A 110,422-nucleotide genomic window follows, 5' to 3' on the forward strand; every position below is an offset into this window, starting at 1 on the left:
ATCACAAGGTGTCCACCTATTTTGGTGGACACCTCATGCATCAGAGCACTCAACAGCAAAAGGTGCGGGGAAATTCGCGCTTACGTTAATGCGGCTTTCTAGGCTCGGGATCGTGGCGAAATCGGGTCAAAACTTCCCATTCGCACATCGTGGCCGCCGACCACCTCATTTAGAATTCGTTCGAGCAGAGAAGGTCACAACGGGACAAAGGTGGTGACCTAACTTGAAATCGCTGACCTGAATTTGGTAGGCGGCTGGCCATAGGTCTCACGGAAGAGCCGCGAGAAATGCGATGCGTTCTCAAAACCGACCTCGACGGCGATCTCGATCATTGGAGCACGGGTCTGCATCAGGAGGTGCTTCGCCCGCTCCAGACGCACCCTTGTGTAAACAACAGCCGGAGAACTCTTTGTCTTCTCCATGAAGAGGCGCTCGAGTTGCCTTCGGGACAGTCCAACCAAGGCAGCCACCTTGGGAATGGAGATCGTATTCTCGATATGGTTCTCCATGATGATGAGCGCCGCCTTGAGCCGAGGATCCTGGCATTCAATGAAGGTCGGGCTGTGCGGCTGGATGTCGGACGGCGCGCGCGCCCTCTCGATCTGCAACACTTCGAGGGCGTTTCTCTCTGCCTCTCTACCGATATGACGTCTAACGATTGACGCCGCCATGTCCGCTGCGCTGCTGCCCCCGGCACATGATCCCCTGGCGCGATCAAGATTGAAAAGACGGTCCGACCTGACCTCGTGATCCGGGAAGCGTTCGCGGAAAGCGTGATAGTGGAGCCAGCTTACACAGGTTCGGTGGAACTTCATTAAGCCGGCCTCGGCCAGGATGAACGTCCCCGTACAGACCCCGATCAGTGGAACTTTGGCGGCGGCGGCTCTTTTGAGGTAGCTGACCGTCTCGCTATCGACTGGAAATTCACTGTTCAGCAGCCCGCCCACGACCACGATATAGTTGAACTCGGTCGGGTCCACGAAATCCGATGTCGGTGCGACCAGGACACCGCAACTGGAGGTGATCAGATTACGGGTGCTCTCTAGAAGCTGCCAATCCGCGAAAATCCTACCGGATTTGTCGGCCTCATCGCTGGCCAATCTGAGCGTGTCGACGAACAGCGCGAACGCAGAAAGAGTAAAGGAACGAGCCAGTACAAAGCCAATCTTCAATCGGCCGACCCCAAGCGCTTCTGGTGCTGATTTCATGACCGGCTGCCTATGTATCGTTGGCTAACAGCGCCATCGCGCCATTCGAAGCGAAGGCATCTTTCTTGCAGGCAAGGTCTGCCCGACACTGAACCGGGAGGCTCCGCAGTCTCTTCCGATCAACCATAGGATGCCATCGGAGAGCCAAAACATGATTCCTCCGGAACAACTCCCAGGCCTGGCCCGTTCGGAAGCCTGATATGTCCATCTTCGACGGACACACCGTTCTTCTCGTCATAATGGCCTTCGATGTATGGTGCCGCGATCCAGACGCCCTCGTTCAGGCGCGGACTGACGGTCGCACCGATTTGAACACAGGCGGCGGCGAGGATGTCACCGCCCCACGCATCGTCGCAGGTGTGCGGCATTGATCGTGCCTCGCAAATATCACGTACCGTCGCCATTGCATGCAGACCCCCAATGCGGGTCACCTTCATCCCGAAGCCGTCACATACCCCCTCTCCAATCGCACGGATCACAGTGGAAAGGTCCTCTGTGTTTTCGTCGAGATACACAGCGTGGTGTAGTTGATTGCGGATGGCCTTGATCTCTTCGAACGTATTGCAAGGCTGTTCCAGGACGAACGGAACATCGAGGCATTCGCGACTGAGCCGCAGCGTGTCGCGCGTCGTCAGGGACCGGTTGGCGTCGGCCGCAAGTCGGACGCTTCCCCCGACGCGCTCCCAGATCTTGCGCACCACGGCAATGTCGATCTCGACCGGTCGGCCACCGATCTTGATCTGGAGGCGCGGGTATCCTTCCGCAACACGCTCCGCCGCAATACGCGCAAGCTCATCGGGCTCGCCTATGCCCAACGCGTAATACGAAGGAACCCGTTCGGTCACGGCGCCGCCAAGAAGGTCGGCGACGCGCATGCCGAACTGCTTACCCAAAATGTCGTATGCCGCCATATCCACGGCGGCCTTCGCGTATCGGTGTCCGTTAAGGAGGCTGTCCATCCTGCGTCTTAGGACTACTGGCTGGAGAGGGTCTGCTCCAATCAGTCCTTGGGCCATCTCATCCAGTGCAGCGCGTGCACCTTTTGCATGATGCGGCTGATAGGTTGGGCCTACGGGGCAGGTTTCGCCCCAACCGATAAGGCCATTGTCGGTCACAATCCTGACGATCGTCGTATCAAGCGCGTATACCTTGCTGCCGCCCATTGTGTAGGGGCCGTTCTTGACTGGCAGATCATGCGCAAAGACGTGGACTTCCTTGATTTTCATGTTCGTTCCAACCCACAGGGCATGTTTTTCGCGAGGCCAAGCGTGCGAACGTCGAGTTAGGCGATCAGCCGAGCAAGGTCAGTGATTGCGGTATCACTATTCCTCACGAGCTCTCCACTCTTTCCAGCGGAAATAGAGGTTCGCGCCGATCTCGGCGAAAGGCGACGGCACGAGCTTCGGTGGTTCTGGTTCGGCCATGAAATGCGCGGCGATTTCCGAGGACCGGTTGAACAACAAGTCGGCGGCGGCGATCCCGGTTAGCGTACTGCGCACCGTTCCCAGGCCGTTGTCGCAGCAGGCCGAGAAGAGACCCGGCTCCAGTTCGCGCATCACAGAGACGCCGTTCCAAGTCAGGCACAGGTGCCCGGCCCAACTGTATTCCATCGGAACATCGGCGATGGCAGGAAAGCGGTCGGCGAATTTTCGCCGATGGACTTTTGCCGCTCGGGCGACCGCTGACTTTGTTGGCACCATCCCAGGCAGATAGCTGGCGCAGGTCCGGGTGACGATACGGTTTCCGCCCTGTGCGGCGTCGATGCGCCTCATCGTCGTACCCATCGGATCGGAAGGAGTAACGCCCCACCGAGGCTGCCCTCCCAACCTGGAAAGGACCTCAGCGTCGAGTTCGGCAGTCATTGAGGCGTAGAGAAAAACGTGCATGAGGCGCTTGCGGGCGAAGCCGAAGCTCTCAAGATGCCCATTATTGGCAAGAATGACCTTCGCCGCGGTGACATGGCCATTGGGCGTTGTAAGTATCCAATCTTGGTTCACTCTCGCGAGCTTCGAGACTGGCGATCTCTCGAACACGAACACGCCGTCGCGTCGAAGGCCTGTACCAAGCGACCGGATATAGCCCGCCGGCTGGATCATCACTGTTCCGGGCGTGTACAGGCCAGACGTGTAGTGGCGACTTCCCGTTACCTCTTGCATCGCCTTGGCGTCCAGCGTCTCGCTGACTTCGCCCAAGTTGGTGAGGTGTTGGGCGTAGCTTGCGTTGAGGTTGCGTGCGGTCTCGCTAGCTGCTCCGTTGATCTTGCCCGCTGGGTCGAAATAGGCGGGGTCGATTCCGTATTCTTCGACGCGCTCCTTGGCGAAAGAAATGGCCGCGCGATTCAGCGCGATCATTTTTTTGTCCTCCTCGACACCCTTTCCGGCATAATCATCGGACTGCAAGTCGTGAGGCAGGTCGATCATGAAGCCTGAGTTGCGGCCGGAAGCGCCTTCCGCGAGGCCGCTGGCCTCAAGAACTGCGATACGAAGGCTCGGGTCTTGCTGGCGCAGGCGTTTGGCGGCTGAAAGACCAGCAAAGCCGCCGCCCACTATGGCGACATCGACACGGAGAGCGCCTTCAAGGGGCGCGGAACAGGGTTGGGCCGGGAGGATGGCGTTCCAGGCTGCCGGCCCCTGTTGGACCGGCAGCCTTTCAGCCTTGTGGATAGTCACGCGACAGCCTCGTCTGCGTCATCGGTGAGATCAAGCCAGATGGTCTTGATTCTGGTGTACTGGTCGTGGGCGTGGATGCCGTTGTCGCGGCCGCCGAAGCCGGAAGACTTGAAGCCTCCGAAAGGCGTTGTGATGTCTCCCTCGCCGAAGCTGTTGACTGTCACGGTACCCGCCCGGATCGCTCTTGCTCCCCTTATGGCTCGTTTCGCGTTCGCTGTGTAGATCGACGCACACAGTCCGTACTCTGTGTCGTTCGCGAGCGTAATGGCTTCATCGAAGCTCTCGACAGTCAGCACCGTCAGGATCGGTCCGAAGATTTCTTCCCGCACGACCTTCGCGTCGCGGTCGCTGACGTCTAGGATCGTGGGTTCCACGAACCCACCCTTGGCCTTTCCGCCGAGAAGCACCTTCTGTCCCTTCTCGAGATAGGAGCAGACTTTTTCGAAGTGCGCCTTGGAAACCAGCGCACCCACCCGGTTCTCGGGATTGAGCGGATCGCCCATCGGCCACTCCCGGGCATGCGCGATCACCCGCTTGAGGAGTTCGTCCTTGATGCCGCGTTGAACGATGAGCCGCGACGAGGCAGAGCAGTTTTGCCCCATATTCCAGAACGCGCCGTTGACGATGTGGGCGGCAACGCGGTCGATATTCTCCGCGTCGTCCAGCACGACGGCCGGGTTCTTCCCGCCCATCTCCAGCGTCACTTCCTTGAGGTTCGAATCCGCTGAGTAGCGCGGAAAGCGCCTTCCAGTCTCCGTCGACCCCGTGAACGACACCATATCCACGTCCATGTGTCGCCCAAGCGGCTCCCCGACTTCGGAGCCACCGCCCGGCAGCACGTTGAAGACGCCGGAGGGGATGCCCGCCTCCATAGCCAGCTCGGCGACACGCAGCGCGGTCAAGGTCGTTTCCTTGGCCGGCTTGACGATGATCGAGTTGCCCGCGGCGAGTGCCGGTCCGATCTTCCAGGCCAGCATCAGCAGCGGGAAATTCCAGGGCAGGACCAAGCCCACGACACCGACCGGTTCGCGCACGATCATTGCAATGTGGTTGTCGGAGGCAGGCGCCACCTGATCGTAGACCTTGTCGATCAGTTCCGCATGCCAGGCGAGGCAGTGGATGGTTTCAGGAACGTCGACGTTCTCGCAGTCATAGATTGTCTTGCCGCTGTCGAGGCTTTCCAGAACCGCCAGTTCGTGAGCGTTGCGCTTCATGAGCCTGGTGAGACGAATAAGCACGTCCTTACGCGCCGACGGATGAAGGCGCGACCACCGACCGTCCTCGAATGCGTCACGCGCCTTTTGTACGGCAAAGTCGACGTCGCCTGGACCACAGGAGGCAACCTTTGCCAGCACCTTGCCCGTGGCCGGATTGGTCGTTTCGAACGTTTTGCCCGAGATTGCCGGTCTGAAGCTCCCGTCGATGAAGGCCTGTGTCGGAAACTCCAACTTGGCGGCAATCGCCACATATTCCTCGTGTGTCAGAAGATTGCCCATGCTCATGCCTCCGCTTCAATGTCCGCAATCGTGCGCTTCAGAACCCGCACAACCTGTTCCAGTTGGCGCATATCGTCCTTGTTCAATCCCTTAAGCGGTGGCCGTGGGGGGCCGGCATGGAACCCGCCCATTTCGCAGCCGTGCTTGATGCATTGAATGAATTTCCCCCCCTGCTCCAGCACGCGCATCAAAGGCATCAGGGCAGACATGATACGACGCCCCTTGGTGAAATTGCCCTCGACCGCGCATGCGCGGTAAAGCGCGAGATGTTCCTTCGGCAGGAAGTTTGAGCCTCCGCAAACCCAGCTGCGCGCTCCCCATGCAAAGAACTCCAGGGCCTGGTCGTCCATTCCGCAGGACATCTGGATGTGCGGGTAATCGCGGGCGAGCAGATGCACCCGGTTGATGTCGCCGGAACTCTCCTTGATGGCGCAGAAATTGCGGCTACGGGCGACGCGGTTGAGGAAATCCTCGCCCATGTTGATCCCCATGCGGCCCGGGTAGTTGTAGAGCATGATCGGGAGGTCCGCCGCCCGGTCGATCGCCAAGGCATTCAGGGCGTTTTCGCGCTCCGTGGGCACAGAATAGGGCGGCGATCCGACGAGAATGGCCGAAGCGCCGATCTTGGCCGCCGTCTCGGCCATCAGGATCGAGTCCGGCAGACGGATAGCGACTGTGCCTATGGTGAGAGACACGCGATCGCCAATGACTTCTTTGGCGAACTTCGTCATTTCGACGCGTTCGTCCATCGACTGCGCATAGTATTCGCCCGTCGACCCGCCGATGATGATGCCGTGCACACCTGACGCTATCAGGTGCTCGACAATTTTGACGAACGCCTCGCGATCGATTGAACCGTCGGCACGATGTGGCGTGATGACGGGAGTGTATATCCCTTCGAATTTCATCAAATTCTCCTTAACCTATACTGTCAGGCACCCGTCCCAGCGGAACGAAAAAACTTGCCGGCGAAACGAAGCTTTCGATCTGAGCGCGGGACAACTCCCAATGCGCTATCGATAGCTCGGCGCAGCCTTCTGCATCTCCCGCGTCGATAAGCTCAATGAACTGATCGTGCTGCTGAGCGGCGGTCGCCCGTTGGGCGGCCAGGTCGGCGTTTCGCGGGCTGTAGAAGGTCATCCCGATGCGCGTATGATCGATTAGCAATCGCCTCAGGCTGGGCATCAGAAACTCGTTGTCCGCCATCTCACCCATGATCGAGTGGAAGCGCTCATTGGTCAGCGCGCGTTGCTCGGTGTCACCATCCCGGATGGCGGCGCGAAACAGAAGCTGCGTGTCCTTCAGCCGCATGATCTGTGGCTGGGTCGCATTTTGGGCAGCCAGCCGGCCGATTGCCGCATAGACCATCGGCGCCGCGATGAAAAAGTTCCGTAGCGTCTTGTGAGTCATCGGGACGACCTGGGCGCCGCGATTCTCGTGGAGAACAACGTAGCCTTCTCCGGCAAGTTGCCGGAGCATTTCGCGCACCGGAGGACGAGACATGCCATACGACTCGGCGATCTCGGTCTCGTCGAGATAGCTCCCTGGCTCCAGATTCTCCGTCAGAATCCGGCGGCGCAAGTCCTCCAAGCAATTGCTTTTGTTTCGTTTAGCCTCACCGGACATGGATGATCCTCACAAGGGGTTTCGTCCTGCGATCTAGCATCACAATCTTTGTAGCGCGTCATAATACATATTGTCTATTCAGAAAATTTGTGTTGTAAGAAAAAAACGACATAAGGGAACAGCGAATGGGTACCCAGGGTGAAGAGCCCGTCATTCGATGCGATGGCGTCTGGAAGGTATTCGGTTCCAAGGCCAAGGAGGCGATCCGCGCCGTGAAGGCTGGAGAGCTGAACAAAGCTCAAATCCGCGACAAGCTCGACTGCGTCGTTGGGGTCAGTGACGCCACCTTCAGCGTCGGCCGCGGTGAAATATTCTGCATCATGGGGCTGTCGGGGTCAGGGAAGTCGACTCTGATCCGACACATCAACCGACTGATTGAGCCTACCGACGGTGCGATTTATATCGAGGGCCGAAACGTCAGTGCCATGAGCGCGAAGGAACTGCGTCAGATCCGCGCCGAAACCATCGGCATGGTTTTCCAGAACATGGCCTTGATGCCCCACCGCAACGTCCGGGACAACGTAGCGTTCGCTTTGGAGGTGAGAGGCATCGCTGAAGACAAGCGCCGTCAGGTTGCCCGGCAGGCTATCGAGGCGGTGGAGCTCACCGGATGGGACCTCAAATACCCTGACGAGCTCTCTGGCGGCATGCAGCAGCGCGTGGGCTTGGCGCGCGCCATAGCGGCCAACCCGTCGATCCTGCTGATGGACGAACCGTTTTCCGCGCTCGATCCGCTTATCCGCCACCAGTTGCAGGGCACCTTCATGGAGCTCTCCGCCGACCTCCATAAGACCACCGTGTTTATCACGCATGATCTGGCCGAGGCGATCCGCATCGGCGACCGCATCGCCATCATGAAGGACGGCGTTCTGGTGCAGATAGGAACGCCGGAGGAAATCGTCACAAACCCGGTGGACGAATACGTCGCGCAATTCGTCGGCGGCATCTCCAAACTCGATCTTGTCACCGCCGCCAAGGTGATGCTGCCACTTGAGCAGTACCGACACACGAACGGCTCGGCCGATACCACGAACTGGCCAGTCGCCCGGCCCGACGACAAGCTCAATACGTTGGTAAATCTGTCTATCGGAACTGCCCATCCCATCCTGGTGAGAGACGGCGACGTCGTTGCCGGCGTCGTGACCAAGGACGCTTTGTTGCGGGGCATTCAAGGCCGGGACCACTCCGGCCCGGCTAAACGGGAGATCAATTGATGGCCGACGAAAAGACCTTCAACTGGCTAAATCCGTTCGAGAGCGTCGATCTGAAAATCGCTGATCACTCCGACGGCATAAAGCAGTGGGCGATCGACAACCGCGAAGCAATACAGCCCTTCAAAATCTTCCTCGATGGCGTGATTCAAAGCATCGAACGAGCTTTTCTGGCGGTCCCGCCGCTCGTCATGCTCGCTATCATCGTGTTGATCGCCTGGCAGGCCGCGGGCCGCCGGACCGCCATCTACGTCGCGGTCGCCCTGACTGTCCTGGGGTTTCTCTCGCCCGAAGCATGGTCACTGGCGATGACGACGCTGGCCATTGTGATGGGTGCGGTGATCCTCTGCGTGATCATCGGGCTTCCTCTGGGAATCCTTGCCGGCAAGAGCAATCGTTTCGAAGCTGTCCTTCGGCCTCTCCTGGACACGATGCAGACCATTCCAGCGTTCGTCTACCTGGTTCCCGTCGTCATGCTTATCGGAATTGGCAATGTCTCGGGCGTCCTGGTCACGGTCATATTCGCGCTCGCTCCGTTGATAAGGCTCACTTCGCTCGGCATCCGCACGGTCAATCCAAGCGTCGTCGAAGCCGCCCGCGCGTTCGGTGCCTCACCGTCACAGATCATGTTCAAGGTCGAGCTGCCGATGGCCACGCCGACCATTTTCGCGGGCCTCAATCAGACCATCATGCTGTCGCTGTCGATGGTGGTCATCGCGTCGATGATCTCGGTCCGCGGCCTTGGCAACGAAGTGCTGCGCGCCATGGGACGACTCGATGCCGGAAAAGCCATCGTCGGCGGGCTTGGGATCGTGATCCTGGCGATAGTCCTCGACCGCATAACCCAGGGTCTGAATCAGTCGAGGCGCGAGAGAGGCCATCGCCACTGGTGGCAGAGCGGGCCTGTCGGGCTGATCGCCAACCTGTTCCACAAGCATGCCTGACGAGAACCAATTTCACATGCAACAAGGGAGAAAGCGCATGAAACTCGTATCTGTGACTACAGCGATCGTCCTATCGCTTACCGCAAGTCCGCTCTTTGCCAAGGACAAGCCAGGCGAAGGCGTTACCGTACGACCTGTGATACAGCCCGCGATCGAGGAAATGTTCCAAGCTCGGATCGTCTTCCGTGCGCTCCAGGACCTCGGCTACACCGTTGCCGAACCGCAGGAGGTCATCGCCCAGACCGCGCATCTGGCGGTTGGCACGGGTGACGCCGATTTCTTCACCGATAGTTGGGATCAGCTGCATGAAGCGTTCTTCAAAGAAGCGGGTGGACCGGAGAAGATAAGCAAAGTGGGCACCTTGGTCGAAGGCGCCCTCCAAGGCTATCTGGTCGACAAGAAGAGCTACGACGCCGGGGTCAAGAACCTGGGCGACCTCAAAGACCCCAAGATCGCTGCGATGTTCGACGAGGATGGCGATGGCAAGGCCGATCTCGCCGGCTGCGTGCCCGGCTGGGGATGCGAACGCGTGATCGAGCATCAATTGACCGAGTACAAGCTGCGTGACACGGTCACGCACAACCAGGGCGAATACAACGCGATCATCGCTGATACGATCGCACGTGCCAAGAATGGCAAGCCCGTCCTCTACTACACCTGGACACCCTACTGGGTCTCGGGCGCGCTGGTTCCAGGCAAGGACGTGGAATGGCTTAGCGTGCCTTACACCTCCCTGCCGGATGGTGCCAAAGCGAACACCGAGTTCGATGGCAAGAATCTCGGCTTCGCGGTGGACAGCCTGCGGATTGTTGCTCGCAACGATTTCCTCAAGGCCAACCCGGCGGCGGCTAAGCTGTTTGAACTCGCCAAGATCGACATCAAAGACATCTCGGCTGAGAACAAATTGATCGCCGACGGCGAAAAGAATTCCGCCGACATCGACAAGCATGTCGACACCTGGATCGCGGCCCACCGCGATGCCTACGACGGCTGGCTCAAAGCGGCCCGCGAAACGGTGAAATGATTATCCACTGCGGGGCGCTCCAGGCAGCGCCCCGCAACCCATTTTCTGCCCCTTCGCCTGCGGCCATGGGCACGATCTCGCCGCAGCAACGCAACAGCCGCTCGACGCCGCCACGTCATGGAAGGGCACATCGAGCGCGGGGTTGCGATCCGGCGCACGTTCACCGGCCTGGAATGTCTTCCAGGCGGTTGGAGCGATTATCGGGCTTGCAGGACCAATAGGTCACTCCGGCATGCGGGACATCGCATTGTTCAAAGGCCCTTATCGAGAGCATTTCGGCAACACGCCCGGCGGCCAAGACTAACCCAATTGAAACTGAGCAGGAATGAACCGATGAGTTGTTTCAGGGGAAAGACCGCCCTGGTGACAGGTGCCGCCGGCGGCATCGGAGCGGCGATCGTCAAACAGCTGCGAGCTGAAGGCGCCAGGGTCGCCGTCGCAGATCGCGACGTGGCGGGCGTGGACGCTGAGGCACATCTGCCGGGCGACCTGCTTGATGCAAGCTATGCGGACAGTTTGGCCGCGGCCGCATTTGCGGCGCTGGGCGGCATGGACATTTTGGTCAACAACGCGGGCGTGATCACGCGGGGCTCGGTAGCCAACACAACGGACGCCGACTGGGCCCTGTCGCTCGGCGTGAATGTAGAGGCCCCGTTTCGTGTGTGCCGGGGCGCCATTCCTATCATGGCGGATCGGGGTGGCGGCGCGATCGTCAACGTGTCGTCATGCTGGGGCGTTCGGCCGGGTCCGAACCACGCCGTATACTGCATGACGAAGGCTGCCATTGCCTCTTTGACCCAGTGCATGGGCATGGACCACGCGCATCAGAACATTCGGGTCAATGCCGTGTGCCCCAACGAGGTCAACACGCCTATGCTTCGAACTGGCTTTATCAAACGCGGCTTCGATCCGGACACGGCGGTTGCCGAATTGGGAAAGACCGTTCCGATTGGCCGGATTGCGGAGCCGGAGGATATCGCCGCGGTAGTCCTGTTTCTTGCCTCTGACTCCGCCCGCTACATGTGCGGCTCGCTGGTTGAGGTCAATGGTGGAAAGCCGGTGGGATGAACAGGTTCGCAGGCAAAGTCGCCCTCGTCACGGGCGGTCGCACCGGCATCGGTCTGGCCATTGCACGTAGGTTGCGAGACGAGGGCGCGCGCGTATTCACGGCACAACGTAGCGAGGACCGGGAGTTCGAAGGGATAGCCGTTGATTTCACAGACCCATTTGCCGCGTCCGGCGCTGTGCAGTCAGTTGCCGGCAATGCCGGACGGCTCGACATCCTGATAAACAACGCGGGCATGATGCAGGAAGCACTCGTGGAGGACATGAGCCTCGAGGACTGGCAGCGGTCGATAACTGTAAATCTGACAACACCATTTGCGATGATCAAGGCAGCACTTCCGCATCTGCGAGCGGTTGGCGGGACGATCGTCAACATCGGCTCGATCGAGGGGCTCGGCTCCAACCCGAGACACGCTGCCTATTGCGCTTCCAAGGCTGGAATTCACGGTCTGACCCGCGCGGTTGCGATCGACCACAGTGCCGAAGGTGTGCGATGCAATGCCGTTGCACCAGGGTGGATCGACACCGATCTGAACGTTGAGTTCATCGAAAGCATGCCCGATCCGGCAGGGTTCCGCCGCGATATCGGCAAAATTCATCCAGTGGGACGCACCGGTAAGCCCGAAGAGGTCGCCAGTCTGGTGGCTTGGTTGGCATCGGACGAATCGTCGTTCGTGACTGGTCAGGTCTGGACCATCGACGGCGGTCGAATGGCGAAGCTTAGTCTACCACAATAGACAGTCCCCCGGCCCGAACTCGCGCCCGCCGCCCTCTGCAGGATTTTAACCGCTTAACGACAACAGGCATGAACAGAGAGGCCGCGAAATGTCCCCTTCAACCCGCATTCCAATAACCATGTCCGGCGTGGTGCTGACCGGACATGGCGGCTTCGACAAGCTGCAATTCAAAACCGACCTCCCGGTTCCACAACCGGGAACGGGCGAGGTTCTCATAAAGGTGGCTGCGGCTGCGATCAACAACACCGACATCAATACCCGGATCGGCTGGTATTCCAAGGGAGTGAGGAGCGGCACTTCCGAAGGCGGCTCCTCCGGATTTGAGTCGTCGGAGGATGACGACGCGAGTTGGACGGGGATGGCATTGTCCTTCCCGCGCATACAGGGCGCTGATTGCTGTGGCCACATCGTATCTGTTGGAGCGGGTGTCGATGAAGGGCGGATCGGCGAACGCGTCATCGTGCGGAATTTGCTTCGCACCTATGTGGACTACCGACCTTGGGAATGCTGGACATTTGGATCCGAATGCGACGGCGCATTCGCGCAATTCGCGAAAGCGCCATCGCGTGAGACGTTCAAGGTCGACTGCGGCTGGAGCGAGGTCGAATTGGCTACTGTGCCCTGTGCCTATTCGACCGCCGAAGGCATGTTGCATCGGGCAGACGTGAAGGCCGGCGAGACTGTGCTTATCACCGGTGCATCCGGCGGCGTCGGGTCCGCTGCCGTCCAATTGGCAAAACGGCGAGGGGCCATCGTCATCGCGGTTGCAGGCCAGAGAAAGGCCGCCACGGTACGCCAATTGGGTGCTGATCGCGTGGTGTCGCGTGAAGAGAGCCTCGTCGACGCCATAGGAAAGGACTCGATCGATGTTGTCATCGACGTCGCGGCAGGTCCGCAATTTCCGCAGCTGCTGGACGCATTGCGACGTGGCGGACGATATGCCGTTGCCGGTGCCATTGCCGGACCGATTGTCGAGCTTGATGTGCGCACGCTCTATCTCAAGGATCTGAGCTTCTTTGGCTGTACGTTCCAGGAGGACATCGTCTTCGAAAACCTCGTGTCTTACATCGAGGGCGGCGAAATAAAGCCGCACATCGGCAAGACCTATTCCTTGGAAGAGATCGTCCAGGCGCAGGAGGATTTCCTGTCCAAGACAATCAGCGGCAAGCTGGTCCTCGTCATACCCGAGTGAAAGCGGCGAAAATGCACGACCTCAAGATTCAGAAAATCGACGTCTTCCAAGTCGACCTCCCTTATTCTGGCGGCGTCTACCTCCTTTCGGGTGGTCGAGAGTACCGTACCTTCGATGCGACGATCGTCCGTGTGATCACGAACACCGGGATAGAGGGATGGGGCGAAAGCACCCCGTTCGGTGCAACCTATATTGCATCCCATGCTCTTGGCACCCGAGCAGGAATCGCCGAGATCGCGCCTTCATTGCTGGGCCGCGATCCTCGTCAGGTCGACCGTATCAATGACGCGATGGATTTCGCTTTGATAGGCCACAACCATGCCAAAACGGCACTCGACGTCGCGTGCTGGGATATTTTTGGCAAATCGGTCGGGCTGCCAGTTTGCGAACTCCTAGGAGGGGGAACAGGAAAGCCCCTACCGATGATTTCATCGATCTATGCCGGCGATCCCGAAGAGATGCGTCGCCGCACGGCGGACCACCGTGCGAGGGGATACCTTGGACACTCTGTCAAGATCGGAGCCTTGGACAGCGAGGGAGGACCGGCGCTTGATGCCGAACGTATCGCAGCATGCCTGGCCGACAAGAAACCAGGCGAGTTTTTCATTGTTGATGCCAATGGCGGTCTCCTTCCAGAAACTGCCCTGAGGATGCTGCAGCTGCTCCCGCAAGGTATGGACTTCGTCCTGGAGGCTCCGTGCGCGACCATCCGTGAAACCATGTCGCTGCGTAAGCGCTGCCCCTACCCCATCGTGCTCGACGAACTCGCTCAGCTCGATGAAGATATTGCCTTAATCATAGCCAACGATTTGGCCGATGGCATCGGACTAAAGATCTCGAAAGCCGGTGGCCTGACTCACGGCCGGCGCCATCGCGACATCTGTCGTGCCGCAGGCCTCACCATGAGTGTTCAGGAAACCGCTGGCTCTACCATCGCCTTTGCTGCAATCGTTCACCTTGGCGCAACCGTACCCACGCGACTCTTGCGCTGCGTGTTGAAAAGCGACGATATGGTCACGGCAAAAACAGCCAAGTTCAACGCTCACTTTGGCGACGGAGGGGTCATCCCGCCGGATCTCCCCGGGCTCGGAATCGAAGTGGATCACGCTGTTCTCGGCGAGCCTATTATGACTTGGGGCGATTAGGTTGATCAGCAGCCTCGCGCGCTGGCTTAAGTGTGGCTCTGCGTAGCCAGGGGCGCCGCCGTCTTCTTTGCTAGAGCTCCACGCCGATGAGTTCAACCATCAGGGTCTAGACTGAACTATCCCAAGCCTGGGCCGACCCATGCCGGCACCATTGTCCGGCACTGCTGTGGCGAAAGACCGTTGATGATACGAAAGCATTTGGCAAAATGCGATGCTGAGATAAACCCGCAGGCTACAGCAATATCTATGATGGGCATACGCGTGCCTTCGAGCAGGCGCTTGGCTTGGTCGACCCTGACCCTGAGGTAGTGACGGGCCGGCGGCTGACCTATGTGGATCGCGAACAGGCGTTCAAGCTGCCGGCGGGAGATCCCAACCCGGCCCGCAACGTCACCCATCGACAGCGCAGTCTCCACATTCTCTTCCATAATGCGCATGGCCATCGCCAGCTTGTCGCTGACACCCGCAAACGCCAGACCTGATGGACCCGTCTGGCGGTTCGAACCGGAGCGTTGGCCCTCTACCGTGGCATGACGACAGACTTCCTGAGCGACGTAGGCGCCCGCGTGACCCGCAACAAGATCCACCGCGAGATCGAACGCCGCCAATTCACCGGCGCAGGTTGAATATTGGCCATCCCTGACGAACAGGGAATCACGGATGCGCGGCTTGTGAAAAACCTCGGAGAAAGCCGCGAGCCGTGACCAATGGATAGTGCAACGGCTCTCCGCGAGAAGGCCCGTCTGGGCGAGAAGCCACGTCGCCGTGCCCACCGCCGATATCGGTATCCCGCGCCTCGCCAGTAGCCGCAGGAACGCGTTCAGGTGAGGCGTCATCTGCTTTTCAACAGGTTCGCCCGCTACGACGACGAACTGGTTCAGCCTGCAATCGTAGGACCCGTCCGCGGCCAATTCCTCGACTGTCACGTCCACTGGAATCGAAAGTCCATTGGCGCCCACGACCGCTTGGCCGTCGGTCCCCGCAATCCGCCAGCGGAACAGTGGAAGCCGGGAAACTGCGTTGGCTATACGCAAGGGCTCGATATAGGCGTGAAGCGCCAGATGCGAAAATCCTGGCAGCACGAGCACGGCAATGTCATGCGCCTTGCCCGGCACCTGAAACGCAGCTTCAAGGCGGACGGGGCTGCTGACTTCGGGGACGCGGGCCGGAGCATTCATCATCAACCATAGCTCGCTACCGGGGCGCCAAAGGCGCCGGCTTCGGGCTTCACTCCGAGGCCCGCTCCCTGCGGCACGGCAATATGACCATTTTCTATGACAACGGGGTTCGTATTGTCGTAGTGCCCATCGATATATTCTTGCGCGATCCAGGTGCCTTCAAAGCGACGTGGCTCAACCGTAGAAGCAAGATGTACGCACGCGGCTGCGATAATGTCGCCGCCCCATGCGTCGTCGCAGGTGTGCGGCAGCGACCGGATGGAACACATATCGCGGGCGACCGCCATTTTGGTCAAACCGCCCAGACGCGTAACTTTGAAACCAAATCCATCGGCAATGCCCGACGATATGGCCCGCAATACTGCATTAAGGTCTTCGGTGTTCTCGTCGAGATAAATGGGATGGGTAAACCTGCCCCGGAGAGTGGCGTTCTCTTCCATGCTGTTGCAGGGCTGCTCGAACACGCACGGGATGTTTTGGCAAAGGCGATCCAATTGAAGCGCAGATGCTACGGACATGCCACGATTGCCGTCCACAACGATGCTTGCCTTGAGGCCCACAGTCTCCCAGACCTTATGCACCGTTGCTGCGTCCTTCTCTAGGTCGCGACCACCAATCTTGACCTGGATACGCGGGTAGCCCGCTCTGACCTTGTCGGCCGCGATACGCGCGGATTCGTCCGGAGCGCCCACAATCAGCGAGTAGTAAGACGGCACGCGGTCTGTAAGTGCTCCGCCCAGCAGCATCGACACCGGCACGCCAAGACGCTGGCCGATGAGGTCGAGGAACGCTATGTCGAGCGCCGCCTTGGCGTAGTTGTGCCCGTTGAGCCTTTCATCCATCCGCTTGGAGAGATGACGTATCGACTGGGTCGACTCTCCAATCAGGCCTGGCGCGATTTCAGCTAACGCCGCCCGAGCTCCCAGCGCGTGATGGGGTTGATAGACTGGACCGACTGGGCAGGTTTCGCCCCATCCTGTAATGCCGTCATCCGTCACAACCTCGACAAGGGTGCTGTCCAACGAGTGGACTTCGGTGCTCGCCATCTTATAGGCGCCACCCTTGGTTGGAAGCTGGGTCGAATAGACGTTGATCCTGTTGATGCGCATGACAACGCTCAATAATCGTCGTTGAGCGCGTCAACCGCCGGGATCTCGCGCGAGCGTCGATCGATATAGGCGCGCAGTTCTTCATCTTTGGCCTGATCCAGCGTGGGCTCCTGGTACTCTCCCAAAAGGTGCTTCGCATGGTCGAGCGCCCTTTGCTTTATGTCCTTGGAGCCGTCGACCTTCCATTGCTCGATCGAATTGTTATCGAAGAGCTTTGGTATGAAAAATGCACGTTCGAAGTTGGCCTGGGTATGCGGATGGCCGAGATAGTGGCCACCGGGTCCGACGTCACGGATGGCGGCCAAGGCCTCGTCGAAATCTTCCCACTGGATACCTTGGGTCATGCGATAACCCATGGCACAAACCTCGGCATCGACCACGAACTTGGCGATGGAACAATGCATCCCGGCTTCGTTCCAGCCCGCCGAGTGCCAGACGTAGTTGGCGCCGGACATCAGCACCGCCATCATTGTCATGGCGCTTTCGTAGCCGGCCTGAGCATCGAAAATCTTGGCACCGCCGAGCAGGTTCGATGTGCGCCACGGCACGTTGTAGCGTCGCGCCATCTGACCGATCATGAAGTTCATCAGCGATATCTCGGGCGTTCCAGCCATTGGGGCGCCGGACTGCATGGAGACCGTCGACAGGTAATGCCCGTAGATGGCCGGACAGCCCTTGCGGATCACTTGGGTGTAGGCGAGTGCGGAGAGTGCCTCGGCATTTAGCTGCGCCACCGCAGCCGCCGTCGACGCAGGCGTGTTTGCGCCGCCCAGCACGAAGGGCGAGCACAGCACCGGCTGGTTGCGCCGGCAGAACGCCCGCATGGCGCCGAGCATGACCTGGTCCCACACGAGCGGAGAATTGCCGTTGCAATTTCCGGTAGTGACCGCATGCCTTTCCATGAAGCCTTTGCCAAAGAGAATCTCGCACATATCGAGCACGTCCTCGGCATTCTTGGGCGAGGTGGTCATGCCCATGAAGATCTTGTCGGAATGCTTCATCGACGAGTAGGTGATGTGCAGATGTCGGTGCGCAACGACGATATCCATCGGCTCGACGATATGGTGCGCCGATGAATGCAGCGCCGGCATCATGTGCGCCAGCTTATGGAAGGTCCCCAGGTCCGCAATGGTCGGGCCGCGACGCACGTCGTCAAGATCGCGCATGTATGGCGCGCCGGTCATCGGCACGAAGATCGAATTCGGGCCGCCCAGCTGTACGTTTTTTGCCGGGTTGCGTGCGAAATACTCAATGTCGGGGGGGATGGTTTTGATCAGATCCATCACCAACGCGCGATCCAGATAGACTCGCTCACCGCGAACGTCGGCGCCTGCTCTCTTCCAGTCCTCAAGAGCAATCGGATCGCGGAATACCACGCCGACCTCTTCCAGGATCGCCAGCGACGCTTCGTGAATGCGTTCTACCTGCTCTGCATCCATGGGCTCGATTACAGGTAGCCCGCGCTTGAGTGTCGGCAGCATCTCCACCTTGGGCGCGGTCCGAATAATTCGGCGGGCGTCGCGTCCTCCCCTTCGCGAGATTTGCGCTTCAATGGTCATGCGGGCCTCCAAAAAGAACACGCGAGCCGCAGCCGGACCGCGCGCGACTATCGCTGCAACCCGCCGATTTGACCTACTGCAAAAGTCTCACGCGCGTGTTGACTTATACGCGGACGTCGGAGGCTTCGCCTCGTCGCTTACGATTGACCCAATCAGCATCGTCATGGGAAACGCGGCTCATTCACTGAACGCCGGCCCGTAAATCATTCCCTCCCGCGCCAAGCAGAAACCTTCATCTTTGCTGAGTTGCTACGGTCAGCATACTCCGCATGAAAGTGCCTGCAGTCCCGACAGCACCAGCTTTAGCAAGATGCGATCTGGTGTATGCATGGTAGAGATCACGACGCCGCGCGCACGTCTTGACGAAGTTTCTGCCCCGCTCGGTTTTGGAACGTTTGGAGCCCAGGATGGTTCGCCGATATTATGACCTACCCTCCCTGACAGCTCTCGCCGTCTTCGAAGCATCCGCCAGGCACTTGTCGTTCAAATTGGCGGCGGGAGAGCTGAATGTAACTCCCGGGGCGGTAAGCAGGCAGGTGAAGGCGGTCGAGGACGAACTTGGCGTTCAGCTGTTTGTAAGGCTGGGCTCGGGGGTGATGCTGACGAGTGCCGGCGAGGACCTCTATGGCGTCCTTGCGAGTGGCTTTTCGCGCGCAGCCGAAATTGTCCGTAACGTCAAGCGCGGCGATCGCTCCAAGAACGTCACGCTCGCCTGTTCTGACGCCTTTGCTACGATGTGGCTGATACCGCGTATGCCCGATTTCTGGACACGTTACGGCGAGATTGCAGTCGATCATCTGATCTCTGACAATCCGCGAGACTACCGGAGGGCCGAGGTAGAGTTGCGCATCCGATATGGGTTCGGCTCCTGGCCTGACGAGAACGCCGAGCTTCTTTTCGGCGAAACCATCTATCCGGTCTGCGGGGTGGAGTTTGCCAAAGCACATCGAGACGCGACGGCAGCATCCCTGCCGGATCTTCCCTTGCTGCATGTCGACTGGGTTGATCCGAACTGGGCGGGCTGGGACGAAGTCTTGCGACGTGCGGCCGTGCCCCACGGCCCGACCCGCGGCCGCCGATTCGGAAAATTCTTTGTAGCCATGCAGGCGGCTCAAGCCGACCAGGGCCTTGCCGTAGGCTGGCATCGCCTCGTGAAGTCACAGATAGACGAAGGCAAACTGGTCAGGCTGACCGAACTCGAACTCCCGGCTCCAGGAAGCTACTATCTCACCTGGAACGATAAGCGCACGCTTTCACCAGCTGCCGAAATCCTGCGAAGCTGGATCCGAGAAATCGCAATGCAGGAACGAGACAGCTAGAGTTCGTCCGTCCGGAGCGCTCCTCGTGTAGATTTTTACGGCGATCCTATTGCCAACTTCCATCGACAGGGTCCATCCGCGTTGAAGGCTGCGGGTCAGCGGTTACACTCCCTGTGATTGAGCCTCAAGGTGCCGACTTCCTACGAAGTCCGCGAGCAAGAGAGCAGCCCTCAAGAGCTTTTGGCGAGCCAACTGGCAAAGAGTCGGGCTTTCGAACCTGCCTTGGGATGGATTTTCAGATAAAATGCCCTGGGCGATGGAATATTGTCGGGCACAAGTGCGACCAGCCGTCCCTGATCCATCAGACTTTTGACCAATCCATCCCATCCCAAGACCGCCCCAATGTCATCCTGAGCGGCCTGGAGGGCAATCATGTAGTTGTTGACTGAAAACCTGCGGCCCTTTGGGATGGTGTGTCCAAGCGCTTGAAACCAGTCCGGCCAGTTCTCCCAGTCGGTATCCTCGTTATTCGTATGAATCAAAGGCGCCTTGAGCAGATCCTCAATCCGGCCAATGCCATGCTCAGCGGCGAATTTTGGCGTTCCCAGCGCGACGATGCGATCGTGAAAGAGTTTGTGGCACTCTTCGCGATTCTCCTGCGCATCACCGTATTGAATACTTAGATCGCAACGGATGGCGGCTCCGGGCACGTCGCTGACGATCTGCGAGACAGTGATGGTGGGATGGCTTTTCCAGAAGGTAGAAATCTTCGGTGTAAGCCAAAGCGAACTGACTGCCGTCGTTGTCCGGATGGTCACGTCAGCGGTTTCGGGGCGATCACGCATGTGAGTAACGGCGTCGGAAATCGTCTCTAGCCCGCGCTGCACCGCAACGAACAAGAACGCCCCTTTCTCAGTCAATTCGACACCACGGCTCCTGCGCAGGAACAGGCTGCATCCCAAGTCACCCTCAAGCGCCTTGATTTGGTGGCTGATGGCCGCGGGTGTCACGTTCAATTCCTGAGCGGCATTCTTGAAACTTGCATTTCGGGCAGCAGCCTCGAAGCAGATGAGAGCGGTCACCGAGGAGAGATCGTACGGTCTTGGCATCACAGCCCCTTCGGAACCGCTTGTTGGCCCATGGGAGCTCGCGGCGTGCAAGACATTAGCTGAACTAACTCGTGCTGAAAATTACTGCTGTTGCGCAAAAGGCGTTCAAGCCAGAAAATTTCATTTCAAATAAGCCTGCTATCCATGGAATTTCCGCATGAACGCCGCCTCGCCGACCATCCAAGAGCTGCTAGCACGTCGCGTCTCGGGCTATGCGCTCGAACAGCCGTTCTACACATCGCCGACGATTTACCAGCTCGACCTCGAGCACATCTTCTACCAGGAATGGCTCTACGCAGCCCCGGCGTGCCAGCTTGCCAAAGCTGGTAGCTATGTAACGATGCGCGTGGGTGCCTACGAGGTGATCGTCGTTCGAGGCCGCGATGGCGAAATCCGCGCCTTTCATAATTCCTGCCGGCATCGCGGGTCGCTGATCTGCAAGGCGCGCGAAGGCCAGGTGGCCAAGCTCGTTTGTCCCTATCACCAGTGGACCTATGAGCTCGATGGTAAGCTGATCTGGGCGAATGACATGGGCCCGGATTTCAATGCCTCAAAACATGGTTTGAAGCCCGTCAATCTTCGCAATCTCGATGGCCTGATCCACGTCTGCCTGTCCACCACTCCACCTGATTTCGATGCTTTCGCCCAGATGGCTCAGCCATATCTCGAAGTCCACGACCTTACGGATTCCAAAGTCGCGTACACGTCGACCATCATCGAAAAAGGCAATTGGAAGCTGGTGTGGGAGAACAACCGCGAATGCTATCATTGCAGCAGTAATCATCCGGCGCTGTGCCGCTCATTCCCGCTCGATCCCGAAGTCGCTGGCGTCCAAGCTGATGGGAAGGTATCGGCGAAGCTACAGGCGCATTTCGACCGCTGCGCTGGCGCCGGTGCGCCGGCGCAGTTCCAACTTGCCGGAGAGGGACAATACCGCCTGGCGCGTATGCCGCTTCAGGAAAAGGCCGTGAGCTATACGATGGACGGCAAGGCGGCCGTCGCCAAGAACCTTGGCCGGGTTGCGCCGCCCGACGCCGGCTCGCTCCTCATGTTCCATTATCCCTCTACATGGAACCACTTCCTGCCGGACCACTCCCTCACCTTCCGGGTGTTGCCGATCAGCGCCACTGAAACCGAAGTCACCACCACCTGGCTTGTGCACAAGGACGCGGTCGAAGGTGTGGACTACGACCTCAAGCGCCTGACCGAGGTCTGGATCGCGACCAATGACGAAGACCGCGAAATCGTTGAAAACAATCAGCTTGGGATACTCTCGCCGGCCTATACTCCTGGCCCCTATTCGCCCGGGCAGGAAAGCGGCGTGACGCAATTTGTCGATTGGTATGCAGCCTGGCTTGAGCGCGCCCTTGCGCCGCTTCAAGTTGCAGCGGAATGACCCGATGAGCGCATTCAGAAAACTCTCGTTCTGGACCGATGCAGAAGAGTTGGAATGCGTAACCCGTACTCCGGAAGCGCCGAATGTCGTGACCTTCAGCTTTCAGAGTCCGTCCGGCGCGCTGTTCAATCATGAACCGGGACAGTTCGTTACACTGGAACTGCCCGTTCCAGGGGGGCCGGTCTATCGCACATATACGATCTCGTCTTCGCCGTCGCGTCCGACTGCCCTGACCGTCACGGTCAAGGCGCAGGAAGGGTCCATCGGCACCAGATGGATGCTCGACAATTTGCGCAAAGGCGCGCTCATCAAGGCTATAGGGCCGACTGGGAAATTCTCGATCGTCCATCATCCGGTCGAGAAATACCTTTTCATCTCGGCCGGTTCCGGCATCACACCGATGGTGGCGATGACCACTTGGCTCTACGATTCCGGGCGCGAGCCGGACATCGTTTTCATTAACTGCGCGCGCCGCCCGTCCGACATCATTCTGCGCGACAGGATGGAACTCATGGCGTCGCGCATCGTCGGCATCGATCTCAAATGGGTCGTCGAAGAGGCAGATCCCTTCCGGTCCTGGACCGGCTACCGCGGGATGTTCAACCAGATCATGCTGGGCCTGATGGCGCAGGACTATCTGGACCGCGAGGTGTTCTGCTGCGGACCCGAGCCCTTCATGCGGGCCGTGCGCGAGGCCCTTGCGGGTCTCGGCTACGACATGAGCCGCTATCATCAGGAAAGCTTCCAGGCAGAGCCTCCAGATGCGGAGAATGTCCCCGAGGATGTGGTTCCGAATGAACAAAGCGTGGCCGAAATCCAGTTTGCCCTGTCCGGCATAGTCGCGAAGTGTACAGAGACGCATACGATCCTGTCCGCTGCGAAGGCCGCGGGGCTGGTGATTCCATCGGGCTGCTCCATGGGGATTTGCGGAACCTGCAAGATCCGAAAGATTGAAGGTCAGGTTCATATGGTGCATAACGGCGGCATCACCGAAGAGGATATTGCCGAAGGGTATATTCTTGCGTGCTGCTCCAACCCGATCGGACGCGTGAAAGTCGACGCATAGCAGATAGCCGAGATCGGTCGATGGAATTGGGGATCGAGGCCAGAGTTTTCTACTTTGATTTCGATGCCCTCTTGTGATCTCGTCATATAGGCTCAGCAGGCCCAAAGCGGTCGAGTACAAGCGGAATATCTATCCTAGTAGTCGCGGAACTCCACCTCCGACTTCGCTTGAAGCCGGACCGTTGAGGCGATGAAGCTATTGATGATCTGCATGCCTCATCGGAACGGCAATCTTCTTGGCTGCCCCTCGGTCAATACCGGGTTTCGGCCAGCTCAGTGATGCGTTTGATCCACCAGCAGCGCCCAGAAAGCGAACAGCGGCGTATCCAGGGATCTCATTGCATGTTTGATGCCTGGCGGATTGTAGAATGATCCACCGATGCCCGGCGAAAACCACTCCTTGTCAGCCTGCCTGAACTCGGAATCCGAAAGCACGAGGTAGGTTTCTTCCGGCGGATGATTGTGGTCGGGATACCGGACGTGAGGAGCCATCAAAGTGACGCCGAGCCATAGATCGTTTCTGTCCTCGATGCCGCCCGGACCAAGGATCATCGCGGTGGCGTGACCGTCAGCGAAATTGCGGCTGGCAGACGGGGCGGGATTTGATTTCGGCCGCCATTCGAGCAGCGGCTCGATCGCCTTGAAGCGTTCGACCAAGTTGCGGAGCGTGGACGGGATCGTCTCTTCCGCCAACGCCGAGCCAAGATGAGAACAGACCGGCTTGCGGCTCCCGGCCTTGGTCCTTTCCAGTCCGGGAACTTCAGATTGGGCGAAGAGCTGGATGATCGATCTGCGCGATCGCAGGTCGTGTGAGAACTGGTCGAAGGCCACGAACGCGGTGTCTACAAAATATTGCAGGGCGTCACTTCTGTTCATCTCGCAGCCCTTGTTGTGCGCGTTCGTTGCCGGGTCAAATATCTTTCGCCAGTCGCAGTGCGTCGTAGATCGCGGCGTGGGTGTTGCGAGCTGAAACGGCATCGCCGATACGAAACAATTGGAATTGGCCTTGCGGGTTCCGCACCACCGACTGCGCTTGTCCGGCAATGAGCTCATCATGCGAAATCTCGCCGTGATTGGTCGATTTCGGTTTCAGCTCGAAATAGATGTCATCGAGCGGAATGGTGCCGTGGTTGACGACAACCTGGTCCACGACGCGCTGCCTGGATATGCCGCCGTAGTCGCTGCCGACATTTGCAATGAGCTGGTTGCCATTCTTTTCAACGGACTCGAGCCGATAGGTAACTGTGAAGGTCACATCGAGCTTTTGCAGGACCCGCATGTAGGGCACGAGGTTCATAGCCATCACCTCGGGGGAGAAGGACCGGTCCGGCGTCATGATCTCGACCTTCGCTCCCCCACCCGCGATGAATTCCGCGGCCTGGAGGGCGGCATGGTCGCCGGCGTCGTCGAAGATGAGGACATTGCTTCCCGGCTTTACGTCTCCGGAGATGATGTCCCATGAAGACACAACCAACTCGTTGCCCTTGGAAAGGACATCGGTGTGCGCCACCCCGCCCGTCGCGATGATGACGACATCAGGATTTTCCGCCTCGATGGTTTCGGCTTCTGCCCAGGCATTGAACTTGATGGTCACCCCGTATTTTTCGCACTGGGCCATGCGCCAGTCGATGATGCTCATCATCTCCTTGCGGCGCGGGCTCAGCGCTGTCAGGCGGATCTGTCCTCCCGGCCCGCTGGCGGCCTCGAAGACCACGACCTCGTGTCCCCGCTCGCCCGCCACGCGGGCCGCCTCTAGGCCGGCCGGACCTGCGCCGACCACGACAATTTTCTTGCGGGTTTCGGCCTTGGGGACGATGTGCGGCATGGTCAGTTCGCGGCCGGTTGCGGCGTTGTGAATGCAGTATGCCGCTCCGCCCTGATAGATACGGTCAAGGCAATAGTTGGCGCCCACGCAGGGCCTGATTTCGTCTTCACGCTTCTCGATGATCTTGCGCACGATGTGTGGGTCGGTCATGTGAGCGCGCGTCATGCCGATCATGTCGACCTTACCCGATGCAATCGCGTGGCGCGCCGTCGCTACATCCGGTATTTTCGCTGCATGGAAGGTTGGGAAGTTGGTAGCGGCACGAATCTCGCCGGCAAAATCAAGATGCGGCGCATTCGCCATTCCCTGGATCGGGATGACGTCCGTCAGGCCCGCATCGGTGTCGATATGGCCGCGGATCACGTTGAGGTAATCGACAAGTCCGCTTGCCTTGAGGCGCTTGGAGATTTCAATGCCCTCCGACTTGCCGGTGCCGCCGGGGAGACATTCATCCGCCGTATAGCGCACGCCCAGAATGAAGTCCTCGCCGACCCTTGAGCGGATCGCCTTCAAGACGTCCATGCAGAAGCGCATGCGGTTCTCAAGGGAACCGCCATAAGGGCCGTCAAGGTCGTTCATGAGAGGCGACGTGAACTGTTCGAGCAGGTGACCGTAGGCCTCGAGCTCGACGCCATCCATCCCGCCCGCCTTCATCCGCTCCGCGGCGTCCGCGAAGTCCTTGATGATGCGCTCGATATCCCAGTCTTCAATCTTCTTGGGAAATGCGCGGTGGGAGGCTTCACGATGATGGGACGGCGCCACGACGGGAAGCCAGTCGCCCTTGTCCCAGCGTGTACGCCGTCCAAGATGGGTTAGCTGGATCATGATGGCGGCGCCCTCTTCGTGCACCGCATCTGTCATTTGCCGGATCCACGGCACGATCTCGTCCTTGTAGGCGAGCAGGTTGTTGAAGACCGGGGGACTGTCCTTCGAGACGGCCGCGGACCCGGCTGTCATCGTCATCGCCACACCGCCCTTTGCCCGTTCCACCGTATAGGCAAGATAGCGTTCCTTCGGCATCCCATCCTCCGGATAGGCCGGCTCGTGGGAGGTCACGATGATGCGATTGCGCAGGGTCAAATGCTTGAGTTTGTAGGGTTGCAGAAGAGGATCGCTCGACATCTGACCGGCTCCGGGCTGGGAGGACAAGCGCGAACGCTAACCGGAAATGTACACACATGTCAAGTTTAGCTTCGGTAAGGTCGACAGAGTTGACATAGGTGTACATTTTGCTGGTTTTCAGTTTGACCTTTTGTTAGGCTGGTCGCTCATGGAGCAGATTTCGAACGATAGCGGATGGCGTGGATCGCCGGAGGGATGGCTTGAGGCCGCCTACGACCTGCTTCTGGAATCTGGCGTAGACACGGTGAGAATTTCGCCACTGGCCAAGAAGTTGGGCCTGTCACGCACCAGCTTCTATTGGTTCTTTAGGGATAGAGAAGAGCTGTTGGCTGCCCTCGTAGCGCGTTGGCGCGACAAGAACACCGGCAGCCTCGTCAAGCAGGCCGAGGCGTATGCCGAGACGGTGGCCGAAGCGATGCTGAACGTTTTCGACTGCTGGCTCGACAAGTCCTTGTTCGATGCCCAGTTCGAATTCGCAGTCAGAAGCTGGGCGATTCAATCCCCTGACATTCTGGCGGAGGTCCAGAAAGCCGACCAGACGCGTCTCGACGCGATGAGCCAGATGTTCGTCCGCTTCGGTTACAAGGAAAGCTTGGCCGACGTTCGAGCGCGCACTGTCTACCTCGTGCAGATCGGCTACATCTCAATGCAGACCCGGGAAGATCTCACGGCCCGCATGAAGCGCATTCCCGGCTACGTGGAGATTTTTACAGGCGAGGCCCCGCAGCAGCGCGAGCTGGATCGGTTCTTCGCCAGACATGACTATTTGGCGGACTGAGGAAGAGTTGCGACAATGAGCAAACCCATGAGCATCGGGATAATTGGTGGAGGGGGCTGGCTTGGACGCGCCTTCGCCGAGGCCATTGTCGATGCGCAAATAGTTGCCGCAGAGCACCTCGCGCTCTCTTACAGAAGCGGGCAACCCGGCTTTCTGCCAAACGCTATCTGGACCAGGGACAATCAGGAACTGGTGGATCGATCTGATGTCATCATCGTCTCGGTCCGACCCCAGGATTGGCCTGCCATCGAGATTTCTGCGCCCGGCAAACTCGTGATGTCGGTCATGGCCGGGATTCCTCTCGACCAATTGGCTCGACGTCTCAAGACCGACCGCGTCGTCCGCACGCTTCCTAATGCAGCCGCAGAGGTGCGCAATTCCTACGCGCCCTGGATAGGCTCCCAAGGCGTCACCGTGGATGACCGCAATGTTATTCGCCGGATCCTGGAAGCCTGTGGCGCTGCCGACGAAGTCAAAACCGAAGCAGATATCGACTACATGACCGGCCTTACCGGATCCGGCCCGGCGTTTCCGGCGCTTTTGGCGGCGGCGATGATGGACGATGCCGTCGGTCGAGGAATAAGCCCGGACATTGCCCGAAGGAGCGTCAGCGCGGTGCTGATTGGAGCGGGAAAACTCATCGAGGCTCGCGCAGACAACCCCAAAGACATCGTCCAGACCTTCCTCGACTACCGCGGCACCACCGCAGCGGCAATCGAGGCCATGCGCGCAGCCGGGTTTGAAGCGGCCGTGGCAGACGGGCTTGCCGCAGCGTTTCAGAAATCCGTGACGATGGGACAGGCCACCTGACATGTGGCGCGAAACGGCCGTTTAGCTGCTAGCCATTGGCGGGCGGCTTTTTACGCAATGGCGGACATTGACTTCGACTAGGCGGAGGGACTGGTTTCGGGAACTCGCGAAGGGCGAAAGAACGACCGAAATGAGGCGCAAAGCGCCATTGTCAGAGTGGCTGATCAGCCGGCAACGCGGCTGCTTTCGGGCACAGATGAGTTCGTTTGTCCCAAGAAGTGTGCAAGCGCTGACTTCCTGGAAGCCCTATCGAGCGCATAGGAGGTGTGGCTGAAGGCGACACCATCCAGCAGGCCTTGAATGTAGCCAGCGATGCTGTCAGCCGCCATGATGAGCGCGGTATCTACTGTGTGGATGTAGCGGCTGGTCACCGACCCTCGGGAATGACCGACCAAGGCGGCAATCGTCGCCTCTGTGAACCCAAGGTCATTGGCGATGCTGGCGAAGCTGTGCCGCAGAACATGGGGCGTGATGCCGACCAGGTCGGTCTTCTCAAGTAGCTTCGTCCAATGCCTGGGGAAGCTCCCGAATGGCGTATCATCCTCCCAGCCGGGAAAGACATAGTCGTCAGCATCCTGTTCCTCATCACGGCGACCCTCGAGGTATTCCAGCACCGGCAGACCGATCGGACGCACCGACGCTCCCTCCTTGCTGTCGGTCAGGCGCAGGCAACTGCCCTCGATATCGACTTCGCCGCATCGTAGGCCGATGACCTCGCTGCGTCGGCATCCCGTTAAGGCGATCAACCGGATCATTTCTGCGGTGGTCTCGTATTGCCCGTCGTCGACGGCCTTCTTCAGAATATCGCCGAGCGTGCGATACTCCTGCTCGCTGAGACGGCGGGCGTTTATCCTGTCCTTCGGCTTGCGAACGCCGTGCACGGGGTTCTGCTCGATGATGCCGAGTTCGACCGCATAGGTGAGAATGCCGCCGAAGAGACCTATCGTTCGGGCTGCCGTGCCGGCGCCACCACGCACTATCGCGCGCCCACGCAGCTTGTCCGTCTTGACGTTCGCGCGTGTCTTGCCCGCCATGATGTCCTTCATGGCCTGGGTGATGTCGGACTTTGCCAAATCCCGCACCCGTCGACTGCCGAGCAGCGGAACGATGTGGCGCTCAACGCGCCCGACATCGGTGGAGATCGTCGTGGACTTCTTGGGCCGTCCCCTTTTCCCGAGCACGAGCCCATTCTTGAGATCTTCGAGGTAACGGGTGCAGAGTTCCTTGACCGTGATCGCCTCGCGATCGAGCTTGCGCTCCTCGGCGGGGTTGCCGCCCCTTGCGACCGCACCCAGCAGGACTTTCGCCTCCCGTCTGGCTTCTTCAGGCGTCCAAACTCCGTGCAGGCCGATCGTGTAGCGACGCGAGCGGCCGGCACTGCGGTACTGCACAACATAGCTTCGCTTCCCCGATTTGAAGACGCGCATCCCAAACCCCGGAAGGTCGTCGTCCCATAGGACATAGTCAGAGGACTTGATTTTGGTGGCATCGACGGTTCGTTTGGTCAGCTTCGCCATGCTTTTGGGTCTCCTTGACAGATTCCCTGCGTAAGCAAAGCGTAAGCACGGCAGGGAGGGGTTTGAGCCGCTCCGTCGTACCGTCGGCGCTGATCGATTTCAAATTTGTTTTGTAATTTCAGAGGGATAGCGCGCATTCGGATAAAATCGGATAGTTTCGGCGAAAGCCACTATCCATTCTCCGAAGGCAGAGGTCACAGGTTCGAATCCTGTCGGGTGCGCCAAAAAAAAGTCTCAGACGACACAGAAGCCTGGACTACGACAAAAGATCGTTGGACTTCCCGAAGCACTTTTCCGAGGGGCACAGAGAGTCAGTTGAGTAGTCTCCTCAAGAAAATGTCCTTCGGTGACTCGAACCCTTGCCGTCGACCGACTTCCAACCACAGCCCTGATTGTGGGGGAACTTGAGTTGCGTCTCAGGGTCCTAGGTAAGGTCGGTGATCAGGACCCCATGATCCTGATCTGCGAAAGTTAATACTGACCATATCGCCGCTGGGCCGGTGGAACCCGGCCTGCCGTCGACGATCCATCCCCCGCTTCCAACCATTTCGGAAACCAGGAGTGTAACGTTGCCCGTGCCGCAACCGATGTCTAGCGCGCGCATTCCGGGGCTGGGGCCAGCCGATAGCGAAATCTTCGCGTGATCGGGTCAATGATGCCCCTTTATGGTTGAGATCGCCTGATCTCGCGATCGGAATATAAGGGATGTGAACGTCCGCACGCGCCAAACGCGATTCCATGAGCTGCCTCTCCTATACGACCATTATTCAAATGGGCGTCGCTTGGTTGACGACTTTGCGCGGATGGCACGGCCGTCGCTGAGAACCCGCGCTGTCGACGTCAATGCGAATGTCGCGTCTGGAGTCATGTTAGTGAGTCTTCTTTCGAACCGTCCCGCTCTCATACCTTTGCGTGCCGGAGAAAATGTACACAAATCGAAATCACTTTTCTCTTGAACATTTTCATAATGTAGTTCACATCTTGATAATGTTGAGGCCCCGGACTGATACGGATTAGAGTTATGCGCGACAAGCGAGCCAGCTTCGTCAAATTGGCAAACCAGCGCGTGAACAAGGCGCTTGAACAGATACGCCTGGTAGGAAACCTCTCAAATCGAGCAGCCTACGAGTTCAGCGAGGAGGATGCCCGTAAGATCGTAAAGGCCCTTCAGAAAGCTGTAGAAGGGACGCGGGTACGGTTTACCGATACGGCTACGGGCGCTGAGCAAGGCTTCACGCTGGACTAGTTAGCGGTGGACAACCTAACGACGACAAAGCGTAGCGAACTCATGTCGCGCGTCCGAGGCCGCGACACGAAGCCTGAGATGACGATTAGAAGACTGCTTCATGCGAAAGGCTGGAGATATCGAGTCAGCGTTAAAGGCCTTCCAGGAACACCCGACATAGTATTCTCGCGGCTCAAAACTGCGATTTTTGTCAACGGTTGTTTCTGGCACGGTCATACCTGCAGACTTGGTACTCGCCCGAAAACAAGAGAAGCATTTTGGGCGGACAAGATTGAGACAAATAAGTTGCGCGATAGCCGCAAGAACGACGAGCTTGATAGTCGCGGTTGGCGCGTACTCACTGTATGGCAATGCCAACTGAGCGATACGGACGCTGCAATTAGCGAGATCGAAGCTTTCTTGGAGGCTTCAAAGCACATGCCATTGGGGGTGGGGAAGAATGAAGGCACTAAAGAAACCAAACTGGGCATTTGAACCGAACCCGCGCATGGGAGGCGCGGTTGGCGAGGCCTTCACCAACACGCTGGCGTCCTCCGGAATGCACCCTGAAGCTGTAGTAGCTAGAGAGGCCATCCAAAACAGCGTGGATGCTCGCGCTGAAGAAAGCCAAAAGGTGTCGGTCGATTTCGTCACAAAGGCTCTTACTGGTGCCGAAAAAGCCGCCTTTGCAAAGGCAGCACGTCTGCTAATTATTCAAGAGAGGGCAGATCGCCTGGGATTTCGAGATCCGAACTGCATCAGCACGATTCAGGACAAACTTGTTCCCCTTAGGCTCTTGTACGTTAACGACCATGGCACGACCGGCCTAAAAGGAGATCCCTTTAGTCCCGATTCGAATTTCTACAAATTTCTTCTCACGCTGGGTGATGGTGGCAAAGAACAAGATGAGCACGGCACCGGCGGGTCCTATGGTTACGGTAAATCGGTATACAGTGCAAACTCCGGGATACAGACCATTTTCGCCTATAGCCGAACCAAGAATGCGAGCGGCGAGCCGTTATCTCTACTATTCGGATGCGGGTACTACCGCAAGCATACGCATCTGGAGAAGGTCTTTACTGGTCGGGGCTGGTTTGGCTTGGACAACACCCCTGGCACAGCCGGTGCTCAACCAGTTGTTGACCCGCTGCTAAATGATGCGGCAGACGCTATGGCGGGTCTCCTTGGCTTTGACAGTCGTGAAGCAGACGATCTCGGCACGTCCGTACTGATAGTGGACAGCCTCCTGTCTCCGGAGGGGATTTTAGAGGGAGTGGAAGACTGGTGGTGGCCACGCCTTATTTCACACAAGCTTGACGTTCGGGTCGTTCGAGAGGACGGAACCGAGGAACTTCCGAGACCCCGAAAGCGGGACCATCTTCGCCCTTTCCTTGAGGCATACGACATCGCGGCCGGCAAATCGCCGCCCAATGGCAAAACACAATTTCAGAAGCCGATCGGCAAAAATGATGGGCTCTTGGGTCTTTCAGTGCTTAAGCAGGAGGAAGACGGAGAATACGCGGTAGGTGAGGATAGGACGGACTCAGTTGCCCTCATCAGAAGCCCACTGATGGTCGTTGCCTATTATAGAAAATGGAACGTCGGCACCCCGGTCATGGCAGGTGCCTTCCTCGCTTCTCCCGACATTGACCTTGTGCTGCGGTCATCGGAGCCGCCCGCTCATGACCGCTGGGATCCAGAGGCACGACGCCTGCAGGATCAAACCGGGTCTAAACGAATGATCGTTGAGCGCGTGCTCTCTGGCATCAGAAAGACCGTCAAATCGTCGCAGAAAACGGCATCTCCGCCACCGCCTCCCAAGCCAAAGCGGCTGACTTTTCTCGAGCGCACTCTTGCTACCTTACTATCACCGTCAAAGAGCGGAACCGGCAAAAAGCCTGAGGCAACGGCAGCTCCCATACATTTGGAATACGACAAAGTACCTCAGACTTCGGCAGAAGGCGAAGCACTGAAATTGACAGCTGCCTTTAGCGTTCGGTTGAAGGCAGATGAAGCTAGTAGCGCAATGAAAGTTCGCATGAAAGTTACGTGCCCCGTTATAGAAGATGGATCAGTTGGCGAATCGTTGCAATTATCAATTACAACTGATGATGTTCTCGAAGCAGACCCTGATAATCCAGAGTGGATGATATTCGTTTTATCTCCGGACAAACCTTCGCGTTTTGTGTGCGAGACAGAAAAATACGATCCGTTATGGACTGTCCGTTTCGTTCCAGAAGTCGAAGCAGTGGGAGCTTGAGGTGATTGCAACTTGGCATAGGACAGAGCCTCGGGAGGTTCGACCTTTCTTTCAGATCCAAAATGCCGAAGATTCTCTTCGGTCGTGCCGTATTAAACTATTCAAGGATGGTGATATTTCGGACGAAACATCGTTTGACCTTGATGAAATCGACTTTCAGGAGCTAGACCCGGTCATTTTTCCGTCCGTTGTAAACCCGAAGACTTGGCTTCCATCAGGGTTTCGGGCGTCCGATCTAGAACTAGTGTTCATGGCTACACATCCATTTCTCAAGAGATCAGATGTTTTGGCAAGTGTGCCTCTATCGGACACGCTGCCGACTGAATGGACAATCTCATCGGAGACGCTGAGCCGCTTTGCCGGAGGTAGAAACCTCAAGCTAACTATAGCCATCTGTCTTCGTCGTGACCGCGAGCCTTTGCCGGGTTCACCGTTTGTCGTGGGACATTGGCTAGCGCAGAAAACTTTCTTTCTAAAGTCTCGCGCGACCCCTACCCTTTTCGATCTTCGAACGCGAACAGACGAGGAGTGGATCGCAGCTCAGTTTCCGCCGAAAACGTTGTTCTTCGTGGAGTATGCGGGTGGGATAGCCGAAGAAGGCGAAGAGGATATGTATGTGGCCAGAGTTTACGTGCATATAGACGCGCACAATCGACTAGTCTCTTCGGCGAATTTGGGAGACGCATTCCAGCCTTTTCTGGCCGCTGAGATAGTTCTGTCGATCCTTACCGAGAGCCTGAGCGAATGGAAAGATCTGGAGGCTCCACCCCCGACTAGCCCGCTTGCAACATTGTTGCAGCAGCTGAGTAAGAACTCACCAATGGCTCTCGATACATTAAGAAACGCGGTGATTACGCCTGGTCGGGCCCGCGCCCTCCTTCAGGACCGTCTCGCCGTAGTACAGGCAATTAAATAGCAGGGATCCCGATGCCATACCCAATTATAAGCAGGTCTGAAGCGCGTGCATATCTACTACCCGGCGATGGGCAAGCCGAGCCAGCTTTGCCCCAGGTACGACACTCCGATGACGGAACCGACGAGGATTGGGACGCCATCGGCGAGGAATTGGCTAAGTTTTTGAATGAATTGTTGGACATCTACAAGCCGTCGAAGGGAGCCATCGGCGGCGGACAGTTTGAGGCTGCTGCCACCGCCCACGTGCATGAGATCCTGCCCTCCCATCCCGCTCTAGCAAACCCAGAGTTCTGGACCTGGCTCGCTGTGGTCCACTGCAGAAGCGTGATTGACCGAAGGTATGGCGAGAAACGAGACCCAAAAAATTTTGGCATCGGTACTGCGATTGAAAACCTCCTGTATCGGCTTTGGCTCAGGGCAGAGTTGTCGGCCGACGATAGCCGCAGTGATAGATACGATCTGGCGCGTAGGGGTGATATCGATTTTTGGCGCAGTCATCTTTTCAGGCAAGGCTACGGAAATTGTAGAACTTTCGCGCGCGCGCTGATCTCATTCCAATTTCCGTCGGACGTGGGCGACAAACCACGCTTGAAGATCGCTCAAATACGCGCACTCGCAAAACAGCTAAAAAGGGCTCGATCTAATCTGATGTTTGAGCTAATGAATGAGGCACGGGCAACGAGCTTCATCGATTCGCAATGGGAGCGGATTGCCTCAGCCACGGCGTGAGGTGCTCAGTGCATGAAACTTATCTGAGGATTGGGACCAAGCTCACGCGGCAGGTGCAGGTAGCACCTGGCAAATCTCGGGAAACATCACTTGTTAATTTAGCCGACGATGGGCTGGAGCCGCGTCACGCTTGGTGGCAGTCGTTGCTTCGTGGTAGCCAAGTCTTGTCAACGGGGAGTGGTGCCCCTCTCCGGATTGTTGATGCTTTTTGTGGGTCAGGCGGCCTTGCATTGGGGTTGTCGCTCGCAGCGCAGGCCATCAACCGAAAAGTTGAGTTCTCAGCAATCATCGACACCGACGCAGCGGCGCTAGATATCCATAGCTACAACATGGGTGCGAAGCGCAAAATCGCCGCTAGCGCAGCCTCGCTGGTTGATTTTCATGTATTGGGCCTCGGTGATAGTGCACGATTTGGGTATGATCCAGAAACGGTCCACGCTGATCTTGATAGGGTTGGGTCGATCGACGTTTTCATCGCCGGCCCTCCGTGTCAGGGTCACTCAAACTTAAACAACCACACCCGTCGTCAAGACCCCAGAAACGATCTCTACGTTACCGCCGTGGCGCTTGGCGTCGCTTTAAATGCCAAGGCGATCATTATTGAGAATGTACCAACCGTCCAAAATTCGCACTCGGATGTGGTCGCAACCGCCGTGGGCCTTCTAAAATCGGCCGGCTACGCTACTTCTATGGGCGTCATTAAGGCCGACAGTCTTGGGGCCGCACAGCGCCGAATCAGGCACTTTTTAATTGCGGCGAAGGAAGCACCGATAGAGCCGGACTACCTTACGGCGTTCGCCGACTCGCTGAAGGCTCAGAGCATGCCATTATCATGGGCGATCGGAGATCTACTTGATTTGCAATCAACCGATCTAATGAATTCGAGCCCCGCCGTAACTCCAGTTAACGCCGAGAGAATCAAATATCTGTTCGATCACCATCTTTACGACTTGCCGGATGCCCAAAGGCCCGACTGCCACAAGAACGGTACATCTTACACGGCTGTATATGGTCGAATGCATTGGGATCGGCCGGCACAAACCATAACAACCGGCTTTGGGACGCCTGGGCAAGGGCGATACGTTCATCCAATTGAGCGGCGGCTCATAACACCAAGGGAAGCGGCTAGGATTCAGGGGTTCCCAGATTGGTTCGATTTCGCGCCCAGCGGATTAGCAGTCAAGCGCAAACACCTTGCCAAGTGGATAGGCGATGCAGTCCACCCTGCTTTGGGTTATGCGGTGGGATTGGCCGCACTGAGCGCTATGCAGATCGAAGATCAATACCGCGTACAGAGCGCAGCCTAAATACCGCCATTTGTCGGCGGCACTGAACGAAGCAGCGCATCCGGCGCCGGCGCCCCACGGCACGCATGGTGTCGATAAATCATGAGGGTTGCAGTCAAAAGAGTGACGCCGAGGTGGACGTGGAAAAGAGCCTTGCAGCTGATTCGATCGGCCGGCTGTTTTGTGATCGAATGGTACGAGTGGAACCATTAGACTTAATGGGATCCACTCCTGCCCGCCCATCACCGTCACGTTCCACCTCACCGATTGCTTGGAACCCTATCGGCCTCGCACGACTTCTTCCTCAGCAAACTTTCGAAAGGAGCGCCCCGTGCCCGCACCACCCGAAATGGATGTCGTTCTCGAAAAGCTGCCTTTGAGGATCGGCGCCTATATCCCCGACGACTTGCTGGAGGACTGGTTTGCGCCGGGAACCGGCATGAACCCGGTCAGCAAGGAGGCGCTTGCCACCGCCAAGAACTACGGCTGGCGCTTCGAATGCGAGTTCAAGCACTACCCCGAACGCAAGGAAGGCGTGTTCTGGAAGTGGGTGCCGGCGATCTGACCGGCGCTGGACGGTTCATCGTTCCGCGGAAACGCAGAACCGGCCTATCTTATTGTTTGACGCAAATACCGGACGGAAAACCGCTTCACACTTTTCCTGGAATTGCTCAGCCGCCTATCGGCGTCGTCACCTTGCCGGTTCCGCCGCATTCGGGGCAGGTGCGGCCGTCGATCATGCCTGACCCTGCACAGCGGCGGCAAATATTCTCGCCAGCGCCTGGAGTGCCTGCGGGGACTTCGTCCGTGTTGGTCTGACCGGCTTGCCGGGGCTTGCCCTGTAGCTTGTTTCTCAGCCGGGCGACCCGGCCTTCGTCGACCTCGAGCGGCCTGCTGCTGTCGTCCGGCAGGCCTTCGCCGGATTGGCCGATGGTTTCATTGCGCGGCCGGTCGTTCGCGCCTGTCGTAATCTTCTGAGCCATTGCGTTTGCCTTTACGCCTTGCAATTTTCGAACGCCTCAGCGCCGCAGAGGTTCCGGTTCGACCGGCAGCCTTTCAGCCGGGTTTTCGCCGCACATTATCTATCCTGAACCCGGATTTCGGCCGCGCCGGCATGCGGGCAAGCGAGACAGTCATATCCTGATCAGGCACCTGGTAGGCCATCGACCGCGTCAGCAGGCGCACCGCTTCCATGATCAGCGCGACGGTGACGGCTTCTCCGGGGCAGCGATGGGTAGTCGCCGGATCTCCGCCACCATGCGGGATGAAGTCGAAGCCGCGGGTTTTCCAGCTCAAGCCGCGCTCCGGGATAAATCGGTCCGGCTCGGCAAAAAGGCGTGGATCATGGTTGGTGCCGTGCAGGTCGAGCAGGACCCAGTCGCCTTCGTGGAAACGGTAGCCCTTCCATTCGAAGGGGTGGCGGGCGCGGCCGCCGATGAACGGGAAGAACGGATAGAGCCGGCGAACCTCCTCGGCGAAGGCTTCCAGCCCGTCGTCATCGCCGGCGGCGAACTTATCGTACCATTGGCGGTGCTGGTGAAGCGCCAGCGCCGCAAACATGATGAAGCGGCCGATGGCGACAACCGGCCGGATGATGTTGATGATCTCGACCGCAGCACTGGCAAGATCGAGCGGCATTCCCTCGGCATCGACATATTCGCTGACCAGGCGGACCGGGCTGTTTGCCGGCAAATCAAGCGCGCCGCTTGGAACGCGCCGTACAAGGTCGCCGATAGTGCGTTCGGTCCGGCGTCGCCGCCACAGCGCCAGCATGGTCGACGGCCCAATGCCGCCGGCGTTCTCGACCATGCCGCTGAGCTCGCGGCAGAGTTCGGCGCGATCCTTGTCGGCGGGGATGCCGGCCCAAGCCGCTGCCGCCTGGGTCAGGACGAGGTTTACGGCGTCGAACAGGACGATCTCGTTACGCCGCTGCCAGTCTTCCAGCTGGTCGAGCCAGGCGCGACGGAAGGTTGCGCGGAGCCGCTCGATCTGGTCACCATCCAACAGGATCGACAGGAAAAGCGCCTTGCGGTGGCGGTGAGCGGCGCCGTCGAGCGCGTGGACGCTGCCTTGTCCTGCAGCAGACGCAGCGTGGTCTGCGGCATCGCACCAATTCGGGTGAAGTGGTCGCCGCCATAAAACATCTCGGCAGCCTCGGCACCGCGGACGCAGATTGCCGGCCGCAGCATCAGGCGCGTGGCAAAGATGTCGGTGTTCATGCGCCGGCAGCGGGCCGAAATGAAGTCATAGCCTTCGCGCAGCAGGGCCAAGGTGCTGTCGAATGCGGCGCGCGGAATGGGCTTTGCGACACGCTTGCCGCCGTCGGCATCGATCAGTTCACGTCTGTTCATGGCGTGCTCCCTGGCGTTGAAACTCCTCAACGCACGGCCGGCACTTTCGATCACTCGACTTTTTGACGGCTTTGCCGCGCCGCCTTTCGGCCGCGGCTGGCAAGGATGGTGGTCAGCGTGACCGGACGAAAATCCCAGCTGTCGACGCCGACGTCATACTGGCGCGTGACCGGGGTCAGCCTGCCGTGGGAATGGCCATGCAGGTCGATCGATTTCCTGCCGATCTGGTTCCAGGTGCGAAAAGGATAGTGGCAAAGGATCAGCAGGCTGCCGTCGAGCGCCAGCTCCTTGTAGTGCTGCGTGCTCGCCCAACCTGTGGCCTCGATGGTGGCCGCAGCATCGTTGTTGCCGATGATCAAATGCTTGCTGCCATGAAGAGACGCCAGAAGCGACGACACGAATGCGGCCGATCCCCTGGCAAAATCGCCGAGATGCCAGACCTCGTCGCCCGGCCCGACAGTCTCGTTCCAGAACGCAATGAGCGACCGGTCATGTTCCGCCAGCGAGCCGAACGGGCGGCGGTCGATGCGCAAAATGCGCGGGTCGCTGAAATGCGTGTCGGCGGTGAAGTAGATCATGCGCTGGAGCCTGTTTCGAACTGCCGATCTGGGCGCGTGGCGCACCAAGTCCATGTTGCTCTCCCGATGCTTGCTCAACCCGCTCGATCGCCGGTTGTTCCTGGAAGCAGGCCTAGGCGGTTTTCGCTCGTTGGCACTTTGAAACGGGGGAACTTTGAAACGGGGGAACTTTGAAATGAGACGCAGGTTAGAATGCTTGACGCCGATGCTCTGAAAGGACCTCGACAATGACCGACGCAGCACCTCTTGGGCGAAGCCCGGCTCAGGCGCGGGGCGATATCGACGCCGGGCGCGAAGGGGACAAGACCCCGGGTATCGATCCGGCTGCGGCTCCCATGGAAACGGACGCGGAATCCGCCGGCAACGCTCCGCCGAAGAGCCCTGCCCCGCGCCATGAAACGCCGAAGTTTACCAACCAGGCGAGCTATGCCAATGCGATGCGCCCGCTGAAGGATGGGCCCGACGTCCAACCGAGCAGATATGGGCCAGTCATGGTGATTGCCGCCATCGTCGTGCTGGCCGCGGCGGTTTTCATCGGCGCAGCCGTGCTGCGCTGAATATCTTCATCCGAGCGCTGCGGCTGGACATTTTGTGTCCGGTCCGGGACCTTGTTGTCGCGTCAGGTTCAGGCGCGACCGAGTCTGCTGCACAATGACCACCACCCATCAATTCTTTGCCCGTGACGCCACCACCGTGGCGCGCGACATGATCGGCGCCACGCTGCTTGTGCACGGCGTTGGCGGCGTCATCGTCGAGACCGAGGCCTATCGCCCGGATGACCCGGCTTCGCATGCTTTCGGTGGCAGGACCGTGCGCAACGGCGCAATGTTCGGTGCCCCGGGCAGCGCGTATGTCTATCGCTCCTATGGCCTGCATTGGTGCCTCAATGCCGTCTGCCTGCCCGGCAGTGCCGTGCTTGTCCGCGCAATCGAACCGCAATCCGGGCTGGAGGTGATGCGGGCCAATCGCGGCGTTGACGATCCGCGGCTGCTTTGTTCGGGACCGGGTCGTCTTTGCCAGGCGCTGGCAATCGACAAATCCCATGACGGGCTGCCGCTGGACGTGCCGCCATTCGAATTCAGGCAGCCGGGCGACGCCAGCGCCGTTCTAACAGGCCGCCGGATCGGCATTTCCAAGGCTGTCGATGCCGAGTGGCGGTTCGGCCTGCGCGGCTCGGACTATTTGAGCCGCAAGTTCTGATGCCCGCGGCAGCGGCAGAGCAGTTGCCCGGCATCACTCGTCGGGTTTGCCGAGATGCATAGGTGTCGCCTGCTGGCGGGCTTCCCTGGTCACCTCGTCGGCTCCGGCAGGTGAAATCCCTCGCAACGCCTTCGCGGCTACGGTCAGCCGGCCGCGATCATTGCCGAAGCTTTTGATCAACTGACGGACCTGGTCGGCGGTGATGCCGTTCTGTTGGGCAAAATACTCGACTTCACGGTCGTCTTCCGTAGAAACGCGGTCGCGCTCGCGGAAATCTCGCTTGCTCTTATCGTCGGCCATTTTTTCCTCCTGATGGAGCTTTGCATCAACGGCAACGTGGGTGAGCCGCTTTCGTTGCCGCGATCAGGCGGACTTTTCCGCCGCCGTGCCGACTGCCCAGGAACCATGAGGCGAGCAGCCGGTTTGGCTTGGATGCAGACACGTTCAGCCTCCAATTCATACCGATGGAGAATACGATGACGCTCGCAAGCAAAACCACTGCAATTGCCGCGGCGCTGGCCATGTTGGCCGCGCCGGCATTCGGCCAGACGAGCCCACCTGCGCCCGCCGCGCCGGCACCGGATCGTGGCGCCGAACCGTCGCCCGGAATGAGCGGGCAGAGCCAGGATGCCATGCGCGAAATGATGCGCCAGATGATGACTGAGATGCTGGAGGAGAGAATGCAGGAAGATCGCGCGCCCCGGGCAGAACGGCGAGGTCCCGACCGCTGGCATCGTGGCTACAGGATGGGCCCGCCTGACCGAGGTTGGGAGATGGGAGGCCGCGGTGGCATTGCACGCGGGATGCATGGCGCGAGGATGCGCATGATGTTCGCCATAGTAGATGCGGACGGCGATGGCGCGGTTTCTCAAAGCGAAGTCCAGGATTTCGTCGGGCGAATATTCAACGCCGTCGATGAGAACGGTGACGGTAGCGTCGACATGCAGGAAATCCGATCCTTCTTCCATGGAGGAGGCGCCGAGGATCAGGAGTAAGTCTCCTACGGTCGGCAGGAGGCCTGTCTGGGGCAGCGCGAGCTCGTCGGCCGGGGAGGATAAAAAGTCGCCGGCAACTGGATACCAGGCTGCCAGCCGGGGAGATGCGTTCCTTGGCTGGCCTTGCCGAACGCCGCGGACCAATCAGACCAGCAGGAATTCATTGGCCATGACAGAGAAAGCTACAGAGAAACGCCCGACCATCGCTCGTATCTGGCGCGGCAGAACCGTGCCTGAAAAGGCGGATGCCTATGAGAGTTACAATTACAAGGCCGGCATCAAGCCGCTGATCGAGAAGGCGCTGGGCGTGCAGACTTTTCGCGAGGACACGCCGACCCATTCGGAGTTCGTGACGATTTCCTATTGGGAAAATGTCGAGGCGATGGCGGCCTTCACCGGCGGCGATCCGACGAAAATCCACCATCTCGAGCGGGACGAAGAGTTCCTGATCGAGCTGCCGTCGCGGGTGCAGGTGTTGCGCATCCGATCGAGTCACGGGCGGCTGGGATAGGGCAGCGCCGCCCGGTTCGGCCCGATCTAAGAAATCGCCGTCAAGTCGATTTCGGTGATGTGCCAGCGGCCGAGATTTGCGGTGTAGAGCTTGTCGTCCTTGAAGGCAATGTTGGTTGGGTGGGCGAGCGTCGTTGCCGCCGGATCCTCGATCAGCACCTCGAGCCCGCTATCCTTTCGCCAGCGGTAGATGCGGCTCGGCTCGTAGCAAGAGATGAACAGCGACCCGTCCGGTGCCAAGGCGACGCCATCGGGAACGTTGTTCACGCCCTCCACAACGAGCTGGCGAGGTCCTGCCGTGCCGTCGGCACGGATCGGCACATAGCTGAGGCAGGCCGCATGGCTTTCCACGACGTAAAGCCCGTTGCCATCCGGCGCCATCGCCATGCCATTGGCGAAAGCCATGGTCTCGCTACACCACAGGCCGCCTTCGCCGGTCTTCAAATCGTAGCGAAAGATGCCGGAGCGGTTGTCTTCACCGAGGCTGTCGGAAACGTAGAGCCAGCCGCGCGCCTCGTCGATCACGGGATAGTTCGGCACGCGGATGCCGGCCGAGGCGAAGCGCGTCATATCAGCCGTCGCGGCATCCCAGCGAAAGATCGCCGCATGTCTGAGATCGCACGCGAAGCAGTTGTCCGCGCTATCGAAGGCGATGCCGAGCAGAAAGCCGTCCGTACCGCCCATGCGTTCGACCGAGCTGCCATCGGCGGCGAGGCGCAGCAGGTCGCCGGTTTCGGTGCCGCACCAGATCGAGCCGTCGCGATGGATGGCCACGCCTTCCGGATGGGCGACGCGCGGGCTGGTGAAGATGCCATCGAAGAAGACCCTCGCGGCCGACATTTCGAGCAACGGCTTTGCCATGCGCACCCCCTTCAATCCGGTGCAGTATGCGACCGCCGTGCGGCAATACAGCGCTCGACCATCCGCCGGTCGGCGGCGAGGATCTCGGCGATAAGCGCGCTGCGCTCCCTGGCGCTGACGAATTCGAGGCGGCGCAGACCGAGCGGGTCGATGCGGTTTCGCAGGATGTCGAGCGTCTCGTTCGAGGGTAGCGCAACTTCGCGGCAATCGGCATCGAATGTCAGGGCAAAGCCGGTGGCATCCTGGAGCTGCTGGCGCGTCACGCCCGGCATGGTCTCGACGACGGCCAATTGCCGGCTCTCCCCGTCGAGCCGAAACACGCAAAGGTCGGTGAACACCAATGCCGCGCCGGTCCGATAGCCCATCGGCTCGCGTTCGGCCTCAGTCAACAGGCCGCGCGCCGAGCTGGCAATCTCGACCGTCTCGACCAGCGACTGCACGGAATGGCGGGGGACGTAGAGCAGATAATCGCGATGCATGTTGGCGACGTCGGCCATGCCGCCTTGCCCGGGCAGCCGGATAAGGCTGCCGTCACGCTTGCGCAGCGCAATGGTGTTGACGCGCCCACGGCGGTCGACCTGCGCGGCACCGACGATCTCATGCGTCACCGCGCCGGGCTGGTAGTAGGTCGAATAGGTGTCGTCGCCGCCGGCATGCGCCACCGCCGTCTCGCAATCGAGGCTTTCGATCAGCGACAGGATCATCGGGCTCGGTGCTATGTCGAGATGGCCGCAACTCATGGTGGCGATGATCATGTCCGGCGCGTGCGTCGCTTTGGCCAGCCGGTAGGCGACATTGGCGAGCGGCGACACCGCGCCGGCACTGGCAAAGCTCTCATTGTCGAGCTCAGCGGCGATGCGGGCGGCGATGATCTCGTCGATGGACGCCTCCTTGTTGCCGTGCACGAGCCTGGGCATTGCGAGGACTGTTTCAGCGCGGACTTTTGCAGCGTCTTGAACCCGCTCCGGCACGCCTTCCGAAGGCATGCTCAGGCTGTCCGACAAAGGTATTTCCTTGGCCGCGAACGCCCCCGCCAACGCCTGATAATCCGTCACATAGAATGGCAGGCAGGAGGCGGGATAGGCGCCGCCTGGTGCCAGCGCGATCGCCGACACCTGGTTGCGGGTCAAAATGCTCTGCCGACCATCATGCCGCAGCGCTCCGACCGGGACGATCTCCTCGACCGTCACCAGCACCTCGCGCGCCGCGCCGGCCATGGCGAAATCCAGCGCCCGTGGTCCGATGATCTGGACATTGCCGCTCTCGTCGGCACGCTGGGCATGGACGACGAACGTATCGAGCCGCAAGGCCGGGATGATCCCGGTCGTGATTCCCGCGATCGGATCGGGCGCGGCGATCGCACCCGGCACGCGCGCCAGCATGTCCGAACCCTCCGGAAGCTGAAACGGCATCAACGGCAGGTTCTGCTGCCCCGCCCGCAGCGCCTGGATCATGGCCAGCGCCGTCCAGTCGCGGACCGGCACGGCATTGGTCTCGGCAGCCGCGCGGAAGCGCGGCGGCAAGCCAAAAATATCGAGGCTGGAAAAGCAGATATCGACCTCCGCCACGGCATTCGCTTCGAGAAGCAGTTCGAGCGGCAGGCCGCCGGCCCAGCAGACATAGCGAAGATCCTTGACGCCCAAGCGGGCGATGGCCCGCAACAAGGCGATCGGCAGCCGGGCAAAATGATGGCCACCGACACCGAAGACGTCGCCGCCGCCGACCATCGCGGCCAGGCCCTCGACATCGGTGAAGCGCGGCCGGTTTTGCTTGACCAGGGACGTCATTTCGCAGCCTTCGGCCGCGTCGCGCTCTTTTCAGCAAATTCCTTGACGCGCCGCTGGCCGGTCTCGCTGCGGTACAGGCCACCCAGGACATCGCGCTCCATGGCAAGGCCGTCGGCCAGATCGCCCGACACGGCATGCGCGGTCAGCGCTTTCAGCCCTTCGATCGCTGCGGCCGGTTCGGCGGCGAGCATCTCGGCAAGGTCCAGCACCCGCGGCATCAGCCTTTCGGCATTGACGATCTCGTTGACCAGACCGGCGCCGACGAACTCGGAAGCCGGCACGATGGCGCCGGTCATCAGCAGAAAATTGGCGCGGTTGCGGCCGAGCTTCTGGACGCTGCGCTGGGTGCCGCCGCCGCCGGGGACCAGCCCGAGCTTGATCTCGGGCAGGCCGAGCTTCGCGAACTGGTTGGCAATGACGATGTCGCAGCACAGCACCAGCTCCATGCCGCCGCCGAGCGCAAAACCATTGACCGCGGCGATGACCGGCTTGCGGTTCTGCTCGATGGCCGCATACATGCGCGTGCCCGCCGCCTGGAAGGCGTCGAACTCGATAGCTGTCTGGGCGGCGTATTCCTTGATGTCGGCGCCGGCCATGAAGCCGCGCCCCTCGCCGGTCACCACGATCGCGCCGACGCTGTCATCCTGCGACAACGCCTCGAAAACCTCGGTGATCTCGCTCTGCATCAGCCGGTTCATGGCATTGAGCTGATCGGCGCGCCGGAAGGTGACGACCGCGACGCGGCCGGACATTTCCAGAGTGAGTGTCCGGTAAACGCTCATCGTCAGGCAGCGTCCACGGTCATGTCGCCGGACGCCTCCAGCGCGGCGATCTCGTCGCTGTGGAGGCCGAACTCGGCCAGTATCTCGCGGCCATGCTGGCCGACCAGCGGCGCCGGCCGCTCGATGGTTGCCGGCGTCTCGCTCATCTTGACCGCCGGCGCGACCACCCTGACCTTGCCGCCGCGCGGATGATCGTAGCTGGTGATCATGCCCAGGTGCTTGACCTGCGGGTCCTCGGCTGCGCGCCTTATGTCCTTCACCTCGGCACACCAGATGTCGGCTGCCAGCAGCCGCGCCAGCAGGTCCTGCGTGGCAAACTTCCTGGTTTCGGCGTTGACCTTGTCGAACACCTCGTCGCGCCTGTCGAACAGCGTCTTCAGATCGTCGTAGACAGCAAGCTGCGGCGCCTCCAGCACTTCATACAGCGTCTTGAACGGGCTCATGGCGATCGACACATAGCCGCCGTCCTTCGCTTCATAGACACCGAACGGCGCCTGCATGCCGGGGTGGCCGATGCCGGAATTCGGGCGCACGAAATCCTCGCCGAGATTGAGCACGGCGACATATTCCTGATTGAGATGCGCCAGCATGCCGGCGAGCAGATTGACCTCGATCTTCTGGCCCTTGCCGGTCTTCTCGCGATAGTAGAGCGCCGACAGGATGCCGTAGACCATGTTCATGGCGCCGATCTGGTCGGCCAAGCCGGCACCGGCCGGAACAGGAGCCTGATCGCCGCGGCCGGTGTTGGAGATCAGCCCGGACAATCCCTGGATCAGCATGTCCTGACCGGGGCGCTCGACATAGGGGCCTTCCTCGCCATAGCCGGAGCCCGAGCAATAGATGATGGCGGGATTGACCGCCCTGAAATCCTCGTAGCCATAGCCGAGCCTGGCGAGCACGCCGGGGCGGAAATTCTGCACCACCACATCCGCCTTCTTGGCCATGTCCATGATGATGGCATGCACCTTGCGGCTTTTCAGGTTGAGCGCGATGGAGCGCTTGTTGCGGTTCCAGGCGAGGAAATTCGGGCTTTCGGAGCCGCCGACCCATTTGGCGAAAAAGGTCATGCTACGGAACATGTCGCCGGCGCCGGCGCGCTCGATCTTGATGATGTCGGCGCCCATGTCGCCGAGCAGCTGCGTGGCGAACGGCCCTTGCAGCAGATGGCTGAAATCGAGAATGCGGACGCCTTCGAGGGCTTTGTTCATTTCATGTCTCGTTGGTTGTCAAAGCAGGTCGGGTACGTAGCGGGGTGCTGCGGTGAGGCCGCCGTCGACGCGCAGGTCGGTACCGGTGGTGAAGCCGGCGGCGTCGGAGGCCAGATAGACGGCGGCTTCGGCACCTCGGACGGTTTGCCGATGCGGCCGAGCGGATGCATCTTGACCCAGGCCTTGGCGAGATTGCCGCCGATCTCCTTGACCAATTTGTCGTTCATCGGCGTGTTGATGGTGCCGGGCGAGATCGAGTTGACGCGGATGTTGAGCGGGCCGAACTCGACCGCCATCTGGCGCGTCATCGCCATCACCGCACCCTTGGCGCCGGCATAGGCGGTCCAGCCCTCGAGCCCGATATGACCTTGCGCCGAGGCCATGTTGATGATCGAGCCGGATTTCTGCGCGATCATATGCGGCAGCGCATATTTGCAGCCGCGGAACACGCTGGTCAGGTTGACCGCGATCAGCCGGTGCCACTGCTCGTCGGTCATCTCATGGACCGGCATGCCGCCGATGGCGATGGCGGCATTGTTGACGAGAATGTCGAGATGGCCGGTCTTGCCGACGGCTGCGGCGATAAGAGCGGCGATATCGGCCTCGTCCGCGACGTCGCAATGGATGTAGTCGGCGCGGTGGCCGGCGGCGCGCAGCTCGGCTGCGAATTTTTCACCCTTCTCGTCGGCGATGTCGCCGAGGAAGACGTGCGCGCCTTCCCTTGCCATCGCCTCGCTGATCGCGTGGCCGATGCCGTCGGCGGCGCCGGTGACGATTGCGGTTTTCCCTTTGAGACGATCCATATCAGCCTCCAATGGCGTGCCGGCGCTTTGCTTCGTCGAAGGCGACGGCGGCAATGATGATCATGCCGGTGATGACCAGTTGCCACTCGGTCGGCAGGCCGAGACCGCGCAGCCCGTTGGACAGGAACTGCAGGATCAGCACGCCGAGCGCCATGCCGGTCAGGCTGCCTATGCCGCCGGCAAGGCTCACCCCGCCGAGCACGGTGGCGGCAACGACCTGGAACTCGAAATTCAGCCCGGCCGTATGCTGCGCCGAACCGACGCGGGCTGCCAGGATGATGCCGGCTACCGTCGCCAGCAGCGCGCTGATGATGAAGCAGGTGAACTTGACGCGGCGCACGTCGTAACCCGCCAGCCGTGCCACTTCCGGATTGCCGCCGACGGCATAGATCTGCCGCCCGAACGGCCGGTGCTGCATCACGTAGGCGAAGACGGCGAGCAGGACGATGGCGATGACAGCCGAATAGGGAACGACGTTGAACAGGCGGCCGTCCGACAGCGCGATGAAGCTGTCGAGCGCGGCATCGTCTGGAATAGCACGCTGGCCGGTATAGAGATAAACGCCGCCGCGCATGATGAACATCGTGCCCAGGGTCACGATCAGCGAGTTGATGCCGGCATAGGCCGTCAGATAGCCATTCACGACGCCGATGATCAGCCCGAACAGCAGCGCGCCACTGATGCCGAGCACAAGCGAGTTGGTGTCGTTCATGATGATGATCAGCGGCAGCGCGATCGTCGCCAGCAGCGAGCCGATCGAGATGTCGACCTCGCCTGATATGAAGACGATGGCGCAGCCGATGCCGGCTGTCAGCGCCAGCGAAGCCTGACCGAGCACATTGGTGATGTTGCGCACGGAGAAGAAATTCTCGGCGGTGAAGGAAAAGAACGCGATCACCAGGATGAGGCAGAGGAGCAATGCCAATTCCTGCCGCGCGACGAGCCGCGCCAGCATGGACGGCCCAGCTTTCATGGTGTCGGTGCTTGCCAGGCTCATCGCTTGGTCCCTTTGCGAAGCGTCATCGTCTTAGCCGATCGCCGCATTGAGGATGTTCTCCTGCGTGGCCTCGTCGCGAGGCATGATCGCGGTGAGGCGGCCTTCGCACATCACCGCGATGCGGTCGGCAAGCCCCAGCAGCTCGGGCATTTCGGACGTCATCATGACGACCGCCAGGCCCTCGCCGGCGAGCCGGTCGATGAGCGCAAAAATCTCCGACTTGGCGCCGACGTCGATGCCGCGGGTCGGCTCGTCGACGACGATCACCTTCAGGCCTCGCATCAGCCAGCGCGAGATCAGCACCTTCTGCTGATTGCCGCCGGACAGATTCTTGACCTGCTGGAACAGGCTGGGCGTCCGGATGCGGAAACGGTCGACATAGTCCTGCACCGCCTTGCGTTCGCTGACCTTGTCGACGAAGCCCATTCTGGCGAAGGCGCCGAGTGAGGCGAGGCTGGCATTCTGGTAGACCGGCAACTCGCCCATCAGCCCCTCGCTCTTGCGGTCCTCGGTGAGCAGGCCGATGCCGAGCCGGACGCCGGTGTGCGTTTCGTGCGGCAGCAGCCGGCTGCCATCGACCGAAATGGCGCCGGAAGTGATCGGGTCGAAGCCGACGATGGCCTTGGCGAGCTCGGTCCGGCCGGCCCCCATCAGGCCGAAGAAGCCGAGGACCTCGCCGGCATGCGCCTCGAACGACACATCCTTCAGCTTCTTGGCGGTGCTGAGCCCTTCAACGGAAAGCGCGACCTTGCTGCCCGGCGCGCCGCGCTTGCGAGGGAACAGGTTTTCGATGCGCCGGCCGATCATGTCCTGGATCAGCGTGTCGTTGGTGTGCTCGCCGATCGGCCTGGTCGAGACGTGGCGGCCATCGCGCAGCACGGTCACGGTGTCGGCGATCTCGAAGACCTCGTCGAGCTTGTGGCTGACATAGAGCACCGCGATGCCGAGCGCGGCCAGCCGGCGGATGACGGTGAACAGCAGCGAGACCTCGTTCGGCGTCAGCGAGGAGGTCGGCTCGTCCATCACCACGACGCGGGCCTCATGGGCGAGTGCGCGGGCGATCTCGACCATCTGCTGCTGGCTGACCGGCAGCGATCCCGTGCGCGCCGCCGGGTCGACATTGAAGCCGATACGCTTGAACAGAGCGGCCGCATCGGCACGGATCTTCTTCCAGTCGATCGAGCCGCCTTTGCCGGTCGGATAGCCTTCGAGGAAGATGTTTTCGGCGACGCTGAATTCAGCGATCAGCGCGATCTCCTGGAACACCACCTTGATGCCCTCTTTCAGGCTATCGCGCGGCGACTTGATGTCGGCCTCGCGGCCGCGCAGGCGGATGGTGCCGGCATCCTTGCCGTAGACCCCGGCCATGATCTTGATCAGCGTCGACTTGCCGGCGCCGTTCTCGCCCATCAGGGCATGGATTTTGCCGGGTTCCAAGGTCAGATCGACATTGTCCAGCGCCACCACGCCGGGAAAACGCTTGCCGATGCCGCGCATCTCCAGCGCCGGCACGCTTTTGTCGACGGCCGCGGTTTTGCCGGGGTGAAGGAAATCAACCGACATTGGCTCTGTTCCGGACGATGTCGAGATAGGTCGCCAGGATGATGACGATGCCAGGCACCACCATCTGCAGGTCCTGGTTCCAGCCGAGGATGATGATGCCGTTGTCGATGACCTTCAGCACCAGCACGCCCAGCAACGTGCCGAGCAGCGAACCGCGGCCGCCAAGCAGGCTGGTGCCGCCGAGGATGACGGCGGCAATCACCGTCAGCTCGAAGCCGCGGCCGGCGGTCGGCTGGCCGGCATTCATCAGCGACGACAGGATCATGCCGGCGATGCCGACGCACAGGCCGGTGACGACGAAGGCGAACAGTTTCAGCCGTTGCGAGCGCACGCCGGAGAGACGAACCGCGCGCTCGTTGGCGCCGACAGCGTAGAGATAACGGCCGAGCGTGGTGAAGCGCAGCGTTGCCGCGGCCAGCGCGAAAATCAGCGCGGCAATGACTACGGGCAGCGGGATCGCGCCGAGATAGCCGGCGCCGAGATCGGTGAAGCCGGCAAGCCGGTGGTGGTTCTGCACCGCCTCGCGGGTGAACAGATAAACGCCGCCCTGCAGCATCATCATGGTGCCGATGGTGGCGATCAGCGAGTTCACTTTGAGCCTGGTGACGACCAGCCCGTTGAACAGGCCGACGGCACCGGCAAAGGCGAGCGCCGCCAGCAGCCCGAGCGTCAGGCTGTGCGTTGAATTCAGCACGGCCATGCCGATGCAGCCGACAAAAGCCAGCGATGCACCGACCGACAGGTCGACTTCCGCGGTGATGATCAGCATCGTCATGCCGGAGGCGACGATCAGCACCAGCGCGCATTGGCGCAGGATGGCGATGATGTTGGCCTCGGAATAGAATTGCGGCGCGGCAATCGAAATGGCGATGCAGAGCACGGCCAGGATCACGCCGAGCACCAGCTGGCTGCTGCCCAGCAGCTGGCCGCCGATGAAACGCCTTGGCGCGGAGGATTGCGTAAGCTCGCTCATGTCCATTTCATTTCCGGGCCCGTATCGGTGCCGTCGCCGTCTGGAACTGCCGGCCAAAACAGGACGGTTGCCCTGTTTTGCCGTCGGCATATCCGATCCGCCACCCTTCCCGCCGTGCGGGAAGGGCTACCCGGAATCCTTACTTCTTCAGATCGGCGGAAGTTTTCATGCATTTTTCCGGTGGCTGAAGCGCATTGACGGCATCCCATTTGATTTTGCGTGTGGTGCCATCGTAGTCGTAGAACTTCTTCCAGTCGTCACCGTTCATCGGCGCGGTGGGGCTGACGATGTGTTCCGGCACCTCTTCGCCGTTGAAGAGCTTAACCGCTGCATCGATGGCGGTGTAGCCTTCCTTTTCCGGGAACATCGCGGCTTCGATGCGATAGGACGGCTCGTTCTGCATTGCATTGATGAAGGCGAGGCCTTCGCCGCCGGTGCCGACCGTCAACAGGCCGTCCTGCGACTTGCCGGCCGCTTTCCAGGCCTGAAGGCCGCCGAGCGAGGAGGAATCGTTGATGCCGTAGATGATGTTGATGTCGGCGTTCTTGGCAAGTGCCGCCGAAGAGACCTCGAGCGCGCGATCGGGATTGCCGCCACCGTCGAGGTCGTGGACCATGACCGCGTCGGGGATGATGGTCTTCAGGCCATCCATGAAACCCTGCGACCGCAGCACCGTGGCGGACAGCAGCGGCAAGCCGACATTCATCACCTTGGCTTTGCCTTCGAGCTTTTCCTTGGCGTATTTGCCGGCTTCGACGCCGGCGGTGTAGCCGGTGTCGTAGTCGCAGATCGCGACCATTGTGGTCATGCCCTTGACCGGATTGCCTTCGAGCACGACTGGAACGTTGTTGGATTTCGCCTGGCGCAGCAGCGGCACGACGCCTTCCTCGTTGACGGGCGTGATGATCAGGACGTCGACGCCCTTGGCCATGAAATCTTCGGCGGCGGAGACCTCCTTGGCAACGTCCAGATTGGCGTCCTGCACCTCGAGCTCGATACCAAGTTCCTTGGCGCGGGACTGCATGCCCTTGATGACGTTCTGATACCACTCATGCGTGGCGTAGTTGGTGACGTAGCCGATGCGCTTCGGCATGTTTTCGGCGTGTGCCGCGGCGGCGCTCAGAGCAAGCACCGCCGCCGAGGCAAACAGCATCGATTTGGACCAGTTCATGTTTCTTCTCCCTGTATTTCTTGTCAGTTGCTGAACGGATAGTCCCGCCGTTCCGGGTCGGCACGTGAAGAGGCGGCAGCTTCGCCCGCGCCCAGCGCCGCCGATATCGTCTCGGCCGCCGCCTTCGTCCGCTCGAAGACGGTGCTGCGATCGAAGCGGGCGGCCTTTTGCGGCAGGAAGGGGACGGTGAGCGCGGCAATGACGGCGCCGGTATGGTCGCGCACCGGCATCGAGATGTTGGTGCAGCCCTCGACAGCCAGCGAGGCGCGCATTTCATAGCCGAGCCTTGCGACCTCGTTCAGCCGCGCTTCGATTTCCGTCCGGCTGCCTTGGCCTTCGCCTGCGGCGACGATCCGTTCGACGATGCGGTCGCGCTCGGCGCGGCTCGAATGCGCCAGCAGCACCGCGCCGGAGCTCGTTTCGAGTATCGGGAAATGCGAGCCAAGGGCAACCGAATAACGCATCGGCAAAGGCGAATCGATCTGCAGCACGACCAGTGCGCTCTCGCCTTCGCGCACGACGAGATGGCAGCTCTGGTCGGCATTGGCGGCCAGGCCGCGCATCACCGGCAGCGCACATTCGACCAGGCGGTTTACCGGCGGATGCATATGCGCCAGCTCGAACAGCTTCAGCGACAGGCGGAAGCGGTCCGATTGCGTCCGGAAAATGTAGCCGCGCTTCTCCAGCAACAGCAGGATGCGGTAGATCTCGTGAATGGAGCGCCCCATTCCGGTGGCGATCTCGGTTTGGGTCAGCGGCTCGCCGCTGGCAGCCATGAATTCCAGTATGTCGAGCGCCTTCTCCACCGCCGGCACCCGATAGCCGTTGCGGCCGCTTTCGCCTTCGTCGACGATCTGGGCAATATCGGCGGCCATTACGCGACGCTCCGTTGCGGCTGGCCATGCCTGGTCTCGCGATAGAGCCGGTTCAGCCGATCCGCGAGCTCGGCCGCCTGCAATTCGCCGGCGATCGCCGCCGCGGCATGAGGGGCGCATTGGCGGAAGAAGCTGATGAAGCCCGGATGGGTCGGGCGCAGATAGGAGGCTTCGATCGTCGCCAGAGTCGAGGCGAAGAAGCCGCCCGAGAGCGCGTTGACCTCGGTATCCTGCCACGCCGCCAGCGACCCCGGCTGTCCGCCGGATTTCACATAGTCGCCGCGCTGATAGCCGGGCGAGCACAGAAATAGCGCGTAATCGATGGCTGCCTGCTTGTGTTTCGATTGGGCGCTGACGCCGATGCCGGCGCCGCCGAGCAAGGCGCCGGCGGATCGCGGCGTCGGCACGTCGGCGAAGCGCAGATACGGCCTGTCTGCCTTAGAGGCGTAGTTCACATAGCCGAAGGCGAACGGCACGTAGACCACGTCGTCATGCGCGATCATCTGATCGTAGCAACGGATCGGGTTCCATTTCGGCGAGTTCGGGTGCGACAGCGCCGCAAGCTGGCGCAACTGCCCGACGGCCTGCTCGATTTTTTCCCCGGCGATGAACTCGTCGCCGTCTTCCCGGGGCTCACCCAGCGTCAAAAGCAGGCACATGGCGTCAGTCGGCACCAACGGCAGCCCAAGCCATTTGCCGTCCTTCAAGGCGCGCCGGCCGAGCTCCAGCACCTCGTCATGGCTGCGCGGCAGCGGCCCGTAGCGCTCCAGCAGATCGGGGCGATATGAGGCAACCTGACAGGCAGCATCGATCGGCAACGCCCATTGGCGCCCGTCCCTTGCGTAGGATTGCCAGGACGCGCCGACCGAATCCCGTTCGAAGCCGCGGCGCTGCTCGGCCGACAAATCGAACGGCACCATCAGCCCGCCTTCGGCAATATCGCCGATGAACGGATGGTCGAACACGACAAGATCATAGGCGCCGAGCACCGGACCAAGCGCGCCCTCGCCGAACTCGTAGAGGCTGCGGCGGTCCCATTCGATCTCAAGACCGGGATTGGCGGCACAATACGGCCCGATGCTGGCGTCGAGCGGACCCCAGCAGCGTCGGTGATCCCACGCGAGGCCGCGCAGTCTTGTCATGCCGAAATTCCTCCCAGAGGCGGCCATGCGCCGGCCCAGCCGATTAGTAGCAACTATTTTCACCTAGACAAGTAGTTTTTACATACGCAAAGCCAGTCCTCGCTTCTGTTTGGCGAGAAAGCCGCCCAACCATCCTTGGTGCGCATCGCGTTGCCGCCGGCCTGCAACCAAAGGCTGCGATGGATCTGGCTTTTTGGGAACTTTCGCGACGAACATTCGTTCGGTTGGCGCAGCCATCTGGAGCAGCATCACTGGGCAGCGTCACTGGATTCAGCGCCGAGTCGCGGGGAGCGGACTAAATGGACAACGGTGGGCGCGGCCATGAACCGGTTTACCGCCTTGGCATTCGCCACGTTTCTGGCGATAACTTCGATCTGGGTCCTGTCGCTGGTTTCTTAAGATTTGGCTCTGGTTGCTTGGGATTTGCCGCTGGTTTTTAGGATTTGGAGGGGTTCTCGACAGGTCGACCGCTTAACGATGACGTCCGCCGCATGTGGTTCTGCCAGCCGGAGCCGCGTGCGTGAAGAAACTGTCGCCAGGAGCACACCGGCGCGCACATTCGGGGTTGGCAGCCACGCTGCCTGCAACGTTCCAATCGGTTTTCAGGAAACGGCGAGATCTCATGCTGCTGAGGGTGATCGTTCGAAACTGTGCCGCCATCCGTCTTGGCTGCCTCGGCGCGACGATTTTGCTGGTCGGGCTGCTTGCCGGCTGCCAGGGCGGCGTGCTCGATCCGCAAGGGCCGGTGGGGGCGGCGCAGCGGACGATCCTGCTCAATTCGGTCGCCATCATGCTGGCCATCGTCATCCCGACGATCGTGGCGACGCTCGGCTTTGCCTGGTGGTTCCGGGAAACCAACACAAGAGCGCGGTACCTGCCGGAATGGGCCTATTCCGGACGCATCGAACTGGTGGTCTGGTCGATCCCCATCCTCGTCATCCTGTTTCTGAGCGGCATCATCTGGATCGGGTCGCATGACCTCGATCCAATGAAGCCGCTGGATTCGCAGCAAAAGCCGCTTGAGGTGCAGGTCGTCTCGCTCGACTGGAAATGGCTGTTCATCTACCCCGAGCAGAATGTGGCGAGCATCAACCAGCTCGTGGTGCCGGCGGGCAGGCCGGTGCATTTCTCGCTTACCTCGGCAAGCGTCATGAACGCGTTCTTCGTGCCTCAGCTTGGCGGCATGATCTATACGATGAATGGCATGACGACGCAGCTTCACCTGCAGGCGGATCAGCTCGGCGAATTCTATGGGCGGTCGGCCCATTTCAGCGGTGACGGTTTTCCAGGCATGCAATTCGTGCTGCATGCCGTCGCAGCGGATGCCTTCGACGCGTTTGTCAATTCGGCGCGAAGCCAGGGACAGGCACTCGACAAGGCCAGCTACCAGGAACTGGCCAGACAGAGCATCGACGTGCCGCCTTCGACCTATCGCTCGGTCGAGCCGGACCTTTTCCATGAAATCGCGACGCAGGGCGTTCCGCCCGCGCCCGGTCCCCAGGCCGGTCGCCCCGAGCCGAGCGTATCGCCCGCGACAGGAGGCTGACAATGCTCGGAAAATTGAGCTGGGACGTCATTCCGTTCGATCAGCCTCTGCCGATGATCGCCTCGGCGGTCGTCGCCCTGGCAATTCTCGGCGTGCTGGCCTGGGTCTTCCTGGCCGGCCATTTCCCCTATCTGTGGCGCGAATGGATCACCAGCGTCGATCACAAGCGGATCGGCGTGATGTACACGCTGCTGGCGCTGCTGATGCTGCTGCGCGGCTTCAGCGACGCCGTCATGATGCGGTCCCAGCAAGCCCTCGCCTTCCAGGCGCCCGGCTATCTGCCGCCCGATCACTTCAACCAGGTCTTTTCCGCCCACGGCACCATCATGATCTTTTTCGGGGCGATGCCGTTCGTCATCGGCCTGATGAACCTGGTCGTGCCGCTGCAGCTCGGCGTCCGCGACGTTGCCTTTCCGACGCTCAACTCGGTGAGCTTCTGGCTCACCGCCACCGGTGCGCTGCTGGTCAACATCTCGCTGGTGATCGGCGAATTCGCCCGTACCGGATGGCTGCCCTATCCGCCGCTCAGCGAGACCGCCTATTCGCCGGGCGTCGGCGTCGACTATTATCTGTGGGCGGTGCAGATATCGGGCGTCGGAACGCTGCTCACCGGGATCAATTTCGTCACCACGATCCTGAAGATGCGGGCGCCCGGCATGAGCTACCTCAGGATGTCGATGTTCTGCTGGACCTCACTCGCCGCCAGCCTGCTCATCGTCGCCGCCTTCCCGATCCTCACCGCCACGCTCGCGATGCTGACGCTCGACCGCTATTTCGGCTTTCATTTCTTCACCAATGAAGCCGGCGGCAACATGCTGATGTTCGTGAACCTGATCTGGGCCTGGGGCCATCCCGAGGTCTATATCCTCGTCCTGCCGGCGTTCGGCATCTTCTCGGAGGTCATCTCTACCTTCTCCAGCAAGCCGCTGTTCGGCTACCGCTCGATGGTGGCCGCGACGCTCTTCATCTGCATCGTCTCCTTCATGGTGTGGCTGCACCACTTCTTCACCATGGGCGCCGGGGCCGACGTCAACGCCGCGTTCGGCATCGCCACCAGCATCATTGCTGTCGGTACCGGCGTGAAGATCTACAACTGGATGTTCACCATGTATGGCGGCCGCATCCGCTTCGCGACGCCAATGCTGTGGTCGCTGGGCTTTATGGTGACGTTCGTCATCGGCGGTATGACGGGCGTGTTGCTGGCCGTGCCGCCAGCCGATTTCCTGCTCCACAACAGCCTGTTCCTGGTGGCGCATTTCCACAACGTCATCATCGGCGGTGTGCTGTTCGGCGCCTTCGCGGGATATACCTACTGGTTTCCAAAGGCATTCGGTTTCCGGCTGCACGAGGGCTGGGGCAAGCTGGCCTTCTGGCTGACTCTGATCGGCTTCTACGTCACTTTCGTGCCGCTCTACGCTGTTGGCCTGCTCGGCATGACCCGCCGAATGCAGCATTTCGACGTGTCGGCATGGTATCCCTGGGTGCTGGCTGCCGGCGTCGGCATGTTAATCACTACCGCCGGCGTGGTCGCGCAGATCGTACAGCTCGTCGTCAGCATCCGGCAGCGCGCGGCGCTTCGCGACGCCACCGGAGATCCCTGGGACGGCCGCTCGCTGGAATGGGCCACGCCCTCGCCGCCGCCGGTCTTCAACTTCGCCGCGCTTCCGCATGTCGAGGGCGAAGAGCCCTACTGGAGCATCAAGCAGCGGGCACGCGAACAAAACCGGCTGCGCGACGAGCCTGACTACGAGCCGATCGAGATGCCGCGCAACAGTCCCACCGGGTTCATCTGCGCCTTCTTTGCGACCGTAATGGGTTTTGCCCTCATCTGGCACATCTGGTGGATGGTGGCGCTCGGCGCTCTCGGTGCTTTGGCCACCTTCGTCGTATTCGCGTGGCGCGACATCCCCGAATACGTCATTCCTGCCGCCGAAGTCGCCCGGATCGACCGCGCCAACCGAAGTGCCCGCCGCGAGGCGCTGGTTACCTACACAGGGCCAAGGCCATGACCGCGATCGATGTTCGAGAGCGTGACCCTTACCGCCTCCATGGCGGGCACGGCCATGCACCTGGCCACGGCGACGGCGGCCCGGCACCGATCCGGATCGTCGTCGGCTACGGCTTCTGGATCTTCCTCCTGAGCGACATCGTGATGTTCTCGGCCTTCTTCGCGGCCTACGCCGTGCTGGCGGGCAAGACGGCGGGCGGACCAAGCGGGGCCGAGCTGTTCGACCTGCGCAACGTCGCGATCGAGACGGCGGCCCTGCTTTTGTCGAGTTTTACCTGCGGTCTCGCCAGCCTCGCCGTGACAGCGCGGCGAAGCTCCTGGTTCTATGTCGCGATGGCTGTCACTTTCGTGCTCGGCGCCAGCTTCATCCTGCTCGAGTTGCGCGAGTTCGCGCATATGGTTGCCCGCGATGCCGGACCGACGCGCAGTGCTTTCCTGTCGGCGTTCTTCACGCTGGTTGGATGCCATGGCCTTCACGTGACGGCGGGGCTGCTGTGGCTGCTCACGATGATGGCGCAGATCTTCGCCAAGGGATTCCGTGACGATATTCTTCGGCGTTTCATGTGCTTCAGCCTGTTCTGGCACGCCCTCGACATCATCTGGGTCGCCCTGTTCACGGTGGTCTATCTCCTGGGAGCAAGTCGATGAGCAATGCGGACGATCGCCACGCGCAACGGCGCGACACCGATGGGCTGGAGCGCTACGACATCGATACGGCGCCGGGTGACGAATACCTCGGCGACACCGAAGTCGGATCCGGGCTACGCGGCTATGTGATCGGCCTCGGGCTGGCAACGCTGTTGACCATCGCCTCGTTCTGGTTGCTCGGAACCAACCTGATATGGGCACCCGGCATTCCGGTGGCGCTGGTCGTGCTTGCGATCGCCCAGATGGGCGTGCATCTCGTCTTCTTCCTGCACATCACGACGGGGCCGGACAACACCAACAACGCTCTAGCGCTTGCCTTCGGCGTGCTGATCGTAGTTCTGGTGATTGGCGGCTCGATCTGGATCATGGCCAACCTCGACCACAATTTGATGCCGATGAACGCGATCATGAACATGAACCGCTGATGCATGTCGCGCAAAAGTGTGCAGCGGTTTTGTGATAACGACATGCGTAAAAACAAGAATCTAAAGCGCGTCGCATGAGGCCGATCGAACGCGACGCGCTTTAGCGATTATTCCGGCCGTTCGCCGCAGTTCATGCGACAGCGAGCTCCGGTCTCAAGCCCGTTCGAATGTGCCGACGAGCTCGGCCTCTCCCACAACGTGCGGCGCGGCCTGTTTCAGCACGTCTTCGACGGCAGCCTTCTCGTCGAGACGCAGCGTCTCGACGTCGACCGCAAGAAGCCGGAAATGGTAATGGTGGAGCCCATGCCCAGGCGGCGGCTGGGGGCCGTCATAATGAGGATTGCCGAAATCATTGACGCCGTGTCCGAGGCTCTCGGTCTTGGCGCCGGCGGTCGTGCCTTCGGGAAGAAAGTTCCGCTGTGCGTCGATGTCGTAGACCGCCCAATGACGGAACATGCCTGAAGGGGCGTCGGGGTCCTCGACGGCCAGGACGAAGCTTTTGGTTCCTTGCGGCGCGTCCGTCCACTCCAATGGCGGCGAGACGTTGCCGCCGTCGCGGGAATAGCGCGGCGGTATTTTTTCGCCATCGAGCTTTGAGCGTGAAAGCCATGGTCTCGATCTCCCTGGCTGAGGTTCCCGCATAACAACCGCGAGCCACCGATGTTCCGGGCAGCCACCTGGTCAAACCCGCAGCCGGCCGTTGGCCGGAACATTCGCCGAGGAAGCGGGTTTTTCGGTTCGGACGCATCGCCGCGGAATGGCGGCAAGAGGCTCGGCAATGGACGAAGGGCGCGACATGACCGGGCTAAGCGGTAAGCAACCAAGCGGGGCGAAAGGTGTTGTGGTCGCATTCTCCGTGCCGGGCGGCGAGACAATCTATACCCACGAGCGGGAAACCGTCGCTGCCGTTGCGCGCACGATTGCGGCGTTGAAGGGCTTTGCCTTCCGCCAGGGCCTGCGTGACGGCGGCGGTGACAGTGGCCGACTGTATTTCGTGCCGGACGACAGCCTGCTTGCCGTCGATGCGCTCCAACTGGGCATAAACGGGCCGGACGACCTCTTCGGCGGTGTGGTGCCCTGGCGCCTCGCAACCACCAAGGCCATAACCCACGAGCTGGTGGACGGATCGGCGGCACGGCCAAAAGAATGGCACGCCGGCTTCGGCAGGGCCGTCGCCGCGGCCGTACTGCCCGGTTACACCGCATTTTCACGCCACGACGCGCTGCGCGCAGCGGAACGTCTGCTACAGCTCGGGCTGGTCCGGTTCAAGCCACCGCGCGCTTCGAGGGGCCGCGACCAGCACACCGCCGCGACCGTCGCCGATATCGAAAGGCTGCTGGATCGATATCCATCCTCCGACCTGAGGGAATACGGCCTTGTTCTCGAAACGGAGCTTCGCGACATCGTCACGCTGAGCATTGGCAGAACGGCGATCGACGGAACATCGGTCGCCTATTACGGCGTGCAGCGGATGACGGCCGACAATGCCGGACAGCCCGTTTACGGCGGATCCGATCTGGTCGTCGTGCGCGGCGGATGGGAGGCGCTCAACAGGCTGCAGCTTTCTCCGGCGCTAAGTTTGGCTGTGGCGCAGGCGAGGACCTACGACGCGGCGATGGATGGCTATCCCGGATTTTTCGCCTCACGGCGCAACTACGACATCGGCCAAGGTGTCGATTCCTCGAGCATCTGGCGATCGGGAGTGCTGGAAGCCAGTTGGCGGATCGGCGGCAGCAGCACGGCCGAGCTTGCGGCAATGGACGCCATGACGCGTGACCCCGACGTGCAGATTGTGCATGTCTCCGCCGTCAAGCAGTTCGGCAACACCGCGCAGCTGCCGCTGAATGCAGAAATCCACTTCGACGGAGAGGACCCCGAGGAGGGCCAAATCACGCGTTACACCGTCGTCACCCAGGTGATCCGAGGGCCGGTCGGGGAAGCCGGCCGATCGTCATTTTAGGTCGAAGTGAAACACGCCTTTGGCAGGGAACATCCGCGAATGGCCCGAGTTTGTTTCAGGCAGCCAGCCAGTCAGAAACCGGGGGAAAAATGATCGAGATGATTTCCGCTCCCCAGAACGTCGCCGCCTTTCGTGTCACCGGCACTGTGACAGCGGACGACTACGACAGAGTCATCCCGGCAATCGAAGCCAAACTGAGCGACCATAAGGACATCGGCGTCCTGACCGATCTTACCGATTTCGAGGACATGACGGCTGGCGCCTTGCGGCGCGACCTGCAGTATGGGCTGAGCAAACTTGGCGAGTTCCACCGCTTCAAACGTGCCGCCGTGATTTCCGACAAGCAGTGGATCAAGGCAGCTACGGAAATGACGGACGCGCTGTTTCCGCAAATCGAGGCGCGGGTGTTCCCGGAGGACGAAAAAGCCCAGGCCCTGAAATGGGTGGCAGGCGTACAATAGCGGTGTTGGAGAGTGCCATGCCGTTCGACAAACGACAGGATTCAGAAGGCCTCTGGGAGGTCTATGACAGCGAGAGCGACGAAGCCGTCGTGGTCGGCGGGTTGCCGCTTTCCGGTCTCGACGAAAGCGAAGCCGATGAAGCGATCGAAAAGCTCAATCGGGGCGATCTGACGTCGGACAACATCCCCGAGACGGTTCGGTCAGGGTGGCCTCCGACCAAGGACGGCTTGTGATGACAGCCTGACGGACGTCACCGAGGACCGGTCGCGGATCTACGACGAGGCCTTGACCCCGAGCTTGCGGGCTTTGTCCTCAAATTCGTCGCGAATATCCTCGATCGTCGGCAGATGCAGGCGCCGCAGCTGGGAGTGCAACTTTTTGGCGGCATCTGAGCTCAGGTCGCGCTTGAAATTGGTCGCGACCTCCTCGGCCGAGCCGTAATGGCGATAGCGCTCGATCTCGGTCTTCGTGGCTTGCTGGACGTGCTCGAGCGTCTTGCGTTCGGCATCGGATTTTCCGTCTGGTTTGGCCCGCACGACCGGATTGAACGCTTTGCTGATAACGAATTCGACCAGTTCCTGCTGGGCGTGAGCCATGATTGTTCTCCCTCGAAGAAGGGCTGTCCGAGCCTAGAACGGTTCATCGGGGGAAACGCTGAACCGATCTCTCTTGTTTGACGCAATTCCGAACGGAAAACCGTTTCACACTTTTCCTGGAATTGCTCTAACCGCACCGGCAATTGAAGGTTCTGTGGCTTCGGATTTCGTTATCGCTACAGGCCCAAGGCGGTTCCTCGAAGGTCACAGCCGCGCCTTGGTGGTGCGCGGCGTTGCCAGGAGCAGGCTTGTTTCGCTGCCGGTAATTCCGGGGATCAGGCGGATACGTCTCAGCACCGCGTCGAACTCGCTCAGGGTCTGGGTTCCGAGTTCTATCACCAGATCCCAGCGGCCATTGGTGGTGTGGATGGTCGAGACCTCGGAGAAGCCGCCCAGCGCCCGAATGACGCGATCGGCGGCGTGGCCTTCGATCTCGATCATCATGATGCCACGCACGCGCTGATCGACCGCGTCGGCGCGCAGAATGACGGTGTAGCCGACGATGACGCCGTCTCTTTCAAGCCGCTCGATCCGGGACCTTACCGTTGCCCGGGAGACACCCAGGCTAACGGCAAGGTCGGAAATGCTGCGCCGGGCGTCGTGCCGCAAAGAGGTGATGATCTGCTCGTCGAGGCGGTCCATGATTGCTCACAACGGAAGTAGATGCTGCCGCTATGGTAAGGCACTTCGACAAATTTGCCAATTTGACATGTTCATTCTGCCAGCGATGCCGGCTTCAATAAAGGCATCGTAATTGGCGGGGTATGACAAATGCATTGCACGATCGTTGGGGCGCCGATCCAGGCCGGCTCAGGCCGCATGGGCTGCGAGATGGGGCCGAGTGCGCTGCGCACGGCCGGCCTGGCCGGCGCACTGACCGAGCTCGGCCATACGCTGACCGACCTCGGAACGATCGTCCCTGCCGACATGCGTCCTGTCGTACACGGCAACGCGGCGGTGAAGGCGCTGCCGGAAATTGCGGCCTGGACGGCGGCAATCAGCGAAACGGCCTATGCCGCGAGCGCCGATGCGATGCCGATCTTTCTCGGCGGCGACCACAGCATTTCGGCCGGCACGCTCGCCGGCATTGCCCGCCGGGCGGCGAATGCCGGCCGGCCGCTCTTCGTGCTGTGGCTCGATGCGCACCCCGATTTTCATACGCTCGACACGACGACCAGCGGCAATTTGCATGGTGTGCCGCTGGCTTATGCCAGCGGGCAGCCCGGCTTCGAGGGCTATTTCCCCCGCCTTGCAGCGCAGGTGGACCCGGCTCGCATATGCGCGCTGGGGATCCGCAGCGTGGACCTGGCGGAACGGGAAGCGTTGCGCCGAGCCGGCGTGACGGTCCACGACATGCGTTCGATCGACGAGCACGGCATCGCGCAACTGCTTCGCGCCTTTCTCGAACGGGTGAGCGCCGCCAACGGCATGCTCCATGTCAGCCTCGACGTCGATTTTCTCGACCCGTCGATCGCCCCGGCGGTGGGCACCACCGTTCCCGGCGGCGCCACCTTCCGCGAGGCGCATCTGGCGATGGAAATGCTGCATGACAGCGGCCTCGTCAGCAGTCTCGACCTGGTCGAGCTCAACCCTTTTCTTGACGAGCGCGGCCGCACCGCCACGCTTTTGGTCGACCTGACCGCAAGCCTGATGGGCCGGCGGATCATGGATCGCCCGACGAGGGGGTTCTGAGCCATGACGGTCAATTTGAACATCGTTCCGTTCGTCAGCGTCGACCGCATGATGAAGCTGGTGCTTGCCATCGGCATCGAGCGTTTTCTGGTCGAACTCGCCGCCTATATCGAAGAGGATTTCAGGCGTTGGGAGCTGTTCGACAAGACGCCGCGCGTCGCCTCGCACAGCATTGACGGCGTCATTGAGCTGATGCCGACCAGCGACGGGCAGCTTTACGGCTTCAAATATGTCAACGGGCATCCGAAGAACACGCGTGACGGCCGTCAGACCGTGACCGCTTTCGGCGTGCTTGCCGATGTCGGCAACGGCTATCCGATGCTGCTTTCGGAAATGACCATCCTGACCGCCCTGCGAACGGCGGCCAGCTCGGCGGTTGCCGCGAAATACCTCGCTCCCAAGGCCGCCCGGTGCATGGCGATCATCGGCAATGGCGCGCAATCGGAATTTCAGGCCATTGCGTTCAAGGCGCTGCTTGGCGTCGACAGGCTGCGCCTCTACGATATCGACCCGGCGGCCTCGACCAAATGCATGAAGAACCTTGCCGGCATGGGTTTCGACATCAAGCTCTGCGCGTCGGCGCAGGAGGCCGTCGAAGGTGCAGAGATCATCACCACGGTGACCGCCGACAAGCGGTCGGCAACAATCCTGACCGACAACATGGTCGGGTCCGGCGTGCACATCAACGCGGTCGGCGGCGACTGCCCGGGCAAGACCGAGCTGCATCGCGACATTCTGCTGCGCTCGAATATTTTCGTCGAGTATCCGCCGCAGACGCGCATCGAAGGCGAGAGCCAGCAACTCGATGCGGACCATCCGATCACCGAATTGTGGCAGGTGATGACAGGAAAGGCAGCAGGCCGGACGGACGCCGGACAGATCACGCTGTTTGATTCTGTCGGCTTTGCGATCGAGGATTTTTCCGCGCTGCGCTACGTCCGCGATCAGCTTCAGCGGACCGGCCTTTACGAGGAACTAGACCTTCTGGCCGATCCCGATGAACCGCGTGACCTGTTCGGCATGCTGCTGCGCGCCGAAAAAGTGGCCGGGCTGGCGGTTGCCGGCAGCTGAGCTGCGATCCTGTCGGTCAGTCCTTCTTTTCCTGGTACAGGCGCTCGGTCGCGCGGTCGCTTTCCCTGCGCTCCGCCGGGCCGCGACGGCGCTGCGTGAGCAGGGCGTAGGCGATCAGGATTGCCAGCAGCAGTGGACCGCCTGCAACAACGAGCAACCACAAACTAGTCTCAAACATCGAACCGTCTCCTTTCCTTCACAACCGGGAAGGACCAGAACCGTTCCTCCGTCTTATCGGAGGTCGCCCGCACGGCGTGGCGCGATTCAGGATTTAATGCTTCGAGCGGGGCGTTCCACGCCTTGTCTGCACTCAGGATGCCCTTATCTAGAGTCTTATCATTCGGTCACAGGCACTCTCTGCAAAGTGAAGGGAACCACAAGGGCTTTCCGACATTTGGTTGTTCAAGAGACAAACGTGCAGCCACACCGGCTCCGGGGCTAGGAATACCATGCGTGAGAATCAATCCGACGTCTTCGATCTGTTTTCCGAGGTTTACAAGAATGCGGCGCAGGAGGAGATAAGCCTCCAGCAATATCTGCTTGCCTGCCGCGAGGACAAGTCGATGTACGCCTCGGCGCCCGAGCGGATGGTCGAGGCGATTGGCGAGCCGACCTTTGTCGATACCAGCAAGGACGAGCGGCTTGGCCGTATTTTTTCGAACCGGACGATCAAGATCTATCCGACCTTCGCCGACTTTTACGGCATGGAGGATACGATCGAGCGTATCGCCGGTTATTTCCGCTATGCCTCGCAAGGGCTCGAGGAACGCAAGCAGATACTCTATCTCCTCGGCCCGGTCGGCGGCGGCAAGTCCTCGCTTGCGGAGCAGCTGAAAAGGCTGATGGAGCAGCGTCCGATCTATACGCTGAAGGTCGGCGGCCAGGTCAGCCCGGTGTTCGAATCGCCGCTCGGGCTGTTCGACCCCGACCGCATGGGCGACCTTTTGGAGGACAAATACGGCATCGCCCGGCGGCGACTGAACGGCCTGATCTCGCCCTGGGCGGCCAAGCGCCTCGACGAATTGTCCGGCGACATCTCCAAATTCAGCGTCGTCAAGCTGATGCCGTCCAGGCTTCGCCAGATCGGCATCGCCAAGACCGAGCCGGGCGATGAGAACAACCAGGACGTTTCGGCCCTGGTCGGCAAGGTCGACATCAGGCAGCTGGAAAACTTCAGCCAGTCCGATCCGGATGCCTATTCCTATAGCGGCGGCCTGAACCGGACCACGCAAGGACTGCTCGAATTCGTCGAGATGTTCAAGGCGCCGATCAAGGTGCTGCATCCGCTGCTGACCGCGACCCAGGAAGGCAGCTACAACGGCACCGAGAATTTCGGCGCTTTCCCCTATCAGGGCATCATCGTTGCCCATTCCAACGAATCGGAATGGCTGCAGTTCAAGAACAACAAGAACAACGAGGCGTTCCTCGACCGTATCCTGGTGGTCAAGGTGCCGTATTGCCTGCGGGTCACCGAAGAGCGGCAGATCTACGAGAAGCTGTTGCGCGAAAGCGAATTGGCCTCCAGCCCCTGCGCTCCGGAAGTGCTCGATATCCTCAGCCGGCTCACCGTTTCGACCCGCCTGGCCGAACACGACAATTCGCCGCTCTACACCAAGATGCGCGTCTATGACGGCGAGAACCTCAAGGAAACCGATCCCAAGGCGAAGTCGGTCCAGGAGTACCGAAACGCGGCCGGTGTCGATGAAGGCATGACCGGCGTCAGCACCCGCTTCGCCTTCAAGATCCTGTCGCAGACCTTCAACTACGACACCGAAGAGGTGGCCGCCGATCCGGTGCATCTGATGTACATCCTGGAAGAGGCGATCAAGCGCGAGCAGTTCCCGAAGGAAACAGAGGCGGACTATCTCGATTTCATAAAGTCGGAGCTGGCGACCCGTTATGCCGAGTTCATCGGCCACGAGATCCAGAAGGCTTATCTGGAATCCTATAGCGAATACGGCCAGAACCTGTTCGACCGCTACATCGCCTATGCCGATGCCTGGATCGAGGATCAGGACTACAAGGATACCGATACCGGCCAGATCCTCAATCGCGAGGTTCTGGACAACGAACTGTCGCAGGTCGAAAAGCCGGCCGGCATCGCCAATCCCAAGGACTTCCGCAACGAAGTGGTGAAGTTCACGCTGCGCGCGCGGGCCAGAAACCATGGCCGCAACCCATCATGGACAAGCTACGAAAAGCTGCGCGAAGTCATCGAGAAGCGGATGTTCGGGCAGGTCGAAGATCTGCTGCCGGTGATCAGCTTCGGCTCCAAGCAGGACAGCGTGACGGAGAAGCGGCATACCGAATTCGTGCAGCGGATGATCCAGCGCGGCTACACCGAGCGCCAGGTCCGCCGGCTGGTGGACTGGTACATGCGGGTGAACAAGGCGGGTTGAAGCCAGCCCGGGGTAACATATGCCGATCTTCATCGATCGCCGACTGAACCCGAAGGACAAAAGCCTCGGCAACCGGCAGCGTTTCCTGCGGCGGGCGCGCGAAGAGTTGAAGCGCACCATCCGCGATCAGATCCGCACCGGCAAGATCGCCGACGTGGACGCCGAGCATGCCGTTTCGATGCCGGCGCGAGGCACCGGCGAGCCGAGCTTCAAGGATGCCCGGAACAGCGGCAGCCGCCAGCACGTCCTGCCCGGCAACAAGCATTTTGCCCCAGGCGACCGGCTGCCTAAACCCGGCCAGGGCGGCGGCATGGGATCCGCCCCGGGGAGAACCGAATCGGAGGACGATTTCCGTTTCGTGCTGTCGCGCGAGGAGGTGCTCGACCTCTTTTTCGAAGACCTCGAACTGCCTGATATGGTCAAGCTCAACCTCAAGGAGATCCTCGCCTTCAAGCCGCGCCGGGCCGGCTTCGCCGCGACCGGCTCGCCAACCAACATCAATGTCGGGCGCACGATGCGCAACAGCCATGGCCGCCGCATAGCGCTCAGGCGTCCCAAGCAGGAGGCGGTCGACGCTGTCGCGCAGGAGATCGCGACGCTGGAGGCGAAGCCGCAAAACGCCGAGATGCGGCAGCGCATCGTGGCGCTGCAGGAAGAGCTTGAGCGGCTGGAGCGCCGCCGCAAGCGGATCGCCTTTGTCGATCCGGTCGATATCCGCTTCAACCGCTTCGACGCCCAGCCGGTGCCGAACGCCAATGCGGTGATGTTCTGCCTGATGGACGTGTCCGGTTCGATGGGCGAACGCGAGAAAGATCTGGCCAAGCGCTTTTTCGTGCTGCTGCACCTGTTCCTGAAACGGCGCTATGACCGCACCGAGGTGGTCTTCATCCGCCACACGCACGAGGCGCAGGAGGTGGACGAGGAAACCTTCTTCTACAACACCCAGAGCGGCGGCACGGTGGTTTCCACGGCGCTCGAGGAGATGCACCGCATCGTCGAGCAACGCTATCCCAGCCGCGAATGGAACATCTATGTCGCCCAGGCCTCGGACGGCGACAATTTCGTCACCGATTCCGAGCGCTGCATCGCCTTGCTCGACGAACAGATCATGCGGCTTTGCCAGTATTTCGCCTATGTCGAGATCCTCGACGAGCGTGAGAGCCACATCTTCGGCGCCACCGACAACGGCACGTCGCTGTGGCGTGCCTACAGTGCGGTCAAGCTGAGATGGTCGAACTTCCAGATGAGCCGCATCGCCACGGCGGCCGACATCTACCCGGTTTTCCGCCAGCTCTTCGCCAGACAGCCGGGTTATCAAAAGAGCGCTGAAAGAGGGGGCTGATGGCGAGCAAATCCGGGTTGCTGTTTTCCGGTTCCGACTGGGATTTCAGGACGCTGTCGCGTGCCTACGAGACCATCGAGGCGGTCGCCACCGAAGAGCTCCACCTCGACGTCTATCCGGTGCAGATGGAGATCATCTCCTCAGAACAGATGCTCGACGCCTATTCCTCTGTCGGCATGCCGCTGATGTACCGGCACTGGTCGTTCGGCAAGCACTACCTCTACCAGGAATTGCTCTATCGCAAAGGCGGACGGGGGCTCGCCTATGAACTCGTCATCAATTCCAATCCCTGCATCGTCTATCTGATGGAGGAAAACACCATGGCTCTGCAGGCCCTGGTGACGGCGCACGCGGCACTCGGCCATAACCATTTCTTCAAGAACAATTATCTGTTCCAGCAGTGGACGGACGCCAGCGCCATCCTCAGCTATCTCGACTTCGCCAAGGGCTACATTTCCCGCTGCGAGGAGCGGCATGGCGTCGATGCGGTGGAAGAGATCCTCGATGCCGCACATGCGCTGATGGAACAGGGCGTGTTCAGATATCACCGGCCGCCGAAACTGTCGTCGGAAAAGCAGCGCGAGGGCGTTCGCGAGCGCCTGGAATACGAGGAGCGTTCCTACAATGACCTATGGCGCACGCTGCCGCCTTCGAAGGATGGCACCAAGCCCCGCGAGACGGATACAATGGCGGAGCGCAGGAAATCGCTCAAGCTGCCCGAGGAAAACCTGCTTTATTTCCTGGAGAAGAACAGCCTGATCCTGGAACCCTGGCAACGTGAGGTCATCCGGATTGTCCGCGTCATCGCGCAGTATTTCTATCCGCAGCGCCAAACGCAGGTGATGAACGAGGGCTGCGCGACCTTCGTGCACTACACGCTGATGAACCTTTTGTTCGACCGCGGCCTGATCGGCGAAGGCGCCATGCTGGAAGTGCTGCGCAACCATTCGAACGTGATCTTCCAGCCGGGCTTCGACGATCCGCGCTTTTCCGGCATCAACCCTTACGCGCTGGGCCTCGACATGATGCAGGACATCCAGCGCATCTCGACCGCGCCGACCGCCGAGGACCGCGACTGGTTTCCCGATATCGCCGGCAATGGCGACTGGCGCCAGACCCTGCTGGACGCCTGGGCCAACCATCGCGACGAGTCCTTCATCCGCCAGTATCTGAGCCCTACCCTGATCCGGAAATGGCGGTTCTTTGTGCTTGCCGATGCGGCCAACGATCCGCACTACGAAGTCGCCTCGATACACAATGAGCGCGGCTACGAGAGCATCCGCGCCGCACTCGCCCACAGCTACGACATCGGCGCCAGCCGGCCGGATATCCAGGTGGTGGACGTGGACCTGCTCGGCGATCGGCATCTGCGCCTGCAGCATAAGGTCAAGGACGGCATAGTGCTGGAAGGCGGCAGCCGCGACGCCACGCTGCGCCATATCCGCAAGCTCTGGGGCTACGAGGTCAGCATGGCTGCGGTCGACGCACAGACCGGCGCCACAGTCCACGAACGGTCGACCAGCCAGATCGGGGAATGACCGAACCGGACTTGCCGGCGAAGTCGGGTGTCGTTGCCTTTATCGGATCACCAACCACCCTAAGTACGCGCGCGCCACGAGGGCATCATTCAGGGAGCAGGAAAATGCGCGCATTGATGATCGCCACCCTCCTTCTGGTCGCCGTCTCGATGGCGCTCTCGCTCGCGCACGCACTGGAATTGCCCGGCAAGTTGCGCCTCAAGGAGGCCACCTACAGATCAGTGCAGGCGATCTACTATCCCGGCTTCACGATCGGCGGCTTTGCCGAGATCGGCGGCATCATTGCCCTCGCCATCCTGCTCTACCTGACGCCTTATCCAAGCGCTCGATTCTGGTGGACCTTGGCGGCGCTTGCCTTCTTGCTGGCGGAACATGCGACCTATTGGTTGATCACGCATCCCGTCAATAATTTCTGGGTGCAAGACGTTGCCATGCCGCAATCAGCCGCGACGTTTTTTTCAATGTTCTCTCGAAAGCAGACCGGCGACTGGAGAGACTTGCGCAACGTCTGGGAGGCTTCGCATGTCGCCAGGGCAGGCCTGGCGATGCTGAGCCTCGTCTCAATTGCTATCGCCGCGACATTTTTTGCTGAATAGCGCCAGGGATCAAGACGGCCCTCGTCCGCCAACTTGCCGCCACGAACGCTGCATCCGTCAGATCAGGGAACGGAACCGGCGTACTATCTTAACGTCAAGCGATCCTGCCGTTTCAGCGGTCGGCGCGATGCTTGTTGTGGGCGCTTTCCTGGTGCTCGCCGCGGATTATGTTGCGGTCGTCGGGATCGGCAATGTCCTTCGGGTCCGATCTGAGCTCGGCACCGCGCCGGAACGCCTCGCGCTCTTGCCTGGTCTTTTTCAAATCCGCTTCGGCGTCGAAATCCTTGCCGGCGTTTTTCGTGTTCTCGCGCTCTTCGATGACGCGCAATTGCTGCTCATGAGTCTTTTTTCCGGCCATCGGTGACCTCCTTCTTTTGATTTTCCGCTTTCCCAGGGTCCAAATTCGCTACAGCCCGAAAGGATAGGTCTCGGGAAGGCCTGTCCCCGCATGTTCCGGCCCAAGCGGCGTCACGGCACTGGTTTCATCGAACCAGACGAAAGCATCGAACTGGCGGGCGAGCGAGGCGTCCGCATAGTGGCTGTGCAGCTCGGTTTCGGGCCGGTAGATGACGCCGATAAAGCGTTCCAGCCGGCGCTCCAGAAGCCGTTCGCGCAGCGTGTCGTCGCGCTCGAAATCGAGCAGGAAAGGCGAGACGCCGCTGTCGTGGCAAAGCCGCTCATAGCTGTCGTTGTGGGAAGGCCGAACCGGTTTCACTTCCATGTCGCCGTCCCAGTCGGTGGCGGCGGCCACCGTCCCGGAATGTGTACTGAGCCCGATCAAGGCAACCTCGTCGCCAAAACGCAGGCGGCAGAGCTGGCCGATATTCACTTCGTCCCTAACGATCCCCATCTCGGTGTAGCGGGCATCGCCGATATGGGAATTATGTGCCCACACCACCGCCTTGGCGTTCGGGCCGCGGGCCTGCAGCAGGTGCTCCAGCGTTTCGAACATATGGGTGTCGCGCAGGTTCCAGGATTGCGCGCCGCCGTAATACATGGTGCGGTAATAGCGCTCGGCGGAGGCGACCAGACGGGCATTCTGGCTCGCGTCGAGGAAATCGATGCCGTCCTGCTGCGCGTAGTCGAGCTCTCTGGAAAGCAGTTCCCGGCATTGCTCGAGCACGGCCTTCTCGCATTTCTGGTAGCCGGAGGTGAGTGCGACACGGCCATAGGTGGCCGGGTCGTTCTGCCACGGCGTCAGGCAGCCATAGCGTTCGCGCGCGATCCTCGCCGCCTGCGGATCGACCCGGTCGAGATATTGCAGGACCGCCGCAATCGATCCGCCCATATTGTAGATGTCTAGGCCATAGAATCCGGCCCGCCGGGAGGATATGCTGATCCGCTCATTACGCACTCGCATCCAATCGACGAACGCCGCGACGTCGGTGTTGCGCCACATCCAGGTGGGAAAGCGCTGGAACGGCGGCGCGGCGCCCGGCCGCGGCGGTCGATGGCGGACGTAGCGGTCGATCGCCGCGGCATCGGGCCAGTCGGCCTCGACCGCGACGATGGTGAAGCCATGCTTCTCGATCAGCCTGCGAGTGATCGCGGCGCGCGCACGGTAGAACTCCGACGTGCCGTGGCTGGCTTCGCCGAGCAAGACGACGCGGCGGTCGGCAAACCGGTCGAACAGCGCACCGAAGGCAGGATCGTCGAAATCCGGAAGCGGTTCGGCGGCGGCCGCTATCATCTGCGGCAGGCTGCTTCTGCGCTGATGCCGGTGCGGAAGATCGGCCGCTATTTGGCTGTCGCTGCCTGGCTCGCCCCAGCCTTGCTCGCCGATCAGCGGAACAAACCGCACGCCGCCGAAATCCTCCTCGGTGTAGGTTGCGGCGCCGGTACGGGTGACCTTGAGCAGGCGCTGCGAGTCGAATTCATCGCCGACCGGGATGACAAGCCGGCCAGCGACATCGAGCTGTTCTTGCAGAGCGAGCGGTGCGCCGGGCCCAGCGGCCGCAACCAGGATCGCATCGAAGGGTGCCGCCTCAGGCCAGCCCTTGGTGCCGTCGCCGGTGCGGACTTCGATATTGTCGTAGCCAAGCTTTTTGAACCGTTGCCTTGCCGTTTCAGCCAACGCGGCGTGGCGCTCGATCGTGTAGACGCGTTCGACGATCCGGCTCATTACGGCAGCCGCATAGCCCGAGCCGGTGCCAACCTCGAGGACGTGGTCGCCGGCTCCGACCTCGGCCATTTCGATCATGAACGCAACGATGTAGGGCTGCGATATCGTCTGACCTTCGGCGATCGGCAGCGGCCCGTCCTCATAGGCGAATTCTTCAAAGCCAGGATCGACGAAAGCCTCGCGCGGGACCTCGCGCATCGCCTGAAGGACATTGCGGTCGCGAATGCCACGGCGGCTCAAGTGGATGTCGACCATTTGGTTGCGGGCATGGGAGAGATCGAGCATCTTTTTGCTCCTCCTATGGGCCTCCGCTACAATCGCCCAAGCTGCTCAACGCCACCTCGGCCGGCTCGTATCTCAGGGCCTCGGCAGTCCCCTTGGATTCAAGCAATGCGGTGCATCTCCCTAACCGTTAGCAAGCCCCGAGGTTCCCCAAAAGACCGACCCGCTTTTGTGTGGCGAGGCGGGTTGCAGCATCGGCAAGCGGGCGCTAGCCACGCCGCCCAAACTTATTTCGAGGCAAATCCTTTCTCCGACGCGGCGCCACTCCAGATAACGACGGACGAGGGTATTCCGGAGGCATTTCCATGAACGACGAGGCTCGCACCGCTGCGCACACGACCGGCCTTGACCAGGTCGATCTGATGGACCGCTACTGGCGCGCCGCGAACTACATTTCGGTTGGCCAGATCTATCTGCTCGACAATCCGCTCTTGCGCGAGCCCTTGCGGCCCGAGCACATCAAGCCACGGCTGCTCGGCCATTGGGGCACGACGCCCGGCCTCAATTTCATCTATGTGCATCTGAACCGGATCATCCGTGAACGTGGTCTCGATGTCCTGTTCATCTGCGGGCCGGGTCACGGCGGCCCGGCAATGGTCGCGAACACCTGGCTCGAGGGCTCCTACAGCGAAATCTATCCCGAGGTCGGCGGGGACGAAGACGGCCTGCGCAAGCTGTTCCGGCAGTTCTCGTTTCCCGGCGGAGTGCCGAGCCACGCGGCTCCGGAGACGCCCGGCTCGATCCACGAAGGCGGAGAGCTCGGCTATGCGCTGGTCCATGCCTTCGGCGCCGCCTTCGACAATCCGAACCTTGTGGTTGCCTGCGTCGTCGGCGACGGCGAAGCCGAGACCGGCCCGCTCGCCGCGGCCTGGCATTCCAACAAGTTCCTGAACCCGGCATCCGACGGTGCCGTCCTGCCGATCCTGCATCTCAACGGCTACAAGATCGCCAGCCCGACCATCCTCGGCCGCATGGAAGACGAGGCGTTGCGCAGCCTGTTCCTCGGCTATGGCTACGAAACCTTTTTCGTGGAAGGCCATGAGCCTGCCCCGATGCATCGGGAGATGGCCCGCACGCTCGATACCGTGCTCGACCGGATCCACTCCATCCAGGAGCCTGCAAGAGCCGCGGGCTGGAAGGGAGAGCGGCCGCTGTGGCCGATGATCGTGCTGCGCAGCCCAAAGGGCTGGACCGGGCCGAAAGAGGTCGACGGCAAGAAGGTCGAGGATTTCTGGCGCTCGCACCAGGTCCCGGTGTCGAACGCACGAGGCGATGCGGCGCACCGGCAGATCCTCGAAGACTGGATGCGCAGCTACGAACCGAAGACGCTGTTCGACGAACGCGGGCATCTCCTGGCGGAGCTCGCGGCGCTGGCACCGACAGGGTCAAGACGCATGGGCGCAATCCCCTACGCCAATGGCGGCCTGCTGAAACAAGACCTCGTGCTTCCCGATTGGAAAGGCCTCGCGCTCGACGTACCGCGTCCGGGCGGCACTGTCGGGGAGGCGACGCGGACCGTCGGCAGCTATCTTCGCGATGTGATCCGCTTGAACGCCGAGGCCAGGAATTTCCGGCTGATGGGACCCGACGAGACGTCCTCCAACCGCCTCGACGACGTGTTCGAGGTTACGGATCGGGTCTGGATGGAGCGGATCGAGCCTTACGACGTCCATCTTTCCCGTGACGGCCGCGTCATGGAAGTGCTCAGCGAGCATCTTTGCCAAGGCTGGCTGGAGGGCTATCTGCTGACCGGCCGCCACGGCCTGTTCTCGTGCTACGAGGCGTTCGTCCACATCATCGATTCCATGGTCAACCAGCACGCCAAATGGCTGAAGACCTCCGGCGAACTTGCCTGGCGCAAGCCGATCGCCTCGCTCAACTACCTGCTGACCTCGCATGTCTGGCGACAGGATCACAACGGCTTCAGCCATCAGGACCCAGGCTTTGCCGATTTCGTCGCCAACAAGAAGGCCGACACGGTCAGGCTCTATTTCCCGCCCGACGCCAACACGCTGCTGTGGATCACCGACCATTGCCTGAAAACCTACAACCGCATCAACGTCATCGTCGCCGGCAAGCAGCCGGCGCCGCAATGGCTGTCCGCCGAAGACGCGGAAGCACACTGCAAGGCCGGCGCCGGCATCTGGGAATGGGCCGGGACGGTTGCCAAGGGCGAAGATCCGGATGTGGTCCTGGCCTGCGCCGGCGACGTGCCGACGCTGGAGACGCTGGCTGCAGCCGATATCCTGCGCTCGGGCATTCCGGACCTGAATATCCGCGTCGTCAATGTCGTCGACCTGATGATTTTGCAGTCGAATTCCGAGCATCCGCATGGCTTTGCCGATGACAGGTTCGACGCGCTGTTCACCAGGGCCAAGCCGGTCATCTTCGCCTATCACGGCTATCCCTATCTCATTCACCGTCTGACCTACCGGCGCGCCAACCACGACAACATGCATGTGCACGGCTTTCGCGAGGAAGGCACGACGACGACGCCGTTCGATATGGTGGTGCTCAACCAGCTCGACCGCTACCATCTCGCGCTCGCCGCGATCGCGCGTGTGCCGGGGCTGGCCGAGCGGGCGAAGGATCTTGCCGCGGCGTTGCACGGGAAATTGGCTGAACACACGGCCTATGTCCGCGAACATGGCGAGGACATGCCCGAGATCCAGAAATGGTCTTGGCCGCAGGACGGCGCGACGAGGGCCGGCGATTGATGCGACGATCGATCCTTGCGTTGAATGCCGGCTCGTCGAGCATCAAGTTCGGGCTTTACGATCTTGGAGTGTCCGCTGAGCTGGATCTTGCCTCGCGCGGTTCGCTGGATTTGGGCGATGCGCCAAGGCTGACCGCAAAAGCCGCCGATGGGGCGGTGCAGTGCGATCGGCCACTTGCAGCAGACGCATCGCCCGATTTAGGCATCGGCCAGATGCTGCAATGGATCGAGAACGAACTTGGCGGAAGGAAACTCATCACCGCCGGCCATCGCATCGTCCATGGCGGCCGCGACTTCGTCGAACCTGTCCGCCTGACGCCGACAATTGTCGAGGCTCTCGACAGGCTGACGCCGCTTGCGCCACTGCACCAGCCGCGCAGCCTCGCGCCGATCCGGGCGCTTGCCGCGTTGCGGCCCGACCTGCCGCAGGTCGGATGCTTCGACACCGCCTTCCATCGGACCATCGAGCCTCTGGTCAGCCGTTTCGCGCTGCCGCGCCGCTATGAGGCAGACGGCATCCACCGCTACGGCTTTCACGGGCTTTCCTACGAATATGTCGCCGGCCGGCTCAAGCAGATATCGCCCGATCTGGCGGCGAAAAGAACCATCGTCGCCCATCTCGGCAATGGGGCGAGCCTGTGCGCCATGCGCGCCGGGCGCAGCGTCGATACGACGATGGGCTTTTCGGCGCTTGACGGCCTGGTCATGGGCACGCGCTGCGGCGCCATCGATCCGGGCGTGCTTTTGTACCTGCTGCTGGAAAGAGGCTTTTCGGGAGAGGCGCTGCAGCACATGCTCTATGAGGAATCCGGCCTGCTCGGCGTGTCCGGTATTTCCGGCGACATGCGCTCGCTGGAGGCCAGCGACGACCGCCGGGCGCGCGAAGCGCTGGAGCTTTTCGCCTTCCGCGCCGGCAGGGAAGTTGCCGCCCTCGCCAACACGCTGGGTGGCCTCGAATGCCTGGTGTTCACCGCCGGCATCGGCGAGCACTCGGCCACGGCCCGTAAAGCGATTTGCGACAGGCTTGGCTGGCTTGGCGTGGCGATCGACGAGGCCGCCAACCGCTCTCATGCCGCGCTGATGAGCCAGGCGGAGAGCAAGGTGGAAGTCCGCGTCGTGGCGACCGACGAAGAAGGTGTCATCGCCCGCCACACGCGCAAGGTAATGGAGGGGCCCGGCTGAGGCGGATGGCCTCGAATGGCGGCGCTTGCTCGACCGGCTACGTCGCGAGGGCGGCCGATCTGTTGAACACGATGGTCACCCGCGTTCCTTTGCCGGGGGCAGAATCCACCTCGAACCGGGCTTTGGCATTTTCGGTCAGCGATTGAGCGATCAGTGCTCCGAGCTTGCCGGGTTTCGGCCAGGTCTCGCCTTCGCTCGGTTTTTTCGGCTTCGGCGGACATTCCAAGCTTTCGATGTTTTGGGTGGGACCATGATCAATATCAGGTCGCTCGCCAACTGCGAAGTCCGCTCATTGCCACCACGCGGCCAGGCATGGCGGAGAGCCGAGATCGTGGTTGAGAAGCGGCTGAAGGCTCAGCTCGAATGGCTCTGCTCGACCAGATGGTATTTGTACCGGTCGCGAATATGCTCGTTGAAGAACCGGCCCTTTGACGAGGCTTTGCGGAATGCCGCGTGGACCTGCGGCGGCACGTCCTCGTAATCATAGCGGCTTCCGCTCGGGGCGAACCATACGGAGAGGATCCTCGTCGCCGGTTGGTAATCGATGCTTCTGATCGCAGTTGAAGGCATCCTCGACAGGTCCAATGCTCGGCAGTGCTCCATTCCATATCGTCATGTGAATAACCCTGCACGGAGAGCGAGGTTCCTTGCTACCGAAGCAGCCTTGCCGCTACGGGCCGGCTTCACCAAATACGGTTGATGCCATCGCCCAAGACATCGGCTGCAGCCCGCCAGGGCGATCTCTTTGCCGCCGCCGACGACCTGCCGGAAGGATTCCGCTACCGGCCCGAACTGATCACGCCGGACGAAGAAGCAGCGTTGGCGAGCCAGCTCGCAAGCCTGCCTTTTCAGGCCTTCGACTTTCACGGCCATCTGGCAAACCGGCGGGTGGTCGGTTTTGGGCTGCGTTATGATTACGACCGGCGCGAAGTCGTCGAGGCACCGCCGATACCCGGCTTTCTGCTGCCGCTCAGGGAAAAGGTTGCAGCCTTCGCCCGCCTGCCCGCCGAGACCTTCGTGCAGGTGCTGATCAACGAGTACCGGCCGGGCGCCGGTATCGGCTGGCACCGCGACAAGCCTCATTTCGAGGCCGTCGCCGGTGTTTCCCTGCTGGCCGCCTGCAGCTTTCGCCTGCGGCGGAAAAACGGCACGCGATGGGACCGCAAGACGGTCACCGTCGAGCCAAGATCGGCCTATCTGATGACGGGCGCCGCGCGCAGCGAATGGGAGCACAGCATTCCGCCGGTTGCGGAGCACCGCTATTCGATCACGTTGCGCACGCTGCGGCCGCAACGCGCTTAAAGCAGAGCGGTGAGGAAGCCCGAGCACTGCCCTAAGAACTGGGCTGAAACAAATTCATCCGTCGCCATGCCGGCCGGCAAAGTCCGCCAACATGGCGCGCTGGCCTTTCAGTATCTTGAGGTTGGCTTCAGGCAGGGAGAACCAGCCCGCTTTGTCGACTTCGGCAAATTCCTTCATCGAGCCGGACCTTGGCGGCCATTCCATGACGAAGGTGTTGCTGCTGATGGCGTCGCTGTCGAAATCCGCCTCGACGCACCATGCGATGACGAGCTTGCCGCCCGGCTGCCTGTAGCTGCCAAGGCTTTCGAAATCCCCGTCGATGGCAAGACCGAGTTCCTCTTCGGCCTCGCGTTTTGCTGCCGCCAGCTCGTCCTCGTTCTCGTCGACCAAGCCCTTCGGGATCGACCATGCGCCGTCGTCCTTCTTCGCCCAGAATGGTCCGCCCGGATGCACCAGCAACACCTGGAGATGTCCTTCCCTTCGGCGAAAGATGAGCAATCCTGCGCTGCGTTGGGCCATTCCGCTATTCCCCTGACGAAAATGAAACAAGCGTCCGGGCCGGCATGTGGAACAGCCTGCCATGGCGGAACGATTTCCGCGCGCAGCCGTTCCGTCCGTTCGACAAATGAGTGATCGACATGGCGACGCCGCGAGCTGCCTGGAAGGGCTTTATGAAAGTCGGATCGGTTTCCTGTGGCGTCAAGATCATCGGTGCCGTCAGCGAGGCCGAGAAAGTGCATTTCAGGATCCTGAACCGCAAGGACGGTCTCCCGGTCAAGAGCGCCTATCTAGACGAGGAGACCGGCGACACGGTCGAGGCGGCGGAGCAGGTAAAAGGCTATGAGGTCGAAAAGGGTGAGTTCATCCATATAGAGCCGGACGAAATCAAGAAACTGAAGATGGTATCGCAGCATACGCTCGAGATCGGCGAGTTCGTGCCTGCCGCCGAAATCGACGCACGCTACCTCGAAAAACCCTACTATCTGGTTCCGGCCGATGCGCCCTCCACGGAGGCTTTCGCGGTGATCCGGGACGCGATGGCCAGGAAAAAGGTAGCAGCCCGCTCCTGCGTCGTGCTCTACCAGCGAGGCCGAGAGGTGCTGATCCAGCCGCTGGGCAAGGGCATGGTAATGACGGAATTACGCAACCACAATGAAGTGGTCGCGGCGGACGCGGTGTTCGAAGGGCTGAAGGCTCGCAAGGTCGATCCCGAGATGCTGGAAATCGCGCAATTGCTGATCGACAAGAAGCCGGCCAAATTCGACCCGTCGAAGTTCGACGATACTTATGAAAAGGCGCTGGTTGCAATGATCGAGGCCAAGCGCAAGGGCAAGAAACCGCCCAAGCCGGCACCTGAGCCCAAGACGAACGTCATCAATCTCGCCGATGTTCTGCGCAAAAGCCTGGCGCAGGAAGGCGGCAAGGCTCCCAGCAAGAAGCCGAGAACGGCCCCGAAACGAAAATCAGCCTGAATGTCCGAAAGCGGATCGAACGGAACCGAAAACGCTCGCGCGCATTTAGATGACGTAGCAATCCGTCGGCAAGCCAAGCGGAGCGGGGGACTGGTGGACGTCGTTGAACTAAGGACTGGCGGGATCCCGCAAGTTTCCTCCGCCGATCTGATGCAGGCGTTGCCTGTGGCCGTCTACACCACCGACAAACAAGGCTACATTACCTTCTTCAACGAAGCCGCTGCCGATCTCTGGGGATATCGTCCGGTTATCGGCCAGGATCGCTGGTGCGGGTCATGGAAGCTTCGCCACCTCGACGGGCGACCGATGGCGCATGACGAGTGTCCAATGGCCGTTGCCTTGCTCGAGGAGCGGGACGTTCGTGGGGGCCGAGCCATCGCCGAGCGGCCGGACGGCCAACTCATCCCGTTCAGTGCGCATCCGGTCCTGCTTCGCAATGAAGCCGGCGAGGTTGTCGGCGCCATCAACACCCTGCTCGACCTGCGCGTGCAGACGCTGGCCGACGACGCCGGCATAAGGCTCGCCGCCATCGTCGAATCCTCGATGGACGCCATCGTGTCCAAAGACCTGAACGGCATTATCACCAGCTGGAACGACGCGGCACAACGCCTGTTCGGCTATACGCCCGCCGAGGCGATCGGGCGCCCGGTGACGATCCTCATCCCGCCCGACCACCTGGATGAGGAAGCCATGATCATCAGCCGCATTCGCGCCGGCGAACGGATTCCTTCATACGAGACTATCCGGCAGCGCAAGGACGGCACCCTGGTTCCGGTTTCGCTCACCATCTCGCCTATACGCGACGGCATCGGGCGTATCATCGGCGCCTCCAAGATCGCGCGCGACATCAGCCCCCACAAGGAAAGCGAACGGCGCATCCGCACACTCATGCGCGAAGTCAACCATCGCGTTAAAAACCAGTATTCGGTGATCGTCTCGATGATCCGCGAGACCAGCAAGCTGGCGGGTACGCCAGAGGCCTTCCTTTCACGGGTCCGGGAACGCATCATGGCGCTTTCGGAATCGCACGACCTCCTGGTCGATGCGGAATGGCGTGGCGCGACCATCGGCGAATTGATCCATGCCCAGACCAAGGCCTTCGCGACACAGGCCCGGCTGTCGATGAGCGGGCCGATGATCATGCTGCAGCCGAACGCCGTGCAATATCTCGGCATTGCCTTTCACGAGCTGGCCACCAATTCGGTAAAGCACGGAGCGCTGTCGCACCATGACGGACGGGTCGAGGTCGAATGGACCGTGACCCCAGCCGCCGATGGCAGCGATGGCTTCCGCCTTGTCTGGCGGGAGCTGGACGGACCATTGGTGGATGAAAACACGCGACGCGGTTTCGGAACGGTTGTGCTCAAACGCGTCACGCCGCAGGCGCTCAGCGGCACCGGCCGCCTGGAATTCGCCAGGCACGGCATCAGCTGGACGCTGGAAGCGCCGCTGCGCTTCGTTCAGATGTCGACGGCCGGCATCGCGGCTGATTGAAGGCCGCTGCCTCGGCCGCGGCTTGGCGGCCGTGTGTTAGCGCAATCCCTGTGGTAGCAATCAGGAGGAGCAGCGATGAGTTGGCTGGGCACCTGGCGGAATCAGTACGGGTCGGTGGTCGAACTGACCAGCGAAGAGGGCGGACGGATCAGCGGAACCTTCAGGACGGCGCTAGAGGACAGCGCCTTCTTCGGCATGACCGTGCCGCTGTTCGGAGCCTGCCATGGAGATGTCATCGGCTTCACCTGCGCGGCCGAAGGGCGGGTCGGAGCCGCAGCGGTGAGCTATACCGGCATTCTCAGGGATGGGAAGCTGGAGATGCTGTGGCACACCGTTGCGGATGCCGCTCTGTCGGCGGAAAAGGAAGGTGCCCCGGCCCGAGCCAGGAAACTGCCCGCCTGGCGCGCCTTTGGAACCAGCCTCGACAGTTTTGAACGCGTCTCCTGACGTGTCGGGCCCGCCGCCGCGGCATTCAGCTCGCAAGTGAGGCAGCAGGGTTCCCGCGGTGCATCGGAACTCGCGCTGACGATGGCGCGTTAGCCAGGACATGCGCTGTTCGTTACGGGGTCGACCTAATGAGCGTGCTTTATCGCGCAGCGAAAATCGCCGAACAGGCTCATGCCGGGCAGACGGACAGGACAGGGCGGCCTTATATCGAACATTGCCGCCGGGTCGTCGATGCCGTCGAAACGCTCGACCAGAAAGCCATCGCCTATCTTCACGACGTCATCGAAAAAGGCGACGGCTGGAACCGCGACCGGCTTGAGGCGGCCGGGTTCGGGCCGTCCATCGTATCGGCCGTCGACGCCATGACGCGGCTGCCGAACGAGGGCGATGCCGCGTTCGTTCGCAGGGCTGCGGCCAACCCGCTGGCATTGCCGGTCAAGCACGCCGATCTCGCCGACAATCTATGGCAGGCACGGCAGATCGGTGCCTCGACAGCGAAATACGAAGACGGCCTGCGCATTCTCAGGGAAGAGTTCGCGAGCTGACGGACAGCTGGCGGCTGTCGCCGATGTGGGGTCTACTCGGTGACGTGCGGCGTGTGCCGCTTGTCTTCCGCGGGATCGGCGTCGATCCGCGCCCTGCCGGGATCGAACGCACCATGGCGGGCGATCGCCAATGCCGGGGTGTCGGGCGTCTCGTAGGCCCACATGAAGTCTTCTGCCGACGAACCGACCGCATGAACACGCCAATAGCTTGCCGTGCCCTTCAGCGGGCCGTGGCTCGTCGTGTTCGTCTTCTCCAAGAGGTCGAAATAGATGTCCTCGAAGGGTATGTAGAAAACAGGATCATGGCCGTCTTCATAGAGCACCTTTGCCCGCTCGCTCGACGCAATAATGGCATCGGAGAACCGAACGGTTACGGTTCCATCGAACGGGACAATCCTGAGCGGGCCTGGGCGGGGGGCGGAATCTGCGGCTAAGGACTGCATTCGACTTCTCCGTTGACTGCGCTGCCTTCCCGAAACGTACTATCGCCGGTCAGGGTTCCAGTTCTACGCTTCTCCTCTTCCGAAACTGTCGAGGAACCCGACAAGGTGATCGGCAACGCGCTCGGGTGCTTCGCGCGTCGGAAAGTGGCCGATGCCAGCCAGAAGCTGGCGCTCGTAATGGCCCGTGAAGTATCGTTCCTTGCCTTCGGACGATTGCGGCAGCACAACGCGGTCGGCATCGCCGTGGATCGTCAGAGTAGGCGCGGGAATGGACTTGGCGGAAATCTGGCGCCGGGCAAGATCGGCGTAGCGCGGATCGGGATCGGCTTCGCCCCAGCGAACCCTGTAGGAGTGCAACGTCACGTCGGCCCAATCGGGATTTTCGAAGGAAGCGGCAACGCTGTCAAAAAGCTCTTCCTCGAACCAGCCGGGCGGGCTCCAGCTTTCCCATTGAAAATGCGCGAACGCCTTGCCTTGCTGGCGAACGATCTCGGCGCCGCGATCCGTTGCCATGAACCATTGGTACCAGAATGCCCTGACCTGGTCCAACGGCGGCGTTGCGAATTCGCCCGGCTGCCAGCCAAGCGACAATGCCGAGCAGCAGCGTATCCGTTCGGGAAATACCGAGGCGAGCAGGTAAGCGATCCGAGCGCCCCAATCGTGGCCGACGACCGCAAAACGGCCGAGGGCAAATGCGTCGGCGAAATCGATCACGTCCTGAGCCATGGCGGCAATTTCACCGGATCGCATGGTCTCGTCCGACAGGAAGGTGGTTTTGCCGAACCCACGCAGCCACGGCGCAAAGGTGCGGAAACCAGCACGATGCAGGACAGGCGCAATGCGCGTGAAGGTGGTTGCGTCGTCCGGCCAGCCGTGGAGAAGCAGGACGGGCGCGCCGGCTCCAGGGCCGCCAGCGATGTACGCGATGCGCAGCAACGGCGTGGTGCAGAAGGCGGGTGTTTCCATGATCCGGCCATCCCGTTTCGATCACGCCGCATGGCGTCAGATCGTTTTCGGCGCAAGTTTGCTGAACCGCGCGCGGCTGCGATTGTTCCATGACAGAGGCAGACTTCCGGTGAAACCTCACCGCTGCTCGCGGTGGAAGAAGACCGACGGGAACGGTTCTGCAAGGTCGTCGTTGTTTCAGACCTCCGCACGCGCCATAATCGCAATGGCCGCCACTCGCCGACTCAACAGCAAATGGACCACATGCTGGATCGATCGCCTACCCTCCCAAGGTCGCTTGGCGCTGCGCTGCGAAGGGAAGTGCCGCGGTTTGCGGCACCCGGCAATGAAATTTCATGCACTACGGTTGCATCCTACAATGTACATAAATGCGTCGGCACCGACGGCAGGTTCGATCCGGAGCGGGTCGCGGCCGTGGTCAAGGAACTCGACGCCGATATCATTGCTTTGCAGGAGGCCGACGAAAGAACCGGAAGCAGGCAGGGATTGCTGGATCTCGCAGCACTCGAGCGCGACAGCGACCTCGTCCCCACACACATCCCGGAAAACCGCCGCAGCCATGGCTGGCATGGAAATCTGATCCTGGCACGCCGCGGCGTGGTCGAAAGCGTGAACCAGATCCGGCTGCCCGGCCTGGAGCCGCGCGGCGCGGTCATCGCGGACCTGGAGCTGAAGGGCGTCTCGCTCAGGATCATAGCCGCACATTTCGGCTTGCTGCGGCGCTCGCGCTCGCAGCAGGCCAACGCGCTGGTCGAAGCCACGCACCCGGTTCTGCGGCCAACAATCCTGCTCGGCGACCTCAACGAATGGCGGGTCCGCAACAGGTCTTCGCTGCTGGCCCTGCTGCCGCATTTCGGTCCGATCGATGCGGTTCTGCCGAGCTTTCCGTCGCGCTTTCCGCTGTTTGCGCTCGACCGCATCCTGGCCAGGCCGCCGCACCTGATTTCCAGCATCGAGGTGCACAAGACGCCGCTGGCGCAGCGGGCTTCCGATCATCTGCCGATCAAGGCCCGGCTGAACCTGGACGCGATACGGCAGCCGCGACTGCAACCAGAATGAACCTGAAGGGTTGTTAGTCAGATTTCAGACGGTTTGCTTCGCTGATGTTTGTCGGTGCACTTTATGGATACAGCCATTTCGCGGTTTGCCCGGGACAAGATCGCTGCCGGCAATAGCGGGCTGGTGCTGATCGCCGACAATTATGACGCGTTTGCCGCACGAATCCTTGCCGCGCGCAGTGCCACCAGCAGCCTCGACCTGATGTACTATCTCTGGCACGACGACCATAGCGGCCGGCTGCTGATGCAGGAGGTCGTCAAGGCGGCGGAGCGCGGTGTCCGCGTCCGCATGCTGCTGGACGATATAAATCCGCGCAACAGCGACGCCGCTTACCTGGCGCTCAACAGCTACAAGAACATCGAGCTGAGGCTGTTCAACCCCAGCGGCATGAGGAACGGCAGCATCTTTCGCTCGCTGGAGATGGTCGCCCGGCTGTTTGCGATGACCCGCCGCATGCACAACAAGGCCTGGATCGCCGACGGGAGCCTGGCCATCGTCGGAGGAAGAAATATCGGCGATGCCTATTTCGACGCCGCGGAGACAAATTTCCGTGATCTCGACCTGTTGCTTCTCGGTCCTGCCGTAGGGCAGACGATGCAGATCTTCGAGGCGTTCTGGAATTGCGAGGCGGCAAAGCCGATCCAGCTGCTCAATCCGGCTGCGGTGGGCTCGCGCGCCGATTTCCTCGACAATCTCGATGCGACCGCGGACGGCCAGCTTTTGAACAGCCTCAGTGCCTGGCGCACGATCACGGAGTTCATTGCAGCGCACAGCGACGTCTGCTGGACGAAAGGCGTTCGCGTCATTTCCGATCCGCCGGAAAAGGTGCGCGGCAAGCGGCGTAGGAACTGGCTGACCAAAGAGCTGCTTCCCGCTATCGCGGCGACCAGGCAGCGCCTCGAAATTGTCTCGCCCTATTTCATCCCCGGCCGCACCGGGTTGGCCATCCTGTCGAAGCTGGTGGATCGTGGCGCCGAGGTTGCAATCCTCACCAACTCGCTCGCCGCGACGGACGTCGCCGCCGTGCACGGCGCCTATGCCAAATACCGCCGCAAGCTGCTTAAAAAAGGTATCCAGCTTTTCGAATTGCAACCCTTCAACCGCCAGGCCAACATCTCCGTTTTCGGCTCAAAGGGAGCCAGCCTCCATACCAAGGCCTTTACGGTCGACGACACGCTGGGGTTTGTCGGTTCCTTCAATTTCGATCCGCGTTCGGTGTCGTTGAATGCGGAAATGGGCGTGCTTTTCCACGATGCCAATCTGGTGATGGAGTTGCGCCGGCTGTTCGAGCACGAAAAGTCACCGCAGACGAGCTATCAGCTGGTCCTGGACAAAGGCGCCTTGCGGTGGCTCGGCATGGCGGATGGCGAGATGCGGCAATGTTCGCGTGAACCGGAGGCCAGTCTCTATCGGCGCATCGTTGCAGCGCTGGTTGGCTGCCTGCCGATCGAATCGCAATTGTAGAAGCGACGGATTTGTCGGAACGCAACTCTTTGTCGGAACGGAAATGCGGGACCACGAGTTGTAACCGTTGTCCGGAGCATGCCGATGAAGACCACGATATACAGTTTTCTTGCCGAGCTCTTGCCGTTCTGGATGGCGCATAAACGCAAAATGCGCGCCGACCGCGCCGCTGAGCGGCCGGCACGACCGGCTGCTGCCGATGACGATGGTCGGCCGACAAGCGATCCGAATCGAGCAACACCGGCGCGTCGGCGCAACACGTCTTAGGGCGGGATGCTTTCAAATTAGATCCCGCTCCAACTGTCTGGTTAGACGCAATTCCGCGACGCCAAGTGATTCCATTTGGCTGCAGAAGCTCCAGTTCCTAGCAATCACGCTATCGTCAAGTATCGCTACCCGAAATCCGGCGTTGCCAAGCATCCATTTTGCAGCACGTACGTTAATGTGCACTACAGGGTTGCCGCTATAGGTGAGCGCCATGAGTGACAGTGCGATAGAATTCTTGCAGGACTGGATCCACGAAAACGTTCATGTGCCGCCGCCTCCGATCAGGCTTGAAAGGGAGGCGGAAATCCTCGCCAGGGAATGCAAGGAAGAGGCGGCCGACGCCGGCGTACCCATCGAAGACATCGAGGAAGAGGTTGGCGACCTCAAGGATCTGCTCGTCGCCAAGCTCGAAGACGCAGCCGAGGACGAGGCCAGGCAACTCAATGGCAATGGCCATGGCCAAAAGATTTCTACGTCAGCGGCCGAGCAAAAGCCGGCCCTGTAAGGCCGGTCCGAGCGCAGGCAAGGCATCACGAGGTGCGCCGCTTCGGCCTATTGTCCGATCAGCGTCAGCCCGAACAGGATCATCAGCCAAAACCCGGCAGCAGCGACCGCAAGACGCGGCAGGACGCCGTCGCTGGCCAGATGCATGAACAGGATGGCGATGACGGCGGTCTTGGCCGCGGCGATCACCAGATTGAGTGCCGAATTGAAGCCGCCGAGCGCGAGGAAGGACGAGCCGACGGTCAGGGCCAGCAAGGCTAAAAGCCCGATATAAGCAAGCGTGAGTTTGCGGAACTCGCTCATCTGTTGATCAGATAGAGGACGGGGAACAGGAAGACCCAGACGATATCGACGAAATGCCAATAGAGGCCGATTGCCTGCACGCGCCGGAACCGGCTGGCCTCGATCGTGCGTGGCCACAGCGCGAGGATGCCGCCGATGACGATTACGCCGCAAATCAGATGCAAGGCGTGCAGTGACGTCATCGCGAAATAGAGGCCGAAGAAGAATTCGGCATGAACAGGATCCGGGCCCTTATAGATGAAAGGTGCGCCGAGCACCGGCGCCAGCCCTTCGCTGAATTCCCTGGCGTACTCCGTCGCCTTGATCGCCAGGAAGACGACGCCGAGCAGCGCCGTCGCAGCCAATGCCCAGCCAGCGGCGCGCCATCGCCGCGCGGCCGTGTACATATGGGCGAGCGCCACAGCGAAACTGCTGGTGATCAGGACGACGGTGTTGGCCGTGCCCAACGGCAGCGACAGATGCTTCGCCGCCCCGGCGAAGGCGTCGCCATAACTCAACCGGGCAAACATGAAGACGAGCAGGATGGCGCCGAACAGCATCACCTCGGAGCCGATGAACACCCACATGGCAAAGCTGTCGGCTGCCGTTTCGCGAGCCGGCCGGTCGAAGGCGATGCTTGTCGTTGGTGACTTCAAACCAGATCCTCCACCGGGTCCGACCGTTTCTCGGTCAGGCCTTTCATCGGATAGTCGTAGGCTGGTCTGGTGACGGTCGGCATGCGATCGAAATTATGCGCTGGCGGCGGCGAGCTTGTTTGCCATTCCAACCCGGTCGCTCGCCACGGATTGGCCGGCGCCTGCGCGCCTCGAAACAGCGACCATGCCAAGTAGAGGAGCGGCATCAGATAGCCGATCGCCAGCACCACGGCGCCTGCCGACGACAGGATGTGCCAGAAAGCGAATTCCGGCGGATAGGTATGGTAGCGCCGCGGCATGCCCAGAAAGCCGAGCACATATTGCGGAAAAAAGGTCAGGTTGAAGCCGATGAAGGTGACCGCCGCGGCTATACGCCCCCAAACCTCCGAATACATTCGGCCGGTGAGTTTCGGCCACCAGAAATGCAGCCCTGCCATGTAGGCGGTCACCATGCCGCCGACCATGATGTAGTGGAAATGGGCGACGACGAAATAGGTGTCGTGAACGTGGACGTCGATGGCGAGCGCGGCAAGGAAAAGGCCGGCCAGCCCGCCGAAGGTGAACAATGCCAGGAAGAACAGCGCATAAAGCATCGGCGTCTCGAAGCTGATTTCGCCCTTGCGCAGCGTCAGGCTCCAGTTGAAGACCTTTATCGCCGATGGGATCGCGACGCAGAAGGACAGGAACGAAAACACCACGCCGGCATAGGCCGACTGCCCGCTGACGAACATGTGGTGGCCCCAGACGAGAAAGCCGAAGACGGCGATCGCCATCGAAGCCAGGGCGACGGCCTTGTAGCCGAACAGCGGCCGGCGGCTAAAGCAAGGCAGCACTTCCGAGACCACTCCCATACCTGGCAGGATCATGATGTAGACGGCGGGGTGCGAGTAGAACCAGAACAGATGCTGGAACAGCAGCGGATCGCCGCCGAGGGCGGGATTGAAGATGCCGATGCCGAAGACGCGCTCCAGCACGATGAGGATCAGCGATGCTGCAAGCACCGGCGTCGCCAGCACCATCACCAGGCTGGTGGCGTACAGGGTCCAGACGAAGATCGGCAGCCGGAACCAGGTGAGGCCAGGCGCTCGCAAGGTGTGGACGGTGACGATGAAATTGATGCCGGTCATGATCGTCGAAAAGCCGACGATGAAAACGCCGAATGCCGCGGTCGAGACAAACCCGTTGGCATAGAGCGTCGACAGCGGCGTGTAGAAGGTCCAGCCGGTGTCGACGCCGCCCAAAACCACCGAGGCGAGCGCGAACAGGCTGCCGAACATGAAGACGTACCAGCTTGCCAGGTTGAGCCGGGGAAAGGCGAGGTCGCGCGCGCCGATCATCAGCGGCAGCAGGAAATTGCCGAGCGTTGCCGGGATCGACGGCACCAGGAAGAACCACACCATGATGATGCCGTGCAGCGAAAACAGCCGGTTGTAGACATCGTCGGAGACCAGGTCGCCGGCCGGCGTCGCAAGCTCGATGCGCATCAGCACGGCAAAGGTTCCGCCGAGGAAGAAGAAGGCCGTCAGCGAGACGAAATAGAGCCACGCCACCCGTTTGTGGTCGGTTGTCAGCAGCCAGGAGCGCGGCCCGGCACCTTCTGCGAGATAGCTTGCCGACGCCAAATCGCTGCTCATTGCGGCGCCTCGTTTTTTGCCGCCGGTAACGAGGGAGATTGGAGCGATAGGGATTTGAGATAGGCCATCAGCATCTGCAGTTCGGCTTCGTCAACGAGACCGTCGAAGCTCGGCATCACCGGCTGGTAGCCGGCGGCGATTTCCTTGTTCGGGACAAGGATCGAATCGCGCAGATAGCGTTCGTCGGCGATGACCGTCTGCCGGTTGGCCAACGCCACCGGCTGGCCGAAAACCCCATCGAGGCCGGGCGCCCGCACCTTGCTGGAATTGCCGTGACAGCCGGAGCAGCCGAGCGCGCGGAACAGTTTCCCGCCGCTCGTGGCAAGGCTTTCGCCTTCACCTTGACTGCCGAGCCATGATGCATATTGCTCCGGCGCCAGCACCGTCACCCAGCCGCCCATCTCGGAATGCTGCGTGCCGCAATATTCGGCGCAGAACAGGTGATAACGCCCCGGCTGCGTGGCGATGAACCAGACATTGGCCGTGCGTCCGGGAACGGCATCCTGCTTGACCCGAAAGGCTGGCACGTAGAAGGAGTGGATGACGTCCTGTGATGCCAGCGACACCACCACCGCCTTGCCGACCGGCACGTGCAGCTCGTTGATCTCGCGCTGGCCGCCGGGATGGCGGAATTCCCACATCCATTGCTTGCCGAGGCCGGCGATCTCGACGGCGTCCGGTGGCGGACGGTCGCGCCGGACAAAAAAGGACTGCGCCCCAGCCGAAGAAGATGAAGGCCATCACCAGGCTGGCAATGGTCCACGTCATCTCCAGCGGCAGGCTGCGGGCACGCGCCCCTGTACGGTCGGCTGCGGAGCCGATACGATATTTGACGGCGTAGCCGACAACGAGAACGGTCAGGAACAGGCCGAGCGCGAGTGCGAAAGCCAGCAATGTGTAGAACAAGGCATCGACGCTGCCTGCGATGGACGAGGCTTCCTGCGGGAAAAACCGGATGCCGAAGCTCACGCCCGCCTCCCGCGCGCCAGCAGTATGGCCGTCGCCAACCCCACCACCATGACGATGCTGGCGAGCTTCAACGCAGCCCAGATCGCCGGCGTATATCGCCCCTTGGACGCATCGAAGCCGGCGCAGAGCAGGAAGACATGATCGGCGATCGAGCCGAGCCTGCCGGAAGATGCCTCGACAAGGGCAAGCTCAAGATCGCGCGGCGTGAAGCTCAGCGCCGGCAGCACCTGCGCTATCCGGCCTTTTGGCGTCAGCGCGATGACCGCGATCGGATGGGCGAATTGGTCGATCCTGGCGCGGGTGTCGAAACTGATGCCGGCTTCCGCGGCAAGGGCGCCGCCGGCGCCGTCGGCACTGGTCAGGAACCGCCACGCCGACAGGTTCCTCGCGTCGGCCGCCGCGGCGACCGTGGCTTGCGCATCGCCCGCATCTTCGGGCGTGTCGGCGGCATCGATCGAGACGAACAAAGCGCGATAGGTGTCGGGGTCGAGCGAGGTCTTTTTCAAATCCGAGGCGACCGCCTGTTGGGTCACACCACAAAGGTTCGGGCATTTGTCGTAGCCGAAAATCAGCAGCGCCGGCCGGCCGGCAAGCATTTGGCCGATCGTGCGCTGCTCGCCGGACGCATCGCGAAACACCCGGTCGAGGCTGAGCTGCGCGCCGATCTCGGGATCGAAGGCCGGGCGTGCGAAAGCCATGGCCGGCAGTGCCGCGAGAAGGGAAAAAGCGGTTAGCCAGGCCTTCACGGCCGGCCTCCCTGGCCTGGCGCGGTCCGGCAGCGCGCGGCCTGTGGCGCGCGTGGTATCTCGGCCTCGCCCAATCGGCAGTCGGCGCCGGCGGCCGGCGCCGGCTGCCCCCAGTTCGGCAAACCATGGCTGACGATCGCCCACATGGCGTCCTCGATCGGAATGCGGGCAATGCCGGCGGTGCGGTCGACCCAGCCGACCTTGTTCAGCTCCTGCTCCTCCGCCTTGCGGAAGGCAGCGAGGTCGTCTTCTGGAAAGCGCTGCAAGGCTGGACTGGCCCGGTTGCCGACCGATGATGGCCCCGGCAGCGGCCCGAACGGCCTGGTGTCGAAGACGAGCCCGAGGACGATGACTGTTGCGGCCAGGAGCAGCAGCAGGCCGGCCGCGAAGGCAAGCAGCGCGCCCGGCCAGACGTCGCGCGTTTCGGGATGGCGGGCTGCCCTAGCCATGGACCGGCCTCCGGCACCAGAGGGCGATCCGGTCCGGCCGGCCAAGCGCGAAAAGCAGCAGCGCAAGCCAGAGGCCGCCAGCTCCTGCCAGCGCGGCAAGATCGTACCAGAATGCGATTACATTACCGTCCGCCAACGGCGGTCTGATCCGCCAGAGGACATCGACGTAGTGGCCGGCCAGCACGATGCCGCAGATCGACAGCAGGCCGGCATGGCTGCGCTTCAGATCCCGGCTGAGCAGCCCGGCAAAGGGGACCGCGAATTGCAGCGCAATCAGCAGCCAGAGCAGATACTGCCAGCCATTGCTGCTGCGGATGAGGTACCAACGGATCTCGTTCGGCAGGTCGCCGCCCCAGGTCACCAGCCATTGCATGAACGACAGGTAAGTCCAGAGCAACACGAAGCCGAACAGCATGTTGGCCAAATCCTCGCCGAGCGCGACATCCTCCTCGCCGCCCGGCATGACCTCGATCGAGCGGTTCACGCACAGTACCGTCATCGCCAGGGCGTAAGCGCCAACGACTTCGGCGGACGCTTCCAGCAGCGCATAGATGGTCGAGGAGAACTCCGGCTCAAGCGAGAGCATCCAATCGATGGCAAAGATCGTGACCGCCAGCCCATGCGCAATCAATCCAGCGGCATAGGCCTTGCCGCGGCCGGCGCTGCCACGGCCGCTATCGGTCGTTGTCCAGTCAAGCACGCGCCACGCCACCACCAGCCAGATCGCGGCGCAGGCGGCAAAGCGCAGCAAAAAGAACGGAACGTTCAGATAAGAGAATTTCTGGCGCACCGTCTCGGGCAATGCAGCCGCGTCGGCACTCGCCCAGGGAAAGACCAGGTCGAGCCTGAGCAGAACCGGCAGCAGCAGAAGCAGCGCCAGCGGCAGCGTCGCGACGAGAGCGCGCAGCGGCTGGCGGATTGCCTCGCCCCAGCGGCCGCCGGTCAGCCCATGCACGATCAGGATGGTCAGCGCCCCGAGCGGCAGGCCGAGCAGGAAGAGCGCCGCAGGCAGCCAGCCGGCCAATGTGGCTCTGAAGTCGAAGGCCAATCCCGTGGCGCAAAGCACAAGTCCGACGGCGGCCACAGCAAGCGCCGGCAGAATCAAACGTTCGGCGGCAAGCCGCATCATCGCCCGCATCATCGATCCGGCTCCGCATTGAGCTCGGCGCGGAGGCTTTCCGGCAGCTCGGCAATTGGTGCATCGCGCGAATATTGCAGGGCGCGGATATAGGCGACGATCGCCCAGCGGTCGGCAGGCGGGACACGCGCCGCGTAGGAATACATGGCGCCATAGCCGTTGCTGATGACGTCGTAGAAATGCCTGTCGCTCGCCTTGCGCAACGCGTCCTGGTGATAGGTCGGCGGCGCCGGAAAGCCCCGCTCGACGATCATGCCGTGGCCGTCGCCGGCGCGGCCGTGGCAAGGCGAACAGAAGATGTCGAAGCGTTGCTGGCCTCGCCGCAGCAGCGTCATCGTGACCGGATAGGGAAAAGTGTCGGGTACCGGCGAAAGATCGGCATCGCGTGCGACTGTGTCCTCGACCGGCGCCCGCGCCGACATGCCGTCGGCGAATTGGTTGCTGCTTTCGAGCGGATCGTAGCGCGGCTGGTCCTCCATGTCCTGCCGGCAGCCGGCGACCAGCAAGGCTGCCGACAGCAGGATCGTGCGCATGTTCACGCCTCCACCTCCTCGACGGTTTCGGCGCCGAGCCGTGTCAGCTGGCCCTTGGTCACGCCCTTGCGGAACTTCGGATCGGCGGCCTCGACGAGCAGATAGAACTTGCCGCCGCGCGCATAGGTGAAGCTCGTGGCGTTGAAGACCGGGTGGTAATATTCGGGCAGGCGATTGGCGGCCAGCATGCCGAAGAATGCGGCCAGCGCAGCGCCAAGTATCGCGGCCTCGAAGGCGATGACGAGAAAGGCCGGCCAGGAATGCAGCGGCCGGCCGCCGACATTGAGCGGAAAATCGATCTCGACCGAATAGAGGATCAGGCCATAGACAAACACCGCGCCGGCGACGGCGCCGCCAAGGATGGCCCATGGCAAGCGCGTCTTGCGCATGCCGAGCATGTCGGCCAGCCCATGCACATGGAACGGCGAGAACGCGTCCATGCGCCGGTAGCCGCGCGCCCGCATGGTGCGGACCGCCTCGGTCAGCGCTTCGGGATCGGCGAAAGCCGCAATGACGCCGTAAAGGCTCATCTTGCGCCGCCCCTCTCCCCGGCCAGCTCCTCGACCTCGAAAATGGTGATGGCCGGCAGGACGCGGATGAACAGGAAGACCAATGCGAAGAAGGTGCCGATCGAGCCGAACAGGATGCCGAAGTCGAGCCATCTCAGTGATTGTTCGCCCCAGGACGACGGCAGGTAATCGCGGCTTGGCCCGGTGACGACGATGACGTAGCGCTCGACCCACATGCCGACATTGATGATCAGGGCAATGGCGAACAGCACCGCCATGTTGAGGCGCACCCGGCGGAACCAGAGCAATTGCAAAACAGCGCCGTTGCAGGCGAGCATGGTCCAGAACAGCGGCGCATAAGGTCCGAAGGCGCGCTGCCACATCATCGTGCGCTCATAGGTTTCGCCCGAATACCAGGCGAAGAAAGCCTCGGAGGCATAGCCGTAGATGACGATCATGCCGGCGGCGATCATCAGCTTGGCGGCATTGTCCATGTGCCGCGGCGTGATCAGATCCTGGACCGAAAACGCCCAGCGCAGCGGGATGGCGATGGTAAGCACCATGGCGAAGCCGGACAGCAGCGCGCCGGCAACGAAATAGGGAGGAAAGATAGTCGAATGGAAGCCCGGCGTGATGGCGAAGGTGAAGTCGAGCGAGACGATCGAATGCACCGAGACGACCAGCGGCGTGGCCAGTGCCGCCATCAGGAAATAGACCGTCTGGTAGCGCGCCCAATGAAAGGCCGAACCGCGCCAGCCGAGCGCCAGTATCCCGTAGAACAGCTGCGCCGGGCGCGATTTCGCCCGGTCGCGCAGGACGGCGAGATCGGGCAGCAGGCCCATATACCAGAACATCAGCGAAACGCTAGCATAGGTGGCGATCGCCGCGAAATCCCAGACCAGTGGGCTGCGCCATTGCGGCCAATGCATATGCGTGTTGGGTAGCGGCAGCAGCCAGTAGAAGAACCACGGGCGGCCGAGATGCAGGATCGGGAAAAGCCCCGCCATCGCCACGGCAAACAGCGTCATCGCCTCGGCAAAGCGGTTGATCGAGGCGCGCCATGGTTGGCGCAGAAGCAGAAGCACCGCCGAGATCAGCGTGCCGGCATGGCCGATGCCAATCCACCAGACGAAATTGCCAATCATCGTGCCCCAGACAACCGGAATGTTGACGCCATAGGCGCCAACGCCGACCGAGATCAGATAGGTAATCGAATAGAGAAAGATGAGGACGAAGACGAAGCAGGCGAAAAACGCGGTCCAGAAATAGCGCGGCAGCCTGCCGTCGAGGACGATCGCACTGATACGGCCGCTGATCTCCGGAAGGTCGTGCCGGCCGCGCAGAACGGGCAGTGCGCCCGGTTTTCCAGCAATAGCCTCAGCCATCGGCTTTCCCGCCTGGCGAGAGACGGCCGTTGATATTCCTGATCTTGCCGAGATAGGTGGTGCGGGGTCGCGTGTTGAGGTCCTCGAGCAAGGCGTAGTGTTGCGGCGCTGCTTTTTCCTGCACGACAGCGGCGCCCTTGCTGTTGAGGTCCCCGAAAACGATCGCCTGTGTCGGGCAGGCCTGCTGACAGGCGGTCACCACTTCGCCGTCGGCGATGTGGCGGTTTTCGATCTGCGCCTTGATGCGTTTTTCGGAAATGCGCTGGACGCAGTAGGTGCATTTTTCCATCACACCGCGCGAACGGACGCTGACGTCTGGATTGTGCGCGGCCTGTTCCGGTCCGGCCGCATCCTTGTCGAATTCCTGGAAGTCCAGGAAGTTGAAGCGCCGCACCTTGTAGGGGCAGTTCTGCGAGCAGTAGCGCGTGCCGATGCAGCGGTTGTAGACCTGCGCGTTCAGCCCGTCATGGGTGTGGGTGGTGGCGTTGACCGGACAGACGACCTCGCACGGCGCCTTCTCACAATGCATGCAAGGCACCGGCTGGAAAAAGACGTCGGGATCGTCGAGCGGGCCGGAGTAGTAGCGGTCGATCCGCAGCCAATGCATCTCACGGCCGAGTGCCGACTCGTCCGGCCCGACGGTGGCGATGTTGTTTTCCGCCTGGCAGGCAGAAACGCAAGCCATGCAGCCGATGCATGCCGACTGGTCGATCGACATGCCCCAGGCTTCCTGGCTGTATTGCCAGTCGGGATAGAGCGATCCGGTTGGCGCGGGCGGGGCGCCGTCGCGCACGAAGTGTGGATTTTTGCGGAAGGCCTCGAGCGAGGCATGGCGAACGATCGCCCTGCCCTCCATCGCCTGATGGTGTTGCGTGGTGATGACCCGCGCACTGCCGTCCCGCGGCGCGACCGTGGCGCCATAGACGATCCAGGGAGCCTCGAGGCTTCGCAGCCTGTACGCGTCGTGGCCGTCGGCGAGTGCTGCCACCGAACCGAGCTTCCGGCCGAAGCCCAGAGCAAGTGTCACGGTCTCGTCGGGATGGCCAGGCATGATCCAGACCGGCGCATCGATGTCCGTGCCGTTCGAGGCGATATTGACGACCCGGGCGTTTTCCACCTGAAGCCGCCCCGCCGTCGCTGGCGACATCAGCGCTGCATTGCCCCAGACGATCTTGCTCAGTGGCCGCGGCAATTCCTGCAGCCAGGACGAGTTGGCATTGCGTCCGTCGCGCAGCCAGGGATCGGCGACGAAACGGATTTCGACGCCTTTGGCCGCTTCGACGCGCGGGTTCAGGCCGCGCAAATCCGCCGGCATCGCAACATCGACTGGAGTGCTGGCACTGCCGGATACAAAGCCGTCGCGAAGCGCCTTTCGCCACGCGGGATCGTCCAGTGCTTGCGCCCAAGTCGTTTGTGCCCATGTCCGGCGGACGAGCGGCAGCGCAGAAACAGCTAATTCACCGCCAAGCACGGCCAGGATTTCATGCACCGCCCGCCCCTGGTAAAGCGGCCTGATCAGCGGCTGCACGATCGACGCGGTTCCGTCATGGGCGCGCAGGTCACTCCAACTCTCGAGATCATGCGCAGCAGGGACATGCCAGTGTGCGACGAAGGCGGTTTCGTCGCGGTAGAGACCCCAGTGGACAAGAAGCTTCAGCTGCGAAAACACGTCGCGGACATCGAGCCCCGCAGGTGCGGTGTGGAGAGGATTGGCGCCGAGTATGACAACGGTGTCGATATCTCGCGCGGCGATCGCCTGGCAAAGTGCAGCGAGGTCGCCCTCGATGGGCATCGCGTCGGGCGGCTCGATCAGTTCCACGGTGTTGCCAAGCGCACCAAGCCGCGCATTCATGGCAAGAGCCGCGGCATGGACGAACGGTGTTTGATGGGCGCCCGGCACGATCAGCGCCGAGCGGCCGGCCGCCTTCAGGTCGTCCGCAGTGGCAGCCAACCAGGCCGGGTCCAGTGCCAAGGCGCTTGGCGCCGCTTCGCCGCCAAGCACCGCGCTCAGCGCCGCGGCGACGGCTTCGACCTCGCTCGGCCGCACCGGCCTGCGGTGATCGGCGGCAGCGCCGGTGATCGTCGGCGTCGATTCCACCGCATAGACCCGGCTCATCGTATCGTCCGCCCGGCGCACGCGACGCCGCGCGGCAAAGTCACGGGCGTAAGCGAGACGGCCGGGGCCCTCGCCCAGGAAATCCGCGTCGAGACTGACAATCGCGTCGGCGCGATCGAACCGGTAGACCGGTGCAAGCGCCCTGCCGAAAAGAGTCTGCGTGGCTTCGGCGCCGGATGGCGTTGCCAGGGGATCGTGCTGGAACAGCCTCAGCCTGGGGTAGCGCGCGCGCAGCGCCTCGAGCTGCGCCTTCATGGTGGGCGAGGTCGTCGCCTCGATCAGCAGCGCCGCGCCGGCACCGCCTGAGCCGGCCAGCTGCGAGGTGAGCTCGGCCATGTCGGCAAGGAAGTCGCCATAGGCCGCCGGTTCGCCGTGTTTCAGCGGCATGCGCGAGCGATCGGGGTCGAAAAGCGACAGCACCGCCGCCTGCATGATGGCGTCCGTCGCACCGCGCGAGGCCGGATGGCCGGGATTGCCTTCCACCTTGGTCGGCCGGCCCTCATGGCTTTCGACCACCGCACCGATACCGTAGCCATCGCTCGAAAGCGTGGTCGCGTAATAAAGCGGCTTGCCGGGAACGATGTTTTCCGGCTGGCGGATATAAGGCAGGATGTCTTCGGCCCGGCTGCAGGCGGCAAGCCCGGCCAGCGTCAGCGATGCACCCATCAGCTTCAGCAGCGTGCGCCGGTCGAGCCGCGGGATGCGCTCGGCGATCGAGGGAAATTCGGCATCGACGAAGCGGCGGAATTCCGGCGTATCGGCGAGCTCGTCGAGGCTTCGCCACAGCTCCGGGCCGGGCGAAAGCCGTTCGCGCAGGCCGGCCATGTCTGGAGCCGCGATCGGTTTGTCAGCGGTGGCAGACATAACAGTCGGTCATGGTCTCGGGGTGGATATCGAGAAGGCTGATGAGTGACCGGCGGATTTCGGCGATGCCGGCCGGTGGCTTCCAGTGCATCAGGAACACGTCCTGCGGCGGACGCAAATTAGGCTCGGGATCGCGATGGCATGCCAGGCACCATTCCATCGATAGTGCGTGCGCCCGCCGCATCAGCGGCATGTCGTCGACCTCGCCATGGCACGTCTCGCAGGCGACGCCTTTAGCGATATGGATCGAATGATTGAAATAGACGAAGTCGGGGACACTGTTCACCTGCTGCCACTGCAATGGCTGCCCGGAAGCAAGGCTTGCCCGTATCGGCGCCAGCATGTCCGCGTTGGTGAACAGCTGCGAATGGCAGGTCATGCACACCTCGGTCGCCGGCAGACCCGCCGATGACGCAGTCTCGACGCCGCTATGGCAATAACGGCAATCGAGGCCGAGCTCGCCGACATGGTGCCTGTGGCTGAACGGCACTGGTTGCGCCAACGGCCGGCCAACGCCGGTGACGAAGTCCGAACGCAAGACGGCGGTACCGCCGAGAGCCGCAAAGATGGCCATGAAACACGCGCCCCACAGAGCGAAGCGTGAAATGCCGTTGGCACTCCTTGAAAAGACCTGCGGCATCCCCTCGCCGATTTCGCATCCAGCAAACCATACTCACCCCCCAAAGTGCCTAACTGCGGCTGCGTGGGTAAGTTCCGGCTGGAGCAGCGGAGATCACAGAATGGTTACCCCGCCCTGGCCCATCAGGTCGGGCTGACCGGAAACCATCGAACCCTCCATACGTTCGGATGAGGTCACGTTCTGTTTCACCTGGATAAGCATCATGACCATCCCCCACCCCCATCCCATTCGCCGCCGGTCCGGCGTTGCCTTCTGGTGGACGATGTTCGTCGGCGCGCTGCTGACGATCCTCGGCCTGCTGATCGGAGGGGGCGGTGCCTGGCTGATCGCGCTGGGCGGATCCTGGTACTATCTGCCCGCCGGGATCGCCCTGCTGGCCGCCGGCAGCCTGCTGCTTGCCGGCAATGCCGCCGGTGTATGGCTTTACGTCCTGACCTGGCTGGCGACCCTTGCACCCGGCGGCCACCATTTCATGGAGACCAGGATCGGCGACGACATCATTGCCTACGCACTGCCAAAAAGCTGACGCCCGACGATGACGGCTTCGCGGGACGCTTCCATCCTGATCGTCGGCGCCGGCCCGACCGGGCTGACGGCGGCAGTCGAACTGGCAAGGCGCGGCATTGCACCTCGCATCATCGACCGCAAGGAAGGCCCGACGCCGCTCGCCAAGGCGGTCGGCATCAGTTCGCACAGCCTCGACATCCTTGAACCGTCCAAAGTCGCTGCCCGATTGCTCGCCGAAGGATTGAAAATTCGCCGAGCCCGTTTCTACTTCGAAGGACGAGCGCTCGGCGAGATCGATTTCTCGATCCTGCCGCACCGCCATAATTTCCTGCTGTCGCTGCCGCAGCGCGACACCGAATCGCTGATGACCGATACGCTCAAGGGATTTGGCATCGACGTCGAATGGCGAAGCACATTTGTCGGCATGGCCGAGCACAAAGGCCGCGCCGAGGTGCGGATCGAGGCGCCAGACGGCCGTGACGAGGCAAGTTTCGACCTTGTCTTCGGAGCCGACGGTGCGCAAAGCACCGTGCGTGATGCCATGGGCATCGGCTTCGATGGCTACACGCATCGGCGGCAATGGAGCATTGCCGACGCCGACATCGACGATTGGCCCTATGAGCCGATGGCCGCCCACGCATTTCTTCACAGGAACGGCGACGTCGGTTTCGTCATCCCGATCGGCGAGAAGCGCTATCGCGCGGTTTCAAACAGCGAGGATGCGTTGGCGCGCATCCCCGGCAATTACCGGATCACGCGGTTGTTGCGGGCCGACCGCTTCCATATTCCGGTACGACAGGCGCCGCGCTATCAAACCGCATGCGTCTTCCTGGGAGGCGATGCCGCGCATGTGCATTCGCCGTTGGGCGCGCGCGGCATGAATCTCGGCATCGAGGACGCCGCGTCATTCGCCAGGCGTTTCGTCGACGGCACGCTTGCCGGCTACACAAGCGAACGCCACCCGGTGGGGCAACGGTGGATCACGCTCAGCGAGCGCATCCTCTCGCTGGCCCAATCGGACAACGGCATCATGCAAGGCGTCAGGAACGCGGCCTTCAGCGTCGTCGGCCATCTGCCGCTGCTGCAACGGCCGCTGCTGAGCGTGTCGCCGGGCTCAAGGAATGACGTGGTCGCATAAACCTTTTCGCCGGATATGCGTTGTTGGGTTTCAAGCCAGGGAGATGACCATGCAGATGAAATCGGAAATCGCCGGCGAGGCCGCCAAGCAACGGCATATCCAGCGCCGTATCGACGAGAAGGACAAGTCCAAATCCAATGGCAAGCAAAAAGGCGCCATGCAGGCCGGCGCCCGCAAATATCCCGAGCCGCCCTTCCCCGAGCAGCACCAGCCGAAGCCGGGCCATGAATGGGCGATCGAGCCGGCGCCGCTTTACGATGCGCCATTTTATATCGGATCGAAAAAGCTCGACGGCAAAGTGGCCGTCATTACCGGCGGCGATTCAGGCATCGGCCGTGCGGTGGCCGTGCTATATGCGCGTGAAGGCGCCGATGTGGCGATCGTCTATCTCTCGGAGGATAGGGACGCCAAAGATACCAAAAGGGCCGTCGAAGCGGAAGGCCGGCGCTGCATCCTGATCAAGGCCGACGTCAGCGAACGCAACCACTGCCACAACGCGGTGGCTGAGATCGTGCAGGAGTTTGGGCGGATCGACGTGCTGGTCAACAATGCCGCTTTCCAGGTCCATTCCAGCGATTTCAGCGAGCTGACCGAGGAGCATTTCGATACGACGCTGAAGACCAACCTCTACGGCTATTTCCACATGGCGCAGGAGGCCGTGCCGCACATGAAACCCGGTTCGGCGATCATCAATACCGGTTCAGTGACCGGCATCGAGGGCTCGAAGCAACTGGTCGATTACTCCATGACCAAGGGCGGCATTCATGCCTTCACCCGCGCGCTCTCGGGCAACCTTGTCGAGAAGGGCATAAGGGTCAACGCCGTGGCGCCAGGCCCGGTTTGGACGCCGCTCAACCCCTCGGACAAGGAAGCCGGCGATGTTTCGAAATTTGGCGCTGATACGCCGATGAAACGGCCGGCGCAGCCGGAGGAGATCGCGCCGGCCTACGTGTTCCTCGCCTCGCCGCACTGCTCGAGCTACATCACCGGCGAGATATTGCCGATCGTGGGCGGCTATTGACGGCATGTATTTCATTGCCCTGGCCACTGATTATGACGGCACGCTGGCGCATGAAGGGGTCGTTGCCGAGAAGACGCTTGCGGCGCTTGAACGCTTCAAGAAGAGTGGCCGCAAACTCATTCTCGTCACCGGGCGCGAGCTGCCCGACCTGAAACGCGTCTTTCCCGAAGTCGCGATCTTCGACAAGGTGGTCGCGGAAAACGGGGCGCTGATCTACACGCCGGCCAGCGAGGAGGAGCGGACGATATCTCCGCCGCCCGCCCCCGAGTTCATCGCCAAACTCAGGAAACGCGGTGTCAAACCGCTTTCGGTCGGACGCTCGATCGTCGCAACCTGGGAACCGCATCAGGCTACCGCGCTCGAGGTCATCAAGAAATTGGGGCTGGAGCTGGAAATCATCTTCAACAAGGGCGCGGTGATGATCCTGCCCAGCGGCATCAACAAGGCGACCGGGCTGACAGCCGCGCTTCAGGACCTCAGATTGTCGCCGCACAACGTCGTCGGTGTCGGCGACGCCGAAAACGACCACGCCTTCCTGCGCGCCTGCGGCTTCAGCGTCGCCGTCGACAACGCACTGCCGGCAGTCAAGGATACGGCGGATCTCGTGACACGCGGCGCGCGCGGAAAAGGCGTCGAGGAACTGATCGCCAAGGTGGTCGAGCGCGATCGCGAGCTTGTGTCGAACCGCGACGGCATTCTGCTTGGCTCGGAGGATGGCAAGGAGGTGTATCTGTCGCCAACCGATACGGTGCTGATCGCCGGCAGCTCCGGCATCGGCAAATCGACCCTGGCGACCGCACTGACGGAGCGCTTCGTCGAGAGAAAGTTCCAGTTCTGCATCTTCGATCCGGAAGGCGACTATGACGGCCTCGAAGGCGCCGTCCGGCTGGGCGACGGCTCGAACGCGCCGACGAAGACGCAGTTGCTCGATCTCCTGGAGAAGCCGGACAACAATCTGGTCGTCAATGGCCTGGCGCTGCGCGTCAACGAGCGGCCGGACTTCTTTGCCGACCTGCTGCCGGGCCTTGGCGGCGTTCGCTTCCGCACGGCACGACCACACTGGCTGATCATCGACGAGGCGCATCACCTCTTGCCGAAGCGGCGCGACGACACGCCAATGGTGCTGGCCATGGAATTGCCGGGCACGATCCTGATCACGGTTCATCCGGACGCGATCTCAACCGAGGCATTGCGGCTGGTCACCGCCGTCATCGCACTCGGCCCCAAGGCGAAAAAGGTCATCAAGACGTTCTGTCACGAGACCGGCACCGAACCGCCAAAGGACAAGGACCTGAACTCTCCAAAAGACGAGCGCGTGCTGTTCTGGCGGCCGCAGGCGCGCAAGAAACCTGCCATGGTCGAGCCGATCGAACCGCGACAGTCGCTCAAGCGCCACAGCCGCAAATATGCCGAGGGCCAGCTGGACGAGAAGGGCAGCTTCTATTTCCGCGGCCCCGACAATGCGATGAACCTCCGCGCCCATAATCTGATGATTTTCGCCCAGATCGCCGAGGGCATCGACGACAGGACCTGGGAACATCATTTGCGCGCCGGCGACTATTCCGAATGGTTTCGCCACCAGATCAGGGACAAGGAACTGGCGCGCGAAACCGCCGAAGCGGAGAAAGACGGCACACTTTCGGCGCAGGAGAGCCGCAACCACGTCCTGGACGCGGTGCGCCGCCGCTATACCGCGCCCGCGACCGCGCCGAAGGAATAGATGCAAACGGCGCCCAGCCGGTCCCAAGCCGGCTGGGTTCACCTCGTGGTCGATCTCCGTCCCGCCTCGGCAGACGGCCGAGTCCCAGTCGGTTCCAACCGTCGATGGTCCATCGTGGAACCTCATCCGCCAAACGAGATTGTGTTCTATCGGGCGCCAGATCTATTCAATGCTGAATAATTGCCCGAAAGGAGATGATGGATGAGCAACGACCGGGACAAGGATGGTCCTGTCTTTTCAGCGGAACAGGCGCGGCAGGGCGAGATCATCCTGCGGACGCGGGCGCGCCGGATCATTTTCATCGCCGGCCTAGTGGGTCTCGTCTTGCTGGCATTGCTGGTGTGGTGGATTTGAATTCCTGACGGCTGGAGCGAAATCATGAAATCACAGCTTGTTGCCGAAAGCGCCGGACAGAGAACGTTCGTCGTTGTGCTTGATCCCGGCGAAGAGGCGTTTGCGCAGCTGACCTCGTTTGCGGTCGACCGTGGCGTCGGCGGCGCGTCGCTGACCGCGCTCGGTGCTTTCGAAACGGCGACTGTCGGCTGGTTCGACCCCGGGGAAAAGACCTATCGGAAAATCCCCGTCCGGGAACAGTGCGAAGTGCTGAGCGCGATCGGCGATGTTGCTATCGGCGACGACGGCAAGCCCAGCCTGCACGTCCACGCAGTCCTTGGATTGAGTGACGGCACCACGAGGGGCGGTCATCTGCTGGACGGCATCGTGCGGCCGACGCTCGAGGTCACATTGGTGGAGACGCCTGGCCATCTGCGCCGCAGGCACCGTCCCGAACTCGGCGTCGCCCTGATCGACTTGGAGGCTTGATCCGAGCCGATCATTTCGTTGATTTGACTGCGGCCGTTTCGGGTACGACCTCCCAACCGAAGACGCTGCGGCCGCCGAGCAGATGCGATTGCTCGAACTCCCCGGCGACGATTTCCTTCAGGCTTGGGCCGGTGACATAGCGCTCGACCTGCCTCGACTGGTCGTCCAGCCGCCGCAAGGCGCCGATCTCTTCGTCACGGCCGAGCCTGGCCTTCTGGACAGCCGACTTCAGCACGCCGATCGTCTCGTCATAGACCTTCAGCGGCACGGGGAACGGGTGCCTGTCCTTGCCGCCATGCGCCAGCGAGAAACGGCCTGGATCGGAAAAACGGCACGGCGCGCCATGCACGACTTCGGCGACCAGCGCCAGCGCCCGCACCGTGCGCGCGCCGACATTGGGCACCAGGAGAAGCCCGGCGAAATCTGTCGGGCCGCGCTCGGCCGCCGCCGCGATGTTGCCGTGCAGGCGGCGCATGACGACGTCGCTTTCGCGCACATCGTGGTGCGCCGGCATCACCAGATGCGGCAGCAGCTTTTGTGCCGGCTCCGGCGCTGGCGCCGAACCCCGCTCCAAAGCGGCAAGCTCCCTCACGATGCGATCCGGTCCAAGGTCGTGCAGAAGGTCCAGTTGTCCCTGGCGCGACGCTTCAGCGCGCCGGTCGGTCAGGTTGACGATCTCGCCCTGGTTGGCGCCCTCGATGGCAGCATGCGGCTGGTCGACAAAGCTCTTCAGGCCTTCGGACAGCCAGTGATAGCGGCGCGCCACCTTGCTGTCGCCGTTCATGCCCTGCTGCACCACCACCCACTTGCCGTCGTCGGTGACGATAAAGCCGTGCAGATAGAGATCGAAACCGTCCTGGACCGCGGCGCTGTCCACCTTGGCGACAAGCCGGCTGGCAGTCGCGAGGCCTTGCCCGTCGAGGCCGACACGCTCGCCGATCAGGGCAAGCTCGTGCGGGGTCTTGCGCGAATGCGCGCCGCGGCCGCCGCAAACGTGGATGCCGAGTTCGCCGGAAAGCGGCGACAGACCGCGCTTCAAGGCACCGACGACGCTGGTGGTGATGCCGGAAGAGTGCCAGTCCATCCCCATTACGGCGCCAAAGGACTGGAACCAGAACGGATGCGCCAGCCGGCGCAGCAATTCATCGCGGCCGTAATGGTGGATGATCGCCTCGCACATGACCGCGCCAAGCCGCGTCATGCGGTCGCCGAGCCATTTCGGCACGCGTCCGCCGTGAAGTGGGAGATCAGCACTTCCCGATCGCTGTGCCACGCTCTTTTGCTTGCTCCTTGAGTCCTGCCTCGACAGATAGGTATCGAAAGGGGTGTGGAGAAGCTATGGCCTGATTCAGGCCGCGATCGTTGCAAGCCGCTAGAGCAATTCCAGGAAAAGTGTGAAACGGTTTTCCGTCCGGGATTGCGCAGAAACAAAGAGATAGAGCGTTTCGGCGTTTCCGTGAAACGATGAACCGCTCTAGCGGGCAGGTTCGCTGAGGAGATCAAACTTCTGGATCTCGCAATGCTCGCCCACCGATGCCAGCAGATCCATTGGCGGTGCGCCAGTGTCGGGCCGCCTCCAACTGATCTCGAACGAGAACACAGGGTCCTTGAGATCTGGGCGCCTCTCTATTGCGACGAGGCGTGCCTGGTAGCCAAGCGGCCCGATGAGCGCATCGAGCTCCTGTCGAGCCGCGGCCTTCCAGGTCAGTGCCAACTGGGCATGGTGTTCGCGCGACATTCGAAGGTCCACCCATTTCAGGACCAGCAAGGTGGCCAGCGTCAGCGCCGTGCCGGCCGCGCCCAAGCCGTATTGGCCCCCACCGAAAGCCAATCCGATCGCCGTCATCACCCACAACGTGGCCGCCGTGGTGACGCCGCTGACAAGATTGCCGCGGCGAAGAATGGCGCCACCGCCGATAAAGCCGACGCCGGTCAACACGCCCAGCGGAAAGCGCAAGACGTCCATCGATGCAAACGAATCCGGGTGCTTGCCAACGGTCTCGAGCAGAATACTGGCCTGGATCATTGTGATGGCGGCGGCCAATCCGACCAGCACGGTGGTGCGTAGCCCCGCCGCGTGCCCGCGCGCCTCGCGGTTGAGGCCTATCAACAGGCCGGCGAGCGCGGTCAGAAGCAGTCGTGCCGCGATGTCCTGCCAGACCGGAACAACGAGGAGCATCGCGGTCACCCGTCAGGCCAAGCGCTGCTGGCCAGGAATAGCGCCAGGGTCAAAGCGAACAAGGGCAAGAGCGTCTTCATCGCAAATTCTTTTCGTCGATAAGCAACAAACGATGCGCTTGGATTTTGGTTGCGCCGCCGACGATTCACCCCGGCGATGGGCAGCGGCGGAACAAAACCTTCGGCCTGCGGGTTGGTGGGTTCACGCCAACGAAGGATTTGCAGTCATGGTCCGCTTGCTGCTTGCCGGAGCCGTCGCTTATCTGGCCTATCGCATCACCAAGGAGATCGGTGGGTCCGACGAGGTCGATCCGCGGTCGCCTTCACCCGACCAAACCGGCCGCAAGGTGCCGAGGCGGGAAAGCGGGGCGCAGGGGAATGGCCGACGGCGGTAGCGAATGCCTCAGCGGCGGCGCGGACCAGCCATGACCGCATTTCCGTTGCCGCTCGACCTTCGTCCGATGGAAGCCAAAGCCGCCGACGCAATTCCTGGCGGCGACGGGCTTTGGCAGTACGAACCGAAATGGGACGGGTTTCGCTGCCTCGTGTTCAAGGGCGACGATGCCGTCGATCTGCGTGCAAAATCGGGCAAGCCGCTTGGCCGCTATTTTCCCGAACTGGTCGCGGTGCTGCGCGATGTGAGGTCGCGGCGGTTTGTTGCCGACAGCGAAATCGTCATCGAGGTCGACGGATCGTCCTCGTTCGAGGCCCTGCAAATGCGCCTTCATCCCGCCGAAAGCAGGATCCGCAAGTTGAGCCTCGAGACGCCTGCCATGCTGGTCCTGTTCGACATGCTGGCCGAACCCGGCGGCGGGATCATCATCGAAGAGCCTCTCACCACCAGGAGGCAGGCGATTGAGGCCTTTGTCGCGTCGGCGGCACGGCCCGAACTGCACCTGTCCAAATATACGCACGACGCCGCTGCCGCCGAGCGCTGGCTGCAAGGCGCCGGCCATGGCTCGACCGACGGTGTCGTTGCAAAACTGATCGCCGGGCCATACCGGCCCGGCGAGCGCGCCATGGTCAAGGTCAAGCGGCTGCGCACTGCGGATTGTGTGGTCGGCGGCTTTCGCTATCTCGCCGGCAGCAACGAAGTCGGATCCCTGCTGCTCGGCCTCTACAACAACGAAGGCAGGCTGGACCATGTCGGGTTCACCTCGACCATCGGCAAGGACGACCGCGCGACGCTGACCAGGCGGCTGGAAAAACTGCGGGCCAAACCGGGTTTCACCGGCAAGGCGCCGGGCGGGCCAAGCCGCTGGAGCACGGAGCGCAGCGGACAATGGGAGCCGATAAAGCCTGAACTGGTGGTCGAGGTTCGTTTCGACCATGTGACAGGCGACCGGTTCCGGCACGGAACCAAGCTGTTGCGCTGGCGGCCGGACAAAGAGCCCCGGCAATGCACGTTCGATCAGATCGAGTAAGCCCGCAGCGATGCACCGCTTCAAGGCTCTAGCTGCCCGCTCTACCGTTCATGACAGACCAATGCAGAATTCACCGGTTCACCGCGGCCAACCGAGCCTTGGCAACCATTTCCGAGGCTCGGTTGCGGTTTTGAAATCAAGCGGCTTCTTGCATTGCGCGTTCGTTGACACCGCTTTCGCCGAGCTTGGAAAGCGCTTCGTCGGTCGCGACCTCTTCCTTGAGAGTTGCCCTGAGCAGCTCGACAACGTCGCTCTTGCCGAGTTCTTCCGCCCACGCGATCAAAGTGCCGTAGCGAGCGATCTCGTAATGTTCGACGGCCTGCGCCGCGCCGACAAGCCCGGCGTCGAGCGCGGGAGCACCGTTATACTCCTCGAGCACTTCCGAGCCCTCTTCGATGATGCCGTCAATCGCCGGGCAGGTCTTGCCACGGGCCGGCTTGCCGAACTTCTCGAACACCTCCTCCAGGCGGTCGACATGTCCTTCGGTTTCCATGCGGTGTTTCTCGAAGGCGGCGGTCACTTCTTCCGACTCCGCGCCCTTGGCCATTTTAGGCAGCGCTCTCAGTATCTTCTTCTCGGCGTAGTAGAGGTCTTTGAGCCCGTCGAGGAACAGATCCTCAAGGCCCTTGCTTGCCGCCTTCGCGGCCTTTTTCGTGGTCGCCATGATCCTCTCCCGAATGGTTGGTGCCGCCTCGCAAAGTAGAGGCGTCCCATAACCCTCCGACGGGAAACAAGTTCCCTGACGGTCCGGGAGCCTTGAAAATTTTTCCGACCCGCCGTGTAGTGTCGCAAGGGGCCTCGACCTGCGGCAGCAATCGGCCAGGAAAGCGCCGTCAGCGCTCGCCGATATGCTCGACCAGGCGGGTATATTCGGCCTCGGCCAGGCCGTAGCCGCCATCCGCCAGTGCGACGAGACCATCGCGATCGCGAATGATAATTTCGCCGCGGCGGGACCGGATGAGCCCTCGCCCCTCGAGCAGCTGCAGCGCGACCGTGACACCCGGACGCCTTACGCCAAGCATGATCGACAGGAATTCGTGAGTGATCGTCAGCCGGCCGCCGTCCACCCGATCGTCACACATGAGCAGCCAGCGCGCCAGCCGGTCTTCAAGTTTCGATCGCGCGTTGACCAGCGCCGTATAGCCGGTCTGGACATGCAGATATTGCACGTAGCGCAGCAAGAACAGCCGCAGCGTCGGGCTTTGCGTCAGCGCCGCCTTGAACGGCTCGGCGTCGATCCTGGCGGCTTCTCCCGCCAGCTGCACATAGCAATCATGGACCGTACGGTCGTCGCCCATTATCAGGGCCGAGCCGGTCATACCTTCCAAGCCGACAAGGCCAACTTCCGCATCGCTGCCGTTCGGCATTTTCGCAACCACCGAACCGATGCCGTCCTCGAGGAAATAAATGGCCTCGATCGGGGATCCGGACACTTCGAGCGATTGCCGTAACTCCAGTGAACAGCGCTCGATGTGCGGCTCGAGAGATGCGAAATCGCCGGCGCTCATCCGGCGCAACAGCTTGTTTCTGTATCGATTTCTATTGGAAATTGCTGGATCAGACATAGCTAGCCCCAAAACAGGGCAAGAGCTTTTTTATCTCCCAGCCGTCCGCGCCCGGTATAACCTGCGGACGATAACGCTCATATAGGCACTGAAAGGTATGGAGCCTACTAAATAAAAAAATGAATCGATGCACGACAGTTTCTCCTGCCGCTTGCCTACGAAAACATCCGACTGAAAGTTAGAGTTGGAAACGTACCAAAGACGGTTTGGTACGAAAACGACAATTGAGGTCACCGGACGCGAAAGAGCCCGTCGCGAGGGATGCAACGGGCTCCATTCGGGCGTCGTGGGCTACGCCCAATGATCCAAATGAGGGGTGGGTTGGATCGCAGCAACAATGCAGGTGCAAGGCAGTCGTTCCCAAACTGTCTGTTTGGTAATTTCCGTACATTGAGTTTGGACGAGAGCGGCGCTAATTGAATTGGAGTCGTCCACACAGACATGGCGAGTGGACGCTTGAAAGACGCTTCGCGCTTTCGCCCTTTTTCAAGGGAGGATGGCATGTCGATGCAAGGTGCAGCAACTCCAGCCGAACTGAGCGTGCTGAAAAAAGCGCTCGACGACTGCTGCCGCGAGTTGGGTGTTGCGGACGACAGTCCTGTCCGCGAGCGGTTGGCCGCCCGTATCATGTCGCTGTTCAACGAAGGCGTGCTCAGCGCCGATCTGAAAGAAGCGCTGGCCGCCGATCGCCAACACTAAGCTGCTGCTATGGTGGTGTCCTCGGTGCCGAAAGGTTCGGCACCGGGTCGCCCTTTTTAGCCAGGGATCCTGGTTGGCCAAGGATCATGGAAATCTTGTCTCCAAAACGCCCGGCGCTTGTTACCAAGCGGCAGGCGTTTTTGTCGCGAGCGTGACACTAAGGCGCGTCGCGTTCGACTGGCCTCATGCGATGCGCGCTTTAGGTTCCTGTTTTATGCATGTCGCTATCACAAAACCGCTGCACACTTTTGCGCGACGTGCATCAAATGCGCCCAAGCAGGACCAGGATAATGACGATAAGCAGCACCAGGCCGAGGCCGCCACCACCGTAATAGCCGGTGCCATAGAACGGTCCGCCGCCCAAGCCGCTGAAGCCGCCAAGCAAGGCAAGGACCAAGATTATGATGAGAATGGTTCCAAGGCCCATGATGTCTGCTCTCCTTGTTTGCGCTGCCGCCATTCGCATCAGCGCGTCGCATTGTACAAAGGTATGAACTCGCAAGAAGCATTCCTGTTCCGGCGGAACGGTAAGGCGTACGCTCATGCGGCGAGCAAAATGCCGGGCTGTGCCGTTAGAAAAGTCCACAGATGCGTGCCCGCGGAGAATGGCATGGCGGCCACCTTGAACACCTGAGAACATGCTGAATTCATAGGAAATTTGTCGGAACCTTCGCTCGCCCGAACGGTTGTTTTCGTAGTCGCAACGCGACGACCCTCGTAAAAAGGAGAAGCATCATGCTCACGAAAATTCTCGCAGCTTCGGCGCTTACGATCGGTCTGGCTACGTCAGCGATGGCGCAGAACGTCGGCGACCCTTCCGGAGCCGCTGCCGACGGTAGCGGGCGGACGATCGTAGTCCCGGATAATGGCGGCCCTGACACCGGCACGGATTCGACCATCACCAATAGCATTCGCGATTTCTCAACGACGAATTCGAATGCCGACCGGAATTGCCCGCCGGGCCCGCAAGGGGCTCTGCCCGATGCGACCGGCAAGGCTCCGGGCACGATGGCGCCGACGGTGAACGACAACCACTGCGGCAAGTAAGCGCCCGGTCATCACAGCCTGACGAGGCCGCGGAGCTTAAGCTCCGCGGCCGGCTGGTTTTGCCGTAAAATCAGCCTAGCGGCCGCGGTGGTCGAAGCTGACCGCGATATCCCGACCGTCCAGCGCCCGAACGATGAAGCCAACCAGCTCCTCGTCGGTTTGCCGGAACCAGGGAAAGCGTTTGCGCAAATCGGCTATGACGACGGTGGTCGAGAGAATGTCGCCGGAATGATAGTCGGCCATGATGGTATGAACGGCAGCGTCGGTGTCAATACCGATTCCTAGCGGCGACTTGATCTGCCCCACGGAAGCCTCCACCCATCTCTCCCAGCCAACGATAGCAAGACTGCCGCAAAGCGAAAGAGCTTGTACGATTCCGTACGATCTCGTGGCTTGCGTTGCACTTTGCAGGACGCAGCCGGCGTCTTTTGTTTTGCGTTTCCAAACCATTGTCTGGCGTGGTGGGGGGGGGGGGGGCCCCCCCCCCCCCCCCCACGCCACTCATGAAGAGCGGCCCCTTTTCGCGGTTCGGACACCCATAGTCAACCCGGCAGCGTCTGGATTCCCGCTGTGCTCTT

General features: G+C 61.4%; 115 protein-coding genes and 1 pseudogene. 57 read left to right on the top strand and 59 right to left on the bottom strand.

The window, feature by feature from the left end:
* Positions 1–218: 218 nt before the first annotated feature.
* The 6 genes from NKJ73_RS27925 to NKJ73_RS27950 form a co-directional block, all read right to left on the bottom strand.
* On the bottom strand, positions 219–1,208 hold the full coding sequence (locus tag NKJ73_RS27925; protein ID WP_352571807.1) for a GlxA family transcriptional regulator: 990 nt from the start codon (positions 1,206–1,208) through the stop codon (positions 219–221).
* Positions 1,209–1,327: 119 nt separating this feature from the next.
* On the bottom strand, positions 1,328–2,434 hold the full coding sequence (locus NKJ73_RS27930; protein ID WP_352571808.1) for a mandelate racemase/muconate lactonizing enzyme family protein: 1,107 nt from the start codon (positions 2,432–2,434) through the stop codon (positions 1,328–1,330).
* A 96-nt stretch (positions 2,435–2,530) separates the two neighbouring features.
* Positions 2,531–3,877 (bottom strand): NAD(P)/FAD-dependent oxidoreductase, encoded by a 1,347-nt coding sequence (locus tag NKJ73_RS27935; RefSeq protein ID WP_352565128.1) that lies wholly within the window; start codon positions 3,875–3,877, stop codon positions 2,531–2,533.
* Complete coding sequence (locus NKJ73_RS27940) at positions 3,874–5,373, bottom strand: aldehyde dehydrogenase (RefSeq protein ID WP_352565127.1); 1,500 nt, start codon at positions 5,371–5,373, stop codon at positions 3,874–3,876. Before NKJ73_RS27940 ends, NKJ73_RS27935 begins: the two co-directional genes overlap by 4 nt.
* Positions 5,374–5,375: 2 nt before the next feature.
* Positions 5,376–6,281, bottom strand: a complete 906-nt coding sequence (locus NKJ73_RS27945) for a dihydrodipicolinate synthase family protein (RefSeq protein ID WP_352571809.1) — start codon at positions 6,279–6,281, stop codon at positions 5,376–5,378.
* Between the two features lie 10 nt (positions 6,282–6,291).
* Positions 6,292–6,999 (bottom strand): GntR family transcriptional regulator, encoded by a 708-nt coding sequence (locus NKJ73_RS27950; RefSeq protein ID WP_352571810.1) that lies wholly within the window; start codon positions 6,997–6,999, stop codon positions 6,292–6,294.
* Positions 7,000–7,124: 125 nt separating this feature from the next.
* Between NKJ73_RS27950 and NKJ73_RS27955 the strand changes: the two genes are divergently transcribed.
* From NKJ73_RS27955 to NKJ73_RS27985, 7 genes are all read left to right on the top strand, one after another.
* Positions 7,125–8,213: a quaternary amine ABC transporter ATP-binding protein gene (locus tag NKJ73_RS27955; protein WP_352565121.1), complete on the top strand. Its 1,089-nt coding sequence runs from the start codon at positions 7,125–7,127 to the stop codon at positions 8,211–8,213.
* The gene (locus NKJ73_RS27960; protein WP_352565120.1) at positions 8,213–9,154 is read left to right on the top strand and encodes an ABC transporter permease; all 942 of its coding nucleotides are present in this window, start codon (positions 8,213–8,215) and stop codon (positions 9,152–9,154) included. The genes NKJ73_RS27955 and NKJ73_RS27960 overlap by 1 nt, the downstream gene beginning before the upstream one ends.
* The gene (gene proX / locus NKJ73_RS27965) at positions 9,147–10,178 is read left to right on the top strand and encodes a glycine betaine/L-proline ABC transporter substrate-binding protein ProX (protein WP_352571811.1); all 1,032 of its coding nucleotides are present in this window, start codon (positions 9,147–9,149) and stop codon (positions 10,176–10,178) included. Before NKJ73_RS27960 ends, proX begins: the two co-directional genes overlap by 8 nt.
* Before the next feature lie 333 nt (positions 10,179–10,511).
* Positions 10,512–11,246, top strand: a complete 735-nt coding sequence (locus NKJ73_RS27970) for an SDR family NAD(P)-dependent oxidoreductase (RefSeq protein ID WP_352571812.1) — start codon at positions 10,512–10,514, stop codon at positions 11,244–11,246.
* Positions 11,243–11,980, top strand: a complete 738-nt coding sequence (locus NKJ73_RS27975; protein WP_352565114.1) for an SDR family NAD(P)-dependent oxidoreductase — start codon at positions 11,243–11,245, stop codon at positions 11,978–11,980. Before NKJ73_RS27970 ends, NKJ73_RS27975 begins: the two co-directional genes overlap by 4 nt.
* An 88-nt stretch (positions 11,981–12,068) precedes the next feature.
* Positions 12,069–13,172, top strand: a complete 1,104-nt coding sequence (locus tag NKJ73_RS27980) for an alcohol dehydrogenase family protein (RefSeq protein ID WP_352571813.1) — start codon at positions 12,069–12,071, stop codon at positions 13,170–13,172.
* Between the two features lie 11 nt (positions 13,173–13,183).
* Positions 13,184–14,317 carry a mandelate racemase/muconate lactonizing enzyme family protein gene (locus tag NKJ73_RS27985; RefSeq protein WP_352571814.1) on the top strand — a complete coding sequence of 378 codons (1,134 nt, stop codon included), beginning with the start codon at positions 13,184–13,186 and terminating at the stop codon, positions 14,315–14,317.
* 116 nt (positions 14,318–14,433) lie between these two features.
* Here the strand turns inward: NKJ73_RS27985 and NKJ73_RS27990 are convergent, their stop codons facing one another.
* Genes NKJ73_RS27990 through NKJ73_RS28000 form a run of 3 tightly spaced genes read right to left on the bottom strand, consistent with a single transcriptional unit; the run spans position 14,434 to position 18,163 of the window.
* Positions 14,434–15,498, bottom strand: coding sequence for a GlxA family transcriptional regulator (locus NKJ73_RS27990; RefSeq protein ID WP_352565109.1), 1,065 nt, complete (start codon positions 15,496–15,498; stop codon positions 14,434–14,436).
* Positions 15,498–16,604 (bottom strand): mandelate racemase/muconate lactonizing enzyme family protein, encoded by a 1,107-nt coding sequence (locus NKJ73_RS27995; RefSeq protein WP_352565107.1) that lies wholly within the window; start codon positions 16,602–16,604, stop codon positions 15,498–15,500. Before NKJ73_RS27995 ends, NKJ73_RS27990 begins: the two co-directional genes overlap by 1 nt.
* 8 nt (positions 16,605–16,612) lie before the next feature.
* Positions 16,613–18,163: a trimethylamine methyltransferase family protein gene (locus tag NKJ73_RS28000; RefSeq protein ID WP_352571815.1), complete on the bottom strand. Its 1,551-nt coding sequence runs from the start codon at positions 18,161–18,163 to the stop codon at positions 16,613–16,615.
* A 407-nt stretch (positions 18,164–18,570) separates the two neighbouring features.
* On the opposite strand from NKJ73_RS28000, the gene NKJ73_RS28005 reads away from it, so the two are divergent.
* Complete coding sequence (locus tag NKJ73_RS28005; protein WP_352571877.1) at positions 18,571–19,482, top strand: LysR substrate-binding domain-containing protein; 912 nt, start codon at positions 18,571–18,573, stop codon at positions 19,480–19,482.
* 170 nt (positions 19,483–19,652) lie between these two features.
* Here the strand turns inward: NKJ73_RS28005 and NKJ73_RS28010 are convergent, their stop codons facing one another.
* Positions 19,653–20,531 (bottom strand): LysR family transcriptional regulator, encoded by an 879-nt coding sequence (locus NKJ73_RS28010; protein ID WP_352565101.1) that lies wholly within the window; start codon positions 20,529–20,531, stop codon positions 19,653–19,655.
* Positions 20,532–20,688: 157 nt separating this feature from the next.
* Between NKJ73_RS28010 and NKJ73_RS28015 the strand changes: the two genes are divergently transcribed.
* A complete protein-coding gene (locus tag NKJ73_RS28015) occupies positions 20,689–21,927 on the top strand; it encodes an aromatic ring-hydroxylating oxygenase subunit alpha (RefSeq protein ID WP_352565099.1) in 1,239 nt (412 codons plus the stop codon).
* A gap of 4 nt (positions 21,928–21,931) precedes the next feature.
* On the top strand, positions 21,932–22,993 hold the full coding sequence (locus NKJ73_RS28020; RefSeq protein WP_352571816.1) for an FAD-binding oxidoreductase: 1,062 nt from the start codon (positions 21,932–21,934) through the stop codon (positions 22,991–22,993).
* A 272-nt stretch (positions 22,994–23,265) separates the two neighbouring features.
* On the opposite strand, the gene NKJ73_RS28025 is transcribed toward NKJ73_RS28020, so the two are convergent.
* Both NKJ73_RS28025 and NKJ73_RS28030 read right to left on the bottom strand, forming a co-directional pair.
* Positions 23,266–23,868 (bottom strand): dimethylsulfoniopropionate lyase, encoded by a 603-nt coding sequence (locus NKJ73_RS28025; protein ID WP_352571878.1) that lies wholly within the window; start codon positions 23,866–23,868, stop codon positions 23,266–23,268.
* A 34-nt stretch (positions 23,869–23,902) separates the two neighbouring features.
* Positions 23,903–25,939 carry an oxidoreductase gene (locus NKJ73_RS28030; RefSeq protein ID WP_352571817.1) on the bottom strand — a complete coding sequence of 679 codons (2,037 nt, stop codon included), beginning with the start codon at positions 25,937–25,939 and terminating at the stop codon, positions 23,903–23,905.
* 148 nt (positions 25,940–26,087) lie between these two features.
* Between NKJ73_RS28030 and NKJ73_RS28035 the strand changes: the two genes are divergently transcribed.
* Positions 26,088–26,717, top strand: coding sequence for a TetR/AcrR family transcriptional regulator (locus NKJ73_RS28035; protein WP_352565094.1), 630 nt, complete (start codon positions 26,088–26,090; stop codon positions 26,715–26,717).
* Between the two features lie 15 nt (positions 26,718–26,732).
* The gene (locus NKJ73_RS28040) at positions 26,733–27,527 is read left to right on the top strand and encodes a pyrroline-5-carboxylate reductase family protein (protein ID WP_352565093.1); all 795 of its coding nucleotides are present in this window, start codon (positions 26,733–26,735) and stop codon (positions 27,525–27,527) included.
* Positions 27,528–27,691: 164 nt separating this feature from the next.
* Here NKJ73_RS28040 and NKJ73_RS28045 read toward each other — a convergent pair whose 3' ends face one another.
* Entirely contained in the window at positions 27,692–29,044 is a 1,353-nt protein-coding gene (locus tag NKJ73_RS28045; RefSeq protein WP_352571818.1) for a tyrosine-type recombinase/integrase, read from the bottom strand.
* Between the two features lie 424 nt (positions 29,045–29,468).
* Entirely contained in the window at positions 29,469–29,648 is a 180-nt protein-coding gene (locus NKJ73_RS28050) for a hypothetical protein (RefSeq protein ID WP_352571819.1), read from the bottom strand.
* Between the two features lie 417 nt (positions 29,649–30,065).
* Here NKJ73_RS28050 and NKJ73_RS28055 point away from each other — a divergent pair, with 417 nt between their 5' ends.
* From NKJ73_RS28055 to NKJ73_RS28085, 7 genes are all read left to right on the top strand, one after another.
* Positions 30,066–30,290 carry a hypothetical protein gene (locus tag NKJ73_RS28055; protein ID WP_236393201.1) on the top strand — a complete coding sequence of 75 codons (225 nt, stop codon included), beginning with the start codon at positions 30,066–30,068 and terminating at the stop codon, positions 30,288–30,290.
* Positions 30,291–30,296: 6 nt separating this feature from the next.
* A complete protein-coding gene (locus NKJ73_RS28060) occupies positions 30,297–30,764 on the top strand; it encodes a very short patch repair endonuclease (protein ID WP_352571820.1) in 468 nt (155 codons plus the stop codon).
* The gene (locus NKJ73_RS28065; protein ID WP_352571821.1) at positions 30,730–32,529 is read left to right on the top strand and encodes a hypothetical protein; all 1,800 of its coding nucleotides are present in this window, start codon (positions 30,730–30,732) and stop codon (positions 32,527–32,529) included. Before NKJ73_RS28060 ends, NKJ73_RS28065 begins: the two co-directional genes overlap by 35 nt.
* A 1-nt stretch (position 32,530) precedes the next feature.
* On the top strand, positions 32,531–33,445 hold the full coding sequence (locus NKJ73_RS28070) for a hypothetical protein (RefSeq protein ID WP_352571822.1): 915 nt from the start codon (positions 32,531–32,533) through the stop codon (positions 33,443–33,445).
* 86 nt (positions 33,446–33,531) lie between these two features.
* Complete coding sequence (locus NKJ73_RS28075; RefSeq protein ID WP_352571823.1) at positions 33,532–34,173, top strand: DUF6339 family protein; 642 nt, start codon at positions 33,532–33,534, stop codon at positions 34,171–34,173.
* On the top strand, positions 34,143–35,480 hold the full coding sequence (locus NKJ73_RS28080; protein ID WP_352571824.1) for a DNA cytosine methyltransferase: 1,338 nt from the start codon (positions 34,143–34,145) through the stop codon (positions 35,478–35,480). The genes NKJ73_RS28075 and NKJ73_RS28080 overlap by 31 nt, the downstream gene beginning before the upstream one ends.
* Before the next feature lie 310 nt (positions 35,481–35,790).
* Positions 35,791–36,024: a hypothetical protein gene (locus NKJ73_RS28085; RefSeq protein WP_023677026.1), complete on the top strand. Its 234-nt coding sequence runs from the start codon at positions 35,791–35,793 to the stop codon at positions 36,022–36,024.
* A gap of 106 nt (positions 36,025–36,130) precedes the next feature.
* Here the strand turns inward: NKJ73_RS28085 and NKJ73_RS34350 are convergent, their stop codons facing one another.
* From NKJ73_RS34350 to NKJ73_RS28105, 4 genes are all read right to left on the bottom strand, one after another.
* The gene (locus NKJ73_RS34350) at positions 36,131–36,442 is read right to left on the bottom strand and encodes a hypothetical protein (RefSeq protein ID WP_502899032.1); all 312 of its coding nucleotides are present in this window, start codon (positions 36,440–36,442) and stop codon (positions 36,131–36,133) included.
* 73 nt (positions 36,443–36,515) lie between these two features.
* Positions 36,516–37,463 carry a cytochrome P450 gene (locus NKJ73_RS28095; RefSeq protein ID WP_352571825.1) on the bottom strand — a complete coding sequence of 316 codons (948 nt, stop codon included), beginning with the start codon at positions 37,461–37,463 and terminating at the stop codon, positions 36,516–36,518.
* Positions 37,355–37,810 carry a hypothetical protein gene (locus tag NKJ73_RS28100; protein ID WP_352571826.1) on the bottom strand — a complete coding sequence of 152 codons (456 nt, stop codon included), beginning with the start codon at positions 37,808–37,810 and terminating at the stop codon, positions 37,355–37,357. The genes NKJ73_RS28095 and NKJ73_RS28100 overlap by 109 nt, the downstream gene beginning before the upstream one ends.
* Positions 37,811–37,860: 50 nt before the next feature.
* Positions 37,861–38,388 carry a metallophosphoesterase gene (locus NKJ73_RS28105; protein WP_352571827.1) on the bottom strand — a complete coding sequence of 176 codons (528 nt, stop codon included), beginning with the start codon at positions 38,386–38,388 and terminating at the stop codon, positions 37,861–37,863.
* A gap of 227 nt (positions 38,389–38,615) precedes the next feature.
* Here NKJ73_RS28105 and NKJ73_RS28110 point away from each other — a divergent pair, with 227 nt between their 5' ends.
* Complete coding sequence (locus tag NKJ73_RS28110; RefSeq protein ID WP_352571828.1) at positions 38,616–38,945, top strand: hypothetical protein; 330 nt, start codon at positions 38,616–38,618, stop codon at positions 38,943–38,945.
* Positions 38,946–39,039: 94 nt separating this feature from the next.
* On the top strand, positions 39,040–39,588 hold the full coding sequence (locus NKJ73_RS28115; RefSeq protein ID WP_352571829.1) for a DNA-3-methyladenine glycosylase: 549 nt from the start codon (positions 39,040–39,042) through the stop codon (positions 39,586–39,588).
* A 33-nt stretch (positions 39,589–39,621) separates the two neighbouring features.
* Here the strand turns inward: NKJ73_RS28115 and NKJ73_RS28120 are convergent, their stop codons facing one another.
* Positions 39,622–39,888, bottom strand: a complete 267-nt coding sequence (locus NKJ73_RS28120) for a DUF3606 domain-containing protein (protein WP_023677031.1) — start codon at positions 39,886–39,888, stop codon at positions 39,622–39,624.
* 176 nt (positions 39,889–40,064) lie between these two features.
* Between NKJ73_RS28120 and NKJ73_RS28125 the strand changes: the two genes are divergently transcribed.
* A complete protein-coding gene (locus tag NKJ73_RS28125; protein WP_352571830.1) occupies positions 40,065–40,583 on the top strand; it encodes an EF-hand domain-containing protein in 519 nt (172 codons plus the stop codon).
* A 169-nt stretch (positions 40,584–40,752) separates the two neighbouring features.
* On the top strand, positions 40,753–41,094 hold the full coding sequence (locus tag NKJ73_RS28130) for an antibiotic biosynthesis monooxygenase family protein (RefSeq protein ID WP_352571831.1): 342 nt from the start codon (positions 40,753–40,755) through the stop codon (positions 41,092–41,094).
* A 26-nt stretch (positions 41,095–41,120) separates the two neighbouring features.
* Here the strand turns inward: NKJ73_RS28130 and NKJ73_RS28135 are convergent, their stop codons facing one another.
* The 11 genes from NKJ73_RS28135 to NKJ73_RS28185 all read right to left on the bottom strand — a co-directional run bounded on the left by NKJ73_RS28135 (position 41,121) and on the right by NKJ73_RS28185 (position 53,255).
* Positions 41,121–41,954, bottom strand: a complete 834-nt coding sequence (locus tag NKJ73_RS28135) for an SMP-30/gluconolactonase/LRE family protein (RefSeq protein ID WP_352571832.1) — start codon at positions 41,952–41,954, stop codon at positions 41,121–41,123.
* Between the two features lie 11 nt (positions 41,955–41,965).
* Positions 41,966–43,741 (bottom strand): CoA-transferase, encoded by a 1,776-nt coding sequence (locus NKJ73_RS28140; protein WP_352571833.1) that lies wholly within the window; start codon positions 43,739–43,741, stop codon positions 41,966–41,968.
* Positions 43,738–44,523: an enoyl-CoA hydratase/isomerase family protein gene (locus NKJ73_RS28145; protein ID WP_352468260.1), complete on the bottom strand. Its 786-nt coding sequence runs from the start codon at positions 44,521–44,523 to the stop codon at positions 43,738–43,740. The genes NKJ73_RS28140 and NKJ73_RS28145 overlap by 4 nt, the downstream gene beginning before the upstream one ends.
* A gap of 2 nt (positions 44,524–44,525) precedes the next feature.
* The gene (locus NKJ73_RS28150; protein ID WP_352571834.1) at positions 44,526–45,731 is read right to left on the bottom strand and encodes a CaiB/BaiF CoA transferase family protein; all 1,206 of its coding nucleotides are present in this window, start codon (positions 45,729–45,731) and stop codon (positions 44,526–44,528) included.
* Positions 45,728–46,534 (bottom strand): SDR family NAD(P)-dependent oxidoreductase, encoded by an 807-nt coding sequence (locus NKJ73_RS28155; protein WP_352571835.1) that lies wholly within the window; start codon positions 46,532–46,534, stop codon positions 45,728–45,730. The genes NKJ73_RS28150 and NKJ73_RS28155 overlap by 4 nt, the downstream gene beginning before the upstream one ends.
* A gap of 1 nt (position 46,535) precedes the next feature.
* Positions 46,536–47,531, bottom strand: a complete 996-nt coding sequence (locus tag NKJ73_RS28160) for an ABC transporter permease (RefSeq protein WP_352571836.1) — start codon at positions 47,529–47,531, stop codon at positions 46,536–46,538.
* A gap of 30 nt (positions 47,532–47,561) precedes the next feature.
* Entirely contained in the window at positions 47,562–49,094 is a 1,533-nt protein-coding gene (locus NKJ73_RS28165) for a sugar ABC transporter ATP-binding protein (protein ID WP_352571837.1), read from the bottom strand.
* Positions 49,084–50,067, bottom strand: coding sequence for an ABC transporter permease (locus NKJ73_RS28170; protein WP_352571838.1), 984 nt, complete (start codon positions 50,065–50,067; stop codon positions 49,084–49,086). Before NKJ73_RS28170 ends, NKJ73_RS28165 begins: the two co-directional genes overlap by 11 nt.
* Before the next feature lie 139 nt (positions 50,068–50,206).
* Positions 50,207–51,238 (bottom strand): sugar ABC transporter substrate-binding protein, encoded by a 1,032-nt coding sequence (locus NKJ73_RS28175; RefSeq protein ID WP_023677042.1) that lies wholly within the window; start codon positions 51,236–51,238, stop codon positions 50,207–50,209.
* Positions 51,239–51,261: 23 nt separating this feature from the next.
* Positions 51,262–52,113, bottom strand: a complete 852-nt coding sequence (locus NKJ73_RS28180) for an IclR family transcriptional regulator (protein WP_023677043.1) — start codon at positions 52,111–52,113, stop codon at positions 51,262–51,264.
* Positions 52,113–53,255, bottom strand: a complete 1,143-nt coding sequence (locus NKJ73_RS28185) for an ABC transporter substrate-binding protein (protein WP_352571839.1) — start codon at positions 53,253–53,255, stop codon at positions 52,113–52,115. The genes NKJ73_RS28180 and NKJ73_RS28185 overlap by 1 nt, the downstream gene beginning before the upstream one ends.
* Positions 53,256–53,877: 622 nt before the next feature.
* Between NKJ73_RS28185 and cyoA the strand changes: the two genes are divergently transcribed.
* Genes cyoA through cyoD form a run of 4 tightly spaced genes read left to right on the top strand, consistent with a single transcriptional unit; the run spans position 53,878 to position 57,882 of the window.
* On the top strand, positions 53,878–54,801 hold the full coding sequence (gene cyoA, locus NKJ73_RS28190; RefSeq protein ID WP_084641133.1) for a ubiquinol oxidase subunit II: 924 nt from the start codon (positions 53,878–53,880) through the stop codon (positions 54,799–54,801).
* Positions 54,802–54,803: 2 nt separating this feature from the next.
* Complete coding sequence (gene cyoB, locus NKJ73_RS28195; RefSeq protein ID WP_023677047.1) at positions 54,804–56,810, top strand: cytochrome o ubiquinol oxidase subunit I; 2,007 nt, start codon at positions 54,804–54,806, stop codon at positions 56,808–56,810.
* A complete protein-coding gene (cyoC, locus tag NKJ73_RS28200) occupies positions 56,807–57,457 on the top strand; it encodes a cytochrome o ubiquinol oxidase subunit III (protein WP_023677048.1) in 651 nt (216 codons plus the stop codon). The genes cyoB and cyoC overlap by 4 nt, the downstream gene beginning before the upstream one ends.
* The gene (gene cyoD, locus NKJ73_RS28205; RefSeq protein ID WP_023677049.1) at positions 57,454–57,882 is read left to right on the top strand and encodes a cytochrome o ubiquinol oxidase subunit IV; all 429 of its coding nucleotides are present in this window, start codon (positions 57,454–57,456) and stop codon (positions 57,880–57,882) included. The genes cyoC and cyoD overlap by 4 nt, the downstream gene beginning before the upstream one ends.
* A gap of 153 nt (positions 57,883–58,035) precedes the next feature.
* On the opposite strand, the gene NKJ73_RS28210 is transcribed toward cyoD, so the two are convergent.
* Complete coding sequence (locus NKJ73_RS28210; RefSeq protein WP_352571840.1) at positions 58,036–58,524, bottom strand: YbhB/YbcL family Raf kinase inhibitor-like protein; 489 nt, start codon at positions 58,522–58,524, stop codon at positions 58,036–58,038.
* 136 nt (positions 58,525–58,660) lie between these two features.
* On the opposite strand from NKJ73_RS28210, the gene NKJ73_RS28215 reads away from it, so the two are divergent.
* The 3 genes from NKJ73_RS28215 (at position 58,661) to NKJ73_RS28225 (ending at position 60,536) form a co-directional block, all read left to right on the top strand.
* Complete coding sequence (locus NKJ73_RS28215) at positions 58,661–59,842, top strand: DUF3182 family protein (RefSeq protein ID WP_352571841.1); 1,182 nt, start codon at positions 58,661–58,663, stop codon at positions 59,840–59,842.
* An 89-nt stretch (positions 59,843–59,931) separates the two neighbouring features.
* Positions 59,932–60,303, top strand: coding sequence for a SpoIIAA family protein (locus tag NKJ73_RS28220; RefSeq protein WP_352571842.1), 372 nt, complete (start codon positions 59,932–59,934; stop codon positions 60,301–60,303).
* A gap of 17 nt (positions 60,304–60,320) precedes the next feature.
* Positions 60,321–60,536, top strand: coding sequence for a hypothetical protein (locus tag NKJ73_RS28225; RefSeq protein ID WP_031211849.1), 216 nt, complete (start codon positions 60,321–60,323; stop codon positions 60,534–60,536).
* 39 nt (positions 60,537–60,575) lie between these two features.
* On the opposite strand, the gene NKJ73_RS28230 is transcribed toward NKJ73_RS28225, so the two are convergent.
* Together NKJ73_RS28230 and NKJ73_RS28235 are read right to left on the bottom strand one after the other, a co-directional pair.
* Positions 60,576–60,899 carry a hypothetical protein gene (locus NKJ73_RS28230; RefSeq protein ID WP_023677054.1) on the bottom strand — a complete coding sequence of 108 codons (324 nt, stop codon included), beginning with the start codon at positions 60,897–60,899 and terminating at the stop codon, positions 60,576–60,578.
* A gap of 204 nt (positions 60,900–61,103) precedes the next feature.
* On the bottom strand, positions 61,104–61,541 hold the full coding sequence (locus NKJ73_RS28235) for an Lrp/AsnC family transcriptional regulator (protein ID WP_352449541.1): 438 nt from the start codon (positions 61,539–61,541) through the stop codon (positions 61,104–61,106).
* 129 nt (positions 61,542–61,670) lie between these two features.
* On the opposite strand from NKJ73_RS28235, the gene rocF reads away from it, so the two are divergent.
* Together rocF and ocd are read left to right on the top strand one after the other, a co-directional pair.
* A complete protein-coding gene (rocF, locus tag NKJ73_RS28240) occupies positions 61,671–62,591 on the top strand; it encodes an arginase (protein ID WP_352571843.1) in 921 nt (306 codons plus the stop codon).
* Positions 62,592–62,594: 3 nt separating this feature from the next.
* A complete protein-coding gene (gene ocd, locus NKJ73_RS28245) occupies positions 62,595–63,662 on the top strand; it encodes an ornithine cyclodeaminase (protein WP_352571844.1) in 1,068 nt (355 codons plus the stop codon).
* A gap of 16 nt (positions 63,663–63,678) precedes the next feature.
* Here ocd and NKJ73_RS28250 read toward each other — a convergent pair whose 3' ends face one another.
* Positions 63,679–63,840, bottom strand: a complete 162-nt coding sequence (locus NKJ73_RS28250; protein WP_023677058.1) for a hypothetical protein — start codon at positions 63,838–63,840, stop codon at positions 63,679–63,681.
* Positions 63,841–64,111: 271 nt separating this feature from the next.
* On the opposite strand from NKJ73_RS28250, the gene NKJ73_RS28255 reads away from it, so the two are divergent.
* Genes NKJ73_RS28255 through NKJ73_RS28270 form a run of 4 tightly spaced genes read left to right on the top strand, consistent with a single transcriptional unit; the run spans position 64,112 to position 69,537 of the window.
* Complete coding sequence (locus NKJ73_RS28255) at positions 64,112–66,061, top strand: PrkA family serine protein kinase (RefSeq protein ID WP_352571845.1); 1,950 nt, start codon at positions 64,112–64,114, stop codon at positions 66,059–66,061.
* A gap of 19 nt (positions 66,062–66,080) precedes the next feature.
* Positions 66,081–67,403, top strand: coding sequence for a YeaH/YhbH family protein (locus tag NKJ73_RS28260; RefSeq protein ID WP_352571846.1), 1,323 nt, complete (start codon positions 66,081–66,083; stop codon positions 67,401–67,403).
* A complete protein-coding gene (locus NKJ73_RS28265; protein ID WP_352571847.1) occupies positions 67,403–68,941 on the top strand; it encodes a SpoVR family protein in 1,539 nt (512 codons plus the stop codon). The genes NKJ73_RS28260 and NKJ73_RS28265 overlap by 1 nt, the downstream gene beginning before the upstream one ends.
* Positions 68,938–69,537: a DUF1772 domain-containing protein gene (locus NKJ73_RS28270; protein WP_352571848.1), complete on the top strand. Its 600-nt coding sequence runs from the start codon at positions 68,938–68,940 to the stop codon at positions 69,535–69,537. Before NKJ73_RS28265 ends, NKJ73_RS28270 begins: the two co-directional genes overlap by 4 nt.
* Before the next feature lie 112 nt (positions 69,538–69,649).
* On the opposite strand, the gene NKJ73_RS28275 is transcribed toward NKJ73_RS28270, so the two are convergent.
* Entirely contained in the window at positions 69,650–69,895 is a 246-nt protein-coding gene (locus NKJ73_RS28275) for a hypothetical protein (RefSeq protein WP_352571849.1), read from the bottom strand.
* A 48-nt stretch (positions 69,896–69,943) separates the two neighbouring features.
* A complete protein-coding gene (locus NKJ73_RS28280) occupies positions 69,944–71,944 on the bottom strand; it encodes a protein-L-isoaspartate(D-aspartate) O-methyltransferase (protein ID WP_352571850.1) in 2,001 nt (666 codons plus the stop codon).
* 302 nt (positions 71,945–72,246) lie between these two features.
* On the opposite strand from NKJ73_RS28280, the gene NKJ73_RS28285 reads away from it, so the two are divergent.
* Both NKJ73_RS28285 and NKJ73_RS28290 read left to right on the top strand, forming a co-directional pair.
* Positions 72,247–74,658, top strand: coding sequence for a phosphoketolase family protein (locus NKJ73_RS28285; protein WP_352571851.1), 2,412 nt, complete (start codon positions 72,247–72,249; stop codon positions 74,656–74,658).
* Positions 74,658–75,839 (top strand): acetate/propionate family kinase, encoded by a 1,182-nt coding sequence (locus tag NKJ73_RS28290; RefSeq protein WP_023677066.1) that lies wholly within the window; start codon positions 74,658–74,660, stop codon positions 75,837–75,839. The genes NKJ73_RS28285 and NKJ73_RS28290 overlap by 1 nt, the downstream gene beginning before the upstream one ends.
* A 37-nt stretch (positions 75,840–75,876) precedes the next feature.
* Here NKJ73_RS28290 and NKJ73_RS28295 read toward each other — a convergent pair.
* A pseudogene (locus NKJ73_RS28295) lies at positions 75,877–76,032 on the bottom strand (histidine kinase); the annotation flags it as partial.
* A gap of 161 nt (positions 76,033–76,193) precedes the next feature.
* A complete protein-coding gene (locus NKJ73_RS28300) occupies positions 76,194–76,409 on the bottom strand; it encodes a KTSC domain-containing protein (RefSeq protein WP_023677068.1) in 216 nt (71 codons plus the stop codon).
* A 129-nt stretch (positions 76,410–76,538) separates the two neighbouring features.
* Here NKJ73_RS28300 and NKJ73_RS28305 point away from each other — a divergent pair, with 129 nt between their 5' ends.
* Positions 76,539–77,141, top strand: a complete 603-nt coding sequence (locus NKJ73_RS28305; RefSeq protein ID WP_023677069.1) for an alpha-ketoglutarate-dependent dioxygenase AlkB — start codon at positions 76,539–76,541, stop codon at positions 77,139–77,141.
* A 54-nt stretch (positions 77,142–77,195) separates the two neighbouring features.
* Here NKJ73_RS28305 and NKJ73_RS28310 read toward each other — a convergent pair whose 3' ends face one another.
* Positions 77,196–77,660, bottom strand: a complete 465-nt coding sequence (locus tag NKJ73_RS28310) for an NUDIX hydrolase (protein WP_352571852.1) — start codon at positions 77,658–77,660, stop codon at positions 77,196–77,198.
* Positions 77,661–77,779: 119 nt separating this feature from the next.
* Between NKJ73_RS28310 and ku the strand changes: the two genes are divergently transcribed.
* From ku to NKJ73_RS28330, 4 genes are all read left to right on the top strand, one after another.
* Positions 77,780–78,613: a non-homologous end joining protein Ku gene (ku, locus tag NKJ73_RS28315; protein WP_352571853.1), complete on the top strand. Its 834-nt coding sequence runs from the start codon at positions 77,780–77,782 to the stop codon at positions 78,611–78,613.
* Between the two features lie 93 nt (positions 78,614–78,706).
* The gene (locus NKJ73_RS28320) at positions 78,707–80,107 is read left to right on the top strand and encodes a PAS domain-containing HWE histidine kinase family protein (RefSeq protein WP_352571854.1); all 1,401 of its coding nucleotides are present in this window, start codon (positions 78,707–78,709) and stop codon (positions 80,105–80,107) included.
* 75 nt (positions 80,108–80,182) lie between these two features.
* A complete protein-coding gene (locus tag NKJ73_RS28325) occupies positions 80,183–80,554 on the top strand; it encodes an avidin/streptavidin family protein (RefSeq protein WP_352571855.1) in 372 nt (123 codons plus the stop codon).
* A 128-nt stretch (positions 80,555–80,682) separates the two neighbouring features.
* Positions 80,683–81,099, top strand: coding sequence for an HD domain-containing protein (locus tag NKJ73_RS28330; RefSeq protein ID WP_352571856.1), 417 nt, complete (start codon positions 80,683–80,685; stop codon positions 81,097–81,099).
* Positions 81,100–81,131: 32 nt separating this feature from the next.
* Here the strand turns inward: NKJ73_RS28330 and NKJ73_RS28335 are convergent, their stop codons facing one another.
* Positions 81,132–81,542, bottom strand: coding sequence for a DUF427 domain-containing protein (locus tag NKJ73_RS28335; RefSeq protein WP_352473066.1), 411 nt, complete (start codon positions 81,540–81,542; stop codon positions 81,132–81,134).
* Between the two features lie 63 nt (positions 81,543–81,605).
* Entirely contained in the window at positions 81,606–82,508 is a 903-nt protein-coding gene (locus tag NKJ73_RS28340) for an alpha/beta fold hydrolase (RefSeq protein ID WP_352571857.1), read from the bottom strand.
* Positions 82,509–82,751: 243 nt separating this feature from the next.
* Between NKJ73_RS28340 and NKJ73_RS28345 the strand changes: the two genes are divergently transcribed.
* The 4 genes from NKJ73_RS28345 (at position 82,752) to NKJ73_RS28360 (ending at position 85,803) form a co-directional block, all read left to right on the top strand.
* The gene (locus tag NKJ73_RS28345) at positions 82,752–83,567 is read left to right on the top strand and encodes an endonuclease/exonuclease/phosphatase family protein (protein WP_023677076.1); all 816 of its coding nucleotides are present in this window, start codon (positions 82,752–82,754) and stop codon (positions 83,565–83,567) included.
* A 63-nt stretch (positions 83,568–83,630) separates the two neighbouring features.
* Complete coding sequence (locus tag NKJ73_RS28350) at positions 83,631–85,031, top strand: phospholipase D family protein (protein WP_352571858.1); 1,401 nt, start codon at positions 83,631–83,633, stop codon at positions 85,029–85,031.
* Positions 85,032–85,115: 84 nt separating this feature from the next.
* Complete coding sequence (locus NKJ73_RS28355) at positions 85,116–85,298, top strand: hypothetical protein (protein ID WP_352571859.1); 183 nt, start codon at positions 85,116–85,118, stop codon at positions 85,296–85,298.
* Positions 85,299–85,509: 211 nt separating this feature from the next.
* A complete protein-coding gene (locus tag NKJ73_RS28360; RefSeq protein ID WP_352571860.1) occupies positions 85,510–85,803 on the top strand; it encodes a hypothetical protein in 294 nt (97 codons plus the stop codon).
* A 47-nt stretch (positions 85,804–85,850) separates the two neighbouring features.
* On the opposite strand, the gene NKJ73_RS28365 is transcribed toward NKJ73_RS28360, so the two are convergent.
* The 12 genes from NKJ73_RS28365 to NKJ73_RS28420 all read right to left on the bottom strand — a co-directional run bounded on the left by NKJ73_RS28365 (position 85,851) and on the right by NKJ73_RS28420 (position 97,723).
* Entirely contained in the window at positions 85,851–86,105 is a 255-nt protein-coding gene (locus NKJ73_RS28365) for a cytochrome C oxidase subunit IV family protein (RefSeq protein ID WP_023677081.1), read from the bottom strand.
* Positions 86,102–86,740, bottom strand: coding sequence for a cytochrome c oxidase subunit 3 (locus NKJ73_RS28370; RefSeq protein WP_352571861.1), 639 nt, complete (start codon positions 86,738–86,740; stop codon positions 86,102–86,104). Before NKJ73_RS28370 ends, NKJ73_RS28365 begins: the two co-directional genes overlap by 4 nt.
* Positions 86,737–88,374, bottom strand: coding sequence for a cytochrome c oxidase subunit I (gene ctaD, locus NKJ73_RS28375; protein ID WP_352571862.1), 1,638 nt, complete (start codon positions 88,372–88,374; stop codon positions 86,737–86,739). Before ctaD ends, NKJ73_RS28370 begins: the two co-directional genes overlap by 4 nt.
* Positions 88,371–89,015 (bottom strand): c-type cytochrome, encoded by a 645-nt coding sequence (locus NKJ73_RS28380; protein WP_352571863.1) that lies wholly within the window; start codon positions 89,013–89,015, stop codon positions 88,371–88,373. Before NKJ73_RS28380 ends, ctaD begins: the two co-directional genes overlap by 4 nt.
* 324 nt (positions 89,016–89,339) lie before the next feature.
* A complete protein-coding gene (locus NKJ73_RS28385; protein ID WP_352457816.1) occupies positions 89,340–90,089 on the bottom strand; it encodes an SCO family protein in 750 nt (249 codons plus the stop codon).
* Positions 90,086–90,538 (bottom strand): hypothetical protein, encoded by a 453-nt coding sequence (locus NKJ73_RS28390; RefSeq protein ID WP_352571864.1) that lies wholly within the window; start codon positions 90,536–90,538, stop codon positions 90,086–90,088. Before NKJ73_RS28390 ends, NKJ73_RS28385 begins: the two co-directional genes overlap by 4 nt.
* Positions 90,531–91,679: a hypothetical protein gene (locus NKJ73_RS28395; protein WP_352571865.1), complete on the bottom strand. Its 1,149-nt coding sequence runs from the start codon at positions 91,677–91,679 to the stop codon at positions 90,531–90,533. Before NKJ73_RS28395 ends, NKJ73_RS28390 begins: the two co-directional genes overlap by 8 nt.
* Entirely contained in the window at positions 91,676–92,209 is a 534-nt protein-coding gene (locus NKJ73_RS28400; RefSeq protein WP_352457837.1) for a c-type cytochrome, read from the bottom strand. Before NKJ73_RS28400 ends, NKJ73_RS28395 begins: the two co-directional genes overlap by 4 nt.
* A gap of 2 nt (positions 92,210–92,211) precedes the next feature.
* The gene (locus NKJ73_RS28405) at positions 92,212–92,739 is read right to left on the bottom strand and encodes a DUF3341 domain-containing protein (RefSeq protein ID WP_352457813.1); all 528 of its coding nucleotides are present in this window, start codon (positions 92,737–92,739) and stop codon (positions 92,212–92,214) included.
* A complete protein-coding gene (nrfD, locus tag NKJ73_RS28410) occupies positions 92,736–94,103 on the bottom strand; it encodes an NrfD/PsrC family molybdoenzyme membrane anchor subunit (RefSeq protein WP_352571866.1) in 1,368 nt (455 codons plus the stop codon). Before nrfD ends, NKJ73_RS28405 begins: the two co-directional genes overlap by 4 nt.
* Complete coding sequence (locus NKJ73_RS28415) at positions 94,096–97,083, bottom strand: TAT-variant-translocated molybdopterin oxidoreductase (RefSeq protein ID WP_352571867.1); 2,988 nt, start codon at positions 97,081–97,083, stop codon at positions 94,096–94,098. Before NKJ73_RS28415 ends, nrfD begins: the two co-directional genes overlap by 8 nt.
* A complete protein-coding gene (locus NKJ73_RS28420; RefSeq protein ID WP_502896720.1) occupies positions 97,067–97,723 on the bottom strand; it encodes a cytochrome c3 family protein in 657 nt (218 codons plus the stop codon). The genes NKJ73_RS28415 and NKJ73_RS28420 overlap by 17 nt, the downstream gene beginning before the upstream one ends.
* Before the next feature lie 202 nt (positions 97,724–97,925).
* Here NKJ73_RS28420 and NKJ73_RS28425 point away from each other — a divergent pair, with 202 nt between their 5' ends.
* The 6 genes from NKJ73_RS28425 to NKJ73_RS28450 all read left to right on the top strand — a co-directional run bounded on the left by NKJ73_RS28425 (position 97,926) and on the right by NKJ73_RS28450 (position 102,931).
* Entirely contained in the window at positions 97,926–98,249 is a 324-nt protein-coding gene (locus NKJ73_RS28425) for a hypothetical protein (RefSeq protein ID WP_352571869.1), read from the top strand.
* A gap of 9 nt (positions 98,250–98,258) precedes the next feature.
* The gene (locus NKJ73_RS28430; protein ID WP_352571870.1) at positions 98,259–99,368 is read left to right on the top strand and encodes an FAD-dependent oxidoreductase; all 1,110 of its coding nucleotides are present in this window, start codon (positions 98,259–98,261) and stop codon (positions 99,366–99,368) included.
* A gap of 49 nt (positions 99,369–99,417) precedes the next feature.
* Positions 99,418–100,389 (top strand): SDR family oxidoreductase, encoded by a 972-nt coding sequence (locus NKJ73_RS28435; protein ID WP_352571871.1) that lies wholly within the window; start codon positions 99,418–99,420, stop codon positions 100,387–100,389.
* A gap of 4 nt (positions 100,390–100,393) precedes the next feature.
* A complete protein-coding gene (locus NKJ73_RS28440; RefSeq protein WP_352571872.1) occupies positions 100,394–102,109 on the top strand; it encodes an HAD family hydrolase in 1,716 nt (571 codons plus the stop codon).
* A gap of 201 nt (positions 102,110–102,310) precedes the next feature.
* Positions 102,311–102,463, top strand: a complete 153-nt coding sequence (locus tag NKJ73_RS28445; RefSeq protein ID WP_352457805.1) for a peptide ABC transporter permease — start codon at positions 102,311–102,313, stop codon at positions 102,461–102,463.
* Positions 102,464–102,487: 24 nt separating this feature from the next.
* Positions 102,488–102,931, top strand: a complete 444-nt coding sequence (locus NKJ73_RS28450; RefSeq protein ID WP_352571873.1) for a PPC domain-containing DNA-binding protein — start codon at positions 102,488–102,490, stop codon at positions 102,929–102,931.
* Between the two features lie 10 nt (positions 102,932–102,941).
* On the opposite strand, the gene NKJ73_RS28455 is transcribed toward NKJ73_RS28450, so the two are convergent.
* Together NKJ73_RS28455 and NKJ73_RS28460 are read right to left on the bottom strand one after the other, a co-directional pair.
* Entirely contained in the window at positions 102,942–104,204 is a 1,263-nt protein-coding gene (locus NKJ73_RS28455) for a DUF763 domain-containing protein (protein WP_352449581.1), read from the bottom strand.
* Positions 104,205–104,405: 201 nt separating this feature from the next.
* Positions 104,406–105,110 carry an MgtC/SapB family protein gene (locus NKJ73_RS28460; RefSeq protein WP_031194456.1) on the bottom strand — a complete coding sequence of 235 codons (705 nt, stop codon included), beginning with the start codon at positions 105,108–105,110 and terminating at the stop codon, positions 104,406–104,408.
* A gap of 226 nt (positions 105,111–105,336) precedes the next feature.
* Here NKJ73_RS28460 and NKJ73_RS28465 point away from each other — a divergent pair, with 226 nt between their 5' ends.
* Positions 105,337–105,504, top strand: coding sequence for a hypothetical protein (locus NKJ73_RS28465; RefSeq protein WP_023677102.1), 168 nt, complete (start codon positions 105,337–105,339; stop codon positions 105,502–105,504).
* 30 nt (positions 105,505–105,534) lie between these two features.
* Positions 105,535–106,533 carry an ATP-dependent DNA ligase gene (locus NKJ73_RS28470; protein ID WP_352571874.1) on the top strand — a complete coding sequence of 333 codons (999 nt, stop codon included), beginning with the start codon at positions 105,535–105,537 and terminating at the stop codon, positions 106,531–106,533.
* A gap of 136 nt (positions 106,534–106,669) precedes the next feature.
* Here NKJ73_RS28470 and NKJ73_RS28475 read toward each other — a convergent pair whose 3' ends face one another.
* Together NKJ73_RS28475 and NKJ73_RS28480 are read right to left on the bottom strand one after the other, a co-directional pair.
* Positions 106,670–107,197, bottom strand: a complete 528-nt coding sequence (locus NKJ73_RS28475) for a YciE/YciF ferroxidase family protein (protein WP_352571875.1) — start codon at positions 107,195–107,197, stop codon at positions 106,670–106,672.
* A 169-nt stretch (positions 107,198–107,366) separates the two neighbouring features.
* Positions 107,367–108,098: a Crp/Fnr family transcriptional regulator gene (locus tag NKJ73_RS28480; RefSeq protein ID WP_352571876.1), complete on the bottom strand. Its 732-nt coding sequence runs from the start codon at positions 108,096–108,098 to the stop codon at positions 107,367–107,369.
* A gap of 501 nt (positions 108,099–108,599) precedes the next feature.
* Here NKJ73_RS28480 and NKJ73_RS28485 point away from each other — a divergent pair.
* On the top strand, positions 108,600–108,797 hold the full coding sequence (locus NKJ73_RS28485) for a hypothetical protein (RefSeq protein WP_292655400.1): 198 nt from the start codon (positions 108,600–108,602) through the stop codon (positions 108,795–108,797).
* A 262-nt stretch (positions 108,798–109,059) separates the two neighbouring features.
* Here the strand turns inward: NKJ73_RS28485 and NKJ73_RS28490 are convergent, their stop codons facing one another.
* On the bottom strand, positions 109,060–109,224 hold the full coding sequence (locus NKJ73_RS28490) for a DUF3309 family protein (RefSeq protein WP_023677107.1): 165 nt from the start codon (positions 109,222–109,224) through the stop codon (positions 109,060–109,062).
* 308 nt (positions 109,225–109,532) lie between these two features.
* Here NKJ73_RS28490 and NKJ73_RS28495 point away from each other — a divergent pair, with 308 nt between their 5' ends.
* A complete protein-coding gene (locus tag NKJ73_RS28495) occupies positions 109,533–109,844 on the top strand; it encodes a hypothetical protein (RefSeq protein WP_023677109.1) in 312 nt (103 codons plus the stop codon).
* Positions 109,845–109,919: 75 nt separating this feature from the next.
* On the opposite strand, the gene NKJ73_RS28500 is transcribed toward NKJ73_RS28495, so the two are convergent.
* Positions 109,920–110,162 (bottom strand): hypothetical protein, encoded by a 243-nt coding sequence (locus tag NKJ73_RS28500; RefSeq protein ID WP_023677110.1) that lies wholly within the window; start codon positions 110,160–110,162, stop codon positions 109,920–109,922.
* Positions 110,163–110,422: the final 260 nt, after the last annotated feature.

The organism is Mesorhizobium sp. M0074 (assembly GCF_040322975.1).
Classification (GTDB): domain Bacteria; phylum Pseudomonadota; class Alphaproteobacteria; order Rhizobiales; family Rhizobiaceae; genus Mesorhizobium.

Coding starts and splice junctions, on each gene's coding strand:
- NKJ73_RS27925 (WP_352571807.1), bottom strand. CDS start 1,208: ATGAAATCAGCACCAGAAGCGCTTGGGGTCGGCCGATTGAAGATTGGC.
- NKJ73_RS27930 (WP_352571808.1), bottom strand. CDS start 2,434: ATGAAAATCAAGGAAGTCCACGTCTTTGCGCATGATCTGCCAGTCAAG.
- NKJ73_RS27940 (WP_352565127.1), bottom strand. CDS start 5,373: ATGGGCAATCTTCTGACACACGAGGAATATGTGGCGATTGCCGCCAAG.
- NKJ73_RS27945 (WP_352571809.1), bottom strand. CDS start 6,281: ATGAAATTCGAAGGGATATACACTCCCGTCATCACGCCACATCGTGCC.
- NKJ73_RS27950 (WP_352571810.1), bottom strand. CDS start 6,999: ATGTCCGGTGAGGCTAAACGAAACAAAAGCAATTGCTTGGAGGACTTG.
- NKJ73_RS27955 (WP_352565121.1), top strand. CDS start 7,125: ATGGGTACCCAGGGTGAAGAGCCCGTCATTCGATGCGATGGCGTCTGG.
- NKJ73_RS27960 (WP_352565120.1), top strand. CDS start 8,213: ATGGCCGACGAAAAGACCTTCAACTGGCTAAATCCGTTCGAGAGCGTC.
- proX (WP_352571811.1), top strand. CDS start 9,147: ATGCCTGACGAGAACCAATTTCACATGCAACAAGGGAGAAAGCGCATG.
- NKJ73_RS27970 (WP_352571812.1), top strand. CDS start 10,512: ATGAGTTGTTTCAGGGGAAAGACCGCCCTGGTGACAGGTGCCGCCGGC.
- NKJ73_RS27975 (WP_352565114.1), top strand. CDS start 11,243: ATGAACAGGTTCGCAGGCAAAGTCGCCCTCGTCACGGGCGGTCGCACC.
- NKJ73_RS27980 (WP_352571813.1), top strand. CDS start 12,069: ATGTCCCCTTCAACCCGCATTCCAATAACCATGTCCGGCGTGGTGCTG.
- NKJ73_RS27985 (WP_352571814.1), top strand. CDS start 13,184: ATGCACGACCTCAAGATTCAGAAAATCGACGTCTTCCAAGTCGACCTC.
- NKJ73_RS27990 (WP_352565109.1), bottom strand. CDS start 15,498: ATGATGAATGCTCCGGCCCGCGTCCCCGAAGTCAGCAGCCCCGTCCGC.
- NKJ73_RS27995 (WP_352565107.1), bottom strand. CDS start 16,604: ATGCGCATCAACAGGATCAACGTCTATTCGACCCAGCTTCCAACCAAG.
- NKJ73_RS28000 (WP_352571815.1), bottom strand. CDS start 18,163: ATGACCATTGAAGCGCAAATCTCGCGAAGGGGAGGACGCGACGCCCGC.
- NKJ73_RS28005 (WP_352571877.1), top strand. CDS start 18,571: ATGGTTCGCCGATATTATGACCTACCCTCCCTGACAGCTCTCGCCGTC.
- NKJ73_RS28010 (WP_352565101.1), bottom strand. CDS start 20,531: ATGCCAAGACCGTACGATCTCTCCTCGGTGACCGCTCTCATCTGCTTC.
- NKJ73_RS28015 (WP_352565099.1), top strand. CDS start 20,689: ATGAACGCCGCCTCGCCGACCATCCAAGAGCTGCTAGCACGTCGCGTC.
- NKJ73_RS28020 (WP_352571816.1), top strand. CDS start 21,932: ATGAGCGCATTCAGAAAACTCTCGTTCTGGACCGATGCAGAAGAGTTG.
- NKJ73_RS28025 (WP_352571878.1), bottom strand. CDS start 23,868: ATGAACAGAAGTGACGCCCTGCAATATTTTGTAGACACCGCGTTCGTG.
- NKJ73_RS28030 (WP_352571817.1), bottom strand. CDS start 25,939: ATGTCGAGCGATCCTCTTCTGCAACCCTACAAACTCAAGCATTTGACC.
- NKJ73_RS28035 (WP_352565094.1), top strand. CDS start 26,088: ATGGAGCAGATTTCGAACGATAGCGGATGGCGTGGATCGCCGGAGGGA.
- NKJ73_RS28040 (WP_352565093.1), top strand. CDS start 26,733: ATGAGCAAACCCATGAGCATCGGGATAATTGGTGGAGGGGGCTGGCTT.
- NKJ73_RS28045 (WP_352571818.1), bottom strand. CDS start 29,044: ATGGCGAAGCTGACCAAACGAACCGTCGATGCCACCAAAATCAAGTCC.
- NKJ73_RS28050 (WP_352571819.1), bottom strand. CDS start 29,648: ATGCGCGCGCTAGACATCGGTTGCGGCACGGGCAACGTTACACTCCTG.
- NKJ73_RS28055 (WP_236393201.1), top strand. CDS start 30,066: ATGCGCGACAAGCGAGCCAGCTTCGTCAAATTGGCAAACCAGCGCGTG.
- NKJ73_RS28065 (WP_352571821.1), top strand. CDS start 30,730: ATGAAGGCACTAAAGAAACCAAACTGGGCATTTGAACCGAACCCGCGC.
- NKJ73_RS28080 (WP_352571824.1), top strand. CDS start 34,143: ATGGGAGCGGATTGCCTCAGCCACGGCGTGAGGTGCTCAGTGCATGAA.
- NKJ73_RS34350 (WP_502899032.1), bottom strand. CDS start 36,442: ATGGCTCAGAAGATTACGACAGGCGCGAACGACCGGCCGCGCAATGAA.
- NKJ73_RS28100 (WP_352571826.1), bottom strand. CDS start 37,810: ATGAACAGACGTGAACTGATCGATGCCGACGGCGGCAAGCGTGTCGCA.
- NKJ73_RS28105 (WP_352571827.1), bottom strand. CDS start 38,388: ATGATCTACTTCACCGCCGACACGCATTTCAGCGACCCGCGCATTTTG.
- NKJ73_RS28110 (WP_352571828.1), top strand. CDS start 38,616: ATGACCGACGCAGCACCTCTTGGGCGAAGCCCGGCTCAGGCGCGGGGC.
- NKJ73_RS28115 (WP_352571829.1), top strand. CDS start 39,040: ATGACCACCACCCATCAATTCTTTGCCCGTGACGCCACCACCGTGGCG.
- NKJ73_RS28120 (WP_023677031.1), bottom strand. CDS start 39,888: ATGGCCGACGATAAGAGCAAGCGAGATTTCCGCGAGCGCGACCGCGTT.
- NKJ73_RS28125 (WP_352571830.1), top strand. CDS start 40,065: ATGACGCTCGCAAGCAAAACCACTGCAATTGCCGCGGCGCTGGCCATG.
- NKJ73_RS28130 (WP_352571831.1), top strand. CDS start 40,753: ATGACAGAGAAAGCTACAGAGAAACGCCCGACCATCGCTCGTATCTGG.
- NKJ73_RS28135 (WP_352571832.1), bottom strand. CDS start 41,954: ATGGCAAAGCCGTTGCTCGAAATGTCGGCCGCGAGGGTCTTCTTCGAT.
- NKJ73_RS28140 (WP_352571833.1), bottom strand. CDS start 43,741: ATGACGTCCCTGGTCAAGCAAAACCGGCCGCGCTTCACCGATGTCGAG.
- NKJ73_RS28145 (WP_352468260.1), bottom strand. CDS start 44,523: ATGAGCGTTTACCGGACACTCACTCTGGAAATGTCCGGCCGCGTCGCG.
- NKJ73_RS28150 (WP_352571834.1), bottom strand. CDS start 45,731: ATGAACAAAGCCCTCGAAGGCGTCCGCATTCTCGATTTCAGCCATCTG.
- NKJ73_RS28155 (WP_352571835.1), bottom strand. CDS start 46,534: ATGGATCGTCTCAAAGGGAAAACCGCAATCGTCACCGGCGCCGCCGAC.
- NKJ73_RS28160 (WP_352571836.1), bottom strand. CDS start 47,531: ATGAGCCTGGCAAGCACCGACACCATGAAAGCTGGGCCGTCCATGCTG.
- NKJ73_RS28165 (WP_352571837.1), bottom strand. CDS start 49,094: ATGTCGGTTGATTTCCTTCACCCCGGCAAAACCGCGGCCGTCGACAAA.
- NKJ73_RS28170 (WP_352571838.1), bottom strand. CDS start 50,067: ATGAGCGAGCTTACGCAATCCTCCGCGCCAAGGCGTTTCATCGGCGGC.
- NKJ73_RS28175 (WP_023677042.1), bottom strand. CDS start 51,238: ATGAACTGGTCCAAATCGATGCTGTTTGCCTCGGCGGCGGTGCTTGCT.
- NKJ73_RS28180 (WP_023677043.1), bottom strand. CDS start 52,113: ATGGCCGCCGATATTGCCCAGATCGTCGACGAAGGCGAAAGCGGCCGC.
- NKJ73_RS28185 (WP_352571839.1), bottom strand. CDS start 53,255: ATGACAAGACTGCGCGGCCTCGCGTGGGATCACCGACGCTGCTGGGGT.
- cyoA (WP_084641133.1), top strand. CDS start 53,878: ATGCTGCTGAGGGTGATCGTTCGAAACTGTGCCGCCATCCGTCTTGGC.
- cyoB (WP_023677047.1), top strand. CDS start 54,804: ATGCTCGGAAAATTGAGCTGGGACGTCATTCCGTTCGATCAGCCTCTG.
- cyoC (WP_023677048.1), top strand. CDS start 56,807: ATGACCGCGATCGATGTTCGAGAGCGTGACCCTTACCGCCTCCATGGC.
- cyoD (WP_023677049.1), top strand. CDS start 57,454: ATGAGCAATGCGGACGATCGCCACGCGCAACGGCGCGACACCGATGGG.
- NKJ73_RS28210 (WP_352571840.1), bottom strand. CDS start 58,524: ATGCGGGAACCTCAGCCAGGGAGATCGAGACCATGGCTTTCACGCTCA.
- NKJ73_RS28215 (WP_352571841.1), top strand. CDS start 58,661: ATGGACGAAGGGCGCGACATGACCGGGCTAAGCGGTAAGCAACCAAGC.
- NKJ73_RS28220 (WP_352571842.1), top strand. CDS start 59,932: ATGATCGAGATGATTTCCGCTCCCCAGAACGTCGCCGCCTTTCGTGTC.
- NKJ73_RS28225 (WP_031211849.1), top strand. CDS start 60,321: ATGCCGTTCGACAAACGACAGGATTCAGAAGGCCTCTGGGAGGTCTAT.
- NKJ73_RS28230 (WP_023677054.1), bottom strand. CDS start 60,899: ATGGCTCACGCCCAGCAGGAACTGGTCGAATTCGTTATCAGCAAAGCG.
- NKJ73_RS28235 (WP_352449541.1), bottom strand. CDS start 61,541: ATGGACCGCCTCGACGAGCAGATCATCACCTCTTTGCGGCACGACGCC.
- rocF (WP_352571843.1), top strand. CDS start 61,671: ATGCATTGCACGATCGTTGGGGCGCCGATCCAGGCCGGCTCAGGCCGC.
- ocd (WP_352571844.1), top strand. CDS start 62,595: ATGACGGTCAATTTGAACATCGTTCCGTTCGTCAGCGTCGACCGCATG.
- NKJ73_RS28250 (WP_023677058.1), bottom strand. CDS start 63,840: ATGTTTGAGACTAGTTTGTGGTTGCTCGTTGTTGCAGGCGGTCCACTG.
- NKJ73_RS28255 (WP_352571845.1), top strand. CDS start 64,112: ATGCGTGAGAATCAATCCGACGTCTTCGATCTGTTTTCCGAGGTTTAC.
- NKJ73_RS28260 (WP_352571846.1), top strand. CDS start 66,081: ATGCCGATCTTCATCGATCGCCGACTGAACCCGAAGGACAAAAGCCTC.
- NKJ73_RS28265 (WP_352571847.1), top strand. CDS start 67,403: ATGGCGAGCAAATCCGGGTTGCTGTTTTCCGGTTCCGACTGGGATTTC.
- NKJ73_RS28270 (WP_352571848.1), top strand. CDS start 68,938: ATGACCGAACCGGACTTGCCGGCGAAGTCGGGTGTCGTTGCCTTTATC.
- NKJ73_RS28275 (WP_352571849.1), bottom strand. CDS start 69,895: ATGGCCGGAAAAAAGACTCATGAGCAGCAATTGCGCGTCATCGAAGAG.
- NKJ73_RS28280 (WP_352571850.1), bottom strand. CDS start 71,944: ATGCTCGATCTCTCCCATGCCCGCAACCAAATGGTCGACATCCACTTG.
- NKJ73_RS28285 (WP_352571851.1), top strand. CDS start 72,247: ATGAACGACGAGGCTCGCACCGCTGCGCACACGACCGGCCTTGACCAG.
- NKJ73_RS28290 (WP_023677066.1), top strand. CDS start 74,658: ATGCGACGATCGATCCTTGCGTTGAATGCCGGCTCGTCGAGCATCAAG.
- NKJ73_RS28300 (WP_023677068.1), bottom strand. CDS start 76,409: ATGCCTTCAACTGCGATCAGAAGCATCGATTACCAACCGGCGACGAGG.
- NKJ73_RS28305 (WP_023677069.1), top strand. CDS start 76,539: ATGCCATCGCCCAAGACATCGGCTGCAGCCCGCCAGGGCGATCTCTTT.
- NKJ73_RS28310 (WP_352571852.1), bottom strand. CDS start 77,660: ATGGCCCAACGCAGCGCAGGATTGCTCATCTTTCGCCGAAGGGAAGGA.
- ku (WP_352571853.1), top strand. CDS start 77,780: ATGGCGACGCCGCGAGCTGCCTGGAAGGGCTTTATGAAAGTCGGATCG.
- NKJ73_RS28325 (WP_352571855.1), top strand. CDS start 80,183: ATGAGTTGGCTGGGCACCTGGCGGAATCAGTACGGGTCGGTGGTCGAA.
- NKJ73_RS28330 (WP_352571856.1), top strand. CDS start 80,683: ATGAGCGTGCTTTATCGCGCAGCGAAAATCGCCGAACAGGCTCATGCC.
- NKJ73_RS28335 (WP_352473066.1), bottom strand. CDS start 81,542: ATGCAGTCCTTAGCCGCAGATTCCGCCCCCCGCCCAGGCCCGCTCAGG.
- NKJ73_RS28340 (WP_352571857.1), bottom strand. CDS start 82,508: ATGGAAACACCCGCCTTCTGCACCACGCCGTTGCTGCGCATCGCGTAC.
- NKJ73_RS28345 (WP_023677076.1), top strand. CDS start 82,752: ATGCTGGATCGATCGCCTACCCTCCCAAGGTCGCTTGGCGCTGCGCTG.
- NKJ73_RS28350 (WP_352571858.1), top strand. CDS start 83,631: ATGGATACAGCCATTTCGCGGTTTGCCCGGGACAAGATCGCTGCCGGC.
- NKJ73_RS28355 (WP_352571859.1), top strand. CDS start 85,116: ATGAAGACCACGATATACAGTTTTCTTGCCGAGCTCTTGCCGTTCTGG.
- NKJ73_RS28360 (WP_352571860.1), top strand. CDS start 85,510: ATGAGTGACAGTGCGATAGAATTCTTGCAGGACTGGATCCACGAAAAC.
- NKJ73_RS28365 (WP_023677081.1), bottom strand. CDS start 86,105: ATGAGCGAGTTCCGCAAACTCACGCTTGCTTATATCGGGCTTTTAGCC.
- ctaD (WP_352571862.1), bottom strand. CDS start 88,374: ATGAGCAGCGATTTGGCGTCGGCAAGCTATCTCGCAGAAGGTGCCGGG.
- NKJ73_RS28380 (WP_352571863.1), bottom strand. CDS start 89,015: ATGTGGGAATTCCGCCATCCCGGCGGCCAGCGCGAGATCAACGAGCTG.
- NKJ73_RS28390 (WP_352571864.1), bottom strand. CDS start 90,538: ATGGCTAGGGCAGCCCGCCATCCCGAAACGCGCGACGTCTGGCCGGGC.
- NKJ73_RS28395 (WP_352571865.1), bottom strand. CDS start 91,679: ATGATGCGGGCGATGATGCGGCTTGCCGCCGAACGTTTGATTCTGCCG.
- NKJ73_RS28400 (WP_352457837.1), bottom strand. CDS start 92,209: ATGCGCACGATCCTGCTGTCGGCAGCCTTGCTGGTCGCCGGCTGCCGG.
- NKJ73_RS28405 (WP_352457813.1), bottom strand. CDS start 92,739: ATGAGCCTTTACGGCGTCATTGCGGCTTTCGCCGATCCCGAAGCGCTG.
- nrfD (WP_352571866.1), bottom strand. CDS start 94,103: ATGGCTGAGGCTATTGCTGGAAAACCGGGCGCACTGCCCGTTCTGCGC.
- NKJ73_RS28415 (WP_352571867.1), bottom strand. CDS start 97,083: ATGTCTGCCACCGCTGACAAACCGATCGCGGCTCCAGACATGGCCGGC.
- NKJ73_RS28420 (WP_502896720.1), bottom strand. CDS start 97,723: ATGCCGCAGGTCTTTTCAAGGAGTGCCAACGGCATTTCACGCTTCGCT.
- NKJ73_RS28425 (WP_352571869.1), top strand. CDS start 97,926: ATGACCATCCCCCACCCCCATCCCATTCGCCGCCGGTCCGGCGTTGCC.
- NKJ73_RS28430 (WP_352571870.1), top strand. CDS start 98,259: ATGACGGCTTCGCGGGACGCTTCCATCCTGATCGTCGGCGCCGGCCCG.
- NKJ73_RS28435 (WP_352571871.1), top strand. CDS start 99,418: ATGCAGATGAAATCGGAAATCGCCGGCGAGGCCGCCAAGCAACGGCAT.
- NKJ73_RS28440 (WP_352571872.1), top strand. CDS start 100,394: ATGTATTTCATTGCCCTGGCCACTGATTATGACGGCACGCTGGCGCAT.
- NKJ73_RS28445 (WP_352457805.1), top strand. CDS start 102,311: ATGAGCAACGACCGGGACAAGGATGGTCCTGTCTTTTCAGCGGAACAG.
- NKJ73_RS28450 (WP_352571873.1), top strand. CDS start 102,488: ATGAAATCACAGCTTGTTGCCGAAAGCGCCGGACAGAGAACGTTCGTC.
- NKJ73_RS28460 (WP_031194456.1), bottom strand. CDS start 105,110: ATGCTCCTCGTTGTTCCGGTCTGGCAGGACATCGCGGCACGACTGCTT.
- NKJ73_RS28465 (WP_023677102.1), top strand. CDS start 105,337: ATGGTCCGCTTGCTGCTTGCCGGAGCCGTCGCTTATCTGGCCTATCGC.
- NKJ73_RS28470 (WP_352571874.1), top strand. CDS start 105,535: ATGACCGCATTTCCGTTGCCGCTCGACCTTCGTCCGATGGAAGCCAAA.
- NKJ73_RS28475 (WP_352571875.1), bottom strand. CDS start 107,197: ATGGCGACCACGAAAAAGGCCGCGAAGGCGGCAAGCAAGGGCCTTGAG.
- NKJ73_RS28480 (WP_352571876.1), bottom strand. CDS start 108,098: ATGTCTGATCCAGCAATTTCCAATAGAAATCGATACAGAAACAAGCTG.
- NKJ73_RS28485 (WP_292655400.1), top strand. CDS start 108,600: ATGTCGATGCAAGGTGCAGCAACTCCAGCCGAACTGAGCGTGCTGAAA.
- NKJ73_RS28490 (WP_023677107.1), bottom strand. CDS start 109,224: ATGGGCCTTGGAACCATTCTCATCATAATCTTGGTCCTTGCCTTGCTT.
- NKJ73_RS28495 (WP_023677109.1), top strand. CDS start 109,533: ATGCTCACGAAAATTCTCGCAGCTTCGGCGCTTACGATCGGTCTGGCT.